Origin of the sequence: Agrobacterium tumefaciens (assembly GCF_013318015.2) — a bacterium.
Classification (GTDB): domain Bacteria; phylum Pseudomonadota; class Alphaproteobacteria; order Rhizobiales; family Rhizobiaceae; genus Agrobacterium; species Agrobacterium tumefaciens.
Window position 1 is genome coordinate 1 of the sequence record NZ_CP115842.1, and the last position, 115,343, is coordinate 115,343.

General features: G+C 57.9%; 101 protein-coding genes and 2 pseudogenes (1 of these 103 running past the window's edge). 60 read left to right on the top strand and 43 right to left on the bottom strand.

All coding sequences use genetic code 11. The annotated features are described in order from the left end of the window. Nucleotides 1-5: 5 nt before the first annotated feature. Nucleotides 6-515: a deoxycytidylate deaminase gene (locus G6L97_RS13655; protein ID WP_174002945.1), complete on the bottom strand. Its 510-nt coding sequence runs from the start codon at nucleotides 513-515 to the stop codon at nucleotides 6-8. A gap of 49 nt (nucleotides 516-564) precedes the next feature. On the opposite strand from G6L97_RS13655, the gene G6L97_RS13660 reads away from it, so the two are divergent. After that, nucleotides 565-1,290, top strand: a complete 726-nt coding sequence (locus G6L97_RS13660; protein ID WP_174002947.1) for a dCTP deaminase domain-containing protein — start codon at nucleotides 565-567, stop codon at nucleotides 1,288-1,290. Nucleotides 1,291-1,404: 114 nt separating this feature from the next. Further along, nucleotides 1,405-2,223, top strand: a complete 819-nt coding sequence (locus G6L97_RS13665) for a hypothetical protein (RefSeq protein WP_174002949.1) — start codon at nucleotides 1,405-1,407, stop codon at nucleotides 2,221-2,223. A 341-nt stretch (nucleotides 2,224-2,564) separates the two neighbouring features. Here G6L97_RS13665 and G6L97_RS13670 read toward each other — a convergent pair whose 3' ends face one another. The 4 genes from G6L97_RS13670 to G6L97_RS13685 form a co-directional block, all read right to left on the bottom strand. After that, nucleotides 2,565-3,437, bottom strand: coding sequence for a NaeI family type II restriction endonuclease (locus G6L97_RS13670; protein WP_174002952.1), 873 nt, complete (start codon nucleotides 3,435-3,437; stop codon nucleotides 2,565-2,567). Between the two features lie 87 nt (nucleotides 3,438-3,524). Beyond that, nucleotides 3,525-4,388 carry an NgoMIV family type II restriction endonuclease gene (locus G6L97_RS13675; RefSeq protein ID WP_272438508.1) on the bottom strand — a complete coding sequence of 288 codons (864 nt, stop codon included), beginning with the start codon at nucleotides 4,386-4,388 and terminating at the stop codon, nucleotides 3,525-3,527. Between the two features lie 2 nt (nucleotides 4,389-4,390). Further along, nucleotides 4,391-5,350, bottom strand: coding sequence for a DNA cytosine methyltransferase (locus tag G6L97_RS13680; protein ID WP_174002955.1), 960 nt, complete (start codon nucleotides 5,348-5,350; stop codon nucleotides 4,391-4,393). A gap of 145 nt (nucleotides 5,351-5,495) precedes the next feature. Further along, complete coding sequence (locus G6L97_RS13685) at nucleotides 5,496-6,053, bottom strand: very short patch repair endonuclease (RefSeq protein WP_323131703.1); 558 nt, start codon at nucleotides 6,051-6,053, stop codon at nucleotides 5,496-5,498. 128 nt (nucleotides 6,054-6,181) lie between these two features. Here G6L97_RS13685 and G6L97_RS13690 point away from each other — a divergent pair, with 128 nt between their 5' ends. The 4 genes from G6L97_RS13690 (at nucleotide 6,182) to G6L97_RS13705 (ending at nucleotide 8,960) form a co-directional block, all read left to right on the top strand. Then, nucleotides 6,182-7,912: a site-specific integrase gene (locus G6L97_RS13690; protein ID WP_174002961.1), complete on the top strand. Its 1,731-nt coding sequence runs from the start codon at nucleotides 6,182-6,184 to the stop codon at nucleotides 7,910-7,912. Nucleotides 7,913-8,288: 376 nt separating this feature from the next. Then, the gene (locus G6L97_RS13695; RefSeq protein WP_174002963.1) at nucleotides 8,289-8,528 is read left to right on the top strand and encodes a hypothetical protein; all 240 of its coding nucleotides are present in this window, start codon (nucleotides 8,289-8,291) and stop codon (nucleotides 8,526-8,528) included. A 20-nt stretch (nucleotides 8,529-8,548) separates the two neighbouring features. Further along, entirely contained in the window at nucleotides 8,549-8,824 is a 276-nt protein-coding gene (locus G6L97_RS13700) for a hypothetical protein (protein ID WP_174002966.1), read from the top strand. Nucleotides 8,825-8,834: 10 nt separating this feature from the next. Further along, nucleotides 8,835-8,960: a hypothetical protein gene (locus G6L97_RS13705; RefSeq protein ID WP_272438441.1), complete on the top strand. Its 126-nt coding sequence runs from the start codon at nucleotides 8,835-8,837 to the stop codon at nucleotides 8,958-8,960. Between the two features lie 236 nt (nucleotides 8,961-9,196). Here the strand turns inward: G6L97_RS13705 and G6L97_RS13710 are convergent, their stop codons facing one another. Together G6L97_RS13710 and G6L97_RS13715 are read right to left on the bottom strand one after the other, a co-directional pair. Further along, nucleotides 9,197-9,472, bottom strand: a complete 276-nt coding sequence (locus G6L97_RS13710) for a hypothetical protein (protein ID WP_174002968.1) — start codon at nucleotides 9,470-9,472, stop codon at nucleotides 9,197-9,199. Continuing rightward, nucleotides 9,469-10,020: a hypothetical protein gene (locus tag G6L97_RS13715; RefSeq protein WP_174002971.1), complete on the bottom strand. Its 552-nt coding sequence runs from the start codon at nucleotides 10,018-10,020 to the stop codon at nucleotides 9,469-9,471. The genes G6L97_RS13710 and G6L97_RS13715 overlap by 4 nt, the downstream gene beginning before the upstream one ends. 221 nt (nucleotides 10,021-10,241) lie before the next feature. Here G6L97_RS13715 and G6L97_RS13720 point away from each other — a divergent pair, with 221 nt between their 5' ends. After that, entirely contained in the window at nucleotides 10,242-11,060 is an 819-nt protein-coding gene (locus G6L97_RS13720; protein WP_174002974.1) for a hypothetical protein, read from the top strand. A gap of 11 nt (nucleotides 11,061-11,071) precedes the next feature. On the opposite strand, the gene G6L97_RS13725 is transcribed toward G6L97_RS13720, so the two are convergent. Both G6L97_RS13725 and G6L97_RS13730 read right to left on the bottom strand, forming a co-directional pair. Beyond that, a complete protein-coding gene (locus tag G6L97_RS13725; RefSeq protein WP_174002977.1) occupies nucleotides 11,072-12,346 on the bottom strand; it encodes a plasmid recombination protein in 1,275 nt (424 codons plus the stop codon). Nucleotides 12,347-12,559: 213 nt separating this feature from the next. Beyond that, nucleotides 12,560-14,308: a hypothetical protein gene (locus G6L97_RS13730; RefSeq protein WP_174002980.1), complete on the bottom strand. Its 1,749-nt coding sequence runs from the start codon at nucleotides 14,306-14,308 to the stop codon at nucleotides 12,560-12,562. Nucleotides 14,309-14,507: 199 nt separating this feature from the next. Between G6L97_RS13730 and G6L97_RS13735 the strand changes: the two genes are divergently transcribed. Together G6L97_RS13735 and G6L97_RS13740 are read left to right on the top strand one after the other, a co-directional pair. Then, nucleotides 14,508-15,617, top strand: coding sequence for a DUF262 domain-containing protein (locus G6L97_RS13735; protein ID WP_174002983.1), 1,110 nt, complete (start codon nucleotides 14,508-14,510; stop codon nucleotides 15,615-15,617). Further along, nucleotides 15,614-16,306 carry an MAE_28990/MAE_18760 family HEPN-like nuclease gene (locus G6L97_RS13740; RefSeq protein WP_174002985.1) on the top strand — a complete coding sequence of 231 codons (693 nt, stop codon included), beginning with the start codon at nucleotides 15,614-15,616 and terminating at the stop codon, nucleotides 16,304-16,306. The genes G6L97_RS13735 and G6L97_RS13740 overlap by 4 nt, the downstream gene beginning before the upstream one ends. Before the next feature lie 375 nt (nucleotides 16,307-16,681). On the opposite strand, the gene tnpC is transcribed toward G6L97_RS13740, so the two are convergent. The 3 genes from tnpC to G6L97_RS13755 all read right to left on the bottom strand — a co-directional run bounded on the left by tnpC (nucleotide 16,682) and on the right by G6L97_RS13755 (nucleotide 19,037). Then, nucleotides 16,682-18,271 (bottom strand): IS66 family transposase, encoded by a 1,590-nt coding sequence (tnpC, locus tag G6L97_RS13745; RefSeq protein ID WP_012478068.1) that lies wholly within the window; start codon nucleotides 18,269-18,271, stop codon nucleotides 16,682-16,684. Between the two features lie 74 nt (nucleotides 18,272-18,345). After that, a complete protein-coding gene (tnpB, locus tag G6L97_RS13750; RefSeq protein WP_012478067.1) occupies nucleotides 18,346-18,690 on the bottom strand; it encodes an IS66 family insertion sequence element accessory protein TnpB in 345 nt (114 codons plus the stop codon). Then, entirely contained in the window at nucleotides 18,687-19,037 is a 351-nt protein-coding gene (locus G6L97_RS13755) for a transposase (RefSeq protein ID WP_233278989.1), read from the bottom strand. The genes tnpB and G6L97_RS13755 overlap by 4 nt, the downstream gene beginning before the upstream one ends. A 128-nt stretch (nucleotides 19,038-19,165) precedes the next feature. On the opposite strand from G6L97_RS13755, the gene G6L97_RS28150 reads away from it, so the two are divergent. Beyond that, on the top strand, nucleotides 19,166-19,423 hold the full coding sequence (locus G6L97_RS28150; RefSeq protein ID WP_323131700.1) for a DUF6538 domain-containing protein: 258 nt from the start codon (nucleotides 19,166-19,168) through the stop codon (nucleotides 19,421-19,423). A gap of 501 nt (nucleotides 19,424-19,924) precedes the next feature. Further along, nucleotides 19,925-20,308, top strand: a complete 384-nt coding sequence (locus tag G6L97_RS28210; protein WP_407655362.1) for a putative phage abortive infection protein — start codon at nucleotides 19,925-19,927, stop codon at nucleotides 20,306-20,308. Nucleotides 20,309-20,522: 214 nt separating this feature from the next. Here G6L97_RS28210 and G6L97_RS13765 read toward each other — a convergent pair whose 3' ends face one another. Then, nucleotides 20,523-21,008, bottom strand: coding sequence for a very short patch repair endonuclease (locus G6L97_RS13765; RefSeq protein WP_174002994.1), 486 nt, complete (start codon nucleotides 21,006-21,008; stop codon nucleotides 20,523-20,525). Nucleotides 21,009-21,073: 65 nt separating this feature from the next. Here G6L97_RS13765 and G6L97_RS13770 point away from each other — a divergent pair, with 65 nt between their 5' ends. The 6 genes from G6L97_RS13770 (at nucleotide 21,074) to G6L97_RS13795 (ending at nucleotide 29,958) form a co-directional block, all read left to right on the top strand. After that, a complete protein-coding gene (locus G6L97_RS13770; protein ID WP_174002997.1) occupies nucleotides 21,074-22,606 on the top strand; it encodes a DNA cytosine methyltransferase in 1,533 nt (510 codons plus the stop codon). A gap of 106 nt (nucleotides 22,607-22,712) precedes the next feature. Next, the gene (locus G6L97_RS13775) at nucleotides 22,713-25,328 is read left to right on the top strand and encodes a Z1 domain-containing protein (RefSeq protein WP_112350679.1); all 2,616 of its coding nucleotides are present in this window, start codon (nucleotides 22,713-22,715) and stop codon (nucleotides 25,326-25,328) included. Further along, nucleotides 25,321-26,325: a PD-(D/E)XK motif protein gene (locus G6L97_RS13780; RefSeq protein WP_174003000.1), complete on the top strand. Its 1,005-nt coding sequence runs from the start codon at nucleotides 25,321-25,323 to the stop codon at nucleotides 26,323-26,325. The genes G6L97_RS13775 and G6L97_RS13780 overlap by 8 nt, the downstream gene beginning before the upstream one ends. Then, a complete protein-coding gene (locus G6L97_RS13785) occupies nucleotides 26,322-28,169 on the top strand; it encodes a hypothetical protein (RefSeq protein ID WP_174003003.1) in 1,848 nt (615 codons plus the stop codon). The genes G6L97_RS13780 and G6L97_RS13785 overlap by 4 nt, the downstream gene beginning before the upstream one ends. Then, a complete protein-coding gene (locus tag G6L97_RS13790) occupies nucleotides 28,166-29,080 on the top strand; it encodes a hypothetical protein (protein WP_174003006.1) in 915 nt (304 codons plus the stop codon). Before G6L97_RS13785 ends, G6L97_RS13790 begins: the two co-directional genes overlap by 4 nt. Beyond that, nucleotides 29,077-29,958, top strand: coding sequence for a DUF6339 family protein (locus G6L97_RS13795; RefSeq protein WP_174003009.1), 882 nt, complete (start codon nucleotides 29,077-29,079; stop codon nucleotides 29,956-29,958). Before G6L97_RS13790 ends, G6L97_RS13795 begins: the two co-directional genes overlap by 4 nt. A gap of 45 nt (nucleotides 29,959-30,003) precedes the next feature. Here G6L97_RS13795 and G6L97_RS13800 read toward each other — a convergent pair. Next, nucleotides 30,004-30,282, bottom strand: a pseudogene (locus G6L97_RS13800) (DUF1612 domain-containing protein); the annotation flags it as partial. Nucleotides 30,283-30,797: 515 nt separating this feature from the next. Here G6L97_RS13800 and G6L97_RS13805 point away from each other — a divergent pair. Next, the gene (locus G6L97_RS13805; RefSeq protein WP_174003012.1) at nucleotides 30,798-32,006 is read left to right on the top strand and encodes an MFS transporter; all 1,209 of its coding nucleotides are present in this window, start codon (nucleotides 30,798-30,800) and stop codon (nucleotides 32,004-32,006) included. A 100-nt stretch (nucleotides 32,007-32,106) separates the two neighbouring features. Here the strand turns inward: G6L97_RS13805 and G6L97_RS13810 are convergent, their stop codons facing one another. After that, a complete protein-coding gene (locus G6L97_RS13810) occupies nucleotides 32,107-33,195 on the bottom strand; it encodes a hypothetical protein (RefSeq protein ID WP_035199154.1) in 1,089 nt (362 codons plus the stop codon). 348 nt (nucleotides 33,196-33,543) lie between these two features. Here G6L97_RS13810 and G6L97_RS13815 point away from each other — a divergent pair, with 348 nt between their 5' ends. The 7 genes from G6L97_RS13815 to G6L97_RS13845 all read left to right on the top strand — a co-directional run bounded on the left by G6L97_RS13815 (nucleotide 33,544) and on the right by G6L97_RS13845 (nucleotide 40,760). After that, nucleotides 33,544-33,981, top strand: a complete 438-nt coding sequence (locus G6L97_RS13815) for a hypothetical protein (protein ID WP_174003015.1) — start codon at nucleotides 33,544-33,546, stop codon at nucleotides 33,979-33,981. A 129-nt stretch (nucleotides 33,982-34,110) separates the two neighbouring features. Then, nucleotides 34,111-34,620, top strand: a complete 510-nt coding sequence (locus G6L97_RS13820; protein ID WP_174003018.1) for a cytochrome P460 family protein — start codon at nucleotides 34,111-34,113, stop codon at nucleotides 34,618-34,620. 180 nt (nucleotides 34,621-34,800) lie between these two features. Further along, nucleotides 34,801-36,558, top strand: a complete 1,758-nt coding sequence (locus tag G6L97_RS13825; RefSeq protein ID WP_174003021.1) for a cytochrome c biogenesis protein DipZ — start codon at nucleotides 34,801-34,803, stop codon at nucleotides 36,556-36,558. Between the two features lie 46 nt (nucleotides 36,559-36,604). Next, nucleotides 36,605-37,363 carry an alpha/beta hydrolase gene (locus G6L97_RS13830; protein WP_174003024.1) on the top strand — a complete coding sequence of 253 codons (759 nt, stop codon included), beginning with the start codon at nucleotides 36,605-36,607 and terminating at the stop codon, nucleotides 37,361-37,363. A gap of 201 nt (nucleotides 37,364-37,564) precedes the next feature. Beyond that, nucleotides 37,565-38,611 (top strand): alpha/beta fold hydrolase, encoded by a 1,047-nt coding sequence (locus tag G6L97_RS13835; protein ID WP_174003027.1) that lies wholly within the window; start codon nucleotides 37,565-37,567, stop codon nucleotides 38,609-38,611. Between the two features lie 95 nt (nucleotides 38,612-38,706). Then, the gene (locus G6L97_RS13840; RefSeq protein WP_174003030.1) at nucleotides 38,707-39,447 is read left to right on the top strand and encodes a response regulator; all 741 of its coding nucleotides are present in this window, start codon (nucleotides 38,707-38,709) and stop codon (nucleotides 39,445-39,447) included. Further along, a complete protein-coding gene (locus G6L97_RS13845; protein WP_174003033.1) occupies nucleotides 39,444-40,760 on the top strand; it encodes an ATP-binding protein in 1,317 nt (438 codons plus the stop codon). Before G6L97_RS13840 ends, G6L97_RS13845 begins: the two co-directional genes overlap by 4 nt. A 32-nt stretch (nucleotides 40,761-40,792) precedes the next feature. Here G6L97_RS13845 and G6L97_RS13850 read toward each other — a convergent pair whose 3' ends face one another. Then, nucleotides 40,793-41,896 carry a hypothetical protein gene (locus tag G6L97_RS13850; RefSeq protein WP_112402153.1) on the bottom strand — a complete coding sequence of 368 codons (1,104 nt, stop codon included), beginning with the start codon at nucleotides 41,894-41,896 and terminating at the stop codon, nucleotides 40,793-40,795. Between the two features lie 677 nt (nucleotides 41,897-42,573). On the opposite strand from G6L97_RS13850, the pseudogene G6L97_RS13855 reads away from it, so the two are divergent. Continuing rightward, a pseudogene (locus G6L97_RS13855) lies at nucleotides 42,574-43,395 on the top strand (tyrosine-type recombinase/integrase). A 14-nt stretch (nucleotides 43,396-43,409) separates the two neighbouring features. Here the strand turns inward: G6L97_RS13855 and G6L97_RS13860 are convergent. Together G6L97_RS13860 and G6L97_RS13865 are read right to left on the bottom strand one after the other, a co-directional pair. Next, on the bottom strand, nucleotides 43,410-43,724 hold the full coding sequence (locus tag G6L97_RS13860) for a PIN domain-containing protein (RefSeq protein WP_236773624.1): 315 nt from the start codon (nucleotides 43,722-43,724) through the stop codon (nucleotides 43,410-43,412). A 68-nt stretch (nucleotides 43,725-43,792) separates the two neighbouring features. Beyond that, nucleotides 43,793-44,041, bottom strand: a complete 249-nt coding sequence (locus tag G6L97_RS13865; RefSeq protein ID WP_006313527.1) for a type II toxin-antitoxin system VapB family antitoxin — start codon at nucleotides 44,039-44,041, stop codon at nucleotides 43,793-43,795. A gap of 581 nt (nucleotides 44,042-44,622) precedes the next feature. On the opposite strand from G6L97_RS13865, the gene G6L97_RS13870 reads away from it, so the two are divergent. The 10 genes from G6L97_RS13870 (at nucleotide 44,623) to G6L97_RS13915 (ending at nucleotide 56,244) form a co-directional block, all read left to right on the top strand. Beyond that, nucleotides 44,623-45,039: an organic hydroperoxide resistance protein gene (locus G6L97_RS13870; RefSeq protein WP_174003036.1), complete on the top strand. Its 417-nt coding sequence runs from the start codon at nucleotides 44,623-44,625 to the stop codon at nucleotides 45,037-45,039. A gap of 436 nt (nucleotides 45,040-45,475) precedes the next feature. Then, nucleotides 45,476-46,285 carry a cyclase family protein gene (locus G6L97_RS13875; RefSeq protein ID WP_173993470.1) on the top strand — a complete coding sequence of 270 codons (810 nt, stop codon included), beginning with the start codon at nucleotides 45,476-45,478 and terminating at the stop codon, nucleotides 46,283-46,285. Between the two features lie 756 nt (nucleotides 46,286-47,041). Beyond that, on the top strand, nucleotides 47,042-48,919 hold the full coding sequence (locus G6L97_RS13880; RefSeq protein WP_174003039.1) for a TRAP transporter large permease: 1,878 nt from the start codon (nucleotides 47,042-47,044) through the stop codon (nucleotides 48,917-48,919). Between the two features lie 65 nt (nucleotides 48,920-48,984). After that, nucleotides 48,985-49,995 (top strand): TRAP transporter substrate-binding protein, encoded by a 1,011-nt coding sequence (locus G6L97_RS13885; protein WP_087745442.1) that lies wholly within the window; start codon nucleotides 48,985-48,987, stop codon nucleotides 49,993-49,995. 76 nt (nucleotides 49,996-50,071) lie between these two features. Next, nucleotides 50,072-50,875, top strand: a complete 804-nt coding sequence (locus G6L97_RS13890; protein WP_161974186.1) for an SDR family NAD(P)-dependent oxidoreductase — start codon at nucleotides 50,072-50,074, stop codon at nucleotides 50,873-50,875. Between the two features lies 1 nt (nucleotide 50,876). Beyond that, nucleotides 50,877-51,740, top strand: a complete 864-nt coding sequence (locus tag G6L97_RS13895) for an IclR family transcriptional regulator (protein WP_174003042.1) — start codon at nucleotides 50,877-50,879, stop codon at nucleotides 51,738-51,740. Further along, entirely contained in the window at nucleotides 51,737-52,906 is a 1,170-nt protein-coding gene (locus tag G6L97_RS13900) for an acetyl-CoA acetyltransferase (protein WP_003517520.1), read from the top strand. The genes G6L97_RS13895 and G6L97_RS13900 overlap by 4 nt, the downstream gene beginning before the upstream one ends. Continuing rightward, entirely contained in the window at nucleotides 52,903-54,543 is a 1,641-nt protein-coding gene (locus tag G6L97_RS13905) for an acyl-CoA synthetase (protein ID WP_174003045.1), read from the top strand. The genes G6L97_RS13900 and G6L97_RS13905 overlap by 4 nt, the downstream gene beginning before the upstream one ends. A 31-nt stretch (nucleotides 54,544-54,574) precedes the next feature. Then, nucleotides 54,575-55,354, top strand: a complete 780-nt coding sequence (locus tag G6L97_RS13910) for an SDR family NAD(P)-dependent oxidoreductase (protein ID WP_142851515.1) — start codon at nucleotides 54,575-54,577, stop codon at nucleotides 55,352-55,354. Beyond that, a complete protein-coding gene (locus G6L97_RS13915) occupies nucleotides 55,351-56,244 on the top strand; it encodes a PCC domain-containing protein (RefSeq protein ID WP_142851516.1) in 894 nt (297 codons plus the stop codon). Before G6L97_RS13910 ends, G6L97_RS13915 begins: the two co-directional genes overlap by 4 nt. A 38-nt stretch (nucleotides 56,245-56,282) precedes the next feature. On the opposite strand, the gene G6L97_RS13920 is transcribed toward G6L97_RS13915, so the two are convergent. Further along, nucleotides 56,283-56,690, bottom strand: a complete 408-nt coding sequence (locus G6L97_RS13920) for a PPC domain-containing DNA-binding protein (protein WP_161986946.1) — start codon at nucleotides 56,688-56,690, stop codon at nucleotides 56,283-56,285. Next, entirely contained in the window at nucleotides 56,677-57,243 is a 567-nt protein-coding gene (locus tag G6L97_RS13925) for a PPC domain-containing DNA-binding protein (RefSeq protein WP_025596087.1), read from the bottom strand. Before G6L97_RS13925 ends, G6L97_RS13920 begins: the two co-directional genes overlap by 14 nt. Nucleotides 57,244-57,403: 160 nt before the next feature. Here G6L97_RS13925 and G6L97_RS13930 point away from each other — a divergent pair, with 160 nt between their 5' ends. Continuing rightward, complete coding sequence (locus tag G6L97_RS13930; protein ID WP_112178591.1) at nucleotides 57,404-57,922, top strand: Lrp/AsnC family transcriptional regulator; 519 nt, start codon at nucleotides 57,404-57,406, stop codon at nucleotides 57,920-57,922. Between the two features lie 154 nt (nucleotides 57,923-58,076). Here the strand turns inward: G6L97_RS13930 and G6L97_RS13935 are convergent, their stop codons facing one another. Beyond that, nucleotides 58,077-59,660 carry a hydantoinase B/oxoprolinase family protein gene (locus tag G6L97_RS13935; protein WP_236773616.1) on the bottom strand — a complete coding sequence of 528 codons (1,584 nt, stop codon included), beginning with the start codon at nucleotides 59,658-59,660 and terminating at the stop codon, nucleotides 58,077-58,079. A gap of 2 nt (nucleotides 59,661-59,662) precedes the next feature. After that, nucleotides 59,663-61,756, bottom strand: a complete 2,094-nt coding sequence (locus G6L97_RS13940; protein WP_025596085.1) for a hydantoinase/oxoprolinase family protein — start codon at nucleotides 61,754-61,756, stop codon at nucleotides 59,663-59,665. A 159-nt stretch (nucleotides 61,757-61,915) separates the two neighbouring features. Between G6L97_RS13940 and G6L97_RS13945 the strand changes: the two genes are divergently transcribed. Next, complete coding sequence (locus G6L97_RS13945) at nucleotides 61,916-62,590, top strand: TetR/AcrR family transcriptional regulator (protein WP_025596084.1); 675 nt, start codon at nucleotides 61,916-61,918, stop codon at nucleotides 62,588-62,590. Here G6L97_RS13945 and G6L97_RS13950 read toward each other — a convergent pair. The 3 genes from G6L97_RS13950 to G6L97_RS13960 form a co-directional block, all read right to left on the bottom strand. Continuing rightward, the gene (locus G6L97_RS13950) at nucleotides 62,563-63,327 is read right to left on the bottom strand and encodes an IclR family transcriptional regulator (protein WP_013761249.1); all 765 of its coding nucleotides are present in this window, start codon (nucleotides 63,325-63,327) and stop codon (nucleotides 62,563-62,565) included. The genes G6L97_RS13945 and G6L97_RS13950 overlap by 28 nt on opposite strands. 169 nt (nucleotides 63,328-63,496) lie before the next feature. Continuing rightward, complete coding sequence (locus tag G6L97_RS13955) at nucleotides 63,497-65,149, bottom strand: hydantoinase B/oxoprolinase family protein (protein WP_236736259.1); 1,653 nt, start codon at nucleotides 65,147-65,149, stop codon at nucleotides 63,497-63,499. Further along, nucleotides 65,146-67,197 (bottom strand): hydantoinase/oxoprolinase family protein, encoded by a 2,052-nt coding sequence (locus G6L97_RS13960; protein WP_025596082.1) that lies wholly within the window; start codon nucleotides 67,195-67,197, stop codon nucleotides 65,146-65,148. The genes G6L97_RS13955 and G6L97_RS13960 overlap by 4 nt, the downstream gene beginning before the upstream one ends. Nucleotides 67,198-67,673: 476 nt before the next feature. On the opposite strand from G6L97_RS13960, the gene G6L97_RS13965 reads away from it, so the two are divergent. The 4 genes from G6L97_RS13965 (at nucleotide 67,674) to G6L97_RS28295 (ending at nucleotide 72,957) form a co-directional block, all read left to right on the top strand. After that, on the top strand, nucleotides 67,674-69,203 hold the full coding sequence (locus G6L97_RS13965; RefSeq protein WP_013761252.1) for an ABC transporter substrate-binding protein: 1,530 nt from the start codon (nucleotides 67,674-67,676) through the stop codon (nucleotides 69,201-69,203). Between the two features lie 126 nt (nucleotides 69,204-69,329). Continuing rightward, nucleotides 69,330-70,277, top strand: a complete 948-nt coding sequence (locus tag G6L97_RS13970; protein WP_035199210.1) for an ABC transporter permease — start codon at nucleotides 69,330-69,332, stop codon at nucleotides 70,275-70,277. Then, the gene (locus tag G6L97_RS13975) at nucleotides 70,274-71,116 is read left to right on the top strand and encodes an ABC transporter permease (protein ID WP_174003048.1); all 843 of its coding nucleotides are present in this window, start codon (nucleotides 70,274-70,276) and stop codon (nucleotides 71,114-71,116) included. The genes G6L97_RS13970 and G6L97_RS13975 overlap by 4 nt, the downstream gene beginning before the upstream one ends. A gap of 17 nt (nucleotides 71,117-71,133) precedes the next feature. Then, nucleotides 71,134-72,957 (top strand): ABC transporter ATP-binding protein, encoded by a 1,824-nt coding sequence (locus G6L97_RS28295; protein WP_174003051.1) that lies wholly within the window; start codon nucleotides 71,134-71,136, stop codon nucleotides 72,955-72,957. Between the two features lie 171 nt (nucleotides 72,958-73,128). Here the strand turns inward: G6L97_RS28295 and G6L97_RS13985 are convergent, their stop codons facing one another. From G6L97_RS13985 to G6L97_RS14015, 7 genes are read right to left on the bottom strand one after another with little or no spacing between them, the layout of a single operon-like run. Then, nucleotides 73,129-74,457, bottom strand: a complete 1,329-nt coding sequence (locus tag G6L97_RS13985; RefSeq protein WP_111782660.1) for an NAD(P)/FAD-dependent oxidoreductase — start codon at nucleotides 74,455-74,457, stop codon at nucleotides 73,129-73,131. 3 nt (nucleotides 74,458-74,460) lie between these two features. After that, on the bottom strand, nucleotides 74,461-75,921 hold the full coding sequence (locus tag G6L97_RS13990) for a lyase family protein (protein ID WP_174003054.1): 1,461 nt from the start codon (nucleotides 75,919-75,921) through the stop codon (nucleotides 74,461-74,463). Between the two features lies 1 nt (nucleotide 75,922). Further along, nucleotides 75,923-77,239, bottom strand: coding sequence for an NAD(P)/FAD-dependent oxidoreductase (locus tag G6L97_RS13995; RefSeq protein ID WP_003517554.1), 1,317 nt, complete (start codon nucleotides 77,237-77,239; stop codon nucleotides 75,923-75,925). Between the two features lie 45 nt (nucleotides 77,240-77,284). Continuing rightward, complete coding sequence (locus G6L97_RS14000) at nucleotides 77,285-78,031, bottom strand: amino acid ABC transporter ATP-binding protein (RefSeq protein ID WP_272434381.1); 747 nt, start codon at nucleotides 78,029-78,031, stop codon at nucleotides 77,285-77,287. Then, nucleotides 78,028-78,840: an amino acid ABC transporter permease gene (locus tag G6L97_RS14005; protein ID WP_174003057.1), complete on the bottom strand. Its 813-nt coding sequence runs from the start codon at nucleotides 78,838-78,840 to the stop codon at nucleotides 78,028-78,030. Before G6L97_RS14005 ends, G6L97_RS14000 begins: the two co-directional genes overlap by 4 nt. 2 nt (nucleotides 78,841-78,842) lie before the next feature. After that, a complete protein-coding gene (locus G6L97_RS14010) occupies nucleotides 78,843-79,559 on the bottom strand; it encodes an amino acid ABC transporter permease (RefSeq protein ID WP_003517557.1) in 717 nt (238 codons plus the stop codon). 18 nt (nucleotides 79,560-79,577) lie between these two features. Then, entirely contained in the window at nucleotides 79,578-80,411 is an 834-nt protein-coding gene (locus tag G6L97_RS14015) for a transporter substrate-binding domain-containing protein (protein ID WP_174003060.1), read from the bottom strand. A gap of 175 nt (nucleotides 80,412-80,586) precedes the next feature. Here G6L97_RS14015 and G6L97_RS14020 point away from each other — a divergent pair, with 175 nt between their 5' ends. Continuing rightward, a complete protein-coding gene (locus G6L97_RS14020; protein ID WP_019566338.1) occupies nucleotides 80,587-81,357 on the top strand; it encodes an IclR family transcriptional regulator in 771 nt (256 codons plus the stop codon). On the opposite strand, the gene G6L97_RS14025 is transcribed toward G6L97_RS14020, so the two are convergent. Both G6L97_RS14025 and G6L97_RS14030 read right to left on the bottom strand, forming a co-directional pair. Further along, a complete protein-coding gene (locus tag G6L97_RS14025) occupies nucleotides 81,351-82,052 on the bottom strand; it encodes an SDR family NAD(P)-dependent oxidoreductase (RefSeq protein ID WP_174003063.1) in 702 nt (233 codons plus the stop codon). The two genes, G6L97_RS14020 and G6L97_RS14025, sit on opposite strands and share 7 nt — an antisense overlap. A gap of 15 nt (nucleotides 82,053-82,067) precedes the next feature. Continuing rightward, nucleotides 82,068-83,390, bottom strand: coding sequence for an NAD(P)/FAD-dependent oxidoreductase (locus G6L97_RS14030; protein ID WP_174003066.1), 1,323 nt, complete (start codon nucleotides 83,388-83,390; stop codon nucleotides 82,068-82,070). A gap of 365 nt (nucleotides 83,391-83,755) precedes the next feature. Here G6L97_RS14030 and G6L97_RS14035 point away from each other — a divergent pair, with 365 nt between their 5' ends. From G6L97_RS14035 to G6L97_RS14085, 11 genes are all read left to right on the top strand, one after another. Beyond that, nucleotides 83,756-84,544: a GntR family transcriptional regulator gene (locus G6L97_RS14035; RefSeq protein WP_003517566.1), complete on the top strand. Its 789-nt coding sequence runs from the start codon at nucleotides 83,756-83,758 to the stop codon at nucleotides 84,542-84,544. A gap of 30 nt (nucleotides 84,545-84,574) precedes the next feature. After that, nucleotides 84,575-85,690 (top strand): ABC transporter ATP-binding protein, encoded by a 1,116-nt coding sequence (locus tag G6L97_RS14040; protein ID WP_174003069.1) that lies wholly within the window; start codon nucleotides 84,575-84,577, stop codon nucleotides 85,688-85,690. Further along, entirely contained in the window at nucleotides 85,687-86,616 is a 930-nt protein-coding gene (locus G6L97_RS14045; protein WP_013761267.1) for an ABC transporter permease, read from the top strand. Before G6L97_RS14040 ends, G6L97_RS14045 begins: the two co-directional genes overlap by 4 nt. 11 nt (nucleotides 86,617-86,627) lie before the next feature. Continuing rightward, the gene (locus G6L97_RS14050; RefSeq protein WP_003517572.1) at nucleotides 86,628-87,509 is read left to right on the top strand and encodes a carbohydrate ABC transporter permease; all 882 of its coding nucleotides are present in this window, start codon (nucleotides 86,628-86,630) and stop codon (nucleotides 87,507-87,509) included. Nucleotides 87,510-87,569: 60 nt separating this feature from the next. Beyond that, a complete protein-coding gene (locus G6L97_RS14055; protein ID WP_003517573.1) occupies nucleotides 87,570-89,099 on the top strand; it encodes an extracellular solute-binding protein in 1,530 nt (509 codons plus the stop codon). Nucleotides 89,100-89,169: 70 nt separating this feature from the next. Continuing rightward, nucleotides 89,170-91,500, top strand: coding sequence for an alginate lyase (locus G6L97_RS14060; protein ID WP_065688945.1), 2,331 nt, complete (start codon nucleotides 89,170-89,172; stop codon nucleotides 91,498-91,500). A gap of 18 nt (nucleotides 91,501-91,518) precedes the next feature. Next, the gene (locus tag G6L97_RS14065; RefSeq protein WP_035199236.1) at nucleotides 91,519-92,268 is read left to right on the top strand and encodes an SDR family NAD(P)-dependent oxidoreductase; all 750 of its coding nucleotides are present in this window, start codon (nucleotides 91,519-91,521) and stop codon (nucleotides 92,266-92,268) included. 15 nt (nucleotides 92,269-92,283) lie between these two features. Continuing rightward, nucleotides 92,284-93,453: an SGNH/GDSL hydrolase family protein gene (locus G6L97_RS14070; RefSeq protein WP_065705445.1), complete on the top strand. Its 1,170-nt coding sequence runs from the start codon at nucleotides 92,284-92,286 to the stop codon at nucleotides 93,451-93,453. Continuing rightward, nucleotides 93,450-94,484, top strand: coding sequence for a hydroxyacid dehydrogenase (locus G6L97_RS14075; protein WP_174003072.1), 1,035 nt, complete (start codon nucleotides 93,450-93,452; stop codon nucleotides 94,482-94,484). The genes G6L97_RS14070 and G6L97_RS14075 overlap by 4 nt, the downstream gene beginning before the upstream one ends. After that, nucleotides 94,481-95,278: a sugar phosphate isomerase/epimerase family protein gene (locus G6L97_RS14080; protein WP_174003075.1), complete on the top strand. Its 798-nt coding sequence runs from the start codon at nucleotides 94,481-94,483 to the stop codon at nucleotides 95,276-95,278. Before G6L97_RS14075 ends, G6L97_RS14080 begins: the two co-directional genes overlap by 4 nt. Beyond that, on the top strand, nucleotides 95,278-96,525 hold the full coding sequence (locus G6L97_RS14085) for a glucarate dehydratase family protein (RefSeq protein WP_112391060.1): 1,248 nt from the start codon (nucleotides 95,278-95,280) through the stop codon (nucleotides 96,523-96,525). The genes G6L97_RS14080 and G6L97_RS14085 overlap by 1 nt, the downstream gene beginning before the upstream one ends. A 196-nt stretch (nucleotides 96,526-96,721) precedes the next feature. Here G6L97_RS14085 and G6L97_RS14090 read toward each other — a convergent pair whose 3' ends face one another. Further along, nucleotides 96,722-97,021 carry a DUF982 domain-containing protein gene (locus tag G6L97_RS14090; protein WP_065660130.1) on the bottom strand — a complete coding sequence of 100 codons (300 nt, stop codon included), beginning with the start codon at nucleotides 97,019-97,021 and terminating at the stop codon, nucleotides 96,722-96,724. Between the two features lie 73 nt (nucleotides 97,022-97,094). Further along, the gene (locus tag G6L97_RS14095; protein WP_112959767.1) at nucleotides 97,095-97,571 is read right to left on the bottom strand and encodes an Hsp20 family protein; all 477 of its coding nucleotides are present in this window, start codon (nucleotides 97,569-97,571) and stop codon (nucleotides 97,095-97,097) included. A gap of 639 nt (nucleotides 97,572-98,210) precedes the next feature. On the opposite strand from G6L97_RS14095, the gene G6L97_RS14100 reads away from it, so the two are divergent. Genes G6L97_RS14100 through G6L97_RS14110 form a run of 3 tightly spaced genes read left to right on the top strand, consistent with a single transcriptional unit; the run spans nucleotide 98,211 to nucleotide 101,916 of the window. Further along, the gene (locus tag G6L97_RS14100; RefSeq protein WP_174003101.1) at nucleotides 98,211-99,464 is read left to right on the top strand and encodes a glycosyltransferase family 4 protein; all 1,254 of its coding nucleotides are present in this window, start codon (nucleotides 98,211-98,213) and stop codon (nucleotides 99,462-99,464) included. Beyond that, a complete protein-coding gene (locus G6L97_RS14105; protein WP_112391058.1) occupies nucleotides 99,461-100,744 on the top strand; it encodes a glycosyltransferase family 4 protein in 1,284 nt (427 codons plus the stop codon). Before G6L97_RS14100 ends, G6L97_RS14105 begins: the two co-directional genes overlap by 4 nt. Then, the gene (locus G6L97_RS14110) at nucleotides 100,741-101,916 is read left to right on the top strand and encodes a glycosyltransferase (RefSeq protein WP_174003078.1); all 1,176 of its coding nucleotides are present in this window, start codon (nucleotides 100,741-100,743) and stop codon (nucleotides 101,914-101,916) included. Before G6L97_RS14105 ends, G6L97_RS14110 begins: the two co-directional genes overlap by 4 nt. Here G6L97_RS14110 and G6L97_RS14115 read toward each other — a convergent pair. The 6 genes from G6L97_RS14115 to G6L97_RS14140 all read right to left on the bottom strand — a co-directional run bounded on the left by G6L97_RS14115 (nucleotide 101,880) and on the right by G6L97_RS14140 (nucleotide 108,398). Continuing rightward, entirely contained in the window at nucleotides 101,880-102,488 is a 609-nt protein-coding gene (locus tag G6L97_RS14115) for an LbetaH domain-containing protein (protein WP_174003081.1), read from the bottom strand. The two genes, G6L97_RS14110 and G6L97_RS14115, sit on opposite strands and share 37 nt — an antisense overlap. 3 nt (nucleotides 102,489-102,491) lie before the next feature. After that, nucleotides 102,492-103,769: a hypothetical protein gene (locus G6L97_RS14120; RefSeq protein ID WP_162694331.1), complete on the bottom strand. Its 1,278-nt coding sequence runs from the start codon at nucleotides 103,767-103,769 to the stop codon at nucleotides 102,492-102,494. Then, nucleotides 103,766-104,332: a YdcF family protein gene (locus G6L97_RS14125; protein ID WP_236773617.1), complete on the bottom strand. Its 567-nt coding sequence runs from the start codon at nucleotides 104,330-104,332 to the stop codon at nucleotides 103,766-103,768. Before G6L97_RS14125 ends, G6L97_RS14120 begins: the two co-directional genes overlap by 4 nt. Before the next feature lie 142 nt (nucleotides 104,333-104,474). Beyond that, nucleotides 104,475-105,620 (bottom strand): MraY family glycosyltransferase, encoded by a 1,146-nt coding sequence (locus G6L97_RS14130; RefSeq protein WP_060642740.1) that lies wholly within the window; start codon nucleotides 105,618-105,620, stop codon nucleotides 104,475-104,477. A 254-nt stretch (nucleotides 105,621-105,874) separates the two neighbouring features. Further along, a complete protein-coding gene (locus tag G6L97_RS14135; RefSeq protein ID WP_236773618.1) occupies nucleotides 105,875-107,134 on the bottom strand; it encodes an apiosidase-like domain-containing protein in 1,260 nt (419 codons plus the stop codon). Between the two features lie 64 nt (nucleotides 107,135-107,198). Next, nucleotides 107,199-108,398, bottom strand: a complete 1,200-nt coding sequence (locus G6L97_RS14140) for a glycosyltransferase family 4 protein (RefSeq protein ID WP_060642738.1) — start codon at nucleotides 108,396-108,398, stop codon at nucleotides 107,199-107,201. Nucleotides 108,399-108,668: 270 nt separating this feature from the next. Here G6L97_RS14140 and G6L97_RS14145 point away from each other — a divergent pair, with 270 nt between their 5' ends. From G6L97_RS14145 to G6L97_RS14155, 3 genes are all read left to right on the top strand, one after another. Continuing rightward, nucleotides 108,669-109,901, top strand: coding sequence for a polysaccharide pyruvyl transferase family protein (locus G6L97_RS14145; RefSeq protein WP_174003084.1), 1,233 nt, complete (start codon nucleotides 108,669-108,671; stop codon nucleotides 109,899-109,901). Between the two features lie 222 nt (nucleotides 109,902-110,123). Then, on the top strand, nucleotides 110,124-111,635 hold the full coding sequence (locus G6L97_RS14150) for an oligosaccharide flippase family protein (protein ID WP_174003087.1): 1,512 nt from the start codon (nucleotides 110,124-110,126) through the stop codon (nucleotides 111,633-111,635). Next, nucleotides 111,632-112,591, top strand: coding sequence for a glycosyltransferase family A protein (locus G6L97_RS14155; RefSeq protein WP_111789528.1), 960 nt, complete (start codon nucleotides 111,632-111,634; stop codon nucleotides 112,589-112,591). The genes G6L97_RS14150 and G6L97_RS14155 overlap by 4 nt, the downstream gene beginning before the upstream one ends. A 33-nt stretch (nucleotides 112,592-112,624) precedes the next feature. Here G6L97_RS14155 and G6L97_RS14160 read toward each other — a convergent pair whose 3' ends face one another. Then, on the bottom strand, nucleotides 112,625-115,343 hold the 3' portion of the coding sequence (locus G6L97_RS14160; RefSeq protein WP_174003104.1) for a CheR family methyltransferase. It continues 1,565 nt past the right edge of the window; 2,719 of the gene's 4,284 nt are visible here — the last part of the coding sequence; its start codon lies beyond the right edge, outside the window; the stop codon is at nucleotides 112,625-112,627.

Consider the following 115,343-nt stretch of genomic DNA (forward strand, 5'->3'; position numbering starts at 1 on the left):
AATGCCTAGCCGCGCGCGATCAACGCGCTTGTGTCATCATCCGACAATTCGGGAATTGTATCGACCCGAACTTGCGCCTTGTCAAAAATTGTCCGCGCGTATTTGTAATGGTCTGCCCACTTGAGGTCACGGACGGAATTGAGGGTCTGTTGAGGTACGACCAACCTAGAGATGCCCGCGCTCACGATAGCCCGAGCGCAATCGGCACATGGGAACAACGAGCAATACATTGTAGCGCCCGCTAACTGCTCCCCGTTTTTCTGGGCTTGCGAAATCGCGTTCCTCTCCGCATGTTCCAGAAGGAAGTATTTGGACTGCGGTTCGTTTGCCACCAGCTCGTGGATTTCTTCGCGAGTAAAATTCAGTTCAGTTGGCGGTCTATTTGCACCTATTCCGATGGTCGAGCCATCTGAAGATACGATTACGGCCCCGACGGAGCGATGAGGGTCGAAGCTCTCGCGACGAACCTCCTCACAACGCATCAAGAACCTTCGGTCGATTTCCGAAATTGTCACAACTTATCCGATCTGTTAAACACTCTCCCACTTCATATAAGGGGGAATCATGACACTTTTGGCAGGGGCTTCGTTAAACCCGAGCATTTTGTTTAAGCCCGGCACCAAACCGCTACAACAAGGTTCAAGTGTCGATTTAACCATCGGAGAAATAATCGACCACAAAGGGAAAAAAGTCGAAGGACCATTCACCCTAGAGCCAGGCTGTATGGTTCAAGTTTGCTCCGCCGAGGTCTTCAACCTTCCGCCAACCGTCACCGGGCATGTTACATACAAGACAACTCAAACGCGACGAGGAATTTGGGCTCTTACTGTTGGGATCGTCGATCCGGGATGGGACGGTCCCATCTCCACAACATTGTTGAATTTCAGTCGACAGCCCTACGCCATCATGAAAGGCGATGCGTTCCTCAGAGCCAGCTTCTTTGAACATGATCCCGCACCTACAAACCTGTTAAGGCGGAGCCCTCCGCTGAATGAGTACACTTCGGATATCCAAAAATCTGCTTCAACTACGTTCCCCCTGACATTTCTGGATAGTGAAAAAATCTCGAAATCTGCCGGAGACGCAGTCTTAAAAAAAGTGCGTGACGACGCATTTGCTTGGATCGCAGGTATAGCACTATTGTTTGCCATTGTTCAGCTCGTCACCTCATATCTTCACCCAGCATATACGTTAAGGCCATCCGAGTTCGATCTCTCCAACCTTCGAAAGGAAATCATCACTCTCAAGGAGCAGATAGAAGAACTCGAAAAGCGTCCACCAGCTCCCTGACAAGGGCCGACACCATGACGTAGGAATGGTGATAGTCGGTCACAATCATGGTACTTTTGCCTTCCTTTCCTTTCCGCCGGCAGGCACACTGGGGTATTCCTTCGAGTGCCCGTCATGGCCTTCCAGTTCGTCCACCTCGAACCCTGGTGCCGACGTCCCGATGCCACGGGGCGCAACACCACCTTCGTTTTAGATGAAGCTGCGCGAAAGCCGGTAGCGTCGGCCCACGTTCGCGATCCCAAGCCGCCGACGACAATTTGGGGCGTCGGCGTGGAGGAGGTTCGGGCGATGCACGACGCCGCGGCTGAGGTCGCGATGACGCCCGGCGCACGGGGCAAGCTACGGAAAATCCAGAGCACTCAAAAGACCCTCCACACCTTCGTCGCCTCACATCCCTACACTGTTGAAGAGGTATGCGCCGACAAGTCTAAGTTGGCCGAGGTTCGGAAATGGGAGCGCCTGACGATCGACTGGCTCAAGCGCCAGTACGGCCCGGCGCTCAAGAGCGTGATCCGTCACACTGACGAACAGCAGTGGCATATCCATGCCTACGTCTTGCCGACGGCGGACCCGGAACTCAGGGCCGCTGTCTTCCATCCAGGCATCGTCGCGAAACGTGCGGTAATGGCCGAGGGGCGGAGACCGGGCGAGGACGGAAAGGCCCTGAACAAGCGGTCCAACGCCGCCTACAAGGGCGCGATGCGCGAATGGCAGGACTCGTATCACGAGGCCGTGGCCGTGCCATGCGAGCTTACCCGTATCGGTCCTACGCGTCGGCGGTTGACCCGTGAGGAATGGATGGCGGAACGGACGCAGGCGCAGGCGCTCAAGCGGGCCGTGGAGCGGGCGGCTACCTGCGCGCCTTCGGCTTGCTCGTCGCCTTCGGCGATACGGGCGCGGGCGCGCGCCACCGAGGCAGCAATCATGTCCTGAACAAGCTGAGAGGGCTGCGGGACGGCGGCACGTATACGCGTCTGTGCGTCGTCGTAGGGGTCGAATTCAAAGCCCTTGTCAGCGAAGAGCTTGTCAACAAATTTGAGTCTGGGGGTTGGGGTGGCGTCGGCTCGGCTGGGGTATGTCCCAGCCCGGCGGTCACTCAGCCGTCAACTGCGGCTTTACAACAATTTCAATTTCGTTCATCATTATTGAACATTCCCAAGAAAAACCGCCGGAGGGTTGCGAGCCCGTTGATGGCGGTTTTTTCATGGTTGGTCGCTAACGCGCATCGGTCAAGCGCCGATCACCGTGCCACGTCGCGATACTCTCCAAGTATTTCAGTCGATATGACCGGCTGCGCGGAGTATCGCCGCTTCGTGGTCAGTCGCGGGGGTCACGCTGACGAATTCATCGGGCGTCACAGCGCCAAGGTTCAGCTGTTCGATCAGATCGCGGTCTTTGGAGCCCCAGAGTATTGCGATACCCTTCGGCGCAAGGATATCGCGCGCGCCCCCATTCCGGCGGATTCGCTTCATATAGTCATGCTGCTGCGCAATAGCTTGAACTTGATTGCGGGAGATCGGCCGTTTCTGCACCGTCTCGAACAATCTCGCGAGTCTCACAGTGCCGGACGCCGGAGACATGATCGCCTCCCGATCCGTAGGAGGCAGCACTTCCCAGAAGTTCGGGGGATATGGATGGTCGCGTAGAATCCACCAGATTGACGGGTAGTGCTCCGCCCTGATCTGCCGCTTTGAATCCTTGTTGGTGCTAGTGCTTAGATATTCTGGCCGGCACACCACGATCCCCACATCACAGCGAGCGGTTTTCTCATTCGTCCTTAGGAGCAAAGCGGGATGCCCGATGCTTTCGGTCGGGATCATCCACGATCGCCCCGTCGTGTTCTTGATGTCGACCTCTACCCCGTTCACCAGTAGATCGAGTAGCTTACCCTTAGGAAGCTTCAGATAGTCCCTAACCAGTATCTCGACCTTGGTGCCGATATATGTCTTTTCTGTTTTCTCGGTCTCCTCGAGAGTGAAGCGGTTAGTTCGGGGAGCGTCGATCACCTCATCGTAAGCTTGCCGAAACAGAGCGGGGACCTTCTCGGCGAACGTGTCGAACCCACCACCCTGACGGATTATCGTCGTGACAATGGACGCGAGAACTGCGAAATCAGCGTGTGTCGAATCGAGTGGTACATGAGACATGCCGACAACTATGGATCGGCATGGTTTCTGAGCTGTTAATCCCGTCGCGCTACCGGATCAAAACGGGACGCTATCCCGACTGCTCTATCAAGTCGCCAAGTCGAATGGTAGGTCGGAAATATCACGGATGCGCTTTCCAAGTATCATCGTCTTCAGCATCTCGGCTGCATCCTCGAATGAATGCTCAGCAATCGCCTCTTGAAGTTCAGGCAATGCGACGTGGTAGACACAATCTATGTCTCCGGTGCCCAAAGCAAGGGACGCAAGGCGGTTTGGTGTCGGTTCGGCAGTAACGACCACGATATGGGGGACGCGTCCTTTCCGATTTCTAACGAGATTGAGAGCTTCTGATCTGGCGTTCTGGGCGCGATCCGATCGCAGGGTCCATTTACAGGATATACTAGCGTGCAAGATCGGAAGAGCGCTGTTCTTCAGTCTTAAAGTTGTCAGTCGCGACACGTCATCATCGACGAGAAATTCGTCGGCATTGATCTGTTCATCCGTCAACGGCGAGCGCAGGATCATCACGTCAGGTTTGATGATGTAGTCCATCCCTATGGCGACGGCGAGCTCTGGATTAGTGGCAGCCAGGTCATTCAGCGAAGCCAAGTGTGAATACTGGTCTGCTTCGGCGATTGCCAGTCGCCGGCCGCCTTTAATCACCGTGAAGGTGCCAGGTCTGATAATTCCCAGCCGCGGCAACGTCTGCTCGACGTACTTACCTACGACCTCCTCGAACTTGCTGCCTGCCATCTGGCCGGCCATTCGAGCGCCGACAACTTCGTCGCCTAGCCGGCTGATAATGCCCTTCGCGATCTTCACGCTCTGGTTTGAATCCTTGTCAGCGATTGAAGGATTGCCGTTCCCGTCGAGATAAAGAATCTTGCTGTTGAACAGTGCGGCGTGGAAGGCCTTCCGGGCTTCGACGAAATAGGCTTGAGCAGCAATCACGCTCAAACCGCAACAGCCCCAAAAACTGTACGGGCTTCTATCGCTTCACGGACCTTTTCGGCCACAGCCCGCGCAACGGGCGGCGGGAAGGCGTTCCCAACCTGACGGTATGCTGCGGTCTTCCTGCCGTGAAAATGCCAAGCGTCATCGAAGCCTTGAATGCGCGCAGCCATTCGCACCGTTAGGCGCGGCATCCCGACGAAGTCACGAGCAGGTGCCTCGTCGGCAATGCCCATCCCATCAACACCGAGCGTTGCCCACGCTCTCTTCGCGCGTGTCGGGCCAAGGTCCGGGCCGCCATGCTTTTTACTTCCTCCGACCAAGGTGGGCGCAACGTCATTCGCCCGTTTAGCCCAAGCCTTTGTTCCTTTCCAGCCGTTCGCCCCCATCAGATCAAACAGAGTCTCGCCGACAGTTGGAGCATCGGCCGGCGATGGCGTCGGCCACTCGAAACGGTCCTTGATGTCGTCGCGGAGAGCGACGATGATCACGCGCGGACGGAGCTGCGGCACGCCGTAATCGCTGGCATTGAATAGACGCCAATGGGCCTCGTAGCCCAGCTTCTTCAGTTCGCCTCGGATAAATCCGCGATAATCCTCAAAGACCGCACCCAAGAATCCACGGACGTTCTCAATCATGATCGCCTTGGGGCGTGTCTCATTCACCAATCGAATGGCGGCCGGGAACAGGTTACGTTCGTCTTTGTCCCCCAATTGCTTTCCAGCAATGGAGAACGGCGGGCACGGCAAACCACCAGCAAGGAGGTCGATGCCCTTGTAGCTGCGACCGTCGAACAGTGTCAGGTCTTCCTCGTGTACGGTCCATTCCTTGCGGTTCAGTCTGAGGGTTGCACAGCAGTCGCGATCGATCTCCACAACGCCGGCATGGTCGAAACCTGCAAGCTCAAGGCCTCGTGCTTGACCGCCAGCCCCAGCGCACATTTCAAGTGAGGTGAAAGACATTGGGCCTCCGAACAAGAACAAAAAAAGAACGTTGCCGAGGTAGCACGGCGTGCGACTCGGCGCAACGGATTCATCCGTCAAGTTATTGTTACAAGGTTTTCGCAAGCTTGACCGGGGGAACGGAGCGGGAATCCACAGGTTTACTTCACGCTTGGAGGAAGTCGGTGATTCGTTGCTCAACGTCCCTTATGTTGCGAAGTTCGCATTCCCAGACCACGAGGACTTGCCATCCCATTTCCTCAAGCTTGGATAGGTTCGCGGCATCGCGGGCGACATTTCGGTCCATTTTAGGTCCCCAGTACCCGGTATTGGACTTTGCCGCCGAACGCGCTTCCCAGCACGTGGGATCATACCGCAAATGTGCGTGCCAATAGCAGCCTCTTACTTCGATTATCTTCCGACGTGGCCCGAGGACTATATCCGGCTTCCCCGGGAGGTCCTTCCGATGGAGCCGATAACGATACCCGAGGGAATGAACAAGCCGGCGCACCTTCATTTCGGGGCCAGTATCCTTGCTCCGAATGCGCGACATATTTTGACTACGTTGTTCGGTCGTTTCGGGCATCTTCGTTGGGGCTGATTTTCCGTGACAACATTTGAGCCTTATCGAATGCTTGCATATATGTACATATCGATCTCCATGTCCCCCACCCGCCCAAGGGCGGAGCTGCGGCCCTCCCGTTAACTGATCGTATGTAAACATTTTTTGGAAACGGCTGTCCAAACCCAGGTTCCCCAGCCACTTTCCCTGTTATTATTCAATAACTTAGCCACACGTCGCCAGTGCCGGGAATACCCCCACACTGCACCCCCACAAGGGCGCTTTTGCCGATGTCGAACTTCCTCCGGCGCGAAGCCGATTCCTTCTTTTTCCGGCGGCGAGTCCCCGCCTCTCTTCAAGCCCGCCTCGGTCAGTCTGAAATATACAGGTCTTTAAAGACCACCGTGCGAAGAACAGCCAGAGCGCGAGCAGCGCACCTGTTTATTGCCACAGAGAGTTTGTTTCGGACGTTGGAAGAGGATGATGAATTTCCATTCACGGATGACGATATCCGGGTTGCCGTTCGCAGATGGCTGAACACGCCACCGTGGAAGCAACGCCTCAAGATCGTGGACGAGATGTCGCCCGGTGGACTCAGGGCCTATCATGAATCTCTGCCGGACACGCTCCTCAAGATGAGCGCGGATGAAGGCGTCTCTTACGGTGACAATCTCGGTCAAGAAGCGAATGCCGCGCTGGACCACTCAGAATATTTTGACGTTCGAAGCGGGGACCGCCTTCGACGGACAGCGAGAGCGCTTCAGGATCAACTACGCGAATATGTCGATCGTCAAATGGAAGCCGTCTTCGGACAGGAACCCGTCGCAGTGGCCACGATGCAGACCGTAGCCGCAGTAACGCCGCCGGAACCGCCCGCAAACATGACGAAGCTTTCGACGTTCATCCAATCTTGGCAGAAGGACATCATAGCCGGATACAATTACAATGATCCTCTGAAGGACGCAGATCAGTATCTGAAGACCGTGGAAATGTTCATCAGCCTGATGGACGACCTTCCTGTCGGGCGGATTACGTTCGAGAAGGCCGCAGAATTCAGGGAGCTCATTCTCCAGTTGCCATCCACCCATGGCAAGGGTGGGACCGCTTCCCCGAAAAAGGAACTCGCCCGCGCCCGCGCTGACAAGACCCTGCCGCGGGTCAGCATGAAGACTGCCAAGCGTCACTTCTCCGGGATGAATTCCATTTGGAAGTGGCTCATTCACCGAAAGCATGTCCCCGCCACCCTCCAACCTTTCTCAGGGCATTCGTTCCCCGGTACGAAGCAGAAGAAATCCGCCCGCAATGATTGGTCTCGCGAAGACATGCAGCGGCTGTTTACGTCCCGCGAATACCGGGATGCATCGGGCTCCAGTGCCTTGCACTGGCTACCACTCATCTCGCTCTATTCCGGCATGAGGTTGGAGGAAATATGCCGCCTGCGTCCAGGCACCGATATACTTGTCAAGGATGGCATGCCATGCTTCGACATCACCGCGCGACAGGACTGGGACCCGAAATCGGAAGCTGGCAGGCGTGTCATCCCGATACACTCATGGCTGCTGAAGCATGGCATTATGGACTTCGTAAAAGCGCAGCGGGCTAGAGGTGCCGAACATCTCTTCTCTCCCGAACTTCCGTTCGGCAAAAGCATCAGTGCCTCATTCAGCCGCGATTTTTCAAGGCTCAAGATTGACTTGGGCGTCGGTTCAAAAACCGTGTTCCATTCTTTCCGACACACTTTTAGAACCATCTTGGAATCTACCGACCTCAAAGAATCGCATATCGATGCAGTTATGGGCCACGAGGGAGGGGGCAGCGAGGGGCGCACCTACACAAAACGTGTCAGCACCGCAAAGCTCAAGGAAGTGGTCGAGGCGTTCGAGCCGCCTCTTGATCTTGCATTCCTCGGGACGGCATCAGCCGATACCCCGCTGCCTTTGCCGAAAATTGCCGTGAAGAAGAGAAAGCTCACACCGCCCGTTCTTGATGCGAATGGGCGGATTCACAGAGGGCGGAAGTAACCACCCGGCAGGGGTAGCATCGCTCTCTTCCACAACGATTTTTTCCTGCCCTTCGGGGCGGGCCACGTGTCCCGCCCCGATCCGCCTTGCGGACCGGGGAAAAAATAGTTGCGGAACCTTCTCGCTCAGTGACAGCGGGAGGGGCGGCTCTTGATGCCCTCCGGGCACCGCCATGCCCTGTTAGGCCAAGGCGGGACAAGAGCCTATGCCGCCCCTCCCACAGTCAACCCCAGCCTAGCCGTTGTGCCAACCTGACTCACGTTAACACCTTCGACGCCTTCTTTCCGGGTTCCCGAAAATCAATTCCGATCGCCCTGGGCTCGACTCCTGAAATTTGCTATAAAATTCATGTTTTCAATGAGTTATGGAGATTTTCATGGAGACGAAAAAGACCTTGATTCGCGGTCTGGCGATTGATGTCATCGTTGTCGAAACGATGCATTCCGACAGCCTAGGCCACCTCTTCTATATCGCCATGATCTATGTCCGCGTCCGCAGGACTGGTGCGCAGCACCTTGTTCAGCGGACCCGTATCCCCGGAACCGCGCAGGCTCTTGCCCGCGACGTTCAGCGCCGAGGCATCCGAGCTCTGGAAACTTTCAAGCAAGCCGCATGACAACCAGAAAGGGCACCCACATGAAAGCCGTGAAATTTGAAGGATGGGAACGTGACACTGACATCGCAGAGCATGCATGGACGAACTATTACATGGCCGGAGAGGGCCCCGAAGACGACTATGACATGGTGATCATCGGCGAGCCCGATCAAGAAGCTCCCGCATCTTGCGAAGTCATCGGTTTTCGTGACGGAGATCAGGTTGTCATTCACAAAAGTATCGAGGACGATTTTGAAACGGCATGCCGAACGGCAGAGATAGAGGCCCGTCGCGCTGCCATCCGGATTGTGAAGTGAAAGGATGAACATGAACGACATCACGCAGATACCGACAGAACAGTTCCCGCTGAACTATCAACGTTACAATCGTCTGATGGATGAAATCCGGGATGCCGCACGAGGCTTCGAACGAATGGGTATTATGGGATCTTGATCGACGGCTGATGGACATCCCCGCCGACTTGCTCGGCGTATGGGAAACCATACACGAAACCGAACGCGCAATGCGCTCAGGCGCCATCCCGAAAGCGGATGGGTAAAGACACCACCCGGAACGCCAGAAGGCCCTATACGGCCTTTAAAATGGATTAGAAAGTGGACGCGGGGCCGGATCGGTCCCGTTTTCGTGTGGTCTGTCCCAGTGGCTGGAATTGCCGTCGTCACCCTGACCTACTCCGATCGGCTGGAAGCGAAGCCATCATCCTCTCCCGGATCACCTTCGTTCCATCCCGACCAGTCGAAGCCTGCCGGATCGACATCTGCAACAAGCTCTGCGGCTTCGAGAACAAGGGACGCACAACGCTCGATGTCCACCGCTCCGTCATCAAGCTCTTCCGAAAGCTTCCGATCTATCTCGGCGATCCTCTCCCGGGCGACGGCTGGCAATCCGAGATGGACGAGGATGTCGGCAAGTACGGGATAGCCGAGGGCGACATGATCGTTCATGTCTTCGGCCCCTTCGTGTTTTCTGGATCATCGCCCTCAGGTCCCCGATCAGGATTCGATTCGGGTTCCGGCGGCTTGGGCTGCGCAGCCTCCCACCGCGTCGCCTCCCGGAGGGCTGCGACGGCGATCTCGTCATCTGTCGCACCGTTCATGCCAAGCGTGCGCAGAGACATCCAGTCCTGGACATAGATGCGGTTCCTCAGCCATTCCACCGCTCCCGGGGGAACGCGATATTCGAGAAGTTCACGCGCTCGTGCCGCCGATCGCGGGCGTTTCAAATCCTTCACCAGCCTCGACCATGTTGGTGCCACGCGGCTGGTGGTCGGGTAATGCATCATGTCGATACCGCGCTCCATCGCATATGCGGTCGGGCCGCGGTCCTCATCATCGAGATAGTCGAGGCTCGCCTTTCCGGAGGACGATGATTTCGACTCCCGGGAGGGAGCCGAAAGAGCTCCCGGGTGACGGTTTCCGAAAGAGAACGAGAATTCCGGCATTTGCGGCTTGACGGCAAGTAGCGCGGACAGGATGCCGAGAAGTTGGAGCATCACCTTGCCCGCAGGATCAGCACCCCGGCGTTGCCGCTGGCGCTCCACAAGAGCGCGGCTAACCCGATCAGCGCAGTTTCGACGCCTCTTTTTCCGTTCTGGCTTCACCGTTTCCCTCTTTGCAACGCTTCCCAATAAGAAGGATGCGATTCAACAAGGACCGGCGCAAATCGCACCAAGGAAAGGCTTTATACTGAGCCAATCATGTGCATTCTACATTGATGGCTCATCAATTCACGACTCTACGTTCGGCTGTAGAAAAGCTGCTTGAGGCAGAATATTTCCTTGCGCATCTAGCTCAGGTTAGCGGTCCCGCATTCCAGTTCGAATTGAATGCATTCCTCTCGGCAAGCAGAAGCGTCACCTTCGTCCTTCAGAAGGTGATGTCTGAGGTGCCTGGATTCGCCACGTGGTACGCACAAAAACAAGCTGTGATGAGAACTGATACCGCGATGCGGTTCTTCATCGAGTTGCGGAACATCTCACAGAAACAGGGGCCAGTATCATTTGTCGGGGGGAGCCTCCCGGGAGGAGGTTGGACCTACCGCTTTGTAGGACAGCCAAATGCATTGCCCGAGGAACTGTCTGGGAGAGACATTGGCAGTTGCTGTGCGGTTCATATTGCTAAGCTGGCCACCCTACTGCTCGAATGTGCAGATGCGTTTCCGTTCCAGACTTGCCCCCGTCGTGCGTTCACTGAAGATGGCATGGCAGAACTTAGATACACATGGAGGGATGTTGAGACTGCTATCGGATTGCCGCGAGAATATACCGATGTGGGCGGCATCCCCGCATCCGAAAAACTCCGCATACTCAGCCGTGAAATCGAACCACTGGATCTGGCATCAATTCAACGAATAGCTGCCGGGCAGATTTTTGCCGGAAAGCAGGTTCTTAAATTCCCAGAGACGAGCGGACTAGATTTGGTGGATGACATCGCCACGATGATGGCTGACAACAACTCTGGAGCGGGAAGCTCACGGAACCTGTTTCTCGATGCAATAATGAGACGCATCAAATCAATCGAGGAGGAAACGTGACCTGACTTTGTTCACCGCCGATTTGAGAGAGCTCCCAAAGCCGAAGTAGATTCTGGAGGCCGAAGCGCGGCGATTTCCAGCCGCGTCTCTGCAAGCTGATACCCTACCTCTGTCAGATTCTGCCGCAGGTTCCGAGCCCGGGTTTCGGCCTCTCGCCTTCCGGCATCGGCGGTGGCGGCACGGTCGTGGGCATCGGAGGCAGCTCGACGCAGATCGTCCACTTCCGAGGCGACAGCCTCCCGGAGACGATCCTGAATTCTTGATTTCTGGAACCCATCCCAAAGGCTACGCAGAATGCCGGGCAGGCGCTGGAGGTGCGCCGCAGCCTCCCGGACGCGGGCGCCTTCTTCGCGGACCCGGTTCATCATCGACTTCGCCCGACGCTGTTCCCGCAATGCCTTATCCTGTGCCTGCAACGCGGCATTCGTTGCGGTCTTGGCGGCGGCAAGCAGGTGATCGGCATCCGCCTGCGCTCGTGCCGCCGACTCCCGGATCATGGCGGCATCGGCCTTCGTCGTGCTGATGACGGACTTCGCCTCCTCGCGGACTTCCAACGCCCTTTCCAAAGTCTTCTGTAACGCCTTGGCCTGTTGCTTCTCCGCCTGCCATTCCTGCCGCGACAGACGGCGGAGGCCGGGGCCGATTCGGGCGAGGCCGCAGCGGACGGCGACGGCATCGAAATAAGCGTCCTGCCAGCCGCGCATCGCCGCCTTGTAGGCGTTGTCGCCGCGTTTGTTCAGCACCTTCGGGTCTTCATCGTCACGGGGACCGGCCGCCATGATTTTGGCCTTGGCAACGAGGCCCGGGTGCAGACCAGCCGCTTTCATCTCCCGATCCCGAGGCAGGATGTAGGCATGGACATGCCACCTGGATTCGTCCTCATGCCGGACAACCGACACGAGACCGTCGCCGTAGAGGTCCCGGAGCCAGTCCACCGTCATGGATTCCCATAGTTCAGCCTCGGCCCGCTTCGCTGGATCGGCGGCGACCTCATCCATGGTCAGCGGATGGCTCGCGACGACGGTCATCAGAGTGTGCTGGTCTTGCCTCACGCGGCGTTCCTTGCCGCCCTTCGGCGTTGTCCGGGCATCAGCGGCGGCTGCATCGTGCATCGCCTCGACCCGATCGATGTCCACGCCATAGACGATCACGGCAGGGCGCGGCACCTCGACATGATGGCAGGCGGTGGGGTCCCGGCGTGCCTCTCCGAAGATGAAGGATGTGTTGCGCCCATTGCCGTCACCCTTCCGGCTGTAACCCTGCATGTGGATGAATTGAAACGCCATCGCCCGCCTCCCGCCTGTCACAGGAAAATGGTCAGCGCCGGCGGCGCAGGAAACAACGGAAACGAAGTCGTAGCGACGGACTAATACTTTTCCCTTCGGTCAAAGCGTCCACCCTTCGGGGAGGCCTTCCGCCGGACCTGGCAGGGGCCTTATCGCCGCCTCCCGGGCGACGAGGCAACCGGGAGGTTGCCATGGTGACGATCGTTGCCGCCGTCACGCCGCGATGCGGCAAGTATCATCCCAACGTTCCGATGGATGATAAGGGGCCGACAGCCGACGCTTCGCCCAGCCCGGTTCATGGGCTTCCTGAATCGTCCGCATTCGAGCCTGCCGTTCGGCCTGTTCGTCAGTCTCGAATGGAATTTCGTCGTCTTCGGTCGGCGGTCGAGGCGTGATCCTGACGACTTTCGCCCCTTCGAAGAGATTCACGATGCTCCTCACGTCGTCTTCAATCTCGTCCTCATCCTCGATTTCGCAATCTTCGAAATGACCTAGGGTCCCTGTCGGGACAGTTGGCCTACATGTGTGAACGATATACCAGGCGGCTTCCGCCGCCTCGCGTATATCGTCCGACGATGCAGTTGCATCCATCGCCATGCGGGCCACGCGCAGGGCTTCCTCCGGCTCCGGTCCGAACGCCTCGTCCCACCACTCCCGCGCCCGCTTTTGCCATTCCCGGATGTCGAGGCCATCCTCTTCGGACAACCGGGCAGGATCGTAGTGCTGGACCATGATCATGGGTTCTGCCCACGGCGAATGCCGCCACTGTGGCAGGGACAGGCCGAGCACGATGTTGCCTGATCCATCAGCCCGCTCGTTCCGCGACTTCCGTTCCGGCTTCTCCGGTGGAACGGCAGGCAAGGTGCCATCCTCATGAACATCATCGTCGGTGTCGGTCGGCTCGCCGTCATCGGCCTTGCGTGACAGCTTCCTCACGCGCATCAGCTTGCCATCGCCGTGTCCGACATGGACGCGTACGACTTTCTCCTTGCTCTTGTTCAGGTCCCGCAGCCATTCCGCGAACGGCCCCAGCGGCTGCCAGATTTTCAGGCGCTGGGTCTGCCGATACAGCCACACGAGCTCGTCGTCGCACGCCGCGAGGGTGTCGGCGGGCTTGCTACAATATTTGACGATCTCCTCGACGCTCTGGACCCTGCCGTTGTCCTTCCACTCGGAGCCCATGAACTCATGCGTCTCCCGCAGGAACTTCTCCCACTCGCCTTTCATGTTGCGGGTCGGCCAGTAGATCACGTTGGCATGGACGTTATAGAGGACCGTACCCGGCGCATACCGATCCGTCATGCCGCGCTGTTCCGCCGTCTTCCTCGTGAATTCGATCCCCCGGAAGACGACCTCGACGCCGTATTTCTTGACCCGGTGCGCCCATTTCGAAATCCGGCGGGAGAGCGCTTGGATTTCCTCACGGAGGGTCCCGAAGGCCGGGACGGGCTGGGGAGCGGTGAACACGGCATAACGCATGTACTTGCCGATGTAAGCGGTCTTGTGGCTGGTGCCGGACATGAAAAGCTTTAAGGCATTGACCATCGGACGACGATCACGGGCGGCGACCGTCGGAAGGAACCGCACCGCCAGATAGACCGGAAGCGATTCCACAATGCCCGTCACGGCGGAGATCAGTGTCACGTCCCCGTCGCGGATGACGTTGATGCCGCCGCGAGCCAACGCCGATGCGATATGCTCCGTCTGTTCAGTCAGAAGCCGGGAAGCGGCAGCGCGCTTCGCCCAGGCAACAGGGTCCATCTCCCATCCGGTATTCGATTGCAGAACGTCGTGATGGGATTTCTTCGCAGGCCCGTTCGCAACCATCTCCATGGCGGTGCGGGCTGCCAGAGCTTCGGCGGCGCGTTTCGCGAGGCCAGACATGGCGTTGTCAACAATTTGGTTTTGAAAAACAGTCTTCGGCGCGGCTTCGGATGGTGAATATCCGCGCCGGGCGCTCAACTAGCCGTCAACGGCGAGTTTACAATCTCAGCAATGTCGTTCAGCATTCTGGAACATCCTGTAAAAACCGCCGGAGAGGGGCCAACCTCGTTGATGGCGGTTTTTCTATGCTCGATCGTGGGCGAGCCAGCGTCAACACCAAGCCACTTTCAGTTGACCAATGAATCACATACCTTCCAAGCCCAACATGGAGAAAACTATGCTCAGTGCAGAGATCGAAGACGCTCAACGCAGTGTCAAAACCGATGCCTACCAGATGTCTATTGGTGAAATAGTCACGATGTATGACGACAAGGAAATCGTCATCGACCCAGATTTTCAGCGGATGTTCCGATGGGAAGTTGGCCAAAAATCAAAGCTGATAGAATCGCTTCTGCTCGGCATACCTCTTCCGTCAATCTTTGTATTCGAGAAGAATGACGGCACATGGGAGCTCATTGACGGCCTTCAGAGGATCTCGACCATCTTAGAGTTTATGGGGAAACTGAGGGAGGAGAATGGTGACCTTCGTCCACCATCGGTCCTTGAAGCAACGAAATATCTTCCGTCGCTTCACAATGGTGTATGGGAGAAGTCTGAACGACTGGAATATATCCCCATGAACGAGCAGGCGCCGATCGACAAAAGTCACCAGATCGCAATCAGGCGCGCTCGAATCGGCGTCGAAATCCTAAAGCGCCCAAGCGACGATCAGACCAAATTCGATCTCTTTCAACGGTTGAACGCAGGGGGAACCCAAGCGAATGCTCAGGAACTTCGCAATTGCGTGATGCTGATGGTCAACAAGAATTTCTTCGCAGGAATCAAGGTGGCTGCAGAGTCAGCACAGTTTCAGAAAGTAACAAACATTTCTGAAGATCAGGCTTCGAAACAGCGCCATATGGAACTTGCTGTCCGATTCCTAGTCCATACGAACGTACCTTACGATGGGAAACTAGATGTCGAAGAATATATAGACGAGGGAATTATTTCACTCGCCATAGCCGGAGATCGCGCTACCGCGGTTAAGCAGGTCACTGAGACTTTCGATCTCCTCGACAAGGCGGCTGGCGGGGATGCCTTGCGCAGATGGGAGAACAATCATCCCTCAGGAAAAATTGGCCTGGTAGCTCTTGAAGGCATCGCGGTGGGAATTGCTAAAAACCTAGACCGCATCAAGGCGAAACAAGACCCGGTCGGCTTTGTCCGTGACCAGATTAAGTCCTTTTGGGTCCAAGACGGCGTCAAAGGCCTGACGGCGCCCGGGATGCGCGGCACCACAAGAATTCAAAGGACGGTACCATTCGGAGAAGAATGGTTTGCCGTATGAGCAAGGCATTCACCGAAGACGAGTTCAGCGATCAGATCACTCAAGACCGCACATGGCGCTTGAGAGAGATTTCTGATCTGAAATCTGCTGTCCAGCGAGCAGACAGAACACTTCAAACTGTTCTCCTTAGAGCCCTTGTTACCGTGTGTTACGCACACTGGGAAGGGTATGTAAAATTCACAGCGATGAAGTACATGGACTTCATCGCAAGGAGGAAGTTTCAGTATTCGGAACTCAACGCACAGTTCCTGCGGAATTATTTCCTTCCGCGATTAGCAGCATTATCAACGAATAAAACAAGCATGAAAGATAGATGTAGCCTCGTTGACGAGATATTATTCTCATCAGACAAGAGGTTCTCAAAAACAAACGTCGACTTGATCAACACAAAGGCAAATTTAAATTACGATGTACTGAAAGATATCTGTACCGTTTGCGGTGTACCCGTGGAAGCCTTTTCGGATTCGGAAACATTTTTGGACGTTTTATTGTTGAAGCGCAGAAATGAAATAGCTCACGGTGAAAACACGTTTGTGGCTGTTGAGGACCTTGATGACATTGCGGATAAAACAATCGCACTCATGCGCGCCTTTGGCGATTCCGTGGAGAACCAGATCGCGACGAAGGGATATCGCGCCGACGTTCAGCCAGCAGCGCTAGGCCCAGCCGCCGCAGAACTCCAAGGCTAGATGGTTTGGTAAAGCCGGCGGCGAAGGCGTGCATTCTGTCAACTGGACGACTCCGAAAATAGCGATCATGAAAACCCAAAGTTATAATTGTTGACACCCCCACAAACTACCCCCACATTGTTGACGCGACATTGAGCAATGCTTTGAAATTGCAACGGAATCTAACTTGGCCGTCCGGCTCCAGGTTCCCCAGCCAATCCTCCCTAAAAGCCCTTAACTCCCTGATTTTCCAGTCGTGCCGGATGTCGTTTTGGCATCATTGGCGACCTGATGCCTAAAACTGGTGCCCAGAGGTCATGCCCACGCAAAAAATATGCGATGGACGAACTTCCGGGCAAAGACAGGGCATTCGTGTAAGCGGCAAGCTGAGGCCGTTCAGGCCTTGTAGCTCCACGGCATAAGGGTATGGATTTCGCTGCTAGGCCAGCCGTTTGCAAGGCGCTCGAGCGTCTGCGTCAGCCAGGCCTGGGGATCGACAGAATTCATTTTTGCAGTCTGCAAAAGTGTCGCGATTGTCGCCCATGTCTTGCCGCCGCCGTCGCTGCCGGCGAAGAGACTATTTTTTCTTGTTATCGCCTGCGGTCTGATCGCTCGCTCGACGATGTTGGAGTCGAGCTCGACACGGCCGTCGGTCAGAAAGCGTTCGAAGACGTCACGACGCTTGATCGAGTACCGTAGAGCTTCGGCGAGTTTGGATTTGCCTGATACTCGCGGCAAAGTCGTCTGCCAGAGAGTGAAGAGGTCCCGGACTATCGCCGCCGAGCGGTCTTGTCGGGCAGCGACACGCGCCTCAGGGCTTTGGCCGCGGACGGTATCTTCTATTTCCCAGAGCGTTGCCATTCGCTCGACTGTCTCTGTTGCCACCTTGGAGCTTTTCGCGACATGCAATTCATAGAACTTGCGACGGCTATGGGCCCAGCAGCCAGCCAGAATAACGCCGTCGTTGCCGCCGTCCTTGCGGACAAGCTTGCTGTAGGCCCCGTACCCGTCAACCTGCAGAATCCCGCGATAGCCGCTGAGGTGCCGTGCCACGCAGTCGTTCGCCCGACTGTCTTCGAAGCGATAGGCCACCATTGGAGGGCTGTTGCCTCCGAACGGTCGGTCATCCCTGGCATAAGCCCATAGCCATGCGGTTTTCGCCGACCCGGATCCAGGCGCCAGTGTCGGCAGGGTCGTCTCGTCGGCAAATATTCGTTCCGCCTTCTTGATTTCGTTCAGGATGTAATCGGCGAGGATGTCGAGCTCGAACCCCAGCTTTCCCATCCATTGAGCCATGAGCCTGCGGTCAAGGTCGACCTTGTCGCGGGCGTAGATCGCTTCTTGCCGATAGAGTGGGAGGCCATCGGCATATTTGGAGACGGCGATCTGGGCCAGAAGCGCTTCGGTTGGGATACCCGCCTCAATGATATGTGTCGGGGCCGCAGCCTGGATCACGCCATCTTCGTTCTTAAAAGCGTATTTGGGACGGCGCGTGACAATGACACGGAACTTCGCTGCAACGACATCCAAGCGTTCGGATATGTCTTCTCCGATCAGGATTTTGGTCTTACCCGCATGCTCCGGCAAGTCTTCCGGCTCGATCACCACCTCGATACGCTCCAGATGCGCCGCAAAGCCCTTGCGTGGCCTCGGTGGACGTTTGCCATCTTTGTTGATGCCACTCGTAACCTTGGCCCTGATCGCCGCAATACCGGTCTCGATCTCCTCAAAGACAAAAGCATGCTGCTCGTCATCGGCACTGGCCGCTGCAAGTTTCTCTGAACGCCGTCCGAAGCGCGCGCGGTCAAAAGCTTTCAGGATCTGTGTCAGCCGCTCGATGCGCTCATCGGCGTCAGCACTTCGGGCCTCGAGATCATCGACCTGCTTTTCCAAAGCCTCGACACGAGCGGCCTTTTCGGCCATGGCAAGAACCATGGCCTTGAGTGCCTCTACATCATCCGGGAGCTCTATATCGGGTCGCGTCATGGGTATGATCAGAGCATATTTTGCTGTGATCCGCCCGCAGTTTCAGGTGCATGATTCAATTCGCCGCAGGGGTTTTACCCAACAATCTCTGGCGGCTTGATGGGTGTTGATCGAACGCGTTTCCAGTCCATCCCATCCACCAAAGCCAGAAGCTGGGCATTGTTGAGCTGGACCCGGCTATGTCCGATGCGCGGCCAGCAGAACTGGGCTTTCTCCAGCCGCTTGGCGTAAAGGCAAACGCCGGAGCCATCCCACCATACGATCTTGATACGGTCTGCTCGTTTCGCCCGGAAGACATAAAGAGCTCCGTTGAACGGATCACTGCCAGCATCTCGAACCAGTGATAGCAAGCTGTCAGGTCCCTTACGGAAGTCGATCGGATGGCTCGCCAGAAAGACTTTTACGTTCGACGGGATCATGCCGACCGCACCACTCGGATCACGCGACTGAGGTGTGCTTCATCGGCATCCATCCCCGCCCGGATAATCATGTCGCCGATAACCACCTCGATCACCGCCCGCGCACAAACTGGCCCCAAACACGCCTCGACAGCCGCAGGCACCGAAGAGCCCCCTTGCCTGGCGCGAGCATCACGACGCCAGCCGAATAATTGTGATGGATGTATGCCGATGCGACGCGCAATTGCCGAGACACTCGCTCCAGGCTCCATTGCCTCAGCCACCGCTCGCTCCTTGAAGTCATCGGACCAACGCCGCCGAAACTGCCGCGGCGCGCCCTCGAAACGTTCCGGAACGGCCTCGATCATATGAAAGTTTCTAGTTCCAGAGATAGGCGCAGACATAGAAGCTCACAGCTGGTGGATAGTCATTACGCAATAGCTGAGCCCGCGCTACTGACGCCAGATGGGGTCAGCTTGCCGCTTACGCATTCGTCATGGCCGTGCTCCACGAAGTCGAGAATCTGATCCGTCGCGGGAATATCTTCTATTGGCGGCCACGCGTCCCGGCGGTCTTAGTTGACTGCCGGCCCGGTAGCCGCCTTTCACTCAGCCTTCGTTGTTCCGACCATAAGAAGGCTCAGATCATCGGCTGGAAGCTCAAAACGCGACTGGCCGAACTGAAAATGAATCTGAATGAACCTATGTCCAAGCAGCAGCTCCAGAAACTGTTCGAGCATGGCCTCGACGTTTAGAGCGCCGGTGAATTGCATAACTAAGGATATTCTATACGTTGCACTCGTGCAGTTCGCCTGGGGGATGGCTTGGGGTTAAGATCGATCATTGCCGCAAGTTTTGCGGTCGCGACCTTGTGGGCAGGTTGGATAAGCCAAGAGCTTATATTTCAGTGGCTTGACGTCCCATGGAAGAGCGAACTGCTCGGCCAATTAGGGGATACGTTCGGCGCGTTGAACGCTCTATTTTCCGCCCTCGCGTTCATTGCAGTTCTTTTCACCCTGAAACAGCAACGGGATGACCTTAATCGGCAGCAGGAGCAGATATTTCGAACTGAGAGGGATCAACACATTCAGCGATTTGAGCAGACGTTCTACGAACTTCTCCGCCTCCTCCGTGAGGCACGGAATGACGTCGAATTTCGATACAGCAGAGATTATCTACAAGATGGAGCTTCGACAGAACGAAACTCTGGCGAACGAGTGGAAGGAACTGAGGCCTTCAAACGTGCGAGTACGGAAATGCGACACTGGATTAGCCGAGCTGATCAGGCAGATGGTGAGGTCTCTGCCGACACTGCTGCGAAGCTCTACCTTAAGCACGTCCACTCTCGATATGAGAGCACTTTCGCTCCATATTACCGTCTACTTTATACTCTGCTTCTCCGAATCAAGGAGGATCCAGTTTTGACTCAACCTCAAAAGTACCGTTATGGAAATCTCCTCAGGAGCCAGCTGACAAGCCATGAGGTGTCCCTCTGCTGTTACAATGGCCTCGCCGCCATCTCCGGTAGCTTCAAAGATCTGATTGTCGAATTCCGCCTCGCAAAATACCTGCCGGAACAATTCGGGCGTAAGAGACTGGAACTATATTACCCAGCGTCATGCTTTGCAGGACGGGATTGATCACCAGCAGTAGGCGAGGTCGTGGTGTGCTCCTGGAATATTTCTTGTTCCAGCGCTATCCAGACCTGATAAGGAGCAACAGTTGCGCGATCAATGTTTGCCGACAGCTCGTTAGCAGTCGCCGCTGAGATTCAGGGGCTCTCTCCGAACATCGCGGAACTAGTGCAGCGAGTCAGGGCTGTCACAATCGAACCGCGAATACCTTCAAGCAAGCTCAATGCGATTGACCATCCACATCATCCGGTTGCGCCTCTCGCTCCCCGACTTCCAGTCGCCGACTGTCCGAAAGAAGCCACCGGCTTACTCTGCCGACAGTCACCTGGGCCGTGTCCGGTTTGCGAAGTGCGCACTCCCACACGGTTGCCACTCGCCATCCACGGTCGAGAAGTACCTCTAAGACCGCACCGTCCCTAGCAATATTCGCGGCAAACTTCCCCAGCCAGAAATCGGGTCGGGTCGATGGTGTCGCGGCAAAGCGGCAGTCAGGATGGTGGTGCCAAAAGCAGCCATGCACAAAAACGACTGCCTGATATTTCGCTAACTTGAGGTCAGGTCGACCGGGGACATTTTTAGCATGCAGTCGAAATCTGAAGCCGCGGGCATGTAAAGCCTTGCGCAGTACGAGCTCTGGCCTTGTGTCTTTGCCCTTGATCCCGGCCATCATCCGAGAACGTGTCTGCTTGTCTACGATATCCGCCACATGCCACCTGGTCTTTGCTGCTAAACCTAGTATACAACGACTGAAAATATGTCGTGGAGCCTAAATTGCCTGCAAATTTTGGAGTTGTCGATCTGTTTGCTGGTCCAGGGGGACTCGGTGAGGGCTTTGCTTCGCTCTCTGACGATGGGCATTCTCCATTCGAGATTGGCATTTCGGTCGAGAAAGAACAATCAGCCCACCGCACGTTGACTCTTCGTGCATTCCTGCGCGAACATCAGTCGAACCACGGCTCCCTGCCCAGCGAGTTTATCGATTTTCACGCAGGAATTGTGCCGGGAGTGGACTGGTCTGCAGTCGATCCAGAGGCTTGGCGCGTGGCGACCAGCGAGGCGCGCGGGCTGGAACTTGGCACCGAAGCCGCAACTGAGGCAATCGACCACGCGATTGCAGTGCTACAGGCCAACCATGACGATACGATCCTTATTGGCGGCCCGCCCTGCCAAGCTTATTCACTCGTAGGACGGGCACGATCCAAGGGCAACGTTGGCTACGTGCCCGAGGAAGACGAGAGGCACTATCTTTTTCGGGAATACATTCGAGTACTCGACAGGCTCCGCCCTGCCGCTTTTGTGATGGAAAACGTCAAGGGCATGCTTTCCTCGACAATCGAGAGTCGGCTCGTGTTTGAGATGCTGATGGAGGACCTTTCCTCGCTCGGCACCGGCAAAGATCACCACTATGAGCTTCGGGCGATCCGCATCAAGGATGGTAGAGCCACTCTGCAGGAAGCCGTGCAGCCATCTGACTTCATCGTCAGGGCAGAGGAGTTCGGCGTTCCTCAGCGGCGCCATCGGGTCATCATCGTGGGCCTGCGCTCCGATCTTGCTGGCCGCGCGGCCGGTGCGGAGATCGCCGTGTCGGGTATTGCGCGAACAGTGAGCGATGCAATTGGGACAATGCCCGCCGTGCGTAGTGGCTTCAGCCGCGGCGAGGACGGTGCGTCCAGATGGCGCGGTGAGATTATCCGGGCAGCGACACAGCTTGCAGATATCAGTAAGGAGCAAAGCGACAGCAAACTTCATAATGCCTTCCTGTCTGTGGCGCAACGAGTTGGAGAAGAGGCCCCGAGCCTTCGCGCCGACTCACGCCTGATGGAAGGTTATGCGAAATCGAACGACGAACTTCTGCGCTGGCTCGAACGGTCGGAACTACGTTCACTGGCACAGCATGAGACCCGCGGCCACATGGCTTCGGATCTGGGACGCTACCTATTTTCCGCGGTATTCGGCTCTATACACAATTACAGCCCAAAAGCTGCCGAATTCCCTCTCGCATTGAGCCCGCAGCACCGCAACTGGCACACCGGCGTTTTCAACGACCGCTTCCGGGTTCAACTGGCCAAGGGTGCGTCGACTACAATAACAAGCCACATCTCCAAGGACGGGCATTACTTCATACATCCGGACCCGATGCAATGTCGTAGCCTTACAGTACGTGAAGCCGCGCGATTGCAGACCTTCCCGGATGACTATCTTTTCTTGGGGAATCGGACACAGCAGTATGTCCAAGTCGGGAATGCCGTGCCGCCCTACCTTGCACGGCAAATTGCAGCTTTGCTTTTGAGATCTTTGACGTAACCCCAATTGTGGCATTGGGTTAAGGCCAACTCTGATCAGCTCTTTTCATTGTTGATGCATAGTCTAGAGTTGTGGAGCGAATCGATTTTCACCTCAAGAGATTGTCATGACCTCTCCTCAAATTGATACTTTCGCCACTCAGCTACGCCAAAGACGTGCGAATTATGGCACCCTGGAGGAAACCGCAGCAGCTTGCCGCCGTGAGATGGAAGGAATATTTGGTCCATTCAGCACGGAGATGGTCGCAAATCTCGAAGCAGCCTTGGAGGTGGTGCGGGCGGAAATGCAGGATGTAGAGGTTCTGCGTCGACACTCAATCGTCGATACACCAGAAGATTGGTATCGAGGACCTGGCGCCAACAGCTACCACTGGTCCGCTCTACACGAGTATCTGAAGACGAAGGGCTGGCATTCAGACACGATCGCCTCATTGGACCGGGCGTCGACCGAAGTCATGTCTTTATTGGGCAATCCTGCAAGAGAAAAAATTGCCTGTCGTGGATTGGTAGTCGGATATGTACAATCGGGGAAGACCGCCAACATGACGGCAGTCATGGCGAAGGCAGTCGATGCCGGTTACAACCTGATTATCGTCCTCGGTGGAGTTACAAACAAGCTTCGCAAGCAGACACAGGATCGCTTCGAAAAGGATGTGCTGCGTCACCGTACACTCTGGCAACTCTATACAACCAGTGAGCCTAACGGCGATTTCGTCCAACCCCCGAATGGCGGTTTCGTCATGCCTGCAGAAGGGCATGCGCAGTTGGTGGTCATGAAAAAGGAGGGTAGTCGACTCAAGCAGTTGCGGCGTACGATATCGAAGACCCCTAAGGCGGTTCTGCGGGCGCTGAAAGTCCTTCTAATCGATGACGAATGCGACCAGGCCTCCGTGAATTCCGCCCGTGGCGAATTCGATATAACTAAAATCAATGCCGAAATACGGCATATTCTGGCAGCTCTACCGGCGGTCACTTACGTTGGTTATACAGCGACCCCTTTTGCTAATGTCTTTATCAACCCATACCCTTACGGTAACGAAGACGTTTTGGATGACCTCTATCCGCGAGATTTCATTACCGCGCTAGATCGACCGATTGGCTACTTCGGCGCGCGTGAGGTGTTCGGAAGTGACAGTGCAGAGGCGGATGGCGATGAGCGGGATATGATCCGTATTCTCCATGATAACGATCCGGACCGCTTGCGGCCAACTTCACCCAAAGACAAAGAAACTTTCCATCCCGAGATGACCGAAAGCCTTGAGGATGCGACATTGTGGTTTCTTGCCACTTGCGCGATTCGGCGAGCCCGGGGACAGGAAGGCGAGCATATGTCGATGCTCGTCCACTCTTCGCCAAATGTGCGCCAACACGAATACATGTCCGAACTCATCCAGAACTGGATAGAGGAAAGGAAGTCGGACCTGATCTCGGGAACGGGAGAATCGACCGACAGGCTCAGGAAAGTCTTCGTAGACGAGCGAGAGCGCACAGCTCCTGTCGGACAAGACCGAATCCCTGAAGATTTTAACGTTGTGCTTACTCACCTGCCAGCGGTCCTCGAGGCACTCTCTTATCCTGTCGAAAACGGTGAGACAGAAGATGCCTTTCGCCTTGACTACACGGGTGATCCTGTCACGTGTATCGTAGTCGGCGGAACAGTGCTCGCCCGAGGACTGACACTCGAAGGGCTCTGTGTATCTTTCTTCCTTCGAACATCAAAACAATATGACACCCTACTGCAGATGGGACGTTGGTTCGGCTATCGTCGCGGCTACGAGGATCTTCCACGCCTCTGGACCACCGAGGACCTTGCCTCCAAGTTCCGCTCGCTAGCCGTCATTGAGGAGGAAATTCGACAAGACATCGCGATCTATCGAGAGAACAGGCTTACACCGCGCGATTTTGCGGTGAAGGTGCGCTCTATACCAGGAATGGCGATCACGGCCGCGACCAAGATGAGGCATGCTCTACGGACGAGCATGAGTTTTTCTGGCAAACACGTCCAGACAATCCGATTCGACCATCACGATAGTGAAGTCCTCGGCACCAACTGGAGCGCCGCCTCACAGCTCGTCGATGCAATGTTGGCAGAAAGAGCATTTGATGAAAAGCCTAGGGGGTTTCTGTTCCGAGAAGTTCCTCTCAAAACCGTGCGGCGGTTTTTGACCGCTACGGAGATCTCGGACGAGCACATGGATCTCAAGAAGCCCCATCTCATTCGTTACCTAGACGAAACAGATGGCTCTCTTGGCCTTTGGAATGTCGCGATCGTCCAAACAAAATCCGACACGAAATCCGCCAAACCGCTCGGCGGTTTAGGCAATGTTGCGACCATGCGACGTTCTCGGCTACGCGAGGCATCGCCGCGATATGCCGATATCAAAGCCTTGATGTCCAAAGCAGATATACTGATCGATGCCGAACGCACGCCGGACAAGGAAGACTGGACAAGCTACAAGGCATGCAGACCAGCGATCCCTCTGCTTCTATTGTATCTGATTGATGCGGAATCGAAACCGCTGGACAGAAAGTCTGGTCGTGTCGAGCCCGCGTCACGTGTGCCGCTGGATGCCGTCGCGGATGTAGTCGGATTCGGGATTGTCTTTCCCGGCCAGAAAGACAGGTCGGGAGGATATTTCTCCGTCGATATCGAGCCCCCGGCGGTGGAGGAGACGATCGAGGGACAGGACCAGATCGAGGAAGTTGAAGGCGCCAATGCCTGACACCGGGAGACTTGAAAGGGATTGGGCCGAAATTCGCGCATCTGGCCGAGGTGATGGGGTTCTTGAAGTTCCAAGCCGGGCAACCGCGGTCACGACCGGTTATGGTCAGGTTCGCATTGCTATCGGTTCAGCCGGCGAACCACGACTTCTGGTGCCCGTGGGCAGCCCAGCCGCTGGGACTTCCAATACGGGCAGCTACAATCTTTTGCTGACGCGCTCCTCATTCAGATTGGCTGGAAAACTCGAGCATTTCATCGACATTACTCTACGCACACCACAACTCACGCGTGTTTTCACCGAGCTGGTCGAAGAAATTCTTAAACGTCTGAACAGCGGCACCGGTCCTTCGGCCGCCGTCTATGGAACCATCCAAGACTTCAGAAGTCTTCTCGCGCGGACGCCGGAAAGTGAAGTTCCCCTCACTAAGCTTTTCGGACTGGTTGGCGAACTAGTGGTTCTCGAAACTTTGACGGCGAGGCTACCAGCTGCCGTAGAGAGTTGGAACGGACCCGATGCCCAGCGCCATGACTTTCGGCGCCGCAACATCGCAATCGAGGTCAAGACATCGCTCCGATCTGACGCGTCGCGAGTGATCATTCATGGCTCAGAGCAATTGCTTCCTCCTTCGAACGGAAGATTATACCTTGCACATGTACGGATCGAGCCTGTCGATGCCGGACCACTTTCTGTAGCCAAGCTCCGTCGTAAAATAATCGAGCATGGCGCCGACGAAATCATCTTGGACGAACAACTAGCAGAACTTGGGTGCCGCCATCCAGATGCAGACGAATGGAACGCGGTAAGCTTCGCGCTTGAAGGCATCGGTATTTACACAGTGTCGCCCGGCTTCCCGAGCATAACTCCGGTGTCCTTTTGCGAGCGGACCGTGCCATTAGGGGTGGCGGGTCTGACCTATGAAATCGACCTTGCGATGGCTAGGCCGTTTCTTCTCGATCAGCAGCAATCAGATGCGCTCTTGTTGGAGTTCTCGGCATGATTCCACTTGATTTGCACAGTGAGAGATTCGCTCGCACCGGAAACATGGCGGGAGAGGGCTTTCGCCGGCTGATGGGACGTCCTGCCCTTGGACTGCTGCAAACAGTAATACGAGAAGCTCTGCAAAATTCCATCGATGCCGCCCCGGAGGGCAACTCCGTTGAAATCCTCCTGCGCTACCGAGTCTTAGAGGGCGAAAACCTACAGCGGCTTCGGGACCTATTTTTTTGCAGCCTGCCTCCTGAGGAGGCGAAGGTCGCAACGGGAGTTGAAGACAATTCGAGCTTACGCGAGATCCTTGAACAGGGACGGGTCTCTCTGCTTGAGATTGCCGACTTCAATACAAGAGGCCTTGCTGGTCCGACCCGCGCCGATCTCTCTGCGGGAGAAGACCGGCTAGACTTCGTCAACTTCTTGCGCAACATCGGTGCCGCCCGCGACACTCATCACGGGGGCGGCACGTACGGATACGGCAAGACTTCGCTTTACGCTCTCAGCCGTGCGACAACCATCATAGCGGACACTCAAACCACTACTGAAGGGAAGTCCATCCGCCGCATAATGGGGTGTCACCTTGGCGATGCGTTTGAAGCCACCTCGGAGCAGGAGCATCGACGTTTTACCGGGCGACACTGGTGGGGGCGCGATGACGCTGAGGGCGGCGTTGATCCGCTGGAGGGTGGAGAAGCCGCAGAGCTTTCTGAAATGCTTGGCTTTCCGCCGCGCGACGAAAGCCGGACAGGAACGACGATCGCGATTGTGGCTCCGCATGTCGACAACGGAGATGACCTACGAGCCGAATTGGTGGAAACGGTGCTCTGGAACTTCTGGCCCAGGATGTGTGATTCCACGCCGGAGGGGCGAAAGATTGCTGTCCTGATAGACGTCGAAGGCGAACAGGTACCGATTCCCGCGCCTGAACAATATCCGCCACTCGACCTCTATGCCGCCGCGCTTCGGAACGTACGCGAGAATGCGGATGGAAGGGTCACAACGATCCGCAGCTTCAGGCCAAGTGCAGACCTCGGTCGCCTATCAATTGTCCGGGGTATGCGCGCCGCCCGCAACATGATGTCTCTGCGTGACGGAAGCCCTATGCGCGAACAGGCGCATTCAATCGCACTGATGCGCCCGGTCGAACTGGTTGTGCGCTACCTCGAGGGTGAGCCTTTTTCGGATACACGCTTCGAATGGGCCGGTGTCTTCATCTGTTCTGAGGATGACGAAATCGAGAAGGCTTTTGCATTGACCGAACCGCCAGCGCACGACGACTGGATTCCAGACATGTTGCCCAAAGGGCACGCCAAGACATACGTCAACGTGGCGCTGCGTGAGCTTAGGAATGAGGCCGCGACATACGTCCAGCCGAAAGCGGCATTGGGTACAAGTGAAGATCGCGGGCCATCCATCGCCAAGACGGCCGCTAAATTGGGCAGAATGCTATCCAACAGCTCTGGCAAAGGACCAAGCCGAACAGTTTCTCCCACTGGTGTCGGCAGCAAAAAGAAAATTACAATCTCCGCGCCTAGATTTGTCGGCTTGGAGTATGGAGATGGTCAGCGTATCGCCAAGTTTCAGGCAGAACTGGTAAACGACGGTAGTCACCCAAATCTTTTCCTCTATGCTACACCTCATCTCGTCCTGGACGGATCGTTCACGTCACCCGATGACCTTCCCGGGAACATGAAAATCGATCTCCTGAGCATAGCTCTCGTGGACAAGACCACTCTATCTCATGGGATTCGGATCGAGAACATGCAAGGCTTGGTCTCTTGTCGCGTTACGATGCCGGAAGATGCGGCTGTGGGTATCCGCTTCACATTTGAAGAGGGAGACACAGCATGACTGCAACGTTCGCTCTCCCGTTCCTATGCCTTCCAGACGAGGTTGTGACACTTGGACGATGGATGATTGGTCAAGCAGGCGCACCGCTCATGCCAATTAAGGTGACGCTCGACGAATGGGATTACGCTGCCGACATTGAGCTTCTTGGCTCCATTTCAATCGACATGCGCGCTGCCGCGAACATGCTAGAAATTCCGGAGGAGGAGCTTAAACTTGCCGTCGCTCTCAAAGTCGGCACCGGGAGAGGCCGTTTTCCACGAGTAGAGAAATGCTTAAACACCCAAGTTCTCGACGCTGGAACCAATCAGCCAACCGAATTGCGCGCACTGCTTCCTGGTAACACCCTATCCGGGCGCGTGCAGGTCCGGATAGATGTGCTACTCGCCGCGTCCACGACGAGTGGCTCGATCCTGTCTCCAAGTCGCATTGGCTCGCGTCTCTGGTCTCATGAGACCTCGGTTGAACTGGAGGATGGCGGCGACAATCGCTTTCCCATGGAAATTGTCTCCTTCACTCAAACCTTCCCAAGCAGTGGGCATGTCAACGCACCTTGGTACTTGGCTTGGAGGCCGGGAGGCTTGGCTGCGGATTTCGCCGGCTCCATCCGTCTTTACATAAATTCCGATCACCATGAGCTTGCTCAACGCGTCCTGTCTGGTGACGACCTCACGCTCCAATCCATTCTCGGCGATGTAATGGTCCAGATGATTGCTGCCACCCTCGATACGGATGACCCAACAGGGCAGCTAAGTGGCTGTGAAGACGGCTCTGTAGGTGCTCAGATCTCGGCTTGGCTGGATCTCGCATTTCCGCGGCGTAGCCTGTCTGAAATCCAGAACACGCGGCACAGTTTGCCTGGTCACTTCCACGCCAACATTCATGCCGCTGCCGAGCTCGGAGATATTGAGTGAGCAATGTCAGACTCATCCCTCGCCTCAACGAAGTCGGGCTCACGCGATACCTGGAAGATCTCGACCGGATTGCAGACGAGAACTCGGACCTGATGGATTTCGATAGGCGTCGCAACGAGTATGAGGCGTGGATATGGTATGCTCCGAGCGGCGGCTCTGTAGGTCCTGAACTAGTAGATGAAATTCGTCGACAGATGACTGCGATAGCTAGCCAACACGGCTATCCCGCTCGCGCATCGGACAAGCAGAAGGTCGGCTTCGATGTTGCCGCAGCGAAATGGCTAGCCGCGCACCCGCACCTCAGTTCCCCGGAATTGTTGCGTGACGATACTTGGGCGTTTCTGTCTTGCATAGCGCTCCAAGAACTCGTGATATGGCGCTACTCAGCTAGACAGGGGGCTCGTTTTTCAGGAGGCGTTCGAAACACCTTTCAGAGACTCTGGATCCGCGGGCATACACTTGACTTGGGCGAAACAGCCGGCAATCAACGATGGCATCTTCTTGAAGGGCTCAGTGAGGATGCGATGGTTCAGATCTTTGAGCGCGCTTCCATTGCGTCGCGTGCAGAGTTATCACAAGCTATTGCAAAAGGTTGGCTCAGCACCGCAGAGCGTATCGGCCGTACCCGCATGGAAGACGTCATGCGGCGCGCTACAAAACTTCTTAGATTACGGAACCAGATCATAGATCTGACCTTCCTGTCGTCGGAGGACCTTGACGCAGAAGTGGGGCAAGCGTTTGCGAGATCGTCAGAAGGGATCTCGCCAGCGGAGGGCTCCGACGATAGTCCGGGGCAGAAGGACACGATCACATCTTGGCTCACACGTGCGATCAAGAAAACTGGAATTGGGCTACCAATTCAAGCCACTAGTGGTTAGGTTTTGGCGTGAATGACGTTCGGAAGCATCCATGATGACTGGTGGGGTTTCTCGATCGCGATGCCGGCGCCGACCGACGGGAATGGTTTTGAGGCCGAGAGTGATGGCCGCCAGATGGGCTACGGTGGTGATCCCGGCCTGACGCAGGAAGGAAGCACAATACAACCGGCTGAGCCAAGGAGCGTGCTGAAGAACGGAAAGCTCGTTCTAGGCATCGAGGGCGACGATGGCCTGCAGCATCGCCGGAAGGTTTTCCGCCTGGCCCAGCACGCCGCGCAATTCGTCCAGCCGCTCATCCTCGTCCCAGTCGAGATCATAGACCAGCTAGTCCAGTTCCATGTTGAGTTGGCCGATCTTGCGTTCCAGCGCCGCAATGTGGGCGTCGTACTCGCGATACCGCTCGCCTCAGCCTCCTCATCGTTCAGTTCGCCGCGATCGAACTGCGTTAGCCACAACTGGATGAGGTTGGCCGAACCGCCGTATGTCCGCTGTGCATCGCGCCGTCCGATGACGCCGTTGCGGATATCCTGGCAAAGCTGCAACTTGAACGGCGTCGAATGCCGACGATATGGACCTCGGGACTTCATGAGCCTTCCCGATTCAGGCCCGCGGAGTGTATCAGTTTTTAAGCGTCCCGTGGTCCAGCCCGAGGAGTTCACTCCAAAACCGGCTGAGTTCCGCGCGGAAACCAACAGTCTCAGCTCAAAACCTGCAGACTTGAGCCGCTGAACATTGTGCAACGCACAAATTTCGGAGGAATAGGTATGAATTTCGGATTTTTAGATACATATCATCCGAGAAAATTCGGTTAAAACTCTCCCAACTCAAGGAGAGACACCATGACGGACACGACGTCAGAATTTGATGGGTCAACGATTGGCCTGGAGGCCGCAGAGGAACCCGCTTGGACCGCCGCAACCTGGTTTGCGGTTCTTTCGATGGCGGCCACCAGCTTTGCGCTGGTGTCGGCCGAGTTTCTGCCAGCGGGATTGTTGACGCCCATGGCGCGCGATCTCGGCATTACGGAGGGCACGGCGGGACAGGTCGTCACGGCGACCGCTTCCGTGGGCGCTGTAACGGCTTTGTTGAGCAATGTTCTCATCGGCAAACTGAACCGCAAGACGGTGCTTGTCGGTCTCAGTGCGCTGGCGATTGGCTCCAACATTCTTGCATCAGTTGCTGCAGATTTCTGGCTGTTGCTGGTCGGCCGGGCCGGACTTGGTATTGCGCTCAGCGGCTTCTGGGCGCTTTCGGTCGCTGTCGTGGCGCGGCTGGTCGGCGCGAATTCGACCGGGCGCGGCATGGCTATCGTCACACTCGGCGTTTCACTCGCCACCATTGCGGCCCCTTCAATGGGCGCCTTGATCAGCGACTGGGTGGGATGGCGCATTGCCATGTCGATGACGGCGGGGCTTGCGATTATTGCCATGCTGCTTCAGATATTCAGCCTGCCCTCGCTGCCAGCAAGTACAAGCAATAGCCTTTCCGATGTTTTCCGGCTGACGCGGCGGCGTAGCGTTCAACTGGGGATGCTTGCCATCCTGTTGCTGATGACGGGGCATTTTGCCGGTTCGGTCTATGTGCGTCCCTTCCTCGAACAGGTGACGCTGCTTGAGACCACGCCGATTGCTCTCGCCCTGCTAGGCTTTGGCGTTGCTTCCGTGATCGGCAACGTGCTGGGTGGCCGCATGGCGGACACCAGTATCCGCCTCGCGCTCATCGTTACCGCCGCCCTGATGGCATTTGCAACAATCGCCCTCGTCCTATGGGGTGTTCATAGCAGCGCCGCATTCGCGCTCGTCGCGCTTTGGGGTCTTGCCTTTGGCATGGCGCCCGTGGTGCTGCCGACCAACCTTTCCCGCGGCGCACCCGATGCTCTGGAAGCAGCAGGCAGCCTGATGGTTGTTTCTTTCCAGGTGGCTATCAGTATCGGGGCTGTTGTCGGCGGCTATATCGTGGATTGCTACGGTGCCACTGCGCCGCTGGCGCTGACCGCGATCCTGGCGGCATCCACGGTCGCACTTGCCTTGCTGCAGCGTCGCGATTGACCCTGTCCGTGACGGCAGATACCTAAAACGAAAGTCCCGCCCGGAATTTGGTCCGGGCGGGACATTTGTGAAAAGCCGATTTTTCTTGCCGTTGCTCTGGTTACTTGCGGTAGGAAAGACCACCCCAGATACGGCCTTCGTCTCTGTGGCGGCCACCGTGTACTGCGCCGATATAAGCAGCGGCAGCAGAAACGAGTGCCGAAGCGGCCAGCAGGAACGCGGTCAGAATGCCTGCGACGCGCGCTTTTTCTGCAGCATCCGCAGCTTTGGCCTTGGCATCGTCCAACGCCTTCTGCGCCTCAGCCTTCAGGGTTTCGACCTGCTTCTGCGCTTCATCGACCTTCTTTTGCGCTTCCGCCCGGACGGCCTGCACGCGTTCAACAGTCTGGTTTACGCGCGTTTGCGCGTCCGTCTGGCTGATGTTTGTGCGGGCAGCGACCTGATTGGCAAGCCATGTCTTGTCGGCATCGGATATCTCACCGGTTGCGAGCAGATTGCCGAGGATGCCGCTGATCTGGCGCTGATAGTCGCCGGCGCTCTGGTCACCCGTCAGAGGGGCAGCGGGCGCATCGGTTCTCAAAAGACTATCCGTGAAATAGTCGATTGGATTGGCTTTCAGGCCCTGCGGCAGCATTTGTTCGATGCTGGGTGCTGCAGCCTGACCGGCGCCTTGCGCCAGACCACCTGCTGCGCTGCCAGCGCCGGAAATGATGCCACCCGCCAGTTGGCCAGCACCCTGAACGGCACCACCGACCGCGGAACCCGTTGCCTCAACGGCGGTCTGCGCCACGCTGCCGACAGCCTTGGCACCACCGGACAGCACGCCGAGCGCGAGAAACGCGGAAACGACTGTTCCGAGCCCCCATACGACCAGGCCATTCACACCATCGCGGACGGTGAGTTCGTTCCTGTCGGCAGCGCCGGCAGGCCGGCGCATGCGGCCGGCAATATAGCCACCCAGCATGTAGGAGCCGACCATGGAAATGATGACGAAGAGCGCGGTTATGATCAGCCAGACTGTGCTGACCTCGCCACCATTGTCCGCCGAGATTGAACTCAGGCCCAGGCCGCCCGCAAATGCGGTGAGAATAGCCATGGCGCCCGAGGAAATGACGGCACCGGCGAAAATTGCTGGCCAATCCACATAGCTGCGGTTTGGGTTCGTTTCGATACCCGTTGGATCAACCATCAGCGTAGCCCCAACAATGAGAGGATGAACAGGACGACGACGACGAGGCCGACTAGATAGATGATGGAATTCATGCGATCTCCTCCGAATGGACGATCAATCCTCCGCATAGCGGCGATTATATGCAGTGAGACATGCGAGCTGATTGCTCCTTCACCAAACTCGCCGCGCTCCAAAAAGTTTCACGACTTCTCGTTGCTTCGGAACGATTTTGCGCAATTCCCCCCGGCGAGGTGACGAAAGAAATGTGCTCTTGGTCGCCAAAGAGACGTCGCCGAACGCAGGCAAGCAGCATGACCAGCCAGACACAAGCCACCCGAACCAGATTGCGACGCAAGGAGATATACCATGTCTGCAATCGATCGAATTGGCTCCACCGCCTCGCTTTACATACGCCCGCGGCCACAGGACGTTTCCGAGGCCGTGTCCGATCCCACACCCGAACGTTCGGCATCGTTGATCGGAGGGGGCGCCGCGCCTTCGCTCTCCTCCAATCTTGCCAACGCACTCTGGTCGCTCCGGGGGCAAGAGGGCGGAATAGAAGAAACGCCGCTTGAGGGCGGCGGCACGGGCTCCGATGAGGACGAGCTTAGCCGCTGGGCAAATATGAGCCTTGGTGAGAAAATCCGGGCCCAATATCTGGAGGCGCGGGGATTGTCCGAAGGCGACCTTGCCGCCATGCCGCCCGACGAAAGGAAGGCAATAGAGGACGAGATCCAGAAGGCGATAAGGGTCGCGATGGAAGCTCCAAAAGACGATGATGCGAGCGTGCTCGCGGGCCTTTAAGCGTGACATGCCTCCGGGGGCACTGCGCAGCGCTACGATCTGATACATAAATGCGGGTTTCAGGAAACATGTCAGATACCTGCAGGGCAGATCATTGCCTGATCTATTTCGGATCAGGCAGGATTTCCCATGAAAAGGCAGATTTTCTTCGCCGTCGCCCTATCGGGTGCGGCAGCAGGTTTTGGAACCGTTTATTCGAGCTCAGCGGACACGCCGCCGGTACTTGCCTCTCCCATCTATGGTGTCACGCTTCCTGAAGGATATCGTGACTGGAAGTTCATCGCGCCCGCGCAGGAAGCGCCGCCGCTGGACGAGCTTCGCGCGGTTCTGGCAAACGATGTCGCATTCGACGCCTACAAGAGCGGAACCCTGCCCTTCCCCGACGGCTCGATACTGGTGAAGTTCGCCTATAAGCGGCAGCAATCCACGGAGTTTCCGCCGGCCACGGTTCCGGGCGCGGCGACCACAGTGCAGGTGATGGTTAAAGACTCCAAGAAATATGCCGCCAGCCACGGCTGGGGCTTCGGGCGGTTTGTCAACGGCAAGCCGGTGGATGCCGCCCAGCACGAGACGTGCCTCTCCTGCCACGAGGGCAACGTCAAGGACCATGATTTCGTCTTCACGCGATATGCACCGTAACCGATGCCGGGGCTCGGGCGATTTCGCCTTCGCGACTGTTCGCCGAACGGCGGCCTCTACACTCGATTACAAATTCACCGAAGCCCGGACACATCAGGGATACGTGAGGCCGAGAGATTGGCGCCATCGCCGGGTCGCCTTCGCCGCCCGGAGCCGCGAACCCAAGCCTGAAAGGACAAGATGATGACGTTTCTGGTCATTGCCTATCTCGGAGGGGCGCTGACAATTCTCAGCCCCTGTATCCTGCCCATCCTTCCCTTCGTTTTTGCGCGGGCGGGGCAACCCTTCCTGCGCAGCACGTTGCCCCTGCTTACGGGAATGGCGGCAACCTTTTGCGCCGTCGCGACGCTGGCGGCGGTGGGCGGCAGCTGGGCAATCAGCGCCAATGAATATGGCCGGCTCGCGGCTCTTGCGCTGCTTGCTATCTTTGGTGTCGGCCTGATTTCGCCCCGCGCGGCCAGCATCATCACCCGTCCGGTCGTCGAACTCGGTAACCGGCTCGCCAATGCCGCCGGCAAGCCAGGGTCAGTACCGACGATTGCGGGCTCGCTGATACTCGGCATCGCCACCGGCCTTTTGTGGGCACCCTGCGCGGGACCAATCCTCGGGCTTGTCCTGACGGGGGCGGCCCTGAAGGGGGCCAATCTGGAAACGAGCCTGCTGCTTGCCGCCTATGCCGCCGGGGCAGCGACATCCCTTGCCGTTGCCATCCTCATCGGCGGTCGGGTATTTGCGGGTATGAAGCGGTCTCTGGGTTTTAGCGAGCGGATCCGCCAAGTGCTTGGCGCGGCGGTGCTTGCCGGCGTCACGGTCATCGCGCTCGGTCTGGATACGGGTTTCCTGTCGCAGATTTCCTATGCGAGCACGGCATCCTTCGAACAGCAGGTGCTCGATCGGCTCCACACCGCCAAAGCGCCTGAAGCGGCGACGGCGGCGGGTGCCAGCGCCAGCGCTACCGCGGCCCGGTCAGAGCTGCCGGTTGAGGGCAAGGCTCCATCCCTCGACGGCGCCGTCGAGTGGCTCAATTCCCCGCCGCTCACGCGCGAGCAATTGCGTGGCAAGGTCGTCCTCATCGACTTCTGGACTTATTCCTGCATCAACTGCATCCGCACCATTCCCTATGTGCGGGCCTGGGCAGACAAATACCGCGATCAGGGCCTCGTCGTCATCGGTGTCCACGCCCCCGAATTCGCCTTTGAAAAGAAGATCGACAATGTCAGGCAGGCCGTCGCCGGCTTCAAGATCGATTACCCGGTGGCAATCGATAATGATTACAAGATCTGGCGCGCCTTTGATAACAACTACTGGCCGGCGCATTACCTGATCGATGCCAAGGGCCAGATTCGCTATCACCATTTCGGCGAAGGCAATTATCGGCAGACCGAAGAGGCGATCCAGGACCTGCTGCGTGAAGCCGGCAGTAGCGCTTCCTCCAGTGCACCGGTGAGCCCGGAGGCGACAGGGGCTGAAGCAGGTGCGGATATCGGGCACATGCGCTCCGGCGAAACCTATATCGGCTACCGACAGGCTGAGAATTTTGCATCCAACGAGGCGGTGCGCGCGGACACGCCGCGCGACTACTCCGTCACGACGCCTTCCCTCAACGAATGGGGACTTTCCGGTACCTGGACGGTTGGCGCGGAAGCGGCCACACTTGATGCGGCTGATGGCGGCATCACTTATCGCTTCAGCGCCCGTGACCTGCATCTGGTCCTTGGGCCGGCAAGCGCCGGAAAACCGGTTCGTTTCCAGGTCACCATCGATGGGCATCCGCCGGGTGCGGATCACGGCGCCGACACGGACGCCGAAGGCAACGGCGTTGTCACCTCAACCCGTCTTTACCAGCTCGTCCGCCAGTCCGGCACCGTCGAAGCGAGAACCTTTGCCATCCGCTTCCTCGACCCCGGCGTGCAGGCCTATGCCTTCACGTTCGGCTGAACCTGCATTTTCCTTCCCTTTCACATTAAACCAAAGGAAAAACATGATGCACCGTCGTCTCATGCCAAAATTCGCGCTTGCCGTCGCAACCGCACTGATCGCTTTTGCCGCGCAGGCGGCAGAGGTGAAGAATATCGTCATAGTCCATGGCGCGCTGGCCGATGGTTCGGCCTGGCGCCGGACGACAGAGATTCTTCAAAGTCGCGGTTTCAACGTCACGATCGTGCAGGAGCCCATCACCTCGCTTGCCGATGATGTGGCGGCCACCAACCGTGTCCTCGATCTCCAGCAGGGCCCGAGCCTGCTCGTCGGGCACAGCTACGGCGGCATGGTGATTTCGGAAGCCGGCAATCGACCGGACGTGGCCGGGCTGGTCTATGTCGCCGCCTTCCAGCCGGAGAAGGGAGAGAGCCTTCTCGACCTCGCCGGCTCCAAACCGCCGGCCGGCAACGGCATCAAGCCAACGAAGGATGGCGCGTTCCTTTATCTCGATCCGGCCGTCTTTGGACAAGATTTCGCCAGCGATCTTCCGCGTGAGGACGCGACATTCATGGCAAGCAGTCAGGTCTTCGCCGCCAAGGCCGCCTTTGCCGCCAAAGTCGGCGAACCCGCTTGGAAAACAAAGAAAAGCTGGTCGATCGTCGCGACGCAGGACAGGTCGATCAACCCCGATCTCGAGCGTGACATGGCAAAGCGCGCCGGCAGCGCGGTGACCGAAATTGCGGCAAGCCATGCGGTCTTCGCCTCCCAGCCCGATAAGGTTGCAGACGTCATCGAACAGGCCGCCCGGCAATCCTCAAAGTAAGCGCACCTCGGTAAGATCAAATGCAGCCGCCCCGGATGCTGGGGCGGCTGTTTGCGTTGGAAGGGCGAGACAAATGTATCAGTCTGTATCCGGAATGCACCCTGCTACAAAACCATTCACAGTCGCCTCCCTTGGGACACATCGACGATACACGCACCCTGTTACCTGCCCGGCATCCAACACGGACAGGAGAGACAGCCAATGACTTCCGAGATCAATTTCCAGCGCCGCCGCTTCTTTGGCATTGCCGCAATGACGGTTGCCGCCGTCGAATTCGCTTCAGTAGGCCTTGCTCATGCCAAGGGCGAAGCGCCTTCGCCTCAGCCGTCAACCGGACGCGACGGAGCCACCTCCTTTGGCGCCCTGAAGCAGGTTGAAGCGGGTGTACTCAGCGTCGGTTACGCAGAAGCTGGCCCCGCAGACGGCCCGGTCGCGCTGCTGCTGCACGGATGGCCCTACGACATCTACAGCTATGTCGATGTCGCGCCCATCCTTGCATCGGCTGGATATCGGGTGCTCATCCCCTATCTGCGCGGATATGGCACGACCCGTTTTCTCTCGGACGACACGGCACGCAATGGACAGCAGGCGGCGCTTGCGGTCGACATGATCGCCTTTCTCGACGCACTAGGCGTCAAGCAGGCCGTCGTGGCCGGTTATGACTGGGGCGCTCGCACCGCCGACATCATGGCCGCACTCTGGCCCGAACGTTGCACCGGGCTCGTGTCGGTCAGCGGCTATCTCATCGGCAGCCAGGAGATCAACAGGAAGCCGCTTCCGCCCAAGGCGGAACTCTCTTGGTGGTATCAGTTCTATTTCGCGACTGAACGCGGCCGTGCGGGTTACGCAGCGAACACCCGCGACTTCGTGCGCCTGATCTGGCAGACGGCATCTCCGACCTGGAAATTCAGTAACGAGACCTTCAATCGTTCGGCCACCGCATTCGACAATCCCGACCATGTGGCCATCACCATCCATAACTACCGCTGGCGGTTGGCACTGGCAGACGGGGAAGCCAAGTACGATAAATACGAGCGCCAGCTTGCGAAACTTCCCGTCATCACCGTGCCGACGATAACCTTGGAAGGCGACGCCAACGGTGCTCCGCATCCGGACCCTTCCGCCTATGCATCGAAGTTTTCCGGCAAATACCAGCACCGCAACATCAGCGGCGGCATCGGCCATAACCTGCCTCAGGAAGCGCCAGAGGCTTTTGCCAGGGCTGTTCTGGACGTCGCAAAGCTTTAAACTTGCCGAAGCCCGCGAACCGTTGTCTTACTGCATGTGACAGCGGGGCGCGCGGTAGCGGGCCACTCGAACCGTCCGGACGACGAAGGCATCCAATGGACCATATCGACCATATTCTCGTCGTGGACGACGACAGGGAAATCCGGGAGCTGGTCTCCAGCTACCTGAAGAAGAACGGCCTACGTACGAGCGTGGCGGCCGATGGACGGCAGATGAGAAGTTTTCTCGACGGCAATACCGTCGATCTCATCGTGCTCGACGTGATGATGCCTGGCGATGACGGGCTAGTTTTATGCCGAGAGCTGCGGGCGGGGAAACACAAAGCCACGCCGGTGCTGATGCTGACGGCCCGCGATGACGAGATGGATCGCATTATCGGGCTCGAAATGGGCGCCGACGACTATCTGTCGAAGCCCTTCGCTGCCCGTGAGCTTCTTGCGCGGATCAAAGCCATCCTGCGCCGCACGCGGATGCTGCCTCCCAATCTGCAGATCAGCGAGGCCGGGCAACTCCTGACCTTTGGTGAGTGGCGCCTCGACACGGTGGGCCGTCACCTGCTCGACAGGGAGGGCACGACCGTGGCCTTGAGCGGCGCCGAATACCGGCTCCTCAGGGTCTTCATCGATCATCCCCAGCGCGTCCTCAACCGGGACCAGCTGTTAAATCTAACTCGGGGCCGCGATGCCGAACTTTTCGATCGGTCGATCGATCTTCTCGTGAGCCGCGTGCGCCAAAGGCTGGGGGATGACGCGCGCGAACCCGTCTACATCAAGACGGTGCGGGCGGAAGGCTATGTCTTTGCGGTCCCCGTGGAGATTTCGGAGCCGCGGATATGAACGGCCCACGCCTGCTCGCCGGCTGGTGGCCGCGCTCGTTGCGGTCCAGACTTTTCATCATCCTGTTTGCGGGCCTCGCCATTGCCTACGGTCTGTCGTTCAGCATCCTCTTTGCCGAACGATATATGTCGGCAAAGGCGGTCATGCTCGGCACTCTTGAGCAGGATCTGGCTGTATCGATCGCAATAATCGACCGCCTGCCTGCGGAAGAGCGGGCGCAATGGGTCCATCGCCTGAGCCGCAGCAATTATCAACTCGTCCTCGGCCCGGGTGTTCCAGGTGTTTCCGACATGTCCGGCCGCGGCGCTGAAATTGCGCAGAGGATCGAGGAGGCCGCAGGACACCGTTTCCCCGTCAAGGTCGAGTCCATTCCCGGCGACGGCAAGCGGCTTCAGGCGCATCTGACGCTATCGGACGGCTCGCCCCTCACAATTGACGTGACACCGCGCGGCGTGATGCCGCTGGCGGAGTGGCTGCCTTATGTCTTCGCCGCGCAGATGGCGCTTCTTCTTCTGTGCACCTGGTTTGCAGTGCGACAGACGACCAGACCGCTCAGCGCGCTGGCTGCGGCAGCCGAAGCGTTGGATCCGGGGGAAAAGGGGTTGCCGATGAGTGAGAGCGGCCCAAGCGAAGTTGTCCACGCCGCCCGCGCCTTCAACGCGATGCGCGATCGCGTCGCCCAATATCTCGAGGAGCGGGTCCAGATTCTTGCGGCGATTTCGCACGACCTGCAGACGCCCATCACCCGGATGCGGTTGCGGGCCGACATGGCAGACGATACGCCGGAAAAGGAAAAGCTGGTCAGTGACCTGCGTGAAATCGAACGTCTAGTACAGGATGGTATCGCTTATGCACGCAGCGCTCATGGCAATGGCGAGAAATCCTCACGTATCGATCTGGCCTCTTTCATCGACAGCATAGCTTACGACTATCAGGATACCGGAAAAGCAGTCACGGTTGACGGTATGGTGCGCGGCACAGTATCGACAAAGCCACATGCCCTGCGAAGAATCCTGACGAACTTGATAGATAACGCACTCAAATTCGGGGGCAGTGCGGAAATCAAGGTCGACCGGCGCACTGAAGGCACCGTGGTCATCACGGTGCTCGATCGTGGGCCGGGCATCCCCGACGAGATGCTGCAAAATGCCATGCAGCCCTTTTTCCGGATTGAAACATCGAGAAACCGCGACACCGGCGGAACAGGACTCGGACTTGCGATCGCGCAGCAGCTCGCCGGAACAATCGGCGGTTCAGTGCGCCTCTATAACAGGCAAGGCGGCGGGCTTGCAGCCGAGGTGGCTTTTGCCTGAGAGGGACGCAGGTCAACGATAAGTATCCCTTATCATTTGATCACCACTGGCTCCGGAATAACGACGGCTTGGGCCTTAGCCGAAGTAAGCACTTCGCCAGATGGTGTGTGCGCCATACCATCGACAACGTTCCAGCGAATGAGCTTCCCGTGGAGAGTCGCATAGCAGCTATTATCGCTCGCAGCCGTCACTCTCATTGACGACCTCCAGCAGACGTGATTGTGAAGCTTAGGATCCACGATGGCCTTGCATCCACTGGGATCTGACCTTCCCGTTCGATACCATGGTGTCGCTTGCACAGTCGACAACAGGAAAGCCCAACCACTCTTAGGATCCGCACAGACTGTCGGGCTGTCCGTGCTATTATCATAGGAATACACTCCGACCATTGCTACCTCATTCGTGCCTGGGCGAGGCACCCAAGTCTCCTCCTCTGGCTGCAGCACCTGACGTTTTGGTAGATACGCTTGAGCCGAACCGTGCTCTACGTTAACGGATACAAGCCAGTCCGTTGCGCCGTTCGGAAGCGTGACCGTGATCGTGCAAGTCTTTCCAGACTCGAACACAGTCCCCTTCTTCCTGCATGAATCCCCACTTGTCACATTAATACCTTTGGGGATTGTGATGTCTTCGGTAAGCGCCGTAGTAGTGTCTACGCCCTTCTTAACCGGATATGTATGCCACTCCAAAATAAGGGCGGCATCATCAACATCGTAGACTTCAAACCGCGCTGTGAAGCCGCCATTCCTTACACATTCAGCCCATCTTTTCAAAATTTCCTTGTCGCCTGAGGCTAACAGAATTGAACTTTCGTTCTTGACGATGGTTGAAATGTTCAACTTTGAGCCAATCTCGTCGATATACCGTTGAAAATCCTTTTCGTCATTGCTGCCGGTGAGAGAGAAACCTCCGTAGCCAAAGCCTCCACTGGCGGCAAGGTCCCGGGCAATTTCCGCGCTAGACTTTCTGGTATATTCCGCGGCCAAGATTTGCTGAAAAAACATTCCGTATCTGTATTGAGACACCTGTTTAGTGCCATCAACTAGGACTTCTCCACAATTGTTGGCCGAAGCAGGACTCGATAAGGCGGAGAAGCCGAGAAGCAGTGACACAAATAAAAAAAGCCATCGAGTCATTTTGAATCCTCCAAATGAGTTCGATTAAGGGCAAAATTACTACTCTGGATGTTGGCCCGCAATTCATCTAAAAGGTGTAATGATCCGGGTTCCCGCAGGTTTGCAACCGATTTATATGCGACCACAGACGTGCTTGGACCACAATATCTGCGAGCAAAAAGCCTACATGAGAACGGCTGCAATAATCGGGCTTCTAGGCAGCGACCCGATTTATGGACTTTCGAAATCGCTGGGGAGGACAACGAGGAGGTATTCCGCTGGAGGCGCCCGATGTCATCTTGGATTTCACCGCGAAGCTTCGACCTCCCCCAGTGCGAGGCCGGAGCGATTTCTACCCGTCGCGTCGAAGAGCAGTTCAAGTGACCGAATGTCTATCCGGATGAGCGGCCGCGATCTCCCGGAAACCAGCCCGCGCTCGACACGACAAAGATTTGCCGTGAAATCCAAGTGACCTCGTTCCAAACGCTAATGATAGGATCGACTTTACTTGCGGTTCTTTGCCGTCACGGTGTCGGACATAGTTCCCCGTTCCTACTGCCTGTGGGTTACTGCTTGCCGACTCTGCTGATTGGTTGAGCGTTGGCCATGGCCAACCTGTCTCAGCATTCTCACAGCGTGCAGATCGGGACAAATCACGGTCCCAGCGACCGCCGAAACCCGCGATTCTGGAGCCTCTCGTGACTAAAGCGACGACATCACAAACCTCCGTCGAGCGGCGCGCCGAAGAACTCGACACCATCGCGTCCGTCCTGCCGCTCGAGCGTCGCGACGAGCTCGCCGAGCTGCTTACTGATCAGGACGTCGAGACGCTGCGCCATCTCGTCAACCAGGGCATGGGCGACAACACGCTGCGGGCGCTGATCTTCGATCTTGCCTATCTTGAAGCCTGGGGGCTGGCGATCACTGGCAATTCTCTTCCCTGGGCTGCACCGGAAGCACTACTGCTGAAATTTGTCGCCATCACCTCTGGGACACGGAAAAACGCGCAACAGATCCCGACCACGGCATGCCAGCTACGGTCGATGAAAACCTCCGGCGTCAGGGCTTTCTGAAATCCGTTGGCACGCACGCGCCGTCTACGTTGCGCCGGCGGCTGGCGAACTGGTCGACGCTGATCAAGTGGCGCGGCCTCAATGTCGCCTTCACCTCCCTGCCCTCAGGTCGGCCATACGCCTTGCAGTACGCGCCGCTCCGCGAACCCGGGGTCGCAAGAGCGCAGCGTGTTTCGGGGGGGCGGGCGATGTGGCACCGTGTCGAAGCGCGCGCTCGATCCGCAGTCGTTCAATGCGATCATCAAACAGCGGGCGGAGATGGCGGGATTGGATGCGGCTGAGTTTTCGGAGCACCGCCTGCGGTCCGGTTATCTAACCGAGGCTGCCAACCGCGGAATTCCCCTGCCAGAAGCCATGGAGCAATCACGCCACCGATCTGTCCAGCAAGCATTCAGCTATTATAACAGTGCTACACGGAGAAGCAGGCGAGCGGCCCGATTGTTGTAGATCGGGTCTCACTGTCAGAATTGCCAGGGCGAGATCTTGAGGTTTCGGGTCACCAACCGGCAACCTTTGATCCGCGCTATCGCCGCGATCATGCCGTTCGGAGCCGACATCCACCTCCCCTGCCGCGCAGCGTCTCCCATGATATCGCCATAGGCCAATGCTGCTTCTTCCGTGAAGGCAAACATCTTGTCGGAGAACCGGCAACGCCAGCTCACAAGTCCCTCTTCCAGGCGATCGGCGGGCTGAACCGGCCTGATCTTTTGAATACCAAAAGCGATCTCAGCAACTGCAACCGTCGGCAATGCCAATTCGGCGTCGTGACGAACCAGCTATGGTATGATCGCAGAATCGGGAGCTTCCCTCAAAGTCTCCGACATCACATTTGTGTCGAGAAAAATCAAAGCTCGACGCCTTTATGAGCGCGTCTGTTTTCATCGATGATACTGTCGAAATCGATATCCGTACCCGACTGCGATGAAAGACGACTATAGAATTTCGCAGCGGGTTCACGTCCTGCCTCACGAGCCTCATAGGTTTCGAGCGCGCGCTCGACGATATCGGCAATCGTGCGATTTTCTCGGCGGGCGAGCTTATGGGCGAGGTCGCGCGCTTTGGAACTGCGGACGGATAGTTGCGGTGTTACCATTGAGAGCTCCTTTCTCTGGATCCACAGTAACTTAAATTGAAATAGCCATCGAGATGGCATCTGCCATCTCGATGGCTATCTAGTATTGCTGATTTGGCGCCCCGTGGTTTGGTCATCATGCATGTTCGTTCCGCGTGGAGGCCAACACATCCCCTCCCCGAACACCATACTTTAAGCAATTTCTGCCGCAGAGGGCCGCCAAAGTGCTTTTGATGCAGGTTTTGTCATCGCTTCACCGAACGCCGCATTTCGAGCCTGGTGACGTTGTACTTAGCTCATACACTCTTACAACCGGTCATTTTCTCACGCATTCCTTATCTGTACAAAGCACCTGAAAAATGCGCGAAAAAACCATGGTAAAACGGCAAGCCGCCAATCCATAGCAGGACCCCAAACCGGCCGCCGACCTGGCCACCGCAGAACTCCCACCAAAATATCGAAAAGTTGGCGACTGAAGACCAATAACAACGATACTTTTCGATACAGTTTTGCAGTTTCCGGAAACATGCCGGATACGCCGATCCGTCACAAAGCTCCTATCACGAAACGCCGCAACAGCGGCAAAATGAAAGGAACCTCCCGTGACCAAGATCGAGACTGTTCTTTATACCGGCAAGACCCACACGACCGGTGGGCGCGACGGATCTGCGCAAAGCGACGATGGCGCGCTTGGCATCAAGCTTTCCCCTCCGGGCAGCGGAAAGCCGGGCACGAATCCCGAGCAGCTTTTTGCGGCAGGCTGGTCGGCATGTTTCATCGGCGCCATGACAAAGGCGGCGGCAAAACACCAGCTCCGGCTTCCCGCCGAAACCACTGTCGATGCGGAGGTTGACCTCGGCACGACGGGTGGCGAATTCTTTCTGCAGGCTCGCCTGTTTGTCAGCCTGCCCGGTATCGATCGTCCCATCGCGCAGACGATAATAGACGATGCCCACCAGATCTGCCCCTATTCGAAGGCAACCAGGGGGAACATCGATGTTACGCTCATTCTCGCTTAAGCCGATGGTTTCCGCCCGCGCGCTTGTCATCGCCATCGTGTTTGCGGCGATATCTGCAGTACCATGCGTATATGACGCAACATCCGACGAGCCGTCGCCGCTTGCGGGAGTTCTGGGCGCGGTTTCATCGATCTGACCTCAAGGAAACGGCCCGGCGCCCCGCCGCGGCCGTTTTCGCATTCACTTCTTCCTTCCATCCCTTTTGACAACGCCATGGCGTTGCGCAACGCCCTGCGGCAAGCGGATAATCTGTCCACCACCCTTTCAAGATATTGGAGACCGGCCTGCCGGTGGGCAAGCGAGTACTGCCTATGGACGGCGGGTTGCCGAAACCGCCATCTGAACACGGGTCAAAAATCAGGGATGGTCATGTCTTGCGTCACTCCATCGTTGCGCTACGGTTGCGATCAGGGATTTTCACTGGAGGGACTAAGGTATGTGCAACCATTGCGTGATCGAGAACGTGAAAAAGAACATGCTGTCGCGACGCTTGCTGTTCAAGGGCGCCGTGGCCGGTGTAACGGCGATGACGGCTGGCAGCCTCGCGGCCCCGGTGCTTGCGCAAGCACCCAGACAGGTCATCGATCTCACACATACATATGATTCTACATTCCCTACATTCGATGGCAAGCCGGGCATAGAATACGAATGGGCAGCTCAGATCGCCAAGGACGGTTATCAGCTCCACAAACTCACGATCTACGAACATACCGGAACGCATATTGACGCACCTTTCCACTTCAGCGCCGACGGGGCGAGTGTCGATCAGTTGGAGCCGCAGAAACTTGTCGCGCCGCTGGTCATCATAGACATCACAGACCGCGCAAAAGAGGATGCCAATTCCACGATCGAGGCCGAAGACATCGAGCGCTGGATATCCGCAAATGGCGACATTCCGGCAGGTTCGATCGTCGCTCTGCGCTCCGGCTGGGCAACCAGAGTAAAGAGCCCCTCCTTCCGCAATGACGACGCCGGAAAATTTGCCTTCCCCGGTTTCGGCAAGTCGGCAACCGACCTTCTGCTCAAACACGATACGGTCGCAATCGGTGTCGACACGCTCTCGCTTGATCCTGGCAACTCTGCCGATTTCGCAGTTCACAATTCCTGGCTCCCGGCAGGGCGCTACGGCATCGAAGGACTCAATAACCTTGAGGCTTTGCCGGTAAAGGGCGCGACCATCGTCGTCGGCGCGCCTGCACATCGAGGCGGAACGGGTGGTCCGGCCCGGATTCTGGCTCTGGTCTGAACGTAGTACGCCGGGGCGCGCGCCGCATGCAGCAACCGCTAACCTGCCGCATCAGATCAATCCGCTCAGCATCCGCCGCGGTCGCAAAGGAAAGGCCGGGCGACGCGTCGCCCAGCGCTTGACAGGAAGAATTCCAAGCGGTGACGTCGCGAAGAACATATTTTCTTGCCGCATAACGTTAAGTCAAGAAACCACCGCAAGGGAAGGTTTCGATCGATAATCGACGCCTGTATTGCCGTTTAGGGAGCGCTCAGGCGCACCACCGTCATTTTTCCCATTGCGCCCAGCGGTCGTCACCTCGCAGCTCTTCCCACCCCCACCAGTTAAGGCCAGGCAGACATGTTTTCCGGCTCTCTGTAACGCAACGCAGGCGTCCCGGATGTCTGGCGACCTGCTCCAATCGGTAGGCACGATTTGCATTGACTGGCCTTTGAACGAGGTGCCGCGCTGCAAGGCGATCATGAGGAATGAGGGCTCCCATCAAGTATGATCCACTATATGGACCTTATAGATGCGAAAATTAACTGCATAAATCCGTCTATTTACTGTTGATTTCATGAATTTTCCTGTGTATCCCGAATACATGATTTTGTAACGGTCCATATTGTGGAGGCAATATCCCGATACATTCAGACCTTTGGAGGGGTCTGGCCTGTCTGGCAACAACAGCTATCCTGATGTCGCGGTCGTGGCACGGACATCCTGTTTTGCAGACATGTTCATTGCGAAGGTTGTTCTGTGGGAGAGGAGGCCCCGATGACCATGACCGCAAACGCGAATGACGACGTATTTGTACTCGATGGCGAACTGTTGCACACCGGACAGGTAACAGGCTCCTGGTTCATGCGCCCCATCGAGGCCGTGGCGGCAGTGCTGCTGGCGGTGATGATCGGCCTACTTCTGCTGGGCGTGACGTCACGTTATGCCCTGCATCTGCCGATTGTCTGGATCGATGAAACGGCGTCCTTGTGCTTTCTGTGGTTTGCCATGCTGGGCGCGGCAATCGCCATCGATCGCAGTGAACACCTGCGCCTCACGCTGTTTCTCAACATGTTCCCGCAACGTGTTCTGGGCTATATCAATTCCCTGGCACTGGTACTGGTGGCGACATTTCTTGCCGCAATCATCAAGCCCGCCATGGAATACGCCATCGAGGAGTGGGTGGTCACGTCAGCGGCGCTGAATATTCCGATGTCGTTTCGCGCTGCGGCGTTGCCGGTCGGCGCCTGTCTTATGCTGCTTTTGGTGCTCAACAATCTCTTCCGACGAGAAAATCTGCGCGATATCATTGCGGCCCTTGTAACGGTCGCGGTTGCCTCCGGCCTGCTCTATCTGGCATCGCCGATGCTGGAATCCCTCGGCAATTTTAATCTGGCGATCTTCCTCGGTCTGTTCGTTGCGGTATTTCTGGTGCTGGGCGTTCCGATTGCCTTCTGCTTCGGCCTTGGAACCCTCGCCTATCTGACCTTCACCACCTGGGTTCCGACCATTGTGATGATCGGGCGCATGGATGAGGGCATGTCCGGCATCATTCTGTTATCAGTGCCAGTCTTCGTGCTGCTCGGCTGCGTGCTCGATGCAACCGGGATGGGTAAGGCGATTGTCGAGCTTCTGTCCTCGATGTTTGGCCACATTCGCGCTGGCATGTCCTATGTTCTGCTCGGTTCTCTGTTTCTTGTCTCCGGCATTTCCGGCTCCAAGGTTTCTGATATGGCAACCGTCGCACCGGCGCTGTTTCCGGAAATGAAGCGCCGTGGCCACAAACCCAAGGAAATGATCGCGCTTCTGGCCACCGGCGCCGCCATGGCCGATACGGTTCCGCCCTCAATCGTGCTGATCGTTCTGGGTTCGGCGGCAGGTGTGTCTATTGCCGGCCTCTTCACCTCCGGTTTCATGATTGCAATGGTACTGCTTCTGGTGCTGGCCGTTCTGGCCCGCTGGAAGGCGCGGGATGAAAACATGGAAGGCGCAAAGCGCACGCCATGGCCGCAGGTCGGCAAGGCAGCCCTGATTGCCGCACCGGCGCTCGTTCTGCCCTTCCTCATCCGCAGCCTGGTGGGCGGCGGTGTCGCCACGGCAACCGAAGTGTCCACTATTGCCGTGCTCTACGCCATGATCGTCGGCGCAGTGCTTTATGGCGGCATCAGCCTCAGGAAGCTTTATTCGATGCTGGTCGAGACGGCAGCCCTTTCAGGGGCGATCCTGCTGATCCTCGGCTGTGCATCGGCCATGGCCTGGGGGCTGACACAGAGCGGCCTTGCTTTCCAACTGACCGCGATGATTACCGATCTTCCGGGCGGCTGGATGACCTACATGGTCGTGTCGATCCTGATTTTCATGATCCTGGGCTGCGTCCTGGAAGGACTGCCAGCAATCGTTCTGCTCGCGCCGATCATGTTCCCGATCGCCCGCACGCTTGGCATCAATGACATCCATTATTCCATGGTCGTGGTGGTCGCCATGAATATCGGCCTGATGGCGCCGCCCATCGGTATCGGCTTTTACATCGCCTGCAAGATCGGCAACGTGTCGCCGGACGAAGCCATGGGGGCCATCTGGCCCTATCTCGCAGCCATGATCATCGGCCTGCTGCTGATTGCAGCAATCCCCGGATTTTCGACCATTCTGCTCTGAGACCGTGGCGGGTCCGCCCGCCACGCCGATGAATGATAACTGCTTTATTTTGGGAGGAGAAAGCAATGAATATCAACAGACGTACCATGCTCGCCGGCGCCGGTTCCGCCGTACTGGCCACCGCCTTCGTGTCGCGCGCCCGCGCTGCCCAATACAATTATAAATATGCCAATAATCTGCCTGCGGCGCACCCGATGAACATTCGCGCCAAGGAGGCCGCCGAGCGTATCGCCAAAGAGACCGATGGGCAGGTCAATATCAGCATCTTCCCCAGCAGCCAGCTGGGTGCCGACACAGACGTTTTGAGCCAGGTGCGCTCTGGAGGCGTTGAATTCTTCACGCTTTCGCCGCTGATCCTGTCGACGCTGGTACCGAACGCCTCCATCAGCGGCATCGGTTTCGCCTTCCCGAACTACGAGTCCGTATGGGCGGCCATGGATGGCGATCTCGGTAAATATGTCCGTGGCGAAATTGCCAAGCAGAATCTCGTTGCCATGGACACCATCTGGGATAACGGCTTCCGCCAGATCACCAGCGCTTCCAAGCCCATCGCCACGCCGGCCGATCTCGAAAGCTTCAAGATCCGCGTGCCAGTGAGCCCGCTCTGGACCTCTATGTTCAAGGCGTTCAAGTCTGCCCCTGCCTCGATCAATTTCGCCGAGGTCTATACCGCGCTGCAGACCGGTGTGGTCGATGGCCAGGAAAATCCGCTGGCGATCATTTCCACCGCAAAGCTGTTCGAAGTGCAGAAATTCTGCTCGGTCACCAATCATATGTGGGACGGGTTCTGGTTCCTGGCCAACAAGCGCGCCTGGGAGCGTCTGCCGGATGACCTGCGCGCCATCGTCGCCAAAAACCTCAACCAGTCGGGCAAGGATGAACGCGCCGATGTGGCGAAGCTCAATGCCTCGGTCAAGGAAGATCTGATTTCCAAGGGCATGACCTTCAACGACACGGATGCGACACTTTTCCGCGCCGCGCTGAAAGAGGCAGGCTTCTATTCCGAGTGGAAGGGCAAATACGGCGATGAAGCCTGGGCCATACTTGAAAAGGCCGTTGGTGCAAGCCTGACCTGACCGGCCCGTTGAGTAACTGGCCCCGCCCGTAGCGGGGCCAACCCGACTATGTCTGACGATTGGAATGGAGACTGCTTTGACAGGTCGCCTGACGGGAAAACGCGCGCTTGTGTTTGGCGCAGGATCATCGGGGCCGGGATTTGGCAACGGCAAGGCTGCGGCCCTGCAATTTGCCCGCGAAGGCGCGCGCGTAGCCTGTGTCGATCTCTCCGCTGATGCAGCCGAAGAGACGGCTGAGATCATTCGCGGAGAAGGCTTGGAGGCGATTGCGGTTGCCGCCGATGTCACTGAACTACAGTCCGTATCGGCCACCGTTGCCCGCACCTGCGAGGCCTTTGGTGGCATCGATATTCTGCACAATAATGTCGGCGTGACCCATATGGGTGGGCCGGTTGAGCTGGATGAGGAAAGCTTTCGCGCTTCGGTCGATCTCAATATCGGCTCCGTTTATCGTACCTCCAAGGCTGTGTTGCCGGTGATGTTGGCGCAGGGCGGCGGGGCCATCGTCAATATCTCGTCGCTCGCCTCCATTCGCTGGACCGGCTATCCCTATTTTGCCTATTACGCCATGAAGGCAGCTGTAAATCAGGCGACTGTGGCGCTGGCCATGCAATATGCCCGGCAGGGCATTCGCGCCAATTGCATTCTTCCGGGAATGATCGACACCCCACTGATCTACAAGCAGATCAGCAATCAATATGCGTCTGTCGAGGAGATGGTGGCGGCGCGCAACGCGGCTGTCCCGGTGGGTCGCATGGGCGATGCCTTCGATATTGCCCGCGCCGCCGTTTTTCTCGCCTCTGATGAGGCTAAGTTCATCACCGGCGTCTGTTTGCCGGTCGATGGCGGGCAAAGCTGTGCGGTGGGGGCGTTTTCCTGAGATGGCAACAACAACAACGATGCCGGTTGAAAAAGATCTGACGGGCGCGCGCGCGGTCGACCGGGCTCTGGCGCTGCTCTCCATGGTCGGAAGGCACGCGGAACGCGGCGTGGCGCTTTCGGTCATCGTGACAGAAAGCGGACTGAACAAACCCACGGCCCGCCGCCTGCTGCTGGCTCTGATCCGCGCCGGGCTTGTGGAGCAGGATGAGGAAACGCGGCGTTATTACCTCGGCGAAGAAACCTATGTGCTGGGCAGCCTGTCATCGCGCCGGTTTGGCCTTCTTCAAATGGCGCAGGACGGCCTGACGCGCATTTCCCGCCGCTCGGAGGATTCGAGCTTCCTTTCCGTACGCCGTGATACATTTGCCCTGTGCCTTTACCGCGAAGAAGGCACCTGGCCGGTGCGCACCCATGCGCTTCAGGCCGGTTTCGAACACCCCTTGGGTATTGGCGCGGGTTCGCTCGCCATGCTGGCGGCGCTGCCGGACGCCGAGGTGGAAAGTATCATTGCGGCCAATAGCGGGCTGATTGCCGCTAATTATCCCGGCATCACGCTTGAGGGCCTGCGCCGTGATGTCGAGTTGACGAGAGCCAATGGCTATTCGCTCAACCCCGGCCTGATCCTTTCTAATTCCTGGGGTATTGGCGTTGCCATCCGCGCGCCTGATGGCGCGGTGGTAGGAGCGCTGAGCATTGCCGCTGTGGACAGCCGCATGCGGCCGGAGCGCCAGCCGGAACTGGCAGCGCTGCTGCGCGAGGAAGTAACCCGCATCGAGACCCGCATCGCAGAAATGATGGCCAGCCGCGCCCGCACGCGCGGTGAAGGCGACATGAAACGGCAAACGAGGAGAACGAGCAAATGAGCAAAGCGCAGATCGTCGGCTGGGCGCATTCGCCTTTCGGCAAGTCGGCCCTTGAAAATACCGAGCAACTAATGGCTTCGGTCGTGGCGCCGGCCATAGACCATGCGGGCGTCGATGTCAGCGATATCGATGGCATTTTCGTCGGCGTGATGAACAATGGCTTCTCGAAGCAGGATTTTCAGGGCGCCTTGGTAGCGATGGGCGATGAGCGCCTCGCCTATACGCCGGCAGTGCGTTTCGAGAATGCCTGCTCAACAGGATCGGCCGCCCTCTATAGCGCCATGGACTTCATCGAAGCCGGGCGCGGCCGCATCGCACTCGTTGTCGGCGCCGAAAAAATGACGGCGCTGCCGACCGCAGAGGTGGGCGAAATCCTGCTCTCCGCCTGTTACCGTGCGGAGGAGGCCAATATTCCCGGCGGGTTTGCCGGCCAGTTCGGCCGCATCGCACAGGCATATTTTCAACGTTATGGCGACCGCTCGGAAGAGCTGGCGATGATTGCCGCAAAGAACCACGCCAATGGCGCGGTCAATCCCTATGCACATATGCGCAAGGATTTCGGCTTCGATTTCTGCAATACGGTTTCGGACAAGAACCCCTACGTCGCAGGCCCGCTGCGCCGCACCGACTGCTCGCTGATTTCTGATGGCGCTGCCGCGATCATTTTGGCCGACGAGGAAACGGCAGCCACACTCAACCGCGCCATCGGTTTCAGGGGCCGCAAGCATGTCAACGACATCATGGCATTGAGCCGTCGCGATCCGTTGGCCTTCGAAGGCGCGCGCCGCGCCTGGGCCGGCTCGCTGGAACTTGCCGGCGCAACGCTCGACGACCTCTCTTTCGTTGAAACGCACGACTGCTTCACCATTGCCGAACTTATCGAATATGAGGCCATGGGGCTTGCGAAGCCCGGTGAAGGATATCGCGTTGTCCAGGATGGAACGGCCCTGAAGACCGGACGCCTGCCAATCAACCCATCGGGTGGATTGAAATCGAAAGGTCATCCCGTCGGGGCGACCGGCGTTTCCATGCACGTCATGGCGGCGATGCAATTGATGGGCGAGGCAGGCGACATGCAAATTCCCAATGCCTCGCTTGCTGGCGTGTTCAACATGGGTGGCACGGCGGTTGCCAATTACGTCTCGATCATGGAGCGTGTGAAATGACGATGCAAAGTGCCGTGCAGCATCCCGCGGGCGGGGTTGCGCCCTCCACCACGCGGGTGATGAACCTCTCGCATTTCCTGACGCAGGCGGCACGCCGCAACCCGGACCATATCGGTTTCGTCTGGGGTGAAAAGACTTGGAGCTGGGCTCAAATGGAAGCCCGCGTCGACGCAATGGCCCATGCGCTGGAGACTGAATTCGGCGTCAGAAAGGGGGACCGCATTCTGGTGCAGTCCTCCAACAACAACCAGATGTTCGAATCCATGTTCGCATGCTTCCGCGTGGGTGCGGTGTGGGTGCCGACCAATTACCGTCAATCGCCTGATGAAGTTGCCTATCTGGCGAAGGCCAGCGGCGCACGCGGCATGATTTGCGCCAGTGCTTTTCCCGATCATGCTGAAGCCAGCCATGAGGCAAGCACGATCGATTTCAGCATCGCCATCGGCACGGCAGAGTTCGGTGAGGATTACGATGCCATCGTGGCCCGTCACATGGGGCACAAAGTCAAAAGCCAGGCAGTGGATCGGGATGACCCGTGTTGGTTCTTCTTCACCTCAGGCACCACCGGCCGGCCCAAGGCTGCAGTGCTTACCCATGGCCAGATGGCGTTCGTCATCACCAACCATCTCTGCGATCTGATGCCCGGCACTGGACCGGACGACGCCTCCATCGTCGTTGCCCCGCTTTCACACGGTGCGGGCATTCACCAGCTGGTGCAGGTGGCGCATGGCGCGAAAACCGTGCTTCCGGCGGCGGAAAAGCTCGATGTGCCCGCCGTCTGGGCGCTGATCGAAAAATGGCGTATCACCAACGCCTTCACTGTACCGACCATCCTTAAAATGCTCGTCGAAGACCCCTCTGTGGATCGTTTCGATCACTCCTCGCTGCGCTATGTCATCTATGCCGGTGCGCCGATGTATCGCGCGGACCAGAAGCGCGCGCTTGCAAAGCTCGGCCCGGTGCTGGTGCAATATTTCGGCCTGGGTGAAGTCACCGGGAACATCACCGTGCTGCCGCCTTCGTTTCATAACGCCGAGGACGGTCCGGAAACGCGCATCGGCACCTGCGGCTTCGACCGCACCGGCATGGAAGTGCAGATCCAGAACGATGCTGGCGCGGAGGTTGGCGCAGGCGAAACCGGCGAAATTTGTGTAATCGGTCCCGCCGTTTTCGCCGGCTACTACGATAATCCCGAGGCCAATGCCAAAGCCTTCCGCAATGGCTGGTTCCGGACGGGCGACCTTGGTCATCGCGATGAGAACGGCTTCCTCTACATCACCGGGCGCGCCTCCGACATGTATATTTCCGGCGGCTCGAACATCTATCCGCGTGAAATCGAGGAAAAAATCCTCATGCATCCTGACATCAGCGAGACTGCGGTTCTGGGTGTGCCGGACGCGGTGTGGGGCGAGGTCGGTGTGGCCGTTTGCGTGGCCCGCGAGGGCGCAGATATCGCCGCCATCGATCTGAAGGCCTATCTGGAAGGCAAGATGGCCCGCTACAAGCTGCCGAAATCAGTGGTGTTCTGGGATGCCATGCCGAAATCCGCCTACGGCAAGATCACCAAGAAAATGATCCGCGAGGAACTGGAGAAACGCGGTCAGATGCCGACTTTCGAAGAAAAGCGGACAGGCTGACAGGCGTAACATTCAATCGGGAGGAGACGGCATGACACAAGAAAAGACAGAGACAAAAGGGGCTGTCGCGATCACCGGCGGTGCATCCGGCATCGGCTTTTCCACTGCGCAACTCCTGATGGCGCGCGGCTGGCAGCCATGGTTGCTGGATCTCAAGCGCGAGGCGCTGGATATAGCCTGCGAAAAGCTCGGTATCGATCTCTCGCGCGGCATCGTCTGCAATGTTGCGGACGAGGCATCGATAGAGATGGCTTTCGCCGCCCTGACGGCTAACGGTGCCGATCATGCGGTTGATCTGGTCGCCGTCGTCAACAGCGCCGGCATCGGTATCGACAAGCTCTCCGTCGACACAAGCGTCGAAGAATTTCGCCGTATCGTTGATGTCAATCTCGTCGGCAGCTTCGCGGTAGCGCGCACTGCCGCACGTTACTGGCTGGAGCGCGATCTTGCCGGCTCGATCGTGAATATCAGCTCTGTTTCCGGCATGTGTGGAAATCGTGGCCGCAGCGCCTATGGCGCTTCGAAAGGCGGCGTCAATCTTCTGACGATGGTAATGGCAAACGAGCTGGGGCAATCAGGCATCCGTGTCAACGCAATTGCTCCCGGTCCGGTCGACACCCCCCTCACCCAGGCGGTTCATACTGAAAATGTTCGCGACCAATGGCATAGCCGGGTTCCGATGCATCGCTATGGCAGGACGGACGAGATCGCCTCTGCCGTTGCTTTCCTCGTGTCGGATGACGCAAGCTACATCAACGGACAGGTGCTTGCCGTGGATGGGGGCTTCATTACCGCGGGGCTTGCGGTATGACGGAGACAGGCACGCAAGAGCTTCCCCGCCACATCGTCCATCCCGGACCGATCACGCCTGAACGCTTTCGCGCCGTCGGCTGCCATGCCTATCCTGTTACTCTGACGGTCCGGTCCGGCGTAAATGCCAACCAAGCGATTGCCGATGCCTTTGCGGAGTTGGGGTTCGAAGGCGGTTACGTCAGACTGAAGAACGTACCGATGAAACGGCTGCATTATGTCATGCCGGCAGCCGCACCGGATGACGCACATGCCGCATGGTATAGCGAAACCTTTTCCATGCCGGGTGGCACAATCATCGATGCCGGCCTGCATATGGGCCGGCGTGATAGCGCGCCGTTTCTGCATTGCCATGGTTCATGGAAGAGTGCCGACGGCGTTGTCTCCATGGGGCATCTACTGCCTTTCGAGACCGAATTTGCTGTAGAAACACCGCTTGAAGCTCTGGCGCTAGATGGAGCGATCCTCGATGTGCAAAAGGATGAGGAAACCAATTTCGCCCTTTTTACACCCATCGGGCAGCAGCGCCACCAAAAGGGTTCGGGTCTTCGGGCACTTTTATGCACAGTGCGCCCCAATACCGATATATGCACGGCACTCGAAGAGGTCTCTACCCAGTTTGGTCTGCGAGAAGCCGAAGTCAATGGAATTGGCAGCCTGGTCGGTGCGGATTATGAAGACGGAACAAGCCTCAACGCCTACGCGAGCGAAATCCTCATAAACAAGGGCCGTATCGGCCCGGCCGCGTCGGGAGACCGACAAGCAATGCTGGATATTGCGATGGTGGACCTCACCAGACATGTCAGCGGCGGGCGGCTGGTGCGCGGCAAGAACCCGGTCTGCGTTACTTTCGAGCTACTTCTGACCGAAAGACAGGGGCACGCCGCATGAGTTGCGCTGCGCAACTCACCGGCCCGCCTTACTACAACTCACGCCGCCTGCGGCTTTTCCGCAGGCAACCACTCTTCCAGCGTCACTTCAAAAGTCATGCAAACCGGGTTAGCTCCGGCGATGAAGGGACCGCCATAAACCGAACCTTCGGTATCGGCGACGACACCGGTCAGCGAGGCGCGCAGCGAGCCGTCCGGCTGGGCACGCACTTCGCCGGCAATGGAGACGATTTCCACAGCGGGACCGCGTATCTGCAAGAACGCGCCGTTGCGGGTGCCGAGACAGGCATCAACCAGACTGCCCAGCGCGCCGCGCACAAAGGCATTTCTGAAACCTTCGGCAAGGCACAGTTTTTCGACACCGAGAACAAGGTCTTCATTGGGTGCGATGCGGGCATAGGCCACACGCCCCATGGATCCGGTTTCTACAGTGTTATGCGTGTTCATCGGCGCGCTCCGTACGGTTCCTGGGTTGAAGAAGGGGAATGTTGGTTTCAGGGTCGAAGGACTGCTGCAGCACGAAACTGTCTAGTGAGGTCACCAGGGCGGAAACGCCGCTCTCGCCAACAATACAGGATTCAGTCAGCAGATGGCCGCCCTTGACGACACCCGCCGCGGTGCGCATGGCGGCATGGCAATGAACAATCGGCTCGCCCTTCATGCTGCGCCCGAGGGTAGCATTGCCGAAGACAAGCCAGGCCGCACCGGCGTCAATGGGTTTCGTATAGGCAATGACCGCCTTGCCGGAAGGGTCGGGCGGAGCGACGCAATAGGACAATATGTCGAAATAGCCGCCAAGAATGGTGAGCGAGGCATTCTCAATGCCGTTTTCGAAAAGCGGCTGCACGATTCCATCGTAAAGACTGCGGCCCGCCGCAATGAACAGCCGCACGTGGCGCGCGGATGGCGAGTGCAGGCTGTTGATGCGCACCGGCGAGGAAATGCCGGGATGGATCAACGTTCTCGGCCTTGGAAAATGATGCTGTTCTACGGGTGCCACGCCTGCTCCTCCCTGCTGCCTGTACCTTGCAGTACGGTACTTAAAAATCAGCGGAAGGTGCTTTCGAATGCCAGCGCCAAACCACCCGTCGGAAAACATTTCTTTCGCAGTCTGCCGCAGTGACGGCAGATTTTTGCAACGTATTGTGTGGAGACAGGGGATGACGAAACCGCTGGACAGAATTGACCGCAAGATATTGCGCACCCTGCTGGAGAACGGCAGGTTGAGCAATGCGGAGCTTTCGGAAAAGGTGGGGTTGTCGCCCAGTCCCTGCTGGCAGCGTGTCAAGCGGCTGGAAGACGAAGGGGTCATTCGCGGCTATACCGCCATTCTCGATCAGGCCAAGCTTGGACTGAGCGAAACTGTTATCATCGAGGTGATGCTGGAGCGCCACGACGACGAGGTTCTGGAACGCTTCGGAGAAGCGATGGCCGCTCTTCCGGAGGTGCTGGAAGCCTATTTGACGACAGGCGAATATGATTATCTCATCAAGGTGGCGGTGGCAGGAACCGCAGGCTACGAGCAGTTTCTGCGCCGGAAGCTCTACAAGATCGAGGGTGTACGTCACTCCCGATCCTGTTTCGCACTTAAATGCCTCAAACACACATTATCAGTCGTACCCGATCCCGAACCTCCATCAATGGAAGCGACCGGCACCGGCCGCGCCCCGGCAAGATAGCGGCAGCGGATTGCTGGTAAAAAGGTAGTAGTCGCGTTTGCGACCCCCTTCGTTCCTCAGCTGGTGACTGAACCGACTTGAAATTGTCGTTTCGGGGCAATGGCGTGCCGCAGAAGATCGCAGATGTCCAAGGTATGCGGGAGCTGTAGCGTCTCTATTCGATCTGAACCGGAACCCTCCCCCAGCCGCCGCCGCCGGGCGTTTCCACGACGACCGTTTCTCCAAACGAAAGCGTTACCGAGCCTTTGCCGGCTAGCGGTGTCGCAATGCCGGCCGCATCGATTACCGAGTTTTGTCCCGTCGCGCCGGCGTCACCGCCATGCAGACCGTAAGGACCAGTGATCCGACGGTCGGATTGAAGTGAAACACGTGCCTCGTGATCCACCGCTGTAATGGCGCGGATCAGACCTTCGCCGCCGGCATGGTGCCCCGTCCCGCCCGATCCCTGGCGCAGCTCATAACGTTCGATACGCAGTGGATAGCTGATTTCAAGCGCCTCGATCGGGGTGTTGAGCGTGTTCGACATATTGGCGTGCACGCCATGCATGCCTGCACCATAGGGACGGCCGCCCTGCCCCCCGCCAATCGTTTCGATATAGGTATAGGGCCTTCCGCTTCGGGGATCACGTCCACCAATGCCGATCAGGTTCATCGTCCCCTGACTGGCGGCAGCGATGCGATCGGGCGCGATAAGCGCAAAGGCGCGCAGTACCGTGTCTGCCACGCGTTGCGTGGTTTCAGTATTGCCCGCGCAGACGGCGGCCGGCGGCTTGGCATCGAGGAAACAGCCCTGCGGAATGTGAATTTCAACTGGACGCAACACGCCAGCATTTGGCGGAAGCGTTGCGTCGGTCAGTATCTTGATGGCGTAGAAGACCGCCGAATGCGTCATCGGCTTGACCGCATTGACATTACCACGCCGCTGCGGCGCGGTTCCTGCAAAATCGAATACCAGACGGTCGGGCGCAACATCGACGGCAACCTTGATCAGGACTTTCTCCGGGCTTGATCCATCGTCATCCAGCCAGTCTTCGGCCTCGTAGCGGCCGGGCGGCAACTCAGCGAGGCGCTTCAGCATGCGCCGCTCGGAATAGTCAAGAATGGCCGACAGGCCCTGTTTCAGCCCATCGACACCGAAACGGCCCACCATTTCCTGCAGGCGGGTCTCCCCGATCCTGAGAGCCGCCAACTGGGCATTGAGATCACCGCGCCTCTCTTCCGGCGTGCGCACATTGGCAAGCACCATGCGCATGATACCGGCCTGTTCCGCACCTCCGTCGTAAAGTAGGACTGGCGGAATGATCAGGCCCTCTTGGAAGATCTCTGTTGAGCTGCCGGGCATCGAACCGGGCTCCATGCCTCCGACATCCGAATGGTGCGCGCGGCTTGCCACGTGCGCAACGAGTTCACCTGCGGCGAAAACCGGAGCTATCAACGTGATGTCGGGCAGATGCGCGCCGGCAACGAAAGGGTCGTTGACGATGACGACATCGCCTTCCTTGAGCGGTGGCAACTGTGCAAGTGTCGGCGCAACGGCCCTCAGCATGGAACCAAGATGCACCGGTACGTGCTCGGCCTGCGCGACCAGCTCCGCATTCGCGTTGAAGATTGCGCAGGATGCGTCCATGCGTTCTTTAATGTTGGGCGAAAAGGCAGTGCATTTCAGCACGACGCCCATTTCCTGCGCGGTTGCTTCCAGGGCATTTCGCAGAACTTCGAGACGGATCGGATCAAACATGGTCATTCTGCTACCTCAACGATCAGACTGCCTGATTTGTGAACCGTGAGACGGTCGGCAGGATAAAGAACGGTGGTCGAAGAAACTTCCTCGATAATGGCGGGGCCGAATATCATGTTGCCAGCCTTGAGCTTTTCCCGGGCGTAGACCGCCGCCTTATAGAAGGCGCCACGCGCGCCGGTATCGCCAGGCTCGTAATAGACCGGGCGTTCGCCGGTTAGGGCATCGTCGTCGGGCACAGGGCCTCCGTCGTCGAGTTCGGGAAGCACCGGCGTTTTGATGCGGCCGATACCTGTGACGCCGAAGCCGGCGATCTCGATTGCGGCATTTTCGTCAGCATGACCGAAGCGGGCCCGGTGCGCGGCGTGAAACCGGCGAGGAAGGTCGGCCCACCAACAGGGTTCGCCGGGATTCACCGTCACTGACAGTTCAAACGACTGGCCCTGATAGCGCATGTCGATGCGTATTTCCACGTCGCGCCGGTCCGGCTCGACGCCATCATGATCGAGATGGCCGTCGGCGCGGTCAGTCAGGCGCTTGATGCGCAAAGCCGCTTCAGCTTCGCCATTGGCGGCATAGGGGACGACGTGTGTTTCGACGAAATCGTGGCGCAGGTCTGAAATCAGCTGTCCCAGCGCACACAGAATGCCAGGGGTCGGCGGCACCATTACACGCGGCATCTTGAGTTCGCGGGCTACGGGGCTGCCATGCATCGGTCCCGCACCGCCGAATGGCACAAGCGCGAAATCACGTGGATCATAACCACGTTCCACGGACACAACGCGGATGCCCCGAACAATGTTGGCATGGGCTACGCGCAATATTCCTGCCGCCGCCTCATAGACATCAAGACCAAGTGGTTGTGCAATGACATCGTTGATGGCTTTATGGGCCCCATCCAGATCAAGTGTCATCGAACCGCCCAGACGCGATTGCGGCGAGAACCGCCCCAGCAAAAGATTGGCATCGGTAACTGTCGGCAACGTTCCACCGCGACGATAGCAAACGGGGCCCGGCACCGCCTCGGCGCTCATCGGCCCCGCACGCAACGCCCCACCGTCATCAATCCAGGCAATGGAACCACCGCCCGCACCGATAGCATTGATATCGATAACCGGCAGGCGAATCGGCACGGTTTCGAGACTGGCCGAACGGGTGATTTCCGGCCGTCCAGCCCGGATGAGACTGATATCCGTGGACGTTCCACCAATATCCATGGTGATGATATCGGGAATACCTGCCAGCATAGCCACATGCGCGCTGGCGACTACACCACCGGCGGGGCCGGATAGAACGGTATGGACGGGCTTGAGGCGCGCTCCTTCGAGGCTCATCAGTCCACCGGCCGCATCCATCACCATAACCGGACGGTCGCGACCAAGGCCCAGCCCTTCCTTCTCATCCTGCAACATACCGGAGAGCGAAGACAGATAACGGTCCATGACCGGACGAAGATAGGCATTGAGCACCGCCGTCGAGCCGCGCTCGTATTCGCGGAATTCAGCATTCACCTCGACCGAAGCGGAAATTGCCACATGTGGGAGGACTTCAGCCAGAATATCGCGCGCCCGCAACTCATGGGAGGGATTGGCGTAAGAGTGGAGAAAAAGGATGGCGACGGCCTCGACGCCAGCCGCCTTCATCGCTTCACCAGCCGCGCGCACATCGGCCTCGTCGAGCGGCTGCAACTCTTTACCTGTCGGCAGAATACGGCCCCGCGCCGTAAAACAAAGTTCGCGCGGCACCAACGGTTCAGGCTTCACCCTGGTCAGATCGAACAGCGTCGGACGGTTCTGGCGGCCGATTTCAAGGAGATCGCGAAAGCCGTGATTGGTGAGAAATGCCGTCTTTGCGCCATTGCGCTGGATCACGGCATTGGTTGCCGTTGTCATGCCATGTCCCACATACGCAACATCCGCACCGCTCGCGCCCTGCAGGCCCAGGGCCTTTCGCAGGCCTTCAAGTGTGCCGAGCGCACGGTTGACCGGCGTGGTCGATACCTTCGAGACGGTGATGGTTCTCGTCGTCTCGTCATAGGCAATGCTGTCGGTGAAAGTTCCGCCGACGTCGGATGCGACACGTATATGCGGGGTCATAACTGCCTCTTGTGTAACAGTAACGTTGTCGTTACAAAAACAGAAGCAACGGGAGCTGTAAAGAGCTGTTGGCGATAACGCTGCAAAATTCGTTCCTTGCCGAAGAGAGGACAAGACGAGGCAAAGATGATATTCACCGGCCACGGAAGGACGACATGAATGAACGACAGGCCGCAGGCAACAAAGGTGAAGGAAAAGCCGCCAGGATCACACGCGGCGCGCACCTCGCGCACCCGCAAGGCCATTCTTGTGGCTGCGGCAGGCGAATTCGTTGCGCACGGTCTGGAAGGTGCAAATATCGAGGCTATCGCCTATTCGGCTGGCGTTAACAAGGCACTTGTCTATCGGCATTTTTCCCGCAAGGAAGTGTTGTTCCGGCATGTGCTGGAAGACGCTTACCGGGCGATGCGCGATGCAGAGGAATCGCTGGCGATGCCTTCGGATCCGGTTGCTGCGCTCGACCGGCTTGTGGAGTTCACCTTTGACTACTACCGGAACAATCAGGGCTTCCTGACGCTTGTCGGCATCGAGAACCTGCACGGTGGCGAGAACATCCGCGAATCGGAGCCCGAAACGGTATATGCCGGAAATATTTCCCGGATGGTGGCAGGCATTCTGGAGCGTGGCGCCACAGCTGGCGTGTTTCGCCCTCGGTTGGACCCTGTCGAGTTATGGCTGTCAATCTCGAATCTGTGCTGGGCCACGGTCTCCACGGCACACACCATCCGCTTTACCTTCGGGCGGGACGTTCTTGCTGAACCGGCGCGCAGCGCGCGCCTTGCCCATATCCAGGAAATGATCCGGCGTTACGCGTTGAGGCCGGACCACTTGTAGGGCAGTGCTTCAGACATCAGCGCGACGCAGCGCTGCGCCTCGTCATCCGAAACGCTGTTGGCCAGCGCAAGCAGAGAAACCCCGGTTTCGCCATAACGATTGTCACCGGGCGCGGGCGCAAAGGAAAGCGTCCAGACCTCGTACCCCGCCGCCTTGCGCGTACCGATCACATAGCCTTTTTCAAGGAACATCTCGATCTCGGCGCGGATGGTATCCGTTTCGATCTGCCATTGTTCGTAATGCGGGGCGTTGATTTCGAGGATGCGTTCGCGGGATTCCCTGTCCAGCCGCGCCATCATGCAAACCCCGGCATGGCCGATACCAAGCGGCAGACGCCCGCCCACGCCCGAAAGCAAGGGTTGGACCGGCGCTGCGCTGAGCTGGAAATCGAGGCAAACAGATTCGAAACCCGACCGCGCCATGAGAAAACTTGATATGTTTGTGCCGGCGGTGATGGAAATAAGCGCCGGACGGAAAAGATCGACCAGATCACCAATACCTGGCACGCGCTGCGCCAGCGCATAAATCGCGCTCCCCAGCCTGTAGTTGCCGCGCCGACCGCTCTGCTCAACAAAACCGTAATGAGACAGTCCCGTCAGAGCCCGATGCACCGCCGATTTAGCGTCACCGATCCCATCTGCGATTTCAGCAAGGCTCATGCCGCCGACACCCGCATTGCCTAGCGCCAGAAGAATTTCCGCACCGCGTTCGACATTGCTGGACGATTGCTTTGCCATGCTGTCCCCTGGGTTTCGGTGAATATATCATTCATTAAAATCCGATAATTGGAACTGGATTAGGCAATATGGCATGGGTAGTCAAGCGGGTTAAAAAATTGGGACCTCAAGCCGCTCGCCCAAAAAAGACCCGGCTCCCTATGGAGGGAAACCGGGCCAGCTTGGGAAATCAGAGCCCGTAAACGGATCTGGCCGCTTCGGAGGAAATGCGTCCGTCACGGACGTCGGCTGCAATGGATGCCGGGTCGCGCATGGAGGGCTCGCCATATCCGCCGGCACCGGGGGTTACGATCTCGAGAATATCACCCTTGAAGATGTCGCCGGCACCATTCACCAGCCGCTCGGGCGCACCGAGAATGGTGAAGGAGCCAAGACCACCTGCAAGGCCACCATCCAGACCCCAGGGGCGCGAGACGAAGCGGGAGCCACCGACGGAGACCCGGCAATCTGCTTCTGCGCGATACACGCGGCGAAGACCCATGCCACCCCTGAACTGTCCGCCACCACCGGAACCGTCGACCAATTCATAGGCAACCAGCGTTAGCGGATATTCGGTTTCAAGCGATTCCAGTGGCAGGTTGGACGTATTTGTCATGTGGACATGCACGCCGTCCAGGCCATCCTTGTTATGCCGCGCCCCGAAGCCGCCGCCGATAGTTTCGAGATAGACCCAGAGGCTGCCGTCCGCGCGTGTACCAGAGAAGCTCGCAACCGCGACAGATCCGTTGCAGGCAGCGGTCACGCGGTGCGGAACCACCTTCGCGAGTGCGCCATGGATGAGATCGACCACACGCTGGCATGCGGCAATGCGGCCATCGACTGCGGCCGGGTGAGCGCAATTGAGCAATGTACCCTTTTTCGCCGTCACATGGATCGGCCGGGCCAGACCGGCATTTGGCAGGACGGTTGGATCAACAACTGTCTTCACCGCATAATAGACTGTGGAAAGGAGCGCGGTATAGACCACGTTCAGACCGGCGCGAACCTGCGGCGGGCTGACGAAGTCAAGATGCATCTCGTCACCCTTGACGGTAATTGTCACCGAAAATTCGAGCTCGTCCCGCAGCGATTCCGCATCGAACATATCCGAAAAGCTGTAGGTGCCATCCGGAATGGAAGCGATGCCGGCGCGCATCTTGCGTTCGGCATAGTCCATCAGTTCGCGACCAGCAGCGAGAACCGTTCCGGTGGAATACTTGTCGCAGAGTTCCTTGAGGCGCGTCACGCCAAGGCGGTTCGCTGCCATCTGGGCGCGCAGGTCCGACATTCGCTCATGCGGCACCTGGCAGTTCAGGAGAAACAGCTTCTGGATGTCTTCCTGAAGAATGCCCTTTCGATAGAGGCGAACCGGGGGAATGCGCAGGCCTTCCTGATATATGTGGGCATGGCCGCGATCTGCGAAGTCGGAATGGTGCGCTGTATTGATCGCCCAGGCGATCAACTTGCCGTCCTGGAAAATCGGCTCCGCCAGAACGATATCCGGCAGATGAGTGCCGCCACCCTCATAGGCGTCGTTGCCGATAAACACGTCGCCAGGAGCAAGACTATCCGCGCCGACATGCTCCAGAATATAGGGAATAAAGCCGATAAACGAGCCGAGATGCATCGGGATATGTTCGGCCTGGCAAAGCATTGCCCCCCTGGCGTCGAACAGTGCCGTCGAGCAATCGCGGCGTTCCTTGATATTGGTGGAATAGCTGGCACGAACGAGCGCCTCTCCCATTTCCTCGACGGTGGAGGCAAATGCGCTGCCGATGACCTCGACAGTTATCGGATTGAGTGCTGCAGCAGGGTTCTGTGCGATGGCTGCATTCGTCATCATTTTCCCTCCACGATGAGGTTGAGATAGGCATCGACCGTAGCGACATATCCAGGCGGCAGAACCGTGGTCGAATCCATCTGGTCGATAATGGCAGGACCGGCGACGACGTTACCGGGTTTCAGAAGATCGCGGTTATAGAGCGTCGCCGCAGTAAAACCGCCGGCTTCGGCCATCCAGACATCACGCTTGCCGGAGATCGCAGCAGAGGAATCCTCGCCCTCCATCTCGCGGGCCTTGAACGCTGCTTTTTCGACGACGCCGCTTGCGACCAAACGATAGGTAACAAGCTGCACCGGCTCACCTTCGGCGATGAAGCCATAGAGCTGGCGATGCGCCTGCTCGAAACGCTCCTTGACGAGGCGGAAGGTTTCCTCGGTGATCGGGCCTTCCGGCAAGGCGACTGCGATCTCGTAATTCTGGCCGGCGTAGCGGCAATCGACGGTGCGGGTGACAACGCGGGCGGCTGGTGCGATTTTCTCACGCTCGAACCAGGCATTGGCTTGAGCAGAAAGGCCATCATACAGCGTGGAGATCGTTCCCGACGCCACCTGGTCGAGACGATGCAGGACAGTCGCCGAGAAGTCCGTTCTCAGATCCGTCATCAAGAGGCCAAGAGCGCATAAGACGCCCGGGGTCTTCGGCACGACGATGCGCTTCATGCCCAACTCACGGGCCAGACGCACGGCATGCACCGGACCCGCTCCGCCGAAGGCGACCAGCGCGTAGTCACGCGGATCATGGCCACGCTGGACCGAAATCACGCGAATGGCCTTGGCCATGTTGGCCGTCACGATGTCGAGAATGCCGTTCGCGGTTTCCAGAACGCCCATATTGAGCTTTTCCGCAAGCCGCTCGACGGCCTTTACCGACAGCGAACGGTCAATCTTCATTCGGCCGTTGAGCAGATATTCCGGGTTCTGTGTCTGAAGTACGACATTGGCGTCAGTGACCGTCGGCTCGTCATTGCCAAGGCCGTAGCAGGCCGGACCAGGATTGGCGCCTGCAGAACGCGGACCGACTTTCAGGTGATTGCCGGAATCGATATAGGCGATCGAGCCACCACCGGCCCCGACCGTGTGTATATCGAGCATCGGAGCCTTGATCGGATAACCGTGGACCACCGACTCGTTCACCACTCGGCACTGACCATCAGCAAGCAGTGCAACGTCAGAGCTGGTACCGCCCATGTCAAACGTGATGAGGTTGTCGATGCCGGTCATGCGACCAACCGCCTGGGCAGCGACAACACCGGTCGAGGGACCGGACAGAACCGTGCGTACCGGCATTTCGGCAGCAGTATCAAAGCCGATAACGCCGCCATTCGACTGGGTGAGCTGCGGCGCAACCGTGATGCCGAGATCGGTGAGCTTGCCGGACAGCGATTTCACATAACCCTGCATGACGGGGCCGAGATAGGCATTGACGACCGTGGTCGACAATCGCTCGAACTCACGGAATTCCGGCGCGATACGGTGTGACAGCGAATGGAAGGCTTCAGGAAACTCATCTTCCAGAATGCGGGCCGCGATCTTCTCATGCTCGGCGTGCATGAAAGAATACAGAAAATTGACTGCGACCGCCTTTACGCCATCGGCCTTCAGAGCCCGCACCGCTTCGCGCAATGCGGTCTCGTCCAGTGGTGTTTCAACAGTGCCAGTGGCCAAAACACGCTCTTCAATACCGAAGCGCAGGTGACGCTCGACCAGAAGTTCAGGCTTATCTGCCTGGAGGTCATAGAGGTCCGGGCGTTTCTGACGGCCGATTTCCAGCAGATCGCGGAAACCACCGGTCGTCAGAAGCCCTGTTTTTGCGCCACGACCCTGAATGAGCGCGTTTGTGGCAACCGTTGTACCGTGACCGACATAAGAAACGTCCTCGGCCTTGATGCCTACGCGCTCGATGCCATCGGCCACACCCTGCGTGATCCCGCGCGAAGGGTCATCCGGTGTCGATGAAACCTTCCAGATCACCACCTCGCCCGTCTCATCCTCAAACAGACAAACATCGGTAAAAGTACCACCGGAATCCACGCCAATCCGCCATGCCATGGCTCGCTCCTTCTTCTGGATGTCATAAGGCAACGCCTCATCTGGAGGTCGTGCGACACTGCCTTGATTGCATGCGCCGCCCGCTGCGAAAGCCAAGCCTTCGGCCCCGGAGAAACGGCTGCCGGGCAATCCGGGCCAGTTGTTCAGACCCTATGATCGGCTTCATTCCCTTGTCAATCTCAATTCCATTATTACGACCAGAATATTTCTGGTATTCCTATAATTAGATTATAAGACAAAATTACGCCGGACGTTAAAAAATTTGGGTTCTTATTCCGTTATTTGACACAAAGATTTCCCAATGAATTAATTAATGGAATTTCGCTTGACACCCGGAAAAGGCTCTCTTTATTGTTTTCGATATCGACGGGACCAGATCACGCCCACCGGGACAGACAGGTTTCCGGAAAGGTGGCGCGCCGAAATCGTCCACGCCGGCTGGCAAGCATGTATCAACACATAATGGGGAACTAACCATGATACTCGATCGCCGTACCCTTCTAAAACTGACCGCCGCTTCAGGTGCCGCATTTGCCATCGGAGCGTCCAGATCCTTTGCGCAGGCCTCTTCCGACACATTGCGCATCGGCCTTTCCACCTATCCCGCTCATCTGAAACCGTGGGTGAATGTCGGCTATGCCGGCCAACTCGTTTCTTCGCTGATCAACCGTTTCCTCATGGCCTACACGCCAGAAGGCAAACTTGTGGGTGAATTGGCCGAAAGCTTCGACCGAGAAGGCGACCGCGCCTGGGTGATCAAGCTGAAGGATGTTAAATTCTCCGACGGCCAGCCCGTCACCTCGGCCGACATCGAATGGAATATCGAGAAGATCAAGGCGGAGGGCTCCGGTGCCTATACCCGTGATGCGATGCTCGAAGTCGAAAAGGTCGAGATTGTCGATGACCGCACCTTCAAGCTCCTGACGAAATCACCGAACGCGGCGCTGCCGGCGCTCTTCGCCAACCCCTTCCTGCAGATCATCGCCAAGGGTTCGACCGACAAACAGGACCATGGCATAGGCGCGGGCCCGTTCACGCTGGCCAATGCAGAAAAGGGCGTAGGCCTGGATTTCGAAGCCTCCCCGCATTATTTCAAGGACGGCTTGCCGCATTTCAAGAAGGTTCGTGTCACCGCCTACGCCGACGAAAACCTACGTGTTGCAGCGATCACTGCGGGCGATGTCGATGTGATCGATTACGTTCCGTGGAGCGCAATGGACCAGCTCGACAAGGACGCCAGTGTTGCGCTTGAGACAGCTGCCACAGGCGCTTTCATGTTCCTGTCGTTCAACGGAGCTGGTGCGTTCAAGGACCAGCGCCTGCGGCGCGCCGTTTCCCTCGCCATTCGCCGCGAAGAGATCGTCAAGGGCGTGTTCTTCGGTCGTGGCGCAGTGCTCGAAGGCGTGCCGCGCTCGTCCGCGACGCCGTTCTACAACGCCGAACTCGCCAAGGGGCAGAGCTACGACCCCGACCGCGCCAAGGCGCTGATTAAGGAGGCCGGTGCAGAAGGTGTGACCGTCAATTTGCTCTCGACCGCGCAGTACGGCATGCACCGCGATACCGCCGTCATCGTCCAGGGCCATCTGGCTGAAGTCGGCATCAACGTGACACTGACGATGCCCGACTGGTCCACCCGCGTTACAATGGGTAACCGTGGCCAGGGCGATTTCGCCATTCAGGGTCTCGGCCTCGACACCTTCGATCCGGATGCGACAAGCGCCCTTATTGACCCGACGCTGTCGCCTACCTTCTTCCGCTCACGCAATTTCGAGGTTCCAGGCCTGACCGAGTTGCTCGCCAAGGGCCGTGCGGAGTTCGACCTGGAAAAGCGCAAGGCGATATATGCCGAAGTCGACAAGCTCGTCATCGAATACACGCCTTTTTGCGGTCTTTCCTACCGCGCCACCGGCTTTGCCCACCTGAAGCGCGTCAACAATTTCCATATGCTTCCGGACCAGATTTCTCCCTTCTCCGGTCGCCTTTTCGACGAGCTTTCGCTGTCGTAACATCTGGAATTAGCCCGGTCGGCACTCGCCTGTCCGGGCACCCGTTTCTCATCTTCCGTGCGGAAGAGGCCTGAAAGGCTAGTATTTTCAGGCTGACGTTGCATGGCTGACTGCCGGAGGGTCTTCATGTTCTGGTTCCTGCAGCGAATTGCCATTTCTCTGGCACTGCTCTGGGTCGTTACCAGCCTCGTCTTTCTTTCCATTTATATGGTGCCAGGCGATCCGGCTGAACTGCTGCTTTCAGGAGAAGGTTCGACGCCCGACGCGGCTTCGGTTGCGCAGTTGCGCAACGATCTGGGCCTCGACCGGCCGATACTGACGCAATATGTCGATCGGATGTCCGGCCTCATTCGCTTTGATCTCGGCAACTCGATGATCGACGGTTCACCGGTCGCACCCGAAATTGCCAAACGCCTGCCGCGTACACTTGAGCTGATCGCAGCCGCCGCGATCCTCAGTTTGATCATCGGCGTACCGGTCGGCGTTGCCGCAGCCTTGCGACAGGGCGGCAGTTTCGATCGCGTCTCGAATTTTCTTGCCGGTTTTGCCCAGGGCATCCCCGTTTTCGTCGCCGGTACGTTGATAATTCTGGTCTTTGCCCAGATGTGGAAGCTGGTGCCAGCCGGTGGATACGTCAATATTTCAGACGACCCCGGCAAGCATCTGATCCTGCTGGCAATGCCCGCCTTCGCCATCGCGCTCGGTCTTGCGGCGATCGTCGTGCGCATCGCGCGTGCCTCAGTGCTCGATGTTCTGCCGCTGGATTATGTCCGAACCGCACGCGCCAAGGGTCTGCCGCAACGGCGCATAATTGCCCGCCACGTGCTGCGCAACGCGCTGATGCCGGTCATCACGGTCTTCGCGCTCAATCTTGGCGGCCTGTTCGGCGGCACGGTACTGGTGGAATATGTCTTCAACTGGCCAGGCTTGTCCGGCATGCTGGTCAGCGCCGTCAATTCCCGTGACTACCCCACAGTTACTGCGGTCATCCTGGTCATTTCGGCCCTGTTCATCACGCTCAACCTCATCGTCGATATTGTCTACGGTGTCACCGATCCGAGGATTCGCAAATGACGCGCTCGCTTCGTCTCGTCTGGCCGCTGCTGCTCGCTCTCATCGCACTGATATGCCTGCTTGCTCCAGTACTGCCCCTGTCAGATCCTCTGAAGATGACCATGGGTCAGCGGTTCGCCGGGCCTTCTTCAGCTTTCCCGCTCGGGCAGGATGAAATGGGCCGCGACATTCTCTCCCGGCTGGTCTTCGGCATCCGTATCTCGCTGTTTATCGCCCTCTCGACCTCCATCCTTTCGGGCGTCATCGGTACCGCATTCGGCATTATCGGCGGTTACATGCGAGGTTTTCCGGAAATCCTGACGCTCAGGGCCATGGATGTCGTGCTCTGTTTCCCCCCGCTGCTCCTCGCCATGCTCGCCGTAACCCTTTATGGGCCAGGCCCCATGACACTGATCCCCGTGCTTGCCGCAGTGTTCGTTCCCGGCTTCACCCGCATCGCCTATGCCAGCGTGCTTACCGTTCGCTCGCAGGATTATGTCGAGGCGGTACAGGCCATGGGTGCCAGTAACATCCGCATCATGTTGAAAACCATTTTACCCAACATCATGGGACCTCTTCTGGTTCAGGCCAGCTTCGTCACGGCGGCGGCGGTTGTGCTTGAATCGGGCCTGTCCTTCCTTGGTCTCGGCGTCGTCCCTCCCTCGCCCTCACTCGGGCTGATGATCGGAACCGGCCGGGCGGCCATCGCTCATCAGCCCATGCTGCTTGTCTGGCCCTGTCTGGCGCTGGTCGTGATGATCCTCGTGCTCAACGGGGTCTGCGATCTGCTGCGCGACTGGCTCGACCCGCGTTCGGCGGCAGGAGCCGTCCTTGCGGGCGGCGGCGAGAGCGGCGTATGAAACAGGAAAAAGTGACAATGACCGAAACCACGCCTCATCCTGTCCTCTCCATCCGCAATCTCAAGGTCTCATTCCTGCGCGACGGCACGTTCAACCCGGTGGTTCGCGAGCTGAACCTAGACATCCGTGCCGGGGAAACACTTGCGATTGTTGGAGAAAGCGGTTCCGGCAAGAGTGTTACGGCACTGTCCGTGATGCAGCTTCTGCCGGAAAAGACGAGCCGCATCGAAGGCTCGATCAAGCTCGACAATGAAGAGCTGATCGGCGCTTCCCCTGCTCGCATGCGTGAAATCCGTGGCAACCGGGTGGCGATGATTTTCCAGGAACCGATGACGAGCCTCAATCCGGTACTGACCGTCGGGGAACAGATCGCGGAAGCCCTGATTGCCCATAACGGTATTTCGAAAAGCGTGGCACGGACGGAAACTTTGAAACTGATGGAGAAAGTGCGGATTCCCTCCTCTGCCAAACGTATCGACGATTACCCGCACCAGTTTTCCGGAGGCATGCGCCAGCGCGTGATGATTGCGATAGCACTTGCCTGTCGCCCCGCCCTTCTGATTGCCGACGAACCGACCACGGCGCTTGACGTCACCATTCAGGCGCAGATCCTCGACCTCATCAAAACCCTGCAGGAAGAGGAAGGCACCGCTGTGCTTTTCATCACCCATGACATGGGTGTCGTCGCTGAAATCGCCGACCGTACGCTGGTGATGTATCGTGGCGACCAGATTGAGACCGGCACGACATCAGAAGTCTTTGCCAGCCCGCAAAAGCCCTATACGCGCGCCCTGCTTTCCGCGGTGCCGCAACTCGGTTCGGCCGGCGAAGATGGCCCCAGTCCTTTCCCGATTATCGACATGGAAACAGGACAGGCACTGCCACAGAAGAAGCGGCCCGATACCATCGACGCGGCGAGCGGCAAGCTTCTCGATGTCAGGAACCTGTCGGCGCGGTTCGAGATGCGATCCGCCTTCACCCGGATGGTGCACTCGCGCGTGCATGCGGTCGAAAATGTCAGCTTTTCGCTCTCGCGGGGTGAAACACTTGCGCTGGTAGGTGAATCGGGCTGCGGAAAATCGACCACTGGCCGCTTGCTGGCCGGGCTTAACCGGCCGCATTCCGGTTCAATCCATATCCACGGCGCGGATGTTGGCTCCTTCACCAGATCGGACCTGTCCCGTCAAGTTCAGATGATTTTCCAGGACCCATTCGCCAGCCTCAATCCCCGCCTAACGGTTGAAAACGCCATCGCGGAGCCTCTTTTGATCCATGGGTTGGAAACGCCCCGCAATGCCCGAAAGCTTGCGCGTGATCTGCTTGGCGAAGTCGGTCTGGCTGGGGCGATGGCGACCCGTTATCCGCATGAGTTTTCCGGCGGGCAACGCCAGCGCATTTGCATCGCAAGAGCGCTGGCGCTCCAACCCGAACTCATCATTGCCGATGAGGCGGTTTCGGCACTCGACGTTTCAGTCAAGGCTCAGGTGGTAAACTTGTTACTGGACCTTCAGGAACGACTGAAACTCGGCCTGCTGTTCATTTCCCACGACATGGCAGTTGTCGAGCGCATGAGCCATCGCATAGCTGTAATGTATCTCGGCGAAATCGTTGAGACCGGACCGCGCGAAGCTGTTTTCTCCAATCCGCAACATCCCTATACCCGGCGCTTGCTATCGGCCGTGCCGCTACCAGATCCCTCACGCAGGCATATGCGGCGCAAATTCGCTGATACAGAGTTGCGCAGCCCAATCCGGCCGAAAACCTTCACGCCGCCAAACCGCGAATATCGCGAAGTTACACCCGGCCACATGGTTCAGGTGTGGAATGAGGAGTGGGCCTGATCTGGCCCTGCGCTTCCATATCAGCCTGGACGACCTGACGGGAAACCTGGAAGTTTTCCGAGCAGTAAGATGTCTGCGGGATGACCGGCGCGGCAAGTATCAGCCGGCCTGTAGCACGTCTCGCAGAAGCGGGACCGCGCACCGGGCGCCATCTCTTGATCTTTAAGAATCTTACCGCAAATTCTCCAGCGAGCGGTGCAGTCGCCCGAAACGCTCCAGACGGAAAGGTGCTGGATCGACGCATGGCTTGGAGCCTGCCACCAGATCAGCCGTCAGCGCTCCGGCACCGGGGCCGATACCGAATCCATGGCCGGAAAATCCGACGGCCAGATAAAGGCCGGGAATGGCACTGGCAGCAGAGATCACCGGAACGGCATCCGGCGTGACATCCATGAGGCCGCCCCAGGTAGCCGTGATGCGGGCATTTGCAAATGCCGGGAAGGACTTGGACAACTTGTGGATACCTTGGGAAATGAGCTTCGATGACGGAACGGGATCGAGAATGCGGATCTGCTCGAACGGCGTCACAGCGTCACTTTTCCATTGGCGGGGCATCGCCATTTCCCGCAGGAACTGCCCGCCTGTCCGCAAGCGTAATGCCCGCCAGTTTTTAACGAGCGACGGCAGGTAGTCGGCAAACAGACGGAAGCTATCCGGAGTGACGGGCGCGATATCCGCGTTGCGCTGCGCTACCGTGAAGCCGCCATCATGACGGCGACGGAAGGCGAAATCGTTACCGCCCACCGGCATATCCGTCATGCCATCAACAGCCGACAGACGCGCGACGCTGCCGAGGATTTTGAGGATCGGAATATCAAGTCCCATATTGCCTGCAAAAAGCCTGGACCAGGCGCCACCCGCCAGCACGACGGAAGAGCAGCGGATTTCGCCATGTTCCGTCACCACACTGCTTACCTTCCCGGCGGAGCGTTCGATTGACCGGACCGCACAGCCCGTGAGGATATGGGCACCCTTTGCGGCAGCACCGCGTGCCATGGCGGGAACCGCCATGAACGGTTCGGCCTTGCAATCGCTCGGAGTGTGCATCACGGCCTTGAACTGCCTGCCCATGCCCGGCACCAGCGCGTGCATTGCCTCACCGCGCACAATGCGCGAGTCGAGACCCACTGCGGCGGCATGTTGGAGCCACTCCTCGTAAAAGGCGACGTCAGCGTCCGTCTCGCACAGATAGGCAATGCCGCACTGGCGCAACCCGGTTTCGGCGCCGACCCGCTCGTTCATGCCTCTCCAGAGCCTCAAGCTTTCCATGGAAAGCGGCAACTCGGCCGGATCACGCCCCATCTGGCGCACCCAACCCCAGTTCCTAGACGATTGCTCACCAGCGATCAGCCCCTTTTCACAGACGGCAACGCTGATGCCACGTTCGACCAGCGACAACGCTGTCGATACGCCGATGATGCCGCCACCGATAACTACGACATCCACGTGCGCAGGCAGGGTCTTCGACGGCAAGACGGCATCAGGAATTATTCTGGACATTTTTTAGCGCCTGTTGAGGGTGGACGTGCGGTTGCGGAAGCTGGCGATCCGTTGCTCGGTCCGGTCTGGGTCTGCGAATGCTGCAACATCGGAAAAAAGCAGGTCGGCCTCCGCTCGCGTCATCAGTCCACAAGCCACGGAAGCCTCCTGGACGGACAGGCCGTTGGTGGCCGCATGCTTGGCGACGGCAGATGCCGCCGGATAGCCGTAAATCGCCACGAGTGCTGTCGACAGGGCAAGCGATCCGGATGCATCTTTGAGGCCGCGCTCCGTATTGACGTTTATCCCCGAGATACAATGGGAGACAAAAAGCGGGATCGCGCGTCGCATCAAACGAATGCTTTCGCTGATGGCTTCTAGAATGATCGATTCCCATACATTGAGGTCAAGTTCACCCTCGGCGGCGCGGGTGACTGTGGCATCATTACCGATCACACGGAAGGAGACCTGCATCATCATTTCAGGCATAACCGGATTGACTTTGCCCGGCATGATCGACGAACCCGGCTGCACCGCCGGAAGGGTGACCTCGGCAAGCCCCGCCCGCGGTCCTGATGACATCAGGCGCAGATCGGCCGCAAATTTCGACAGGGTCAGGGCTATTGCTTTCAATGCGGCTGAAATCCTCACCCAATCGTCGGCATTTTGCAGCGCATCAAAAAAATTCTCCTCCGGCTGATAAGATTTGCCGGTCAGTGCCTGCAATTCCTCGAAGACGAAGCGGCGATAGGCTTGCGAGGCGCCAAAGGCAGTGCCGACGGCAGTGGCGCCAAGCGGCAGCCGCAGACAAACGTCTTCCAGACCAGACATCCCCGCCATCTGTCGCTCAAAGGCGGCTGAATAACCTGAAAACTGCTGACCGAAAGTGACAGGCAGCGCATCCTGCAAGCAGGTTCGGCCAAGCTTGACCACGTCGCGAAAGGCATTCTCCTTGACCCGAAGAGCATCGACGAGAGAGCCCAGACCTGCGCGGAGGCCAGCCAGTTCACCCCCGACCGCCATTTTCATTGCCGAGGGAATGACATCGTTAGTGGATTGCGCCATGTTGACATGGGTATTGGCATGAACGGGATCCTGTCCCTTCCTGCCGGTCAGAATTTCACTTGCCCTGTTGGCCAGGACCTCGTTGACATTCATATTGGCCGCAGTGCCGCCGCCGCCATGATAGATATCGACAGGAAAATCCTGCCTGCCTGGCATTACGGCGTGTTCGCTCGCAGCCATTTCGATTGCCCCGGCGATCAGCGGATCAAGGTCGCCGGCCCTGCAATTGGCCCGTGCGGCAGCCTGCTTTATGGCAATAATCGCCGGGATGAAGCCTTCGATATCGGCGATCGTCCGGCCGGAAATCGAGAAATTCTCGACCGCGCGCGCCGTCTGGATGCCATAGGCCAAGGCGGCCGGCATCAGCCGTGTTCCGAGCGCATCTTCTTCCAGGCGCATTTCCTCTTGCCCTTCATCCATCTCAACGCCCCGGCCGGTCGAGGAAATCGCGCAGACGATACCATCCGGTAAAGGCAGGCAGGAACCATGGCTTGCCGGAATAAAAAGGAACGGCGGTGAATTTTTGCCGGTCGAACGCCGATTTGGCGTTTTGCTCGCCCAGGATCTTTCGCGCCGTCTGATAACCGAGATAGGTCATCAGCGCGACACCGTTGCCATTGCATCCCACCGCAAAATTCGCCCCATCGCGCTCACCGATATGAGCGAGCTTGTCAACCGTCATGGCGACACTTCCGACCCAGGAATGGGTGATCTTAACGCCAGCGAGCTGGGGCCAAACAGCGAGCATCCTGGCATAGATGTGCTTTGCGGCGCGCCTTTCCGACATTTCGAACACTCCCGGGCGCGAACCGAACAGCAGCCGCGTCCCGTCCGTCGACGGTCGGCTGAAGATGAGATCCCGGCGGGTGTCCGAAATCATGCGGCCCTGCGGGATAAGCTCAGCCATCAGATCGGCCGGCAACGGCTCGGTAGCGATCTGATAGCTCTTTACGGGCACGAGCCGGCGCGCCAATTCCGGCGTCGCATCATCCGCCGTATAGCCATTGGTCGCGACGATCACATCCTTCGTGCGGATCGTCCCACGCGCCGTTGGCACAATCTTATCGCGGTTTGGCCCGTCCTCAACGACGCCAGCACGGGCGTGGGAACGCAGCATGACACCGGCAGCCTTGGCCCGCCCGCGCAGCGCCTTGTGGTAAAGTCCCGGATGCAGGCCGCCATAGTCATCTATCAGCATACCCCCGTGATAATAATCCGAACCGATGGCCGCGCGCTGCTGATCTCGATCAAGGAAGCTGACCTTCACGCCAGTCTTTTCGGCAAGCAGAGCACCGTGGCGCTTCAGCGTCACGTAGTCTGTGGCGGTGTGGGCGCCAAAGAAGCGACCAGTCAGCTTCAGCCCGGCATCGAGCTTCTCCGTGTCGATTAACATTTTCAGATATTCGAAGCTTTCGTTACTTTCGCCGATAAGCCGGTTGATCAACTCCGGGTCAATTCCCTTGATCGCGCCTCCAACGACGAGCTTCTGTCCGCTGGACACCATTCCGCCGGACCTCGTCGAGCAGCCGGAACCGAGCCGGTCACTGTCCAGCACGACAACGGAGCGTCCGGCACGCGCAAGGTGGGTGGCGGCAGCAAGACCGGCATAGCCGGAGCCGACAACCACGACGTCGGCATACTCGGGAACGGGATCGAGATTGGTCTCCGGCTCCGCCTCCTCCCACCAATAGGGAGCTTCCTTGAAATCGGCGGCGTAGATATCGTCAAACTTACGCATTGCATACCGGGCCGCTAAGGCCCGCCTTTCAGGAGTTTTGGGCAATCACAGAACCTGGCCAAGAAACTCGCGTGTGCGCGGATCTTTTGGATGGTCGAACAGCTCGACGGGTGGGGCACTTTCAACAATCAACCCCCGGTCGGTGAAGCAGACGCGGTGTGAAACCTCACGCGCGAATTTCATTTCGTGGGTGACGAGGACACAGGTCAGCCCCTCCTCAACAAGCTCGCGGATCGTAAGAAGAACCTCCTTGACCGTTTCCGGGTCCAGGGCGGCAGTCACCTCATCGAAAAGAATGACTTCCGGCTGCATGGCAAGCGCGCGGGCAATAGCCACGCGTTGCTGCTGGCCGCCGGAAAGCTGGCCAGGATAGCTGTCGGCCTTTTCCGACAGGCGCACCTTGGCGAGAAGCTTCCGGGCGCGATCCGCGACCTCTGCCTTGTCATGGCCGAGCACTTGGATCGGCGCCATCATGATGTTTTCCAGGGCGGTGCGATGCGGAAAGAGATTGTACTGCTGGAACACCATTGCCACCTGGTGGCGCAATGGCCGCATTGCCTTCTCGGTGCGCATCTCGTGCACCTTGTGATTTCCCACCCGGATAAAACCCTCATTGATCGGAATCAGGCCGTTGATGCAGCGCAAAATGGTCGACTTTCCGGAACCGGACGGTCCGATGATGCAGACAGCCTCCCCCTTGCCGACGCTGAGGGAAATTCCTTTCAGGACCTCGAACGTGCCGAAAGATTTTCGGATGCCATCGATCTCGATCAGGGCGTTGGAGCGGTTCATAGATTGTCTCCTTTAACCGCATGCTCCAGGCGCCGCGCGAAGATCGCGATCGGGTAGCAATAGGCAAAAAACAGGAAGAGGATGGTCGGATAAAAATAGACGAGCGCCCGTTCGCTCTCCATCGCCAGTGAGGTGTTGAGGATGGTCAAAACGTCCTGAATACCCGTGACCGTGGCAAGCGCCGTTGCAATCATCAGCAGGGCATAGAGGTTCATCCAGCCAGGTATCATCCGGCGCAAGGCTTGGGGAAGGATGACGTAACGATAGATCTGCAGCTGGGTGTAACCGAGCGAACGGGACGCCTCCCATTGTCCGCTATGGATCGACTGCACCGCCCCGCGAATGACTTCGGAGAAGTTTGCCGCCGTCGGTAACGCCAGCCCGATGACCGCCTTTACGAAAGGCGGGAAGGGAACGACGAAGCCGAAGATCTTCATCTCGAAAGGCAGAATGTAAAGCATCGCGAAAAGCAGGACGAGCCAGGGCGAGTTTCGCAGGAAATTCATGACGAAAAATGCCGGCAGGCGAATGAAGGGCGATTTTGCGAGCGTCGCAAGACCCATCACGGTGCCAAGGGTAGTCGCCACCGCCATGGAGGCAATCGACAGCAGGATGTTGAGGATGAAGCCGCCACTTATCGGCCAGCCGGAGCCGGAGCCTGTCAGGAGCAGTGGCAGGCGCACGGCGACGCGGTTCCAGTGTTGCGCGCCGCCGGCGAGTGCATCGATCGCAATCCAGATTGCCACCGCAAGCGCGATGAAAAGCAGGACGGCACGTTTCTTGTTTTCGTAAGTCATGGTGGAGACCATGGTCAGTGTCCCTTTCCATAACCGGGGAAAGCCATCCAGGCTTCGAGCCTGGACATTGCAAATGTCAGGATGGATACGAGCCCCACATAGATGACGAGCACGAGGATCATGACCTCGAGTGTGCGAAACGTGTCGTTGTAGATCTGGCCGGCGTAATACATCAGTTCCGGCACCGTAATGACCGAAGCCTGAGAGGTTGTTTTGAACAGGTTGGTGAGAATGTTGGTAATCGCCGGCAGGCTGATGCGCACAGCAATCGGCGCCTCAACTTTCCAGAAACGCGACCACCGGCTGTATCCGAGCGACCGGGCCGCTTCTATGATCGACCGCGGCATGGTTTCGATGCCGGACCTGAAAGCCTCGATGGCCAGCGCTCCGCCGAACAGGCTGAGCGAAATCGAGGCGCAGGCGAATGCACTCAGAAGCGGCATCTGCAGACCGGTGGAGGGATCGGTAACTTTCAGCCCCAGCGTCGACAGCGTGAAATAGGCAAAAAGCATCTGCAGCAGTGGCGGCGTGTTGCGGAACACCTCCACGAACAGCTCGATGATGGCATCCAGCCAGAAAATCCGCAAAGTCAGCGCAAGCGCACCGAGAAGGCCGATGATGATCGCGGCACTGGATGACAGTGCCGCAAGCTTGAGTGTGTTGAGGACCCCGGTGAGCAGCCATTGCTGATAGGCTGGATCCGTAAGCCAGGAATAATCAAGACCGAACAATAGCTGCTCCAGACCCTATCAGTTCAGTTTTGCTTTGGCAGCCTTGGCGCGCTCGGCAATGTAATCGGCGTGGGGAATATTGAACTCGGTTTCCCAGGCGATCATCTTGCCTTCGGCTTCCGCCTTGGTGATGGCGTTGTCCACGGCCTCCTGGAACGCCTTGTCGCCTTCGCGGATACCACCTGCCATCGGCAGATACTCATAGGTGGGGACGGCGACCTTGTAGCCTTTCCAGTCCGCTTCCTGAACCTTGAGGTCAAGGGTCATCTGGTCGAAGACAAAACCCACGCAACGATTGTCGCGCAAAGCGCGCATGGCCTCCGGTTGGGTCTTGAAGGCAACAAGCTGGATTCCGAATTCCTCGGTCATCTTCTTGTTATAATAGGATCCCTGAATGCCGCAGACCGGCTTACCCTTCAGCTCCTCCCATTTGCTGGTGGTCGCTTCTTTGGCCATCATGACGGCAGGGCCTGGAGACGATACGTAAGCGGTGGTGAAATCGATGACCTTGTCGCGCTCCGGCGTGACGCCAAGCGTCGCGAAAATCGCATCGATACGACCAGCGGTCAGGAACTCGATACGATTGGCGGCAACGACCGGCACAAATTCGATCTTGTCTGAAGACCCCAGAAGTTCCTTGGCGACGTATTTCGCCAGTTCGACTTCGAAGCCGATGATCTCACCCTTGTCGTTGAGATACCCATAAGGTGGATAATCGTTCTTGACGCCGACGATCAGCTTGTCGCGGGCCTTGACGTCATCAAGCGTACCGGCGAGCGCGGCACTGGCCGCCAGCATGCCCAAAGCCGCCAGGGCGGTAGTTGCGAGAATGTTTGCTGCTTTTTTCTTCATTTTGTTCCCCTGTTTGTTCAAGCGGGTCTGGCGTTCTCGAAACCCGCAGGTCGTCTTCAAAATCAAGCTGCCTACAAAATATTCACTTATTTAATCTGCTCAATTTTGGTCATTGAATACGCAGTTTTCTCATTATACAAGTTATTGAGATTTTATTTTCATAATGTGAGACAATATGGCCAAATCCACCCAATCCTCCTCTGGTGGCGCGCAGCTTCTGGATCGAGCGGTAGCTCTTCTGGATCTTGTTGCAGACGGCGGCGTACAAGGCGTCACGCTCAAGGAACTAACGAACAGATCCGGACTCAACACGGCTACCTGCCACCGCATCCTCAACACGCTGGTCGGCCACAAGCTCCTCGCTCGTGACGACAGGAAGCGCTGTTACCGGCTGGGCGCGCGTATGGCGATTTACGGTGCGCGCGCCGCACGTGGACCTGGCATCATCAGCCGCTGCGAAATGGCGCTGACCCGCATTCGGCGCCGAACCGGCGATACCATCCACCTGATGGCCCGGTTGAACCACGATTCCGTTTGCCTCGACAGACGCGACGGAGAATGCGTGGTGCCGACACTGACCGGCTCGATCGGTGGTTCGGTCCCGCTTGGCGTCGGTCCAGGCTCAATTGCCATGCTCGCCTTCCTCGAAGAGGACGAACAGGAATTCATCATCCGCGCCAATATCGAGCGCTATGCCGCCTACCGCGATCTCACCGCCGACAAAGTGCGCCGACTGATCGCTGAAACACGCGAACGCGGTTATGCAATCGACGTCGGCGAGCTTATCCCCGGGATTGCCGGCGTTTCCGTGCCGATTTTTTCGGATGGTACAACGCCAAACGCTTCCCTGGGCTTCACACTTTTAAGTGCCAAGCTGGAGCCCGGCACACTGGAGCAATATGCGATGCTGCTAAAGGACGAAATCTCGGCGATCGTCGATCAATAGCTGTCATCGAGCAGGCAGTTGACCCAGAATTCCGAAACACTCGCGCGGTTCGGCAAACTGACGACATGCAGGATGGAGCTGGCAATATCTTCAGGTTGGGTCAGGGTGTCCGACGGCATCGCGCCTGCCAGAGGCAGCCCCATATCAGTCGCAACGAAACCCGGACATATGGCGGTCGCCCTTACACCCTTGTCGAAACCGGCATGACGGATTGCATGCGACAGGCCAAGGGCTGCGAATTTCGAGACCGAGTAGGCGCCAGACACTGCCGATTTGACCCTTTTCCCCGATAGCGAGGCGACAATCGCCACGCGACCAGCTCCGGACGCGATTAGCGGGTCCCAGCAGGCCTGCACAACGCGCCGCGGGCCATTGACGTTGACGTCCATCAATGAGGCGAACTCCTCGTCAGTCGCTTCCACCACGGTCTTGCGCACCATGACGCCGGCGTTGGCAACAACAGCATCGATGCGCCCGAACCGTGCCAGAACGGCAGCAGCCCAGTCGACAGGCGATTGCGGGGCGAGCGCGTCATAGGCCTGCACGTGGACTAACGCTGGATCCGCCCATTCCGGCAGTAGCGGCGTGCGCATTCCAAGCGAGACCTTCCAGCCGGCCTCCATAAAGGCCCTGCCGGTGGCAGCACCGATACCGCGATTGCCTCCGGAAATGAGGACGGTTTTCCTGTCGGTCATATAGGTTTTCCTTTCTCAGGCATGGGGAAGAAGGGTGGCGCCTTCCTTGCGGGTTGCATGGTTTTCCTGCATGCGAAAATAACGAAGGCGCAGACCGGGCGCGAAGGACATCAGCAACGGCGCCCTGTGCAGTGGTTCAATTTTCAGGGAGAGGTCCTTGTCCGGCACGCCCAGCGCCCATTCTGACAAGACGCCGCCAAGCATGGAGCCGGTTGGCACGCCGCGGCCAGAAAGTCCCGTACAGGCAACGATGCCGGGCGCCAGATCATAGAGCCTCGGGACAGTGCGCATCTGCATGTCCAGTTCGCCGAACCAGAAATATTCCCAACGGATTTCCTCGCTGATCTGCGGATGAAGGAATTTCAGCCGGTCTGTGAGAACCTGCCGGGTATAGTCAGGGTCGGCGCCACGCTGGCCCATGGGGAACATGGAGGCAACAATGCGACCTTCACGGTTGTATTTGTAGACATAGATATCGCCGCGCCCATCATGCATGGTCGTATTGTGGGGCAGGACTTTTGCGCGCGTTTCCGGATCGAGCGGCTGGGTGGCCGCGAGAAATACTTTCTTGATGCGGAAGCTTTTATCGAGGTTTTTCCAGCCACCGACGGTGTAAGCGCCGGTCGCGAAGATCACCTTTTCAGCCAGCACAGCGCCCCGGGGCGTTCGCACGGACCATTTCCCGGCCTCTGGCTGGACATCCTCGACCGGGGACGCGGTAAACACCTGCCCGCCCTCTGCGATAACGGCGCGTGCAAGGCCACGTGCGTATGAAAGCGGGTTCAAATGACCGCCCTCCTCGTGATACCAGGCGCCATAAAAACGAGGGCTGCCTGTCAACGCTTCGACCTCGTCCCTGCCAATGACCCGGCAGCGCGCGCCAGCGCCGGCATATGCATCAGACTTCATCTGCAGCGTGGACATGGCGCCGGGACGCAATGCGCCCATAACATAACCATTCTGGACCCATTCGCAGTCGATTCCGTAGGTCGAGATCATCTCGACGACGCGATCATTGGCCCGCGTCTGGCGGTGAATAAGGCGCTCCGCCCAGGGCTCGCCCAGAATTTTCCCGAGCGACGGCAGGCTGTAATAGCTGAAGGTCGGGGTGCAGTGGCCGGCATTGCGTCCCGAACCGCCAAAACCTGCCTCTTGCGCTTCGACCAAAGCAACCTTGACGCCCCTGCGCGCCAGCTCCAGCGCCGTCGTCAGTCCGGTATATCCCGCGCCCACGACACAGACGTCCACATCGACACGGCCTTCAAGCCTCGCGGTTTTCGGCGCGGGCGCTGCGGTTGCAAACCACAAGGTTTGGTCAAAAGGTGAAAATTTTCCCAAATTCGTTCTCCTCAAGGCACACGAAAGTAATCCGGGAACGGCACAGTTCCGGGAAAAGATGTCTCGACATGGATTACAGATGAGCACTGCTGATTTTCTATGCGTGCCAGATTTTACAGCAAATCGTCAATCGCGATCTCACATTACGACCGCCACGGCGATGTTTTTTCATATAGTGATTTTTTGCCGTGAGACGAGCGGCAAGCATAAATCGCCAGATTGCCGAGACAACACCGGCCACTGCCGGACACATTGAGGTCGGAGCCGATTATTTAACCGCCAACTCGAGACTGCCCAGGGCTTGACTCGCGGAAAATCAAAAGATATGTCACTTTCCATTCTAATATATCAGTTAGGCATTTGATATGTCTGTTACCCTTGAATTCCCATCGTTACCGCTGTCCGAACTCGTCACCCCGCAAGACCTGCCGGCTGACGGAAACATGACCAACAGGATCCATGCCTTACTTCGCAAACTGATTGTCGAGGTGAAGCTGCTCCCAGGGCGGGCGCTGTCGGAAAAGGAGATCGCGACACTGCTGCATGTCAGCAAAACTCCGGTCCGCGAGGCAATCATTCGCCTTTCCGAAGAAGGTTTCGTGACTGTCGTGCCGCAAGGTGGCACCTACATCTCGCCGATCGACGTTCAGCGGTACATGGAGGCCTGTTTCATTCGATTCAAGCTGGAAGAAGGCGCTGTGATCGAGGCAACCAAGCGGCATTCGCTGGAAGACATCGCACGGCTGAAAACCTGTCTGTCGCAGCAGCGCACTGCCGCCGCGGATGAGGAATTCACTAACTTTTTCCTGCTCGACGAGGAATTCCACCGCACGATCTTTTCAGCAGCTCGCCTTCCTGGAGCCTGGAGCGTCGTAAATCAGGCGAAAGGCGAAATGGACCGAATGCGACACCTGAAGCGCGTTTTTGCAGTCCGTCGCACCGAGAAGGTTATCGAAGAGCACGAAGCAATCGTGAACTCAATCGAATCCGGCGATGTCGAAGCCGCAAGAGAGGCCGTACAGCGCCACCTCGGATCACTCGAAACCAAAATCGCAGAACTCTCCAAGAACCCGAAGATCTGGACCTTCATCGAGCAGGTCAACACGCGCGTCACGAGGAAGCGCGCTTCACGGGGGCAGAAGACGCCTGACTGAACATTCAAGGCTTTTGAGGAGGGGCCTTTCATGTCCGCAGTTCAAATCAACGACGTCGTCAAGCGCTATGGTGCCCTTGAAGTCGTCCACGGTATCAATCTTTCCATACAGCCGCAGGAATTCGTTGTCCTCGTAGGTCCTTCGGGATGCGGAAAGTCCACCACGCTGCGCATGCTCGCCGGGCTGGAAGACATTTCGGACGGCACCGTTTCAATGGACGGCCGAGTGGTCAACAAGATCGCGCCCAAAGACCGCGATGTCGCGATGGTGTTTCAGAACTACGCGCTTTATCCGCATCTGAGCGTGGCCGATAACATCGCTTTTGGCCTGCGAGTGAGGGGCGAAAAGCGAGCGGTTATCGACAAGGCGGTGGCAGAAGCTGCACAGATCCTCGGGCTCACCGAATATCTGGGCCGCAAGCCGGCGGATCTTTCCGGTGGCCAGCGCCAACGCGTCGCCATGGGTCGTGCCATCGTGCGCAGGCCGAAAATCTTCCTGTTCGACGAACCTCTCTCGAACCTCGACGCAAAGCTGCGCACCCACATGCGGGCCGAGATTAAATTGCTGCACAAGCGGATGAACGCCACCAGCATCTACGTGACGCACGATCAGGTCGAGGCAATGACACTTGCGGACCGCATCGTCATCATGAATGGCGGCCATATCGAGCAGGTCGGTTCGCCGATGGAGGTTTTCCTCGAACCGGCCAACACGTTCGTCGCAAGTTTTATCGGCTCACCGCCCATGAACCTTCTGTCCGGGACGATTGAAAAGCAGGATGGCACCGTAAAGGTCAAAATCACAGGTAGTGCCGGACAACGCTTCAGCGTCCCGGAAGCATTTGCGAAAAATGTGACGGAAGGGCAGCAGGTCAAACTCGGCCTGCGACCCGAAATCATGTCGGTAGAGACCGAAGACAGTCGTGAAAACCTCAATTGCAGCATCGACCTCGTGGAGCCCTTGGGCGCGGAGGCTCTGCTCCACGGCAGGGCTGATGGCCAGCCATTTATTGCCAAGGCGGAAACACTTTACGGCGATCATACTCTCAACGGCGTCACACGACTTGGCATCGATACCACACGCATCCATGTCTTCGATGCGGCAACCGGAAGGTCGCTGAAAACCCCAAGCGGGGCGCGACCATGAAAAAGGGTTTTCAGGAACGCCTTCACGATCTCCAGGAAGATGTTCGCCGCGACTGGCAGCTCTACCTACTTCTCGCTCCGATGATTATCTGGTTCGCCGTCTTTCTCTATAAGCCCATGTACGGGCTGGTCATCGCGTTTCAGGACTTCTCGATTTTTCGCGGCATTGCAAAGAGCCCGTGGGTCGGTTTTGAAAACTTCGCGGAGCTCTTTCACAATGACATGTTCATCCGCGCCTTCTGGAACACCCTAAAAATCAGCGCTCTCGGCCTGATCTTCGCGTTTCCGGTCCCGATCATCCTGGCCTTGATGTTCAACGAGGTTCAAAACAGCGTTGCCCGAAGCTGGGCCCAGACGATCGTTTACCTGCCGCATTTCATTTCGGTGGTGATCGTGGCCGGCATCGTCATCAACTTCCTGTCGCCGTCGATAGGCATCGTCAATCTTCTGCTGAAAGGCCTTGGATTCGAGCCGATATACTTCCTGACCCAGCCGGAATGGTTTCGTCCGATTTATATCGGCTCGTCGGTCTGGAAGGAAGCGGGCTTCGAATCCATCGTCTATCTCGCCGCCATCGCTGGCGTGAGCCCGACGCTTTATGAATCTGCCCGTGTGGACGGGGCATCGCGCTGGCAGATGATGTGGCGGATCACCCTGCCCTGCATCCTGCCGACAATCGTGATCATGCTGATCATCCGCATCGGCAATCTGGTCGAGGTCGGGTTCGAATATATCATTCTGCTCTATCGGCCATCCACCTATGAGACGGCAGATGTCGTTTCCACCTTCATTTACCGCACCGGCTTGCAGGGTACCCAATACGATCTCGCGACGGCCGCCGGACTGTTCAATGCGGTTATCGCTTTCGTCCTCGTCTATTCGGCAAATCGCATCAGCCGAAAAGTCTCGTCGACATCGCTTTGGTGAGGAGCTGAAAGATGGCAAACTTCAATCTTTATTCCCGCGGCGACAGGATTTTTGGCTGGGCAAATGCCATTCTTCTGGGTCTGTTCGTTCTGTCGACGCTTTATCCCTTCATCTATGTGCTTTCGGTCTCGCTATCTTCGGGGGCCGCCGTCACGGCTGGCCGTGTCACGCTATGGCCGGTTGATGTGACCCTTGCCGCTTACGACAGGGTATTGTCCGACAGGATGTTCTGGGTCGCCTATGGCAACACGTTCATCTACACCTTCGGCGGCACGCTGATGAGCCTGCTGATCATGATCCCCGGAGCCTACGCCCTTTCGCGCAAACGCCTGCGCGGCCGCACTTTCTTCAACATCGCCATCGCTTTTACGCTGTGGTTCAACGCCGGCATGATCCCTTTCTTTCTGAACATGCGTGATCTTGGACTTCTCGACAGCCGCTTCGGCATCATCCTCGGATTTGCGGCAAACGCCTTCAACGTCATTCTGCTGCGCAACTTCTTCGAAGCGGTGCCAAAGTCCTTCGAAGAAGCCGCCAAAATGGACGGTGCAAGCGAGTTGCAGCTGCTGTGGAAGGTGTTCATTCCGCTTTCCAAGCCCGCAATCGTCACCGTTGCGCTGTTCTGCATCGTTTCGCGGTGGAACGGTTACTTCTGGGCGATGGTCTTGCTGCGCGGCGAGGAGAAGATCCCGCTTCAGGTCTATCTGAAGCGCGTGATCGTCGATCTTAACTCGAATGACGAATTCGCATCGAGCCTTCTCACCGCCCACTATTCGTTCGAGACGGTAACATCCGCGATCATGATCGCTTCCATCATTCCCGTCCTCATCATTTACCCCTACGCGCAGAAGTATTTCACCAAAGGAATTCTGCTGGGCGGAGTCAAAGAGTAGCAGCACAAGGGAGGAGAACCTGTGAGAGCACTACGAAAAGGCACGCCCCTACTGGCGTTGATGACAGCCGCAACCCTGGCCTTGCCGGCATCGGCGCAGGATTCAGGGAAAATTTCCAAGGATCCGCTGGAGCTTACGATCCACTTCCACTTCCGGGACAAATACGTCTACTCGGAAAAATGGCCGGTGGAGCAAAAGGCCGCCGAGATCACCAACATTCATGTCCGCAACGTGGCGTCGCTGGCGACCACCAGCAGCCGCGATGCATTCAACCTTCTGATTGCCTCGGGCAACCTTCCCGACATCGTCGGCGGCGACGCCACGGGCGGGCTGAAGGAAGACTTCATTCGCTACGGGTTGGAGGGCGCATTCATTCCACTCGATGACCTGATCGAGGAAAACGCCCCCAACCTCAAGGCATTCTTCGACAGCCACAAGGAAATCCGCAACGCCATCTCCGGACCGGACGGCAAGCTCTATTTCATCCCTTACGTCCCTGATGGCAAGTTCTCGCGCGGTTGGTTCATCCGCCAGGATTGGCTCGACAAGCTTGGGCTGAAGCAGCCGGAAACACCGGAAGAGGTCTACGAAGTTCTGAAAGCCTTCCGTGACAAGGACCCGAACGGCAACGGTCTCAAGGATGAAGTTCCCTACTTTGCCCGTGAGGAAATCGATGCGGTCCGCCTTATCAATCTGTGGGATGCGCGCGTGTCCGGATCCGAGCGTTATGGCGACTTTGCCGTTTATGACGGACAACTTCGTCATCCCTGGGCGGAGGAAAACTACAAGACCGGGATTTCCAACGTGGCCAAATGGTACAAGGAAGGCCTGATCGACAAGGAGATTTTCACCCGCGGTGCTCGCTCGCGTGAATATCTGCTGGGCAACAATCTCGGCGGCATGACGCATGACTGGTTCGCCAGTACCTCGACCTACAACGACGCCCTGTCGCCAAAGATCAACGGTTTCGCGCTAAAGCCGATGCTGCCGCCAAAGACGGTCTCGGGCCAACGGTTTGAGGATTCCCGTCGGCTGCGTGTCCAGCCCGTCGGCTGGGCTATTTCGGCGACCAACGAACACCCGGTCGAAACAATCAAGTATTTCGATTTCTGGTTCTCTCAACAGGGGCGCATCCTGTCGAATTTCGGCGTCGAAGGCCTGACCTACGAGATGGTCGATGGCAAGCCGCAATTCAAGAAGGAAATCCTCGACAACAAGGACCCGGTGAATGCCCAGTTGTGGGCGGTCGGTGCGGCGATCCCGCGCGGATACTGGATGGACTACGAATATGAGCGCCAGTGGACAAACAAGATCGCGCTTGAAGGCATCGATATGTACGACAAGTGCAACTGCCTCAAGGATGAGTTCATGGGCGTTTCCCTGAACGCAGAGGAAAAGGCGACATTCGACCGCTACTGGCCAAGCATCCTCACCTACATGACCGAGATGCAGCAGACCTGGATACTGGGTGCCCAGGACGTCGATGCCGGCTGGGATGCCTACAAGAAGCGCCTCACGGCACTCGGTTACGACGAGGTCATCAAGATGATGCAATCGGCCTATGACCGCCAGTACAAGGCCGCGCAATAAACCTTCGACCGTGATGGCGGCTTTGTCGCCGCCATCCTTTCCTTCCTGTTTTCATAGGAGTTAGAGCGCAATGTGTCCCTCTGCCCCGGCAATCTCCCGACAGACACTTCTCGATGAACCCCGGCCGGGTTCATTGACCATTGGCTACGAGCCGAGCGAAGAAGTACCGCCGACGGAGAACCCTCCGCGCTTTTCATGGCTGCCCGACATCGACGACGGTGCGCGCTACGTATTGCGGATTTCGTCCGATCCCGGTTTTGCAGACAAAAAGACGCTCGTCTTTGAAGATCTCGCGTGGAATTTCTTCACGCCGGACGAAGCCCTTCCGGAAGGCCGCTATCACTGGTGTTATGCGTTGTGGGGCCCGACGTCCGCGACGCCGGATTCCAACTGGAGTACCGTGCGCAGCTTCGAGATCGACGCTTCGCTGCCGAAAACGCCGCTACCAAGCAGGCAGGCCCGTCATGCAGCCGCGCATGCCAGCCATCCACGGCTCTGGCTCAATCCGGAACAGTTGCGCTGCTTCTCGGAGGCGGTGGCAAAGGACCCCAATCATTGCAGTTGGTCCGAGTTCTACGAGAAATCGGTAAAACCCTGGCTTGAGCGGCCGGTCATGCCGGAACCTCAGCCTTATCCCAACAATATGCGCGTCGCAGGACTCTGGCGACAGATGTATATCGACTGCCAGGAAGTGATCTATGCGATCCGGCACCTGGCCATTGCCGGTCGGGTGCTCGGACGCGACGATCTACTCGATGCGTCGCGCAAGTGGCTGCTGGCCGTCGCTGGCTGGGACCCGAAAGGCGCGACCTCCCGGGCCTATAATGACGAGGCGGGGTTCCGTATCGTCGTGGCACTCGCCTGGGGCTATGACTGGCTATACGACTATCTGAGCGAAGACGAGCGCGAGACCGTACGCTCGGTTCTTCTTGAACGGACGCGGGAGGTCGCCGACCATGTCATTGCGCATGCCCGCATCCACGTGTTTCCCTATGACAGCCATGCGGTCCGTTCGCTTTCGGCAGTACTGACGCCGGCCTGTATCGCGCTTCAGGACGAAAGCGACGAGGCGGGCGAATGGCTCGATTATACCGTTGAATTCCTTGCCACCCTCTATTCTCCCTGGGCTGGAACTGACGGTGGCTGGGCGGAAGGGCCGCATTACTGGATGACCGGTATGGCCTACCTCATCGAGGCCGCCAATCTGATCCGCTCCTATATCGGCTACGACCTCTATCAACGGCCATTTTTCCAGAACACCGGGCGTTTCCCGCTTTATACCAAGGCGCCGGGAACCCGCCGCGCCAATTTTGGCGACGACTCCACGCTTGGCGATCTTCCCGGCCTGAAACTGGGTTACAATGTTCGGCAATTTGCCGGCGTTACCGGCAACGGCCATTACCAATGGTATTTCGATCACATCAAGGCCGATGCGACGGGCACAGAAATGGCCTTCTACAATTACGGCTGGTGGGACCTGAACTTCGACGATCTCGTCTATCGTCACGACTATCAGCAGGTGGAAGCAGTCTCGCCTGCAGACTTGCCGGCACTCGCTGTTTTCGATGATATCGGTTGGGCGACCATCCAGCAACATATGGAAGACCCGGAACGGCATCTGCAATTCGTCTTCAAATCAAGTCCCTACGGTTCGCTAAGCCACAGCCATGGCGACCAGAATGCCTTTGTCCTCTATGCCTACGGCGAGGATCTGGCGATCCAGTCCGGCTATTACGTGGCGTTCAACTCGCAGATGCATCTGAACTGGCGCCGTCAGACACGGTCGAAGAACGCCGTCCTGATCGGCGGCAAGGGACAATATGCGGAAAAGGACAAGGCGCTCGCGCGCCGCGCCGCCGGCCGTATCGTATCGGTTGAGGAAAATCCCGGACATGTCCGGATCATCGGAGATGCGACGTCTGCCTATCAGGTCGCGAACCCGCTTGTTATGAAAGCGCAGCGCGAAATGCACTTCGTCAACGACAGCTATTTCGTGATTGTCGATGAGGTGGAGTGCTCCGAGCCCCAGGAACTGCAATGGCTTTGCCATACCACAGGGGCACCGCAGACCGGCAAGTCGAGCTTTCGCTACAATGGCCAAAAGGCGGGCTTTTACGGCCAGTTTGTCTTCTCGTCAGCCGGCACACCGCAGATCGCGGCCGTCGAAGGTTTTCCCGACATTGATCCCAAGGAGTTCGAGGGTCTTGATATCCACCATCACGTCTGCGCCACGGTTCCAGCAGCAACTCGGCATCGGCTGGTCACCCTTCTGGTGCCTTACAGTTTAAAGGAGCCGAAGCGCATCTTCAGCTTCATAGACGATCAGGGTTTTTCGACCGACATCTATTTCAGCGACGTCGACGACGAGCGTTTCAAGCTCTCCCTTCCCAAGCAATTCTAACCATACGAGGTTCTTCAAATGCAGCGTTTTACCAACATGACCGTTGTTGTAGCCGGCGCCGGCCGGGATATCGGCCGGGCATGCGCCATTCGTTTTGCGCAGGAAGGCGCCAATGTCGTCCTCACCTATAATGGAGCCGCTGAAGGTGCGGCCACGGCCGTTGCCGAAATCGAAAAGCTTGGCCGTTCGGCTCTGGCGATCAAGGCAGACCTGACAAACGCAAGCGAAGTAGAGGCTGCCATTTCTGCTGCCGCAGACAAATTCGGCGAGATCCATGGCCTTGTCCATGTTGCGGGTGGGCTTATCGCCCGCAAGACAATCGCTGACATGGACGAAGCCTTCTGGCATCAGGTCCTCGACGTCAACCTGACGTCGCTGTTCCTGACAGCCAAGGCCGCACTGCCCAAAATGGCAAAGGGCGGCGCGATCGTAACCTTCTCGTCGCAGGCGGGCCGTGACGGCGGCGGGCCGGGCGCGCTCGCCTATGCCACTTCCAAGGGTGCAGTGATGACCTTTACCCGAGGACTTGCCAAGGAAGTTGGCCCGAATATTCGCGTCAACGCCGTCTGCCCCGGCATGATCTCCACCACCTTCCACGACACCTTCACCAAACCCGAAGTGCGTGAAAAGGTGGCAGGCGCCACATCGCTGAAGCGCGAAGGCTCAAGCGAAGACGTTGCCGGTCTGGTGGCGTTTCTTGCGTCCGACGATGCTGCTTATATCACCGGCGCCTGCTACGACATCAATGGCGGCGTCCTGTTCTCCTGATATCTGGTAAAAACCATGTCCGTATCGTTACCAAGGGCGAGCCGGATTGCCGTTCTCGGCACTTCGCTCGTCCAGCAGAACCATATTGGCGACGCGTCCTCGCTTGCCACATCGGCCCGCGGCTGGATGAGCTGGGCCGAGGTATTGTCGCATGGCAGACTTTGCTGCCCTGTCCACCATGATCCATCAGCACCAACAGGCTGGGAACCGAGCAATCGACCGGGTGTCAGCCGGTTCTTTTCCGGCCTCAATTTCGGAGTTTCCGGCCAGAAGGCAATCGAGATCGAACGGCGGCTACCGCGACTGCTGAAATCGGATTTCGATCTGGTCATCGTCGATGCCGGCACCAACGACATGATGGTGGAGACACGCCAGACGATTGCCGATACACGGGCGCGGATCGTTTCGGCTCTGCTCGACGCAGGCAAAACCGTCATCCTGCTCCCGATCCTCGCCCGTGGCACCGGGAAATGGCCGGCTGGCGGTACAGAGCGGGCAAAAGCGCACTGGATCAACCGGCAGAGCATCGAATTTGCCGCAGATAATGCCAATTGCCATGTCTTCGACTGGAACTCGGCATGGGTCGATCCCGAAAGTGAATTCGGCGAGCCTCATCCCGGCTATTCCGACGACGGCACCCATTTTGCGGTGACAGGCGCTTTTGCCGTAGGAAAGCTGCTTGCCACCTATCTGGAGGCGATCATGCCGCGCGCGCCGGCCCGTATCCTGGCGACAGACGATCGTTTTGACCCGGTGAACAATCCAGCAGGCAATCTGGCAGCTGATTTTTCAGCCCTGACAGTCACGGAAACAGGTGAACAAAGCCACCGTCTCGGCGGGCGGCTTGTCCATCCGGGCACAGGCTTATGGGTGGAGGCCATATGCGATGTTGATGTGCCGGCGCATAGCGACGTACTCGGAATATCGCTGCGTCTGAAAGATGCTGCAGCCGAAGGACAGGAGGCGGTAGCACTTGCGCCTTTCCGTGCCGAAGACGGCACATTTTTTCCTTTCCCTGCCACCCAATGGACAGGGGCGCTCAGAACTCCTCCCCTGAAACTCAGGCCGGGTGAAGCCCCTCCCGAAGTTTTTCTCGATGTGATCCTGCGGCCCGGTTCTCAACCGATCGAAATCGACGTCAACCGCATCGAGGTTCGACCTGTTTCAAGTCCGGTACGCCAATGAGACCATCTCAAGACAAACCACGGCTGTTGATCGCCATGCGGAACGAGCTTCCCGAAGGTTTCTTTGGTTCGCGCGAATGGGCACGCATGAATGCCGTAACCGACATCATACCGGGTTTCCCCTACACGGATTTCGACACGGAAGCGGGAGCAGAAGCGTTGGCCGAGGCGGACATTCTCCTCGCCGCCTGGGGCGCGCCATCCCTGACACGCGAGCGCCTCGCCCGTGCGCCAAAGCTCAGGATGGTCGCTTATGCCGCGTCCTCGGTGCGCGCTGTTGCTCCCGCCGAGTTCTGGGAAACATCCGATATTCTTATCACCACGGCGGCATCGGCCATGGCCGTGCCGGTTGCCGAGTTTACCTATGCGGCAATCATCATGTGCGGCAAGGATGTGTTTCGTCTGAGAGACGAGCATCGGGTAGAGCGCGGCACCGGCGGTTTTGGCAGCAGACGTGGCATGAGCCTACCCTATCTCGGCAATCATTCCCGCAAAGTCGGCATCGTCGGCGCGTCACGGATTGGTCGGCTTGTTATGGAGATGCTGACGCGCGGAAAATTCGAGATCGCCGCCTACGACCCTTTTCTTTCGGTGGAAGACGCGGCCGCACTTGGTGCTACGAAAATGGAGCTCGACGAGCTTCTCGCCTGGTCCGATGTGGTCTCCCTGCACGCGCCGATCCTGCCTGAAACCCGCCACATGATTGGTGCCCGCGAACTGGCGCTGCTGGCGGATCATGCGATCTTCATCAACACGGCACGGGGCTGGCTGGTCGATCACGACGCATTGCTGGCCGAGGCACTTTCCGGGCGGCTGCGTATCCTGATCGATACACCCGAGCCGGAACCCTTGCCGACGGATAGCCCATTCTACGATTTGCCCAATGTCGTGCTCACCCCCCACATTGCCGGGGCGCTGGGAAATGAATTGCGGGCGCTTTCCGATCTCGCCATTACCGAGATCGAACGTTTCGTCGCGGGGCTTGCCGCGCTTCACCCGGTCCACAAACAGGATATGGAGCGTATGGCATGAGCGCTTTCGATTATTGTTTTTCAACGCTTGGCTGTTCCGAACTTAGCCTGCACGAAGCGGCCGATCTGGCACAGAGGCATGGCATCGTGCATGTGGAGTTGCGCACGCTCTCCGGTACGGTCGACCTCATCCCGGCACTCACTGCCGAATTTGCCACTCCTTCCAGATTTGCAGCCTTTCTGGCCGAAAGTGATCTCGAGGTTGCCGCCCTAAACACATCCATTCGGCTATTCGGCAGCACCGATCTTTCCGCCATCGAGCCCTTTATAGACTGGGCGGAAGCAGCAAACATTTCCTATCTGCGTATCTTCGACGGTGGCAAACAGTTGGGACAGGATGAGATGACACATGCAGCGGGCCTGTTGGACAACTGGCAATCGCTGCGACTATCACGCGGTCTGAATGTCGACCTCATGATCGAAACACACGACGCGCTGGCGGACTTCGAGCAGCTTCTCGCCTTCATCGCGTGCGTGCCAGCATCGAAGCTCTTGTGGGACACTCACCACACCTGGGCAAAAGGCAGCGATCTCAAAATCCTTTGGCAACACATCGCACAAAATGTCGTCCATCTGCACGTCAAGGACAGCACCACGGACAGCGATGGCCGACGACGCTACGTATTGCCCGGCCATGGCGATTTCCCCATGGCGGAACTGCTTTCGCTTTTACAGTCGGATGAACGACATATCCCTCTCAGTCTGGAATGGGAACGCCACTGGCATCCCGAACTGTCCCCGCTGGACGATGCGCTAAAAGCTGCGCGCGGCTGGTGGCGACAAGGAGCTTTTTGATGCGCATAGCCGAAATTCACCTCACACCGGTCGCCATTCCCGACAGACCGCTACTGAACTGTAAAGGCGTGCATCAGCCGCATGCGTTGCGCACGGTCATCGAGGTCATATGTGACGACGGTACGGTCGGCCTTGGTGAAAGTTACGGAAGTATCAAGGCGCTGGATGGGTTGCGACGGGCGGCCCCTGCCCTGATCGGGCTCGACCCGTTTCATCTTCACGAGCTGAAATCTCGCGTCATCACCGCATTGCCCGGCAGTGGCGGCATCAATGCCAAATCGGCGGTGGCCGATCACAAGCTGACGGACGTGGTTGCCTCAGCCTTTGAAGTCCCCTGCCTCGACATTCAGGGCAAGCTTCTCGGGCGGCCGGTCTCGGATCTGCTTGGTGGCGCCATTCGTACCAGCGTTCCGTTCAGCGCCTACCTGTTCTTCAAATTCGCAGCCCATATAGGTGAAGCCCCGGATGAATGGGGAGAGGTTCTTACGCCTGATCAGATGGTTGGCGAAGCCCGCAGGATGGTCGACACATACGGTTTCCAGTCGCTGAAGCTCAAGGGTGGCGTGCTGCATCCGGATCTCGAGATCGAGACCATGCTGAAGCTTCGGGGAGCTTTTCCCAATCATCCGCTGCGGATCGACCCCAATGGCGGCTGGACTGTGGACACGGCCATCTACATCGCACGCAAGCTTGAGAATATCCTTGAATATCTCGAGGATCCGGTCATCGGTATGGATCAGATGGCACAAGTCGCAGCCGCTACGTCGATCCCGCTCGCCACGAACATGATCGTCCTCGAATTCGACCAGATCGCCGCGGCCTTCCGCAAAAATGCGGTGCAGATTGTGCTGTCAGATCATCATTATTGGGGTGGACTGCGCGCCTCGACCCATCTCGGAAAGATTTGCGAGACGTTGGGTCTTGGCGTCTCCATGCATTCCAACTCGCATCTCGGCATCACTCTGGCGGCAATGGTCCATGCTGCAGCCGCAACGCCGAACCTGAGCTTCGATTGCGACACGCATTACCCATGGACCGGTGTCGACGTGATCGAGGGCACGCCGTTCACGTTCCGTGGCGGTCGCCTCGATGTTCCCAATGGCCCGGGACTTGGCGTGACGCTCGATCGGCAAAAACTCACCGAACTTGCGGCACTTTACGAACAGACCTCGATGAAAGAACGCGATGATACAGCCTATATGAAGCTCTTCGACCCAGCCTATGAAAGACGTGTGCCACGCTGGTGACGAGAAGATACTATGTTACACCCTCGTCAACCTCGAGGCAGCACACCTGTCCTCCTTACCTAGACCGTGACAGTCTTCGCAGTAATCGCTTTCGCAGGGGCGGTAAATCAGCTCGCTCGGCATTCTAGAGCCCGTGCACGATACCGCCCCCGCATAACGGACAACTCGCCGCTGCACATTTATAACCGTGTCTATCTCAATTCACATGCGGATCTCTGTCGCGCGAAAGACGAGACGCGGCGATGGCACTATCTTCCGGTGCAAGTAGATCGTGTCTTTCGGCAAAGGCCACGAACAAGCCGCGGGCGGTCTCCGCTTCAATCTCGCCGCGCAACGCGGCAGCACATGCCTTAAGCGCAATGGAATGTGCGCTATCTCGGTTTGTTGCGGGCCACTCGGAAAGATGTCGGTAGGCCTCCAGCACGTTTCGAACCTCCGCTGGAAAGCCGAGACCGACAAGAATGAAAACAGGCTGTCTGAACATATCGGGTTTCATTGCTTTCTCCTTCCCATCCCGGATATTGGTGGGCGCCATCGCGACGGCGCCCCTGTTCATCCAACAATGTAAATCAAGCCGCCTTTTGTGCTTCGATCTGGCCCGGGGCAACTGTCGGCACCAGAACCGCATCGGTCTGGATGTCGATTTTCCGGGGCTTCAGGGCCTCCGGGATTTCGCGGACGAGATCAATCGAAAGGAGACCGTTTTTCAGTTCGGCGCCGCTCACTCTGACATGATCGGCGAGTTCGAACCGATGCTCGAACGGACGGGCCGCAATGCCGCGGTGCAGGTAGCCCCCCGCGGGTGTCTCCTGCCTCTTGCCTGTCACGGTCAGGAGATTGGACTGGAAAGTGATGTCGATCTCGTCCCGTGTAAAACCAGCCACCGCAATAGAAATCTGATAGCTGTCTTCGGCCGTCCTAATAATGTCATAGGGCGGCCAGTCACTGATCGTGCGGGTGCGCTGGGCGTTTTCGAGAAGATTGAAGACCCGGTCGAATCCGATGCTCGATCGGTACAACGGTGCATAGTCGTAAGATGTTGCCATAACCATATCCTCCTTGAAGCAACATGGGTACCAAAGCGCCAAAAGCGGCGCTTCCAGCACGGCCAGTCCTGTCATCAGCGACTGGCGGCTGACGATTTGGTTTTTCGTGTTTTCAAAATCAAGAGGCGAAGCGAACGAAATTTGCTTTCGCACCCGTATTAAATATGGCTCGGGTACCGCGCGATCAAACGCCTCCAGCCACGCCGATATTCGGCCCGGGAAGCAGGATTTCTGCCCGACCCTGGGCACAACCTGGAACCGCCATTGAGGCACCACTCTCCTGGACATCGGCGGGGAGCTCGGTCGGACTCGGTGTTAAATCCATATCTTAAGACAGGACTTCGGTTCGAGGCCACACAGCGTCGCGTGCGGTTGCGCCTCGGGACGGCGCGCAGTCAGCTCGCGATCCACATCGGCCCGTCCCTGCCATTGATTGGCCCGGGGCATCATGGATTTCATAACCCATAAGGGCTTCATCTGCGTTTCAGCTACCAAAAGGATAGTACGGCGCCAACTTCGGAGTACCAGCCACTCCGTATCATGCGCCCACTAGTCCTTACGACCAGCTTGCCGCCTGTTTTCACGTCGCCAAGAATGCTCCTTCAGACCGGACATTTGGCGGGAGAAAAAAGCGTGAGGATGATCTTCCTGAACAGATACGGTTTCCCCGACCAGTCGGCAACAAGCCGGATGATATCATCGCTCGCCGTTTCAATGGCGCAGCGCGGAATGAACGTGACTGTCGTTGCAAGTCGCGAAATACACAATCATCCCGGAAGCGTGTTGCCCGCAACCGAAACGGTTCGGGGTGTACAGATCCGACGGCTCGCAAGCGGCCGCTTCGGCCGCCACAGCCTCACGCGCCGGAGCATTGATTATCTTCTTTTTCAGGTGCTGGCATTCGCCTGGCTTCTGCGCAACGTTCGGGCGACGGATACGGTCGTTGTCTGCACCGATCCTCCGCTCCTCTCCGTCATGAGCAGCATCGCGATCCGCCTAAAGGGCGCACTCATGGTGAACTGGATCATGGATCTTTTTCCCGAGACCGCAATCGAGCTTGGATTTTTCAGGAAACGTGCACGGTGGCTTGCGCCATGGCTGACGCAGGCGCGCAACTGGTCTCTGCGATCCCCCGGCATGGTTGTCTGCCCTACCGACAAGATGGCAGAATTCCTCTTCACGCAAGGGCTTGCAAAGGATCGCGTCAGCGTCCTGCATCACTGGTCGGATGGGGAGGAAATCTATCCTGTCCTACCCCAAGATAACAGCCTGCGGAAGGCGTGGGGACTGCAGGATGTGTTTGTCGTCGGCTATTCAGGAAACTTCGGGCGGGCGCATGAGTTCGGCACTATGCTGGCAGCGGCGAAAGGTCTCGAGCACCGGCAGGATATCCGGTTCCTTCTCATTGGCGGCGGACACCAGCACGCGGCTGTGAAGACTGTCGTGCAGGATCTCGGTCTTCAAAACGTCATCTTCAAGCCGCTGCAGCCCGTTGAGAAACTTGCTGAAAGTCTGAGCGTTGCTGATGTGCATCTGGTCTCGCTGCTGCCGGAACTGGAACACTGCATCATTCCAAGCAAATTCTATGGCATCCTCGCGGCCGGGAGGCCGACGATCTTCGTTGGCGACCCTGATGGAGAGGTGCCGCGCGTTCTCAGAGCCAAGGGATGCGGCAGCAACGTCGAAATCGGAGAGATCGATAAGCTCTCCAGCACCATCGAAAAGCTCTGCGACGACCCGGATACCACGACAGCAATGGGGGATGCGGCACGGCGGCTGCTTTGTGCCGACTATTCCCGAGAAAAGGCGGCAGATGCCTGGGCAGTGCTGATCGCCGGGCTGCAGACTGTCGAGCCTTCCAGTCCCCCTATCGCTCAAGGTATCTCGTCATGAAAGACAAAGTCGTCGTCAGCCAGCTCGGCGCCCGCATGCATTATGCCGTACCGAGAATATTTGCATCCGCTGGCCGCCTTGCGCATTTTTACACCGATATATGCGCCACGAAAGGCTGGCCCCGGATCGTCAATTCGTTTCCGGCAACCCTTTATCCCGCACCTGTCAAACGGCTGGCCGGTCGGCTGCCAAAAGGCGTGCCGACAGCGCTAACGACGGTGTTTTCCAGCTTTGGCCTCCGTTCCGTGCTGCGCCACATGCGAACGAAAGACGTTGTGGAGGAAACCTCTCACGCGATCTGGGCCGGGTCGATTTTCTCCGAAATGGTGGCCCGGCGCGGCTTCCATGGCGCAGCTGGTCTCTACGCCTTCAGCGGCGACGCCCTCGAACAGATGCGGGCGGCAAAACAGCAGGGCCTTTGGACCGCAGTCGAGCAGATGATCGCGCCACGCGATGTCGTCGAAACGCTTCTGGACCAGGAGATGATGCGGTTTCCCGCATGGGCCGGCCCGGTGCGGGATAATCCGCATGCGCGTCTGTTTGCCGATCGGGAGAAAGCGGAGTGGCGCCTTGCAGATGTCATCGTCTGCCCGTCGGAATTTGTCCGCAAGCACGTCGTAGCATGCGGTGGCCCGGAAGACCGGTGTGTCGTCGTTCCCTATGGGGTCAATTCCACGGCTGCCATCGACAGACCGGCACGCATGCCGGGGCCAATCAGGGTCCTGACCGTGGGCGAAGTCGGGCTGCGCAAGGGATCGCCCTATGTCGTGGAAGCTGCCAGATTGATGGACGGCGCCGCCCGCTTCCGGATGGCGGGTCGCGTTCGCGTACCCGATGATGTCAAGCAGCAGATTTCGCAATGGGTCGAGCTGAGAGGTATCGTTCCGCGCTCGCAGATCGCCGAGGAGTTTCGGTGGGCGGATGTCTTCCTGCTGCCGTCGCTCTGCGAAGGCTCCGCAACCGCCGTCTATGAAGCGCTGGCAGCGGGCCTGCCGGTTATAACGACCGAAAACACCGGCAGCGTCGTTCGCGATGGCATCGAAGGTTTCATCGTTCCCGTCTGCGATCCGGAAGCTATCGCGACCGCGGTGCGTGCGCTTGCCGACAATCCCGAGCTGAGGCGGATCATGTCTGCCAATGCACTCCTTCGCGCAGCCGAACATACCGTGGAATCCTATGGCAAGCGGCTTCTTGCGGCCCTGTCCGGCCCGCATCTGTCGCGCTCGCCAACTCTTTGCATGACGGACGATGCGCGGTACCTGGGGAACTACGAGATATGAAGATCATCCACGTCATCGCTTCGATTGATCCCAAACATGGCGGCTTGCAGGCCGTTGCCATGCGCCTTGCCGCTGCACAGGCCGGCCTCGGCCTCGATGTGAATATCGTCAGCTATGGCGACGCCGCAATCGAGGCACAGGTCACGGAAATCGGTCGCAGCATACCGCATTTCGAGAGTATCCACTGGCATCTCCTGCAGCCGTCCGGCAGGCTGGAGACGCTGTTCTGCTTTAAAGGCCGGCGAGTGCTGAAAGACGTGCTGAAAGATGCATCCTTCATGCATATTCACGGGGTATGGGAGCCTTTTCTGCTCTATGCTTCCAAGCTCGCCCGCGCCGCTGGCGTACCCTACTGCATCTGCCCGGCCGGCATGCTGGACCATTGGAGCCTTGGCCAGCGATCGTGGAAAAAGAAGATCGCCCTGATGCTGTGCTACCGCAAGATGCTGAACGAGGCTGCGTTCCTGCACCTGTTGAACGTCGATGAAATGGCAGCTGTCGAGCCGCTGAATTTCCAGGCACGAAATCTGATCATACCGAACGGTGTTTTTGCCGAGGAATTCGATCCCCTGCCGGCCCGGGGACATTTCAAGCAGAAAATCGCCCTGGCGCACGGCAGGCGTTACATTCTGTTCCTGTCACGCCTGCACATCAAAAAAGGTGTCGACATTCTCGCCTCGGCCTTTGCGGCTATCTCTGACACCTATGTCGACGTTGATCTCGTCGTCGCAGGTCCACCCGGTGGAGCAGAGGGCCATTTTATGCACCTGGTCAAAAAACTGAACATCCGGAACCGGGTCTTTATGGTCGGGGCCATTTACGGCGAAGCAAAGCTCGAAGCCATGGTCGATGCCGACTGCTTCTGCCTGCCAAGCCGACAGGAGGGTTTCAGCATGGCGATCACCGAAGCGCTCGCCTGCGGCACGCCTGTGGTGATCACCGACCAGTGTCACTTTCCCGAAGTCGGATCTGCCGATGCCGGGGTTATCGTCGCGGTTGACGCGGCCGAGGTTGCCAAGGGCCTGGCAAGCGTGCTCAGCAACCCCGCCAAAGCGAGAACGATGGGTGAAAACGGTCGTCGACTTGTGCTGGAGAAATTCACCTGGCCGGCCATCGCCCATGCCACCCTGGAGGGTTATCGGCTGAGCGCGTTGGAGGCCGCCGCTTCCTGACGACGCGAGCCGACTGGCCTTGCCGGATTGCCGACATAGATCGTCCAGGGCTCCAATGACTTCGCGGTGACGGCTCGCGCACCGAGCACGGCCCCCTTGCCGACGACGACACCGGGACCGACGAAGGCTTCCGCCGCAACCCAGGCGTCCTCCTCGATCAACACCGGCCGCGTCACGAGGGGAAACGCGCTATCCTGAACATCATGCGACCCGGTGCACAGATGGGCACGTTGCGAGACAGAGGCATATTGGCCGATGGTGATCATGTCGACGTTGTAGCAGATCACCCCAGGTCCAAGAGATGAATGACGCTCCATGACGAGGTGCCCCGGCCACCACACGATCGCCTTGGAATGCACCATTGCGGTGTCATGCAGGCGCGCGCCGAAACTGCGCAGGAGAAAATTGCGCCAGCGGCGCATCGGCGGTGGCGTCCAGCCGGCAAGAAGCCGCCAGACGATCATCCAGACCAGTCGTTTCAGCCGCAAATGCAGTGCAAAGGTCGGACCTCCGAAACGCGGCAGGGTCGTCGTTGCATGCTGGAAGGCAGGATCGTCGTATCGTGAGCGCATCGCCTATCCTCCTGCTTGAGACGTCAAATATGGTATCGCGTACCGACTCTGCTGCACGCGCGCGGGTATGACGGCAAATGCCAGCGCCGGCGCTGCAAACATCAGCATATGCACCCAGACCATGAGAACCCAGTCGGTCTGATGCGATATGGCGTGCATGGACGGTATGATCGACAAAAGATAGGTGAATTGCGCAGCGAACTCGCCCGTGTTTGCGGTCACCCAGATCCGGCGCACCAGATAGGCGAGCAGGAAAAATTTGAACGCCCCCAGATACCAGAAGGATCCGAACGCATCCGCCATTCCGGTCTCGGTCGTGCCGAGGACAGGATTGTAGTCGCGCGATTGAACCGGCACCGGCAACATGAAGGATTGCTTGACCTCCACGCCCACGAGTTGCGCGGGCACGAAGTTGAACACCAGCCTGTTCCAGTGGAACTTGCCGTAGTCGAATTGCAAGGTGTTTGCGGTGTTGTCGATCCGCATGATCGCGTTGCGCATCTCGTCGCCGCCGTCCCGGAACACTTTCTCAAGATTGCCGATGACATCTATCCTCTTGATGTCATCCCACACGGGAGCGTCGTTGGCCTTGGTGATGGCGCGGTAGTCGCCCATGCTGTTCATCGACAGTGTGCCGAGGAAAAGCGCAATGATCACGAAGATGCGCGGGATCGCCCATCCCTTGTAAAACCACCATGCCAGCGCGAACATCATGATGAGTTCCACCGCTTCGGCGCGCTTTCCGGTTATCACGATGCGATCCAGGTAAAAGACGAGATCGAACGCAAGGACGGCCAGCGCCAGCCAGGAGAATCGCCGTGCAAGGCAAAGCACCGCAATGGCCAGACCATAACTCAACAACCGCGAAAAGAAGATGTACATGACCGGAACTCCGGTCATCTGCACCGCAATGGTCAACTCTCCCGGCAAACGGCTAAGCTTGAAATAGAAGTAGGCGCCGGCGACCGAGAGAACGGCTGCGACGATCAGCAGACGTGTTTCGTCGAAATCGATACGGAAGAATGCAAAGGGTTTTGCCGTTCTTTTCCATCCCCACCAGCACATGAAAAGGCACAGCATCATGAACACTGCGGCTCGGGTGAACGCGCCTTCCGGCAGGAAGTTTTCAGACGAGAGGCCAGGAACCTGCGGCAAGATGAAACTGAACGTGATGACGCCCGTCAGAAACGGGAATTCGTAAATTCGCTCCCGACGCATCATTCCCCAGAAGAGGAGCAGGACGACACCAGCGAAGAGGCAAAAGACCAGAAGCGTGTTCATGATGAAGCAAGCCCCGCCTGAACCGGCGGCATATCCCGCACGAAACTGCTTCTGAGGTCGTAGAGGAGCGCTTTGGCGTACTCCTTGAACACCTGCACCCCGTCGCCGTTGATGGCAAGCCGCCACAGTGGCACGGTTCGTTGCGCAGGAAGGGAAATCCACTCGATTTGAGGCATCACAAACCGGAAGCGCTTTACTGCGCGTCGTGAATGAAACCAGCTCGTGACCAGAATGGCACTTTTTGCCCCCATTCCAGTCAGTATAGGCTGTGCGAATGTCGCGTTTTCCCAGGTGCTGAGCGAAAGACATTCCGTTGAGACGACTGCGGAATCCACCCCCAGCCGCACCAGCATGTCGCGGATGAAGTCGCAATCCCCATAGCCAGTCACCAGAACGAGCGGCGCCCTTCCCTCGTGCCATAGTTTTGCGGCCTGGGCAGCTCGAGGAGGACCGTCCCCGCCCAGAACTACGATGACGTCGGCTTGCGCAGGCGGGTCCTCCACTACAAGGAGCGACCCCGCTGAGACGAGGGCAAGTCCGTAGAGCCCGATTGCAGTCAGCATCATCAAGCCCAGTAAAATTGCGTTCCGTTTCAATGGCGGAGCGTTTCGGATGTTCTGGGAAATGCGCGAACGCGAAAGCCGTCCTTTTGAAACCGGTGTCGAGGGAATTCGCGGTCCGGGCCACGGCGCTTTCATGAGGCGATTACTCTTCATTCGCCGATTGAATGGCTCTTGGCTCCGGCGCGGCGCTTGCGGCGACCGGTAGACGCGCCACCTCGCGGTAGAGATCGAAATTACCCCTGTGAAGCCAGGTTTTCGAGAGGTAGCCCGTCGCGGTAAGGACGAACGCGGTGTGAAGGGCAATCGGCACGAGAAGGCCGGCGGCCATCATCTCCGCCGGAACACCGGCTTTTATTCCGGCAAAACCGATGCCGCCGCAAATGAAGGAAATGACGACCAGCGTGTTCGTTGCCGCCGCCGGCGCGAAACCATAGTCCAGCAGCAGATGATGAAAGTGCCAGCGATCGGCCGACATTGGACTGCGACCGTGCATGATACGACGGACGATCAGGCTGAGCGTATCGGTGATCGGCAGGATCACGATCCAGAGCAATGCCGGAAAGGATACCGCAGCGCTTGTGGTCGCCAGCAGGACGATTACATAGGCAATCGTCGCACCCAGTGCGGTACTGCCCGCATCGCCGAGGAATATGCTCGCCCGTGCGCGCCATGGACCGCGCATGTTGAAGACCAGAAAAGCGCAGAGGCATACGCAGAGTGCCTGAAGCGGCGCGATAATGTCGCCGACACCTGCGAAGATCGCCACGATCATCAGCCAGATCAACGCGACACCCGCAGTGCCACCTGCAAGCCCGTCGACGCCATCAAGCATGTTCCACGAATTCACCAGCCCGGTCACGAAGAGAACTCCGATGACGAAAAATAGCGGCAGGAACAGCTCGGAATGCTGCGTGAACAGCACGCCGATGGAGAGAGAGCCGATATCGGCGCCGCCTACGAGAGCGATCGCCATTGCTAGTTGCATGAGAAGGCGTCCTGCTGCGGGTAGCGGCCGGCGATCATCGACAACGCCCATTAGTAGAATGACCGCCAGCCCGAGCCAGAAGTTCATGCCGAGAGCCTCGCTCCACCCACCGACGAATGCGGAAACAGCGAAAGCGGCAAAGATCGCGATGCCACCGCAAAGAGGAACGGCTCCCGTGTGGCGTTTGCGGATTGAATCGGGGCGATCCACAAGCTGAAACACAATGGTCAGGCGCCTGAGAACGACGATGAGGGATACGCACAGAACGAAAGTGGCAATGGTGTTGAAGAGTATCCCCGACATGTCTGATCCCCACACTGAAGCTTGGCGGCGCATTTGCAACGATACTCGCCTCCAGACGATCCTAAAAAACACCGGCCCTGAGGGGTATGCGGGCAAAAGGCGTGTGAAATCCACCAAAGGGAGAGGGTGTCGAAATTAACGGCTACCCTACCCACCCCCGAACCGGATCGACTATCGAAAGAGCTAGGTTTGAGACCTTGACGGCGAGCGACCACAAATGAACGACTCGGCAGCGTGCGGCATCTTGCAAGTGATCATTCCTGTGTGGAGAGAACGGCGATCCAGTCCTGAAAGCCGAAAGCATTCGCCGATGCCGGCACCGTCACGTTACGAAGGCCGCTGCGGCCAAGACGCTCGATCGGTTCGATGTAAATTCCATTCGAGGGATCATACCAGCGAAGGGTTTTCTCGCCTGCCGCCAAACTGTCGAGATCGATCGCAACGGAAGGAGTGTCGAGATAGATCACGGCGAAAAACCCTTCCCTGTCGCGCGCCGCGAATGCGCCCGCATCGCTTTTCAGCAAGCTTCCCTGATCGGGTACGAGCTTCCACCATGCCAGTTGTCTGAAAAGCGAGGCCAGATGGGTGATGCTTTGAGCACCACGGCTGTTCAGCGAACCTTGCCAGCTGTCCTTCGCTTCATAAAGCCCGGCGGCGGAAAAATGCCAGACCGGATTGTTGCCGAAGAGCTGACCGCTCGCGCCTGAAAGCAGCGCACCATAGGCGATAAGACGAACCTGACGCTCCTTCACATCGTTCTCGCCTTCATATGCGCCTTCGATGAGGAAAAAAGGGCGTCTTGGTCCAGATCGGTAACGATCCAGCACCTCCGCCGCGACATTGCTGTAAGTATAAACTGAATCGATATCGAGCCAGGAAGCGCCCCGCCAAAAATCGCTCGTCACGGTATCGGGATTGCCATGCACGGTCTGTAATGCCGAAAGATCAGTTTCAGCGATCCCCATTGCAACAGCCATGACCAGATTGCGATCGGGCGGATCGTAATCCCCGCCCTGCACCCAGATGATGTTGGGGTACTTCGCAAAACGCTGCCCGACATAGCGTCCATAAGCCCGAAGCTTTTCTGGCCCGGCCGCGACCATTTCCTGATACCATCCCTCGGGGCCACCGCGTGCGCCGCTATAGGCCGGACAGAGAAGCACCAGCAGGTTGTGGCTGGCGGCTGCCTTTATGACGGCTTCTGCCCTGTCGAAATAGGCCTCGTTTGGTTGCTCGAATGCATCGCCTGCGAAAGGTTTCTCGTTGTAGAAGTTCGCCGGCGCCTTGCGGGAGAACTGATGCTCGATCAACGATACAAGCACGGTGTTGAAGCCCTGCCGCTTTCGGGTTTCCAGATAAAATTCCGCATCGGGAATAGAGGTATCACCAATGAGCGACCACGCACTGTCGCCGACAATCAGGAACGGCAGACCCTTGCTGTCTTCAAGATAACGCCCGTCCTTCGACGTCTGCAGCGGAAAAACGGTATCCTGGGCGTTGCAGGTCGAAAACATGCATAGCCAAAAAAAGAAGACGCCACACAGATGTCCAAGTCGCCGCTGATCGCCGATCATCGCTTCAGAGCCGTTCACGAACGACGCGAAGCCAGTTTTTCAAGGGCAACGGCAGATAGGTTCGAAGGCCCGGCCTCAAACCGGCGGGAATAGACCAGTCCTCCATCCTGAGCACTGTTGACAGGCCAGGACGGTCGTTCAGTGTCATAGTGATGACTTCGTTGTAGCGTGCGGCCATCCGTTCGATGCTGAAGCGGTTCAGGACCATTTCCTTTCCCGCGATCGACATCCGCTCGAGAAGGTCGCGATCGGCATGCAAGCGCGCGATCGCATTGGCCGCTGCCGTATAATTGCCGATCGGGAACAGGAAGCCGTTTCGGCCCGGCTCGACAATCGTGTCCGTCACGCCGCGGATATGAGACACGACCGGGACGCAGCCGCCGGCCATTGCCTCGATCATCGTCATGCCAAGCCCCTCGAAGCGGGACGGCATGATGAGAACATCGTGACTGGCCATGATGACCGGTATGTCTGAAAGCTGAACGGATCCTGCGTAACTGACGCGATGGCCATGGCCGTCTAGCCGTCGCCTGAGCTTGCCCATATCCGGCCCATCTCCGACGATCGTCAGGCGCACGGCCTCGGGCGAGGCATCCAGTATCTCCCGCAGCCACATCACGCCTTTCGATGCATCTTCAATGCGGCCGACGAAGAGAACCTTGAGTTCCGGCCCTCGGTTGAAGCGCCGAACCGCCTGGCTCCGGAACGCATCGCTGTCCACCGCATTCGGGATTGCGTAGGTACGCTCCTTCGAAAAGCCGTTGCGCGCGACAAGGTCGGCGCGGCACCGCTCCGATACGCCGATCGTGACATGGGCATAGTCCCGGACCGAGCGCGCAGCCGCGTATGTTCCAGGCGAGATATTATGGACGACGAGAATACGCAGGATACCTTCTGGCAAATAGCGCGCGATATTTGTCTGCAACTGATCGCCTAGAACGTTGACGATCACACCGTCGAACCCTCCGTCTTCGATGGCAGTCGCCATTCGCCCTGCGCATTCGCGTTCGCTGAGATTGACGGGCATCCGCAGCAATTGACCGAAAGCCTTCTCACCCTGGAGATCGAAAGGCAGCCCGTATGTTTCCTTGCACACGCCGAGCCATCGCACGTCTATGCCATAGGCAGCGAGACCTTTGCGAAGATGTTTGAAGACGGAATAGGTGCCGCCGATATGGGGAAGAACAAAATAGGCAAGCTTCATGGGACACTCTCGCTCTTGCATCCACAACCATGCCGCAACGGATCGACGGCGGATGGTTCGAGTGGCTGCTAAGGCGACATACTAAAAAGCCACGGGATGACAGTCAGTTGCATCTTAGGCTTAGCTGTATCTTCCTTTGAGAGGTTTGCGTCAGTCAGACTATTCGTTTGGCGTAAGACGCAACCCGAATGTCGGTGTGGGGTCGGACTGCTCCAGCGGATATCAATGCCATATCGAGCGTGTCGGCGCCGGGCTGCGATTGGAAAATAAATGAGGATCACTCTCCTTGGACAATTTGGCTCTGGCAATTCGGGCAATGACGGATCGCTGGAAGCCATGCTCCTTTATCTGCGCAGGATGAGGCCCGATGCCGATCTGTTGTGTATCTGTGCAAGTCCGACAGTCGTAAGTGCGAAGTTCAATATTCGTGCGATGGGTGTTGGGGGGCCTCCCCTGACAAATGCATGGATGAGGCACCTGGACAAGCTGCTCGGCAAGGTGCCTTCACGGCTCATGCTATTGGTCAGTTCCCTCTTTAGTTTCGACAAGGCTGACCTGATGATCATACCGGGGACCGGCATCCTCGATGATTTTCAGGAAAAGTGGTTCGGCTGGCCCTTTGTCGTGTTTTGCTGGTGTCTCGTTGCACGCCTTCGCAACACACGGATCGCCTTCGTCAGCATCGGCGCTGGCCCGATGAAAAGCCGTCTCAGCCGCTGGTTCCTGCGCTCTGCCGCACAGATGGCCTCCTATCGATCCTACCGGGACGATTTCTCGCTCAACTACATGAAAACGATCGGTGTCGACGTGTCGCGAGACCACCGTTACCCCGATATCGCCTTTGATCTTCCTATTCCTGTGCCCCACCGGCAGAGCCCCGCCGACGGCGTAATGAGAATAGGCGTCGGCGTCATGGACTATCGCGGCTGGCGTCACAACGATCCCGAGGCCGCCAGGATTTACAAGACCTACATCCACAAGCTCTCACGGCTCGTGAGCTGGTTGATCGGTGAAGGCCATCGCATCACCCTTTTGATGGGAGACATTACGGACAGGGTCGCCTGCGCGGATCTGATGTTTCTGCTGACGGACATGCTCTCCGAGGACGAGTTGGCGCAGATCGACATCAGCGCGGCCGCAACGCTGCGCGATATCATGCAGCAGATGGCAGCAATCGACCTTGCGGTGGTGTCGAGATATCATGGAGTTGTCTGCTCCATGAAGCTCGGAAATCCGACGATATCAATAGGTTATGCCAGAAAGTTCGATGATTTGATGAACGATTTCGACCAGGAGAAATTTGCCCGACACATCGACACGTTCGAAGTCGAGGAAGTTATCGAGCTGGTGAAGGAGATACTCGCTGGAGCCGGGGCGGTAAGACAGCGGATCGACCACGCCAATGATCGCTTCAAGCGCCAGCTTTCCGAGCAAGAGGCGCTACTCGGCCGGGAATTTCTCTCAACTGATGCCGTCGCAACGCCGCAGAGCGTTACGCCTTAGCAAAGGTGTCCCGCAGCCTAATGCTTTCGACGTAATACCGAGGCTCTTCACCACTCGACGGGAGTAGTCCGCACAATGTCGCACGCCCTTCAACGGACATTCTCCAAACGGCCTACACCTACGGATCCGGCTGCCATCCCAACGGTCAGATTTCCAAGATCCAAGTCCCCACTCTAGATTTGACGCTACCGTCGATTATCGGCGACGCTGTCGGAGCCCTCGATGCACAAAGTCCGCCGCGCCTTTTTCATGGCCATGCTGGAACAGCACCTCGGAATTGCGATCAATCTCGCTCTGATCGCGATCGTATCGAGACTATTGTCGCCGGCGGAAGTTGGCTTTGCCGTCATCGGCTACGGGGTGACATCGGTGATATTCGCCTTTCGCGAATTCGTTTCGTCCGATTTTCTCATTCAGCTCGATGTCGTTGAACGCGATGACATCAACACGTCGCTTACACTCTTGCTCCTCGTCAGCGGCATTCTCGGGATCGTTCTCTATCTATGCGGACCCTATCTGGCGATTTTCTACCACCAGCCCGGTCTCCAGCATTATCTTATCCTCGCAATTGCCGCCGTCATGGCCGAAAGCCTGGGCATGCCGGCATTTTCCATGCTGCGTCGCCGGCTGGCATTCGGCACCATCGCACGCGTCCGAACCATCGGCCTCGTGGCTATGGCTACCGTGACGATCTTCGCTGCCAGCAATGGATGGGGCTTCGTCAGCTTCGCGCTCGGCCTGCTCGTCGGCAACAGCGTTGCCAGCGCCCTTGCAGCCTATGCCGATCCGGCCCAGCGTACAGCACGCCTTTCGCTCAAGTCGTGGCGCCGTATGGCCGAATTCGGCCGTTACAGGGGCGCTGCAACCATCGTTGACAAATTATACGAGTCCCTGCCGCAACTGGTGCTCGGCTTTGCCATGACACCGACAGCGGTCGCGATCTACAATCGCGCCAATACCGTTTGCTCCATTCCCGATCGCATTTTCCTCTCGGCAATCTTTTCCTTCGCCTTCCCGGCGCTCGCCGCCGAAGTTCGCGAAGGTGGAGACGTCCGCAGGTCCTACCTGCGCGCCCTCAGTTACATCACCGTGCTGTATTGGCCGTCGCTGATCATGGTGGCCATTCTCGCCGATCCCATCGTGCGCCTTGCACTTGGAGACCAGTGGCTCGCCGCCGTACCGATCACCCGGATTCTCGCGCTTGCGTCGATCTTCTGGTTTCCCATGGTTTTGACAACGCCGCTGCTGATCGCTCTCAACGCCAACCGGGAGGCTTTTCTGGGCAATTTCGTCTGCCGCAGCGTCTCGGCAATTGTGCTCTGCTCTGCCAGCTTCTTCGGCCTCACCGCGGTAGCGCTGAGCCAGTTCGTCACGCTGCCCTTCCAGATGCTCGTCGCCTTCTATCTGGTAAGACGCCATGCGCACTTTAAGTTACCCGAACTGTTCGCAGCCATCGGGCCGAGTGCCGCCGTGACCCTTGCCGCGATTGTGGGGCCGCTTGCCATATCTGCCTGGATGGGATTCCGCTTCGATTACTCCCTCGCCAAGGCTGGCGGCGCCGTCATCCTTTCGGTGACAGGCTGGGCCGTTTGCCTGTTTCTTCTGCGTCATCCACTCGTCAGCGAAATACGTTCGACGCTCGATGCTTTTGCCGGGAGTCTGCGCAGGGTCGGAAAACCTCCTGCACCGGCTTCCATTCCCGACACCGTCGTTCCCGCAGCGGTGGAACCATGAGCAGCATCGATATCGTCATCCCCAACTACAATTACGGTCGCTTTCTGGAGGGATGCGTAGAAAGCGTCCTTGGCCAAAACATCCCGGACATGCGTATCCTCATCATCGACAATGCCTCCACAGACGACAGTGTCGCGATCGTCCGGTCTCTCGCGGCAGCAAATCCCCGCATCGAAACGAGCCTGCGCGCAAGGAACCTCGGCGGTCACGCGTCTTTCAACGAAGGCATCGATTGGGCTCGGGCGGACTATTTTGCCATCATCTGCGCCGACGATGTCCTGTCGCCTGGAGCACTCGCGCGCGCAATGGAGGCGCTCGACAATAGCCCCGGCGCGCACATGGCGTTCGGCCGCACCACCTTCTTCAGTGACGATGCCGACATAGCATTGGGCCTTCGCAGCGATGCCGGTGGCATGCAGCTTCATCGCGGGGTCGACTTCATCGCCAAAATTTGCGCGACGGGACGCAGCCCGGTAGCAGGCCCACTCGCCGTTACCAGAACGCACATTCAGCAACATGCCGGTCATTACCGGCCCGCACTACGCCATACCGACGATGTCGAGATGTGGATGCGGCTCGCGGTGCTTGGCGACATCGTCGAACTTGACGCCGTGCAAAATTTCACCCGTATCCACGGTGCGAACCAATCCGCCATCCTTGATAACGTGCTTGCCTGGAATACCGAAATCGAAGCAGCGCTCGAAAGCTTCTTCGGCAACGAAGGCGCTTTGCTTGCCGATGCCCAAACCCTGCTAAGGCGCGGTCGCGCGAGCCTGAGCGACCGCGCCTATTGGTGCGCGCTTTCCAATCTGGTCCGGCGCCGGCCCGGCGCGGGTGCCCTTCTCGCACAGGCTTTCCGCCTGAGACCCGCTTCAGCATTTCTGCCACCGGTGAGTTATCTTGTGCGCCGACCTGATGCATTACATCGCATTCGCGCAGCGATCGCCCGCCGATAGCGATAGACCGGCCAAATTTTCGATGATGACGGCCTATTCTTCGGCATTCAGGACAAGCCGCAACAGCGCCGGCAACGAAGCGGATTTCGTTCGGCGCATGATTGATGCGCGATGGTTCTCGACAGTGCGCTGACTAAGCTTCAAATCAGCTGCAATAACCTTGTTGGCCTGCCCCTGAACAATCCGGTCAAGGATCTGGCGTTGCTTGCGAGTAAGCGTTGCCAGCGTGGCACGAGCCGTTTCACGCCGCTCTTCGCGCTCGTTTGCATCACGCGATCGCTCGAGGGCCGATTGCACGCTCCGATATATCTCCTGGTAAGAAAACGGCTTCTCGATGAAATCGGCCGCTCCATATCGCATCGCATTGATTGCCATACGGACATCGCTACGACCCGTGATCACAATCACCGGAAACCGATGATGTTTTTCTTTCAGTAAACGCAGCAACTCCATGCCGACCATGCCCGGCAGATACGCATCGACAAGCAGACAACCTGATCTGTCCGGCTGGTAATCTGCAAGATACTCTTCTGCCGATACATAGGTTGCAACCGTCCAGCCTTCTCCTTCGAAAAGAGCGCGCAAATTGTCCCTGATGTCCTGCTGGTCGTCGATGACTTCGATGAGCCGACCCGTCATCGGCCTCATGTATTCGGGTTCGCTTATGTGCACTACCCTCTCGTCGGTTTGGCGAACAACCAGGGTCTCGACGACCTGCACGACGTCCTTGAGTTTCGCCGGCTTGTGCAGATACGGAATTTCGTGCTGTGCAAAAGCCCTCAGGGCCTTGCTTGAAATATCGCCTGTGAGAATGAGCGCCGGAACATTTCGGCGGAGTGCTTGCCGGATATCTCCTATCGCAGCTATGCCATTCCCCCCGGTAGGGAGATTGTAGTCTGCGAGAATGACGTCGGGCGTGAACTGCAATCCTCGAACAATCGCGAGCGCCTCGGCAGCCGTAGAGGTCGCAGCCACCACATATCCAGTCTGCTCAAGTCCCATCTTGAGCAAATCACGCATGCCGTTTTCGTCTTCGACGATCAGAACCGACGCCCGCGACAGGGTAGCCGCTTGGTTCGAATGGTCATCCACTGGCGCAGGAAGTGGTACAAGCGGCTCACCGGCCGGTGCGTGATCGATCTCGATCATGAATGCCGAACCTTTATGCAGTCGTGACTGCACCACTACCCTTAGTTCGAGAAGCTCGCTGAGCCGCTTGACGATCGACAATCCCAGCCCCAAACCACGGTCTTCCGTTCCAGCAGGCGCATCGAGCTGGAGGTATTCCTGAAAAACATCCTCGATATGGTTTTCGGGAATGCCGATGCCAGTGTCCCACACTTCGAAGCGAACCTTCGTACCGCGCCGGCGACAACCGACCAGAATTTTGCCGCTCGTCGTATATTTCAGCGCATTGGACAGAAGGTTGCGAACGATCTGCTCGAACAGACGCGGATCGGTGCGAACGGCAAGGCTGGACGGCACGACATGGAGTTGCAGCCCGGCGGCCTGAGCGGGATAGTAAAATTCCTTGAAGAGCCTTCCCAGAAGATCGCCTATTGCAAAGCTCACGATCTGAGGTTCCACCATACCCGCTTCGATCTGGTTGATGTCGAGAACGGAGTTGAGTATTCCCAACATCGACGACAGCGTCTCCTCCATCCTCTGAACGAAGGTGCGCGCCTGGCCTTCGCCCACGCTCTTTTCCAAAAGCCCCTGCAACAGCTTCAAGGTTTGCAGCGGCTGACGCAGATCGTGGCTTGCCGCAGACAGGAACTGCGACTTTGCCTCAGTCGCCCGCTCGGCGGATTTCTTTGCAGCCTCCCTGCTTTCCGCAACCTGTTTCTGGGCGCTCATATCGATGAATGTGATAACGACCCCGTCGACGGTTTCGCTCTCTCCGCGATAGGGTTTGACGCGGCGGACATACCAGCGGCCGTCAGGTCCTCCTATCTCCCTGTCGATTGTATTGCCGTCCTGGAAGGTCGCCATCGCATCGACTTGAAGCGTAATGTCGCCGTCAAAGCCGCTAAGGTCCGAGAGGGGGCGGCCGACATCGGACGATATAATCTTGAATACTGACCGGGTGGCTGGTGTAAAAAACCTTATACGAAGACTGGCATCCAGAAAGAGCGTCGGGACATCGGTGCTGTACAAGACGTTTTGCAGATCGTTGGAAACTGCACGCTGACGCTCCAGTGCTTCGTGCAATTGATTGTTGAGGGCTGTCAGCTCTTCATTGAGGGATTGCAGCTCCTCTTTCGAAGTAACGAGTTCCTCATTCGTCGACTGATACTCTTCATTCAGAGACAGTGCTTCGGCGGTGATCTGCTTCTGTTCTTCGCTGGCAATTTCCAGATTGCGTATGGCGCCCTGCAATTCCGCCCGTGTCTCCTCCAGTTCGAATTCCAGCTCGGTAATGGGCGACGCATCTGTCGTCGATGATTTCTGCGATCGGACAACCCTGTTGGCCTGCGCAGCATCTTCCACGAAACATATGAGGAACAGCTCTTCACCCTGACTGAACAGCGGTTCGACGTGAATGCTGAACTCGATATGCGCGCCGTTGCTGTCGAGTTTTGCATTCTTGGCTACGAATGGCTTCTGATCCCGGGTCGCACGGTGGATCGCAGACCTGATCTTATTATGGATCGCCTTCGGTGTCATGGCGAACAGATCATGCGATGCCGGGCCTGAAGCGATCCGCAGGAACCTTGCTGTCGGGCCTATGGAGTAAAGATATTCATACTTT

What these genes read in the sequence shown, in the direction of transcription:
- G6L97_RS14025 (WP_174003063.1), bottom strand. Translation starts at nt 82,052, where the DNA reads ATGACCGACAGGAAAACCGTCCTCATTTCCGGAGGCAATCGCGGTATC.
- G6L97_RS14060 (WP_065688945.1), top strand. Translation starts at nt 89,170, where the DNA reads ATGTGTCCCTCTGCCCCGGCAATCTCCCGACAGACACTTCTCGATGAA.
- G6L97_RS14070 (WP_065705445.1), top strand. Translation starts at nt 92,284, where the DNA reads ATGTCCGTATCGTTACCAAGGGCGAGCCGGATTGCCGTTCTCGGCACT.
- G6L97_RS13895 (WP_174003042.1), top strand. Translation starts at nt 50,877, where the DNA reads ATGGCAACAACAACAACGATGCCGGTTGAAAAAGATCTGACGGGCGCG.
- G6L97_RS13950 (WP_013761249.1), bottom strand. Translation starts at nt 63,327, where the DNA reads ATGGCAAAGCAATCGTCCAGCAATGTCGAACGCGGTGCGGAAATTCTT.
- G6L97_RS13705 (WP_272438441.1), top strand. Translation starts at nt 8,835, where the DNA reads ATGAACGACATCACGCAGATACCGACAGAACAGTTCCCGCTGAACTAT.
- G6L97_RS13985 (WP_111782660.1), bottom strand. Translation starts at nt 74,457, where the DNA reads ATGTCCAGAATAATTCCTGATGCCGTCTTGCCGTCGAAGACCCTGCCT.
- G6L97_RS13840 (WP_174003030.1), top strand. Translation starts at nt 38,707, where the DNA reads ATGGACCATATCGACCATATTCTCGTCGTGGACGACGACAGGGAAATC.
- G6L97_RS14045 (WP_013761267.1), top strand. Translation starts at nt 85,687, where the DNA reads ATGAAAAAGGGTTTTCAGGAACGCCTTCACGATCTCCAGGAAGATGTT.
- G6L97_RS13845 (WP_174003033.1), top strand. Translation starts at nt 39,444, where the DNA reads ATGAACGGCCCACGCCTGCTCGCCGGCTGGTGGCCGCGCTCGTTGCGG.
- G6L97_RS13755 (WP_233278989.1), bottom strand. Translation starts at nt 19,037, where the DNA reads ATGATCGAGGCCGTTCCGGAACGTTTCGAGGGCGCGCCGCGGCAGTTT.
- G6L97_RS14110 (WP_174003078.1), top strand. Translation starts at nt 100,741, where the DNA reads ATGAAGATCATCCACGTCATCGCTTCGATTGATCCCAAACATGGCGGC.
- G6L97_RS13920 (WP_161986946.1), bottom strand. Translation starts at nt 56,690, where the DNA reads ATGAACACGCATAACACTGTAGAAACCGGATCCATGGGGCGTGTGGCC.
- G6L97_RS13825 (WP_174003021.1), top strand. Translation starts at nt 34,801, where the DNA reads ATGATGACGTTTCTGGTCATTGCCTATCTCGGAGGGGCGCTGACAATT.
- G6L97_RS13775 (WP_112350679.1), top strand. Translation starts at nt 22,713, where the DNA reads ATGACCTCTCCTCAAATTGATACTTTCGCCACTCAGCTACGCCAAAGA.
- G6L97_RS14095 (WP_112959767.1), bottom strand. Translation starts at nt 97,571, where the DNA reads ATGGCAACATCTTACGACTATGCACCGTTGTACCGATCGAGCATCGGA.
- G6L97_RS13965 (WP_013761252.1), top strand. Translation starts at nt 67,674, where the DNA reads ATGATACTCGATCGCCGTACCCTTCTAAAACTGACCGCCGCTTCAGGT.
- G6L97_RS13815 (WP_174003015.1), top strand. Translation starts at nt 33,544, where the DNA reads ATGTCTGCAATCGATCGAATTGGCTCCACCGCCTCGCTTTACATACGC.
- G6L97_RS13995 (WP_003517554.1), bottom strand. Translation starts at nt 77,239, where the DNA reads ATGCGTAAGTTTGACGATATCTACGCCGCCGATTTCAAGGAAGCTCCC.
- G6L97_RS13930 (WP_112178591.1), top strand. Translation starts at nt 57,404, where the DNA reads ATGACGAAACCGCTGGACAGAATTGACCGCAAGATATTGCGCACCCTG.
- G6L97_RS13780 (WP_174003000.1), top strand. Translation starts at nt 25,321, where the DNA reads ATGCCTGACACCGGGAGACTTGAAAGGGATTGGGCCGAAATTCGCGCA.
- G6L97_RS13905 (WP_174003045.1), top strand. Translation starts at nt 52,903, where the DNA reads ATGACGATGCAAAGTGCCGTGCAGCATCCCGCGGGCGGGGTTGCGCCC.
- G6L97_RS28210 (WP_407655362.1), top strand. Translation starts at nt 19,925, where the DNA reads ATGCGACACTGGATTAGCCGAGCTGATCAGGCAGATGGTGAGGTCTCT.
- G6L97_RS14005 (WP_174003057.1), bottom strand. Translation starts at nt 78,840, where the DNA reads ATGGTCTCCACCATGACTTACGAAAACAAGAAACGTGCCGTCCTGCTT.
- G6L97_RS13915 (WP_142851516.1), top strand. Translation starts at nt 55,351, where the DNA reads ATGACGGAGACAGGCACGCAAGAGCTTCCCCGCCACATCGTCCATCCC.
- G6L97_RS13670 (WP_174002952.1), bottom strand. Translation starts at nt 3,437, where the DNA reads ATGTCTCATGTACCACTCGATTCGACACACGCTGATTTCGCAGTTCTC.
- G6L97_RS13990 (WP_174003054.1), bottom strand. Translation starts at nt 75,921, where the DNA reads ATGGATGAAGGGCAAGAGGAAATGCGCCTGGAAGAAGATGCGCTCGGA.
- G6L97_RS14040 (WP_174003069.1), top strand. Translation starts at nt 84,575, where the DNA reads ATGTCCGCAGTTCAAATCAACGACGTCGTCAAGCGCTATGGTGCCCTT.
- G6L97_RS13715 (WP_174002971.1), bottom strand. Translation starts at nt 10,020, where the DNA reads ATGCTCCAACTTCTCGGCATCCTGTCCGCGCTACTTGCCGTCAAGCCG.
- G6L97_RS14155 (WP_111789528.1), top strand. Translation starts at nt 111,632, where the DNA reads ATGAGCAGCATCGATATCGTCATCCCCAACTACAATTACGGTCGCTTT.
- G6L97_RS13735 (WP_174002983.1), top strand. Translation starts at nt 14,508, where the DNA reads ATGCTCAGTGCAGAGATCGAAGACGCTCAACGCAGTGTCAAAACCGAT.
- G6L97_RS14055 (WP_003517573.1), top strand. Translation starts at nt 87,570, where the DNA reads ATGACAGCCGCAACCCTGGCCTTGCCGGCATCGGCGCAGGATTCAGGG.
- G6L97_RS14065 (WP_035199236.1), top strand. Translation starts at nt 91,519, where the DNA reads ATGCAGCGTTTTACCAACATGACCGTTGTTGTAGCCGGCGCCGGCCGG.
- G6L97_RS14020 (WP_019566338.1), top strand. Translation starts at nt 80,587, where the DNA reads ATGGCCAAATCCACCCAATCCTCCTCTGGTGGCGCGCAGCTTCTGGAT.
- tnpC (WP_012478068.1), bottom strand. Translation starts at nt 18,271, where the DNA reads ATGACGCGACCCGATATAGAGCTCCCGGATGATGTAGAGGCACTCAAG.
- G6L97_RS13935 (WP_236773616.1), bottom strand. Translation starts at nt 59,660, where the DNA reads ATGTTTGATCCGATCCGTCTCGAAGTTCTGCGAAATGCCCTGGAAGCA.
- G6L97_RS14085 (WP_112391060.1), top strand. Translation starts at nt 95,278, where the DNA reads ATGCGCATAGCCGAAATTCACCTCACACCGGTCGCCATTCCCGACAGA.
- G6L97_RS14120 (WP_162694331.1), bottom strand. Translation starts at nt 103,769, where the DNA reads ATGAACACGCTTCTGGTCTTTTGCCTCTTCGCTGGTGTCGTCCTGCTC.
- G6L97_RS14135 (WP_236773618.1), bottom strand. Translation starts at nt 107,134, where the DNA reads ATGTTTTCGACCTGCAACGCCCAGGATACCGTTTTTCCGCTGCAGACG.
- G6L97_RS13830 (WP_174003024.1), top strand. Translation starts at nt 36,605, where the DNA reads ATGCACCGTCGTCTCATGCCAAAATTCGCGCTTGCCGTCGCAACCGCA.
- G6L97_RS13680 (WP_174002955.1), bottom strand. Translation starts at nt 5,350, where the DNA reads ATGTCTTTCACCTCACTTGAAATGTGCGCTGGGGCTGGCGGTCAAGCA.
- G6L97_RS14035 (WP_003517566.1), top strand. Translation starts at nt 83,756, where the DNA reads ATGTCTGTTACCCTTGAATTCCCATCGTTACCGCTGTCCGAACTCGTC.
- G6L97_RS28295 (WP_174003051.1), top strand. Translation starts at nt 71,134, where the DNA reads ATGACCGAAACCACGCCTCATCCTGTCCTCTCCATCCGCAATCTCAAG.
- G6L97_RS13785 (WP_174003003.1), top strand. Translation starts at nt 26,322, where the DNA reads ATGATTCCACTTGATTTGCACAGTGAGAGATTCGCTCGCACCGGAAAC.
- G6L97_RS13875 (WP_173993470.1), top strand. Translation starts at nt 45,476, where the DNA reads ATGTGCAACCATTGCGTGATCGAGAACGTGAAAAAGAACATGCTGTCG.
- G6L97_RS13690 (WP_174002961.1), top strand. Translation starts at nt 6,182, where the DNA reads ATGTCGAACTTCCTCCGGCGCGAAGCCGATTCCTTCTTTTTCCGGCGG.
- G6L97_RS14140 (WP_060642738.1), bottom strand. Translation starts at nt 108,398, where the DNA reads ATGAAGCTTGCCTATTTTGTTCTTCCCCATATCGGCGGCACCTATTCC.
- G6L97_RS13820 (WP_174003018.1), top strand. Translation starts at nt 34,111, where the DNA reads ATGAAAAGGCAGATTTTCTTCGCCGTCGCCCTATCGGGTGCGGCAGCA.
- tnpB (WP_012478067.1), bottom strand. Translation starts at nt 18,690, where the DNA reads ATGATCCCGTCGAACGTAAAAGTCTTTCTGGCGAGCCATCCGATCGAC.
- G6L97_RS13720 (WP_174002974.1), top strand. Translation starts at nt 10,242, where the DNA reads ATGGCTCATCAATTCACGACTCTACGTTCGGCTGTAGAAAAGCTGCTT.
- G6L97_RS13740 (WP_174002985.1), top strand. Translation starts at nt 15,614, where the DNA reads ATGAGCAAGGCATTCACCGAAGACGAGTTCAGCGATCAGATCACTCAA.
- G6L97_RS13685 (WP_323131703.1), bottom strand. Translation starts at nt 6,053, where the DNA reads ATGTTTACATACGATCAGTTAACGGGAGGGCCGCAGCTCCGCCCTTGG.
- G6L97_RS14075 (WP_174003072.1), top strand. Translation starts at nt 93,450, where the DNA reads ATGAGACCATCTCAAGACAAACCACGGCTGTTGATCGCCATGCGGAAC.
- G6L97_RS14115 (WP_174003081.1), bottom strand. Translation starts at nt 102,488, where the DNA reads ATGCGCTCACGATACGACGATCCTGCCTTCCAGCATGCAACGACGACC.
- G6L97_RS13790 (WP_174003006.1), top strand. Translation starts at nt 28,166, where the DNA reads ATGACTGCAACGTTCGCTCTCCCGTTCCTATGCCTTCCAGACGAGGTT.
- G6L97_RS13700 (WP_174002966.1), top strand. Translation starts at nt 8,549, where the DNA reads ATGAAAGCCGTGAAATTTGAAGGATGGGAACGTGACACTGACATCGCA.
- G6L97_RS14150 (WP_174003087.1), top strand. Translation starts at nt 110,124, where the DNA reads ATGCACAAAGTCCGCCGCGCCTTTTTCATGGCCATGCTGGAACAGCAC.
- G6L97_RS14015 (WP_174003060.1), bottom strand. Translation starts at nt 80,411, where the DNA reads ATGAAGAAAAAAGCAGCAAACATTCTCGCAACTACCGCCCTGGCGGCT.
- G6L97_RS13850 (WP_112402153.1), bottom strand. Translation starts at nt 41,896, where the DNA reads ATGACTCGATGGCTTTTTTTATTTGTGTCACTGCTTCTCGGCTTCTCC.
- G6L97_RS13805 (WP_174003012.1), top strand. Translation starts at nt 30,798, where the DNA reads ATGACGGACACGACGTCAGAATTTGATGGGTCAACGATTGGCCTGGAG.
- G6L97_RS28150 (WP_323131700.1), top strand. Translation starts at nt 19,166, where the DNA reads ATGGCCGTGCTCCACGAAGTCGAGAATCTGATCCGTCGCGGGAATATC.
- G6L97_RS14090 (WP_065660130.1), bottom strand. Translation starts at nt 97,021, where the DNA reads ATGAAACCCGATATGTTCAGACAGCCTGTTTTCATTCTTGTCGGTCTC.
- G6L97_RS13695 (WP_174002963.1), top strand. Translation starts at nt 8,289, where the DNA reads ATGGAGACGAAAAAGACCTTGATTCGCGGTCTGGCGATTGATGTCATC.
- G6L97_RS13660 (WP_174002947.1), top strand. Translation starts at nt 565, where the DNA reads ATGACACTTTTGGCAGGGGCTTCGTTAAACCCGAGCATTTTGTTTAAG.
- G6L97_RS13885 (WP_087745442.1), top strand. Translation starts at nt 48,985, where the DNA reads ATGAATATCAACAGACGTACCATGCTCGCCGGCGCCGGTTCCGCCGTA.
- G6L97_RS13940 (WP_025596085.1), bottom strand. Translation starts at nt 61,756, where the DNA reads ATGACCCCGCATATACGTGTCGCATCCGACGTCGGCGGAACTTTCACC.
- G6L97_RS13900 (WP_003517520.1), top strand. Translation starts at nt 51,737, where the DNA reads ATGAGCAAAGCGCAGATCGTCGGCTGGGCGCATTCGCCTTTCGGCAAG.
- G6L97_RS14100 (WP_174003101.1), top strand. Translation starts at nt 98,211, where the DNA reads ATGATCTTCCTGAACAGATACGGTTTCCCCGACCAGTCGGCAACAAGC.
- G6L97_RS13975 (WP_174003048.1), top strand. Translation starts at nt 70,274, where the DNA reads ATGACGCGCTCGCTTCGTCTCGTCTGGCCGCTGCTGCTCGCTCTCATC.
- G6L97_RS13835 (WP_174003027.1), top strand. Translation starts at nt 37,565, where the DNA reads ATGACTTCCGAGATCAATTTCCAGCGCCGCCGCTTCTTTGGCATTGCC.
- G6L97_RS13960 (WP_025596082.1), bottom strand. Translation starts at nt 67,197, where the DNA reads ATGGCATGGCGGATTGGCGTGGATTCCGGTGGTACTTTTACCGATGTT.
- G6L97_RS13710 (WP_174002968.1), bottom strand. Translation starts at nt 9,472, where the DNA reads ATGAACGATCATGTCGCCCTCGGCTATCCCGTACTTGCCGACATCCTC.
- G6L97_RS13725 (WP_174002977.1), bottom strand. Translation starts at nt 12,346, where the DNA reads ATGGCGTTTCAATTCATCCACATGCAGGGTTACAGCCGGAAGGGTGAC.
- G6L97_RS14080 (WP_174003075.1), top strand. Translation starts at nt 94,481, where the DNA reads ATGAGCGCTTTCGATTATTGTTTTTCAACGCTTGGCTGTTCCGAACTT.
- G6L97_RS13945 (WP_025596084.1), top strand. Translation starts at nt 61,916, where the DNA reads ATGAACGACAGGCCGCAGGCAACAAAGGTGAAGGAAAAGCCGCCAGGA.
- G6L97_RS14125 (WP_236773617.1), bottom strand. Translation starts at nt 104,332, where the DNA reads ATGCTGACTGCAATCGGGCTCTACGGACTTGCCCTCGTCTCAGCGGGG.
- G6L97_RS13665 (WP_174002949.1), top strand. Translation starts at nt 1,405, where the DNA reads ATGGCCTTCCAGTTCGTCCACCTCGAACCCTGGTGCCGACGTCCCGAT.
- G6L97_RS13880 (WP_174003039.1), top strand. Translation starts at nt 47,042, where the DNA reads ATGACCATGACCGCAAACGCGAATGACGACGTATTTGTACTCGATGGC.
- G6L97_RS13955 (WP_236736259.1), bottom strand. Translation starts at nt 65,149, where the DNA reads ATGATGACGAATGCAGCCATCGCACAGAACCCTGCTGCAGCACTCAAT.
- G6L97_RS14050 (WP_003517572.1), top strand. Translation starts at nt 86,628, where the DNA reads ATGGCAAACTTCAATCTTTATTCCCGCGGCGACAGGATTTTTGGCTGG.
- G6L97_RS14145 (WP_174003084.1), top strand. Translation starts at nt 108,669, where the DNA reads ATGAGGATCACTCTCCTTGGACAATTTGGCTCTGGCAATTCGGGCAAT.
- G6L97_RS13810 (WP_035199154.1), bottom strand. Translation starts at nt 33,195, where the DNA reads ATGGTTGATCCAACGGGTATCGAAACGAACCCAAACCGCAGCTATGTG.
- G6L97_RS14130 (WP_060642740.1), bottom strand. Translation starts at nt 105,620, where the DNA reads ATGTCGGGGATACTCTTCAACACCATTGCCACTTTCGTTCTGTGCGTA.
- G6L97_RS14105 (WP_112391058.1), top strand. Translation starts at nt 99,461, where the DNA reads ATGAAAGACAAAGTCGTCGTCAGCCAGCTCGGCGCCCGCATGCATTAT.
- G6L97_RS13865 (WP_006313527.1), bottom strand. Translation starts at nt 44,041, where the DNA reads ATGGTAACACCGCAACTATCCGTCCGCAGTTCCAAAGCGCGCGACCTC.
- G6L97_RS13970 (WP_035199210.1), top strand. Translation starts at nt 69,330, where the DNA reads ATGTTCTGGTTCCTGCAGCGAATTGCCATTTCTCTGGCACTGCTCTGG.
- G6L97_RS14000 (WP_272434381.1), bottom strand. Translation starts at nt 78,031, where the DNA reads ATGAACCGCTCCAACGCCCTGATCGAGATCGATGGCATCCGAAAATCT.
- G6L97_RS13910 (WP_142851515.1), top strand. Translation starts at nt 54,575, where the DNA reads ATGACACAAGAAAAGACAGAGACAAAAGGGGCTGTCGCGATCACCGGC.